Here is a 115343-nt window from a genome sequence, read left to right as displayed (position 1 = left end):
CGGTGTCCTCCAGGCCCAGGACGGTCGAACCGGAGAGCTGACCGACGGCGCGGGCGATCTCGTCGTCGGTGAGGCCATCGGTCGCGACCTTGTGGAGTTCGTCCCGGCAGATCTTGAGGACGTCGTGGACCTGGCCGGGCCGGCAGCCCGCGTACACCCCGAAGAGGCCGCAGTCGGCGAAGCCCGAGGTGTACGAGTACACGCTGTAGGCCAGTCCGCGCTTCTCGCGGACCTCCTGGAAGAGGCGGGAGGACATGCCGCCGCCGAGGGCCGTGTTCAGCACGCCGAGGGCCCAGCGGCGCTCGTCGGTGCGGGCCAGGCCCGGCATGCCGAGGACCACGTGGGCCTGCTCGGTCTTGCGGTTGAGGAGCTCGACGCGGCCCGCCGCGCGCAGGGTGCGCAGACCGTCGCGGGGGGCGACGGGGGTGCTGTCGGTACGGGTGAGGGCGCCGGCCTTCTCGAAGGCGCGGCGGACCTGGCGTACCACCGTGGCGTGGTCGACGTTGCCGGCCGCGGCCACGACGAGGTGGGTCGGGTCGTAGTGCTTCTTGTAGAAGCGGGCGATCTGACCTCGGGTGAGGGCGTTGACCGTGTCGACGGTGCCGAGGACCGGGCGGCCCAGCGGGGTGTCGCCGAACATGGTCTGCGCGAACAGCTCGTGCACCACGTCACCGGGGTCGTCCTCGGTCATCGCGATCTCTTCGAGGATGACACCGCGCTCGGCGTCCACGTCCTCCTCGAGGATGAGCGAGCCCGTGAGCATGTCGCAGACGACGTCGATCGCCAGCGGCAGGTCGGTGTCGAGGACCCGGGCGTAGTAGCAGGTGTACTCCTTCGCCGTGAAGGCGTTCATCTCGCCGCCGACCGCGTCGATCGCGGCGGAGATGTCGAGGGCGGACCGCTTGTGGGTGCCCTTGAAGAGGAGGTGCTCCAGGTAGTGGGTCGCGCCGTTGAGCGTCGGGGTCTCGTCGCGGGAGCCGACGTGCGCCCAGATGCCGAAGGTGGCGGAGCGCACGGAGGGGAGGGTCTCGGTGACGATCCGGAGGCCGCCGGGGAGGGTCGTACGGCGGACCGTGCCGATGCCGTCCCTGCCCGGGAGAAGCGTTTGGGTACGGGCGACGGCCCGCCCCTCCGAAGAGGGGCGGGCCGTCGCGCGGGAACTACGGGACGTCACTTGGCAGCGTCGTCCTTGTCACCCTCGGCAGCGTTCTCGTCGTCCGCGATCACGGGGATCAGGGACAGCTTGCCGCGCTGGTCGATCTCGGCGATCTCGACCTGGACCTTGGAGCCGATCGCGAGCACGTCCTCGACGTTCTCCACGCGCTTGCCACCGGCGAGCTTGCGGATCTGCGAGATGTGCAGCAGGCCGTCCTTGCCGGGCATGAGGGAGACGAAGGCACCGAAGGTGGTGGTCTTGACGACCGTACCCAGGTACCGCTCGCCGACCTCCGGCATGGTCGGGTTGGCGATCGCGTTGATCGTGGCGCGGGCGGCCTCGGCCTGCGAGCCCTGCTGGGCACCGATGTAGATGGTGCCGTCGTCCTCGATCGTGATGTCGGCGCCGGTGTCCTCCTGGATCTGGTTGATCATCTTGCCCTTGGGGCCGATGACCTCACCGATCTTGTCCACCGGGATCTTGACGGTGATGATGCGCGGCGCGTTCGGGGACATCTCGTCCGGAACGTCGATCGCCTCGTTCATCACGTCGAGGATGTGCAGACGCGCGTCGCGGGCCTGCTTCAGCGCGGCGGCCAGGACCGAGGCGGGGATGCCGTCGAGCTTGGTGTCGAGCTGGAGGGCGGTCACGAACTGCTTCGTGCCGGCGACCTTGAAGTCCATGTCGCCGAACGCGTCCTCGGCACCGAGGATGTCGGTGAGGGCGACGTAGTGCGTCTTGCCGTCGATCTCCTCGGAGATCAGACCCATGGCGATACCGGCGACGGCGGCCTTCAGCGGCACACCGGCGTTCAGCAGCGACATGGTGGAGGCGCAGACCGAGCCCATGGACGTCGAGCCGTTGGAGCCGAGAGCCTCGGACACCTGGCGGATCGCGTAGGGGAACTCCTCGCGCGTCGGCAGCACCGGCACGATGGCGCGCTCGGCGAGCGCGCCGTGGCCGATCTCGCGGCGCTTGGGCGAGCCCACGCGGCCGGTCTCACCGACGGAGTACGGCGGGAAGTTGTAGTTGTGCATGTAGCGCTTGCGGGTCACCGGGGAGAGGGTGTCCAGCTGCTGCTCCATGCGGAGCATGTTGAGGGTGGTGACGCCCAGGATCTGGGTCTCGCCACGCTCGAACAGCGCCGAGCCGTGCACGCGCGGGATGGCCTCGACCTCGGCCGCGAGCGTACGGATGTCGGTCAGGCCACGGCCGTCGATGCGGACCTTGTCCTTGATGACGCGCTCGCGGACCAGCTTCTTGGTCAGCGCGCGGTAGGCGCCCGAGATCTCCTTCTCGCGGCCCTCGAAGGCCGGGAGGAGCTTCTCGGCGGCGAGCTCCTTGATGCGGTCGAGCTCGGTCTCGCGCTCCTGCTTGCCGGCGATGGTGAGCGCCTTGGTGAGCTCACCCTTGACGGCGGCGGTCAGCGCCTCCAGGACGTCGTCCTGGTAGTCCAGGAAGACCGGGAACTCGCCGGTGGGCTTGGCGGCCTTGGCGGCGAGGTCCGACTGGGCCTTGCAGAGGACCTTGATGAAGGGCTTCGCGGCCTCGAGACCGGCGGCGACGATCTCCTCGGTCGGCGCCTCGGCGCCGTCCTTGACGAGGTCGATGGTCCTCTCGGTGGCCTCGGCCTCGACCATCATGATCGCGACGTCGCCGTCCTCGAGGACGCGACCGGCGACGACCATGTCGAAGACGGCGTCCTCGAGCTCGGTGTGCGTCGGGAACGCGACCCACTGGCCCTTGATCAGGGCGACGCGGGTGGCGCCGATGGGGCCGGAGAAGGGCAGGCCCGCCAGGATCGTGGAAGCGGAGGCGGCGTTGATCGCGACCACGTCGTACAGGTGGTCGGGGTTGAGCGCCATGATCGTCTCGACGATCTGGATCTCGTTGCGCAGGCCCTTCTTGAAGGAGGGGCGCAGCGGCCGGTCGATCAGGCGGCAGGTGAGGATCGCGTCCTCGGAGGGGCGGCCCTCACGGCGGAAGAAGGAGCCGGGGATCTTGCCGGCCGCGTACTGCCGCTCCTCGACGTCCACCGTCAGGGGGAAGAAGTCGAGCTGGTCCTTGGGGCGCTTCGAGGCGGTGGTCGCCGAGAGGACCATCGTGTCGTCGTCCAGGTAGGCGACGGCGGAGCCGGCGGCCTGCTTGGCGAGACGGCCGGTCTCGAAGCGGATGGTGCGGGTGCCGAAAGTGCCGTTGTCGATGACGGCCTCGGCGTAGTGGGTCTCGTTCTCCACTAGCGGTTTCTCCTACGTGTTCGTCTTTGCGTCCGGGGCCCGTGTGGCCGGGGACGGTGTTCGACGGTGGCGGAGAGGCGCGCCTCGGGTGCGGGCCGGTCTTCGATCGAAGCACCCGGTGATTCGTCCGGGGGCCACTACCGAGGACCGGCGGCTGGCCGGCGGCTTCTCGCTCGTCGTATGGGGTTGTGCGACCAGACTAAGCCGGTGCGCACACTTTGTGCACGTACAGCAAAGGGAGCGGCCCCCTGAAAGGTGGGAACCGCTCCCTCAACGGCGTGTTACTTGGCGCCGCCGGCCGCACCGCGGCGGATGCCGAGGCGGTCGACCAGCGTACGGAAGCGCTGGATGTCCTTCTTGGCCAGGTACTGCAGCAGGCGGCGGCGCTGGCCGACCAGGATCAGCAGACCACGGCGGGAGTGGTGGTCGTGCTTGTGCTGCTTGAGGTGCTCGGTCAGGTCCGAGATGCGGCGGGACAGCATGGCGACCTGGACCTCGGGGGAGCCGGTGTCGCCCTCCTTGGTGCCGAACTCGGTCATGATCTGCTTCTTGACAGCGGCGTCGAGAGCCACGCGGATCTCCTCTTAGGTGTTCGTGCGCCCGTGAGTGCCCCTGGTCTTGATCTCAGGGGAAGCTTCCGTGACTCGACGGGCGAAGGTCCGATGGGCGCTGCTTCCAGAGGCTTCCCGACGAGGTCGGGGGCTTTCCGGGAGCGCGTACACAAACGGCCGTCACACAGCGTACCAGCTCGGCGGAGCGCGTCGGGTCGCGGCCCCCGCGCTCCGCCGGGCGGGCCGCTACTTGCTGGTGAGCGAGCGGACCGTGGTGAAGACGTCGAGGACGGCGAGGCAGAGCGGGACGAGGGAGAGCAGGACGAAGCCCTCGGTCAGGTCGAGGAGGCGGCCCCAGAACGGGGAGAGGCCCTTCCTCGGGATGATCAGGCCGATCGCGGTGACCAGCGCGGCTCCGGCGGCGACGGCCGCGGTGAGCCAGATCGTACGGATGTCGAGACCGCCGCGGTCCCCGTACATCAGGAGGTCCTTGACGAGGTCGACCGGCGGGTTGAGGGAGAGGCCGAGGACGAGCAGCGCGATGGCGGCGATGCCGGCGACGAGGATGCAGGCGACCTGCGAGGTGTAGCGGAAGAGCCGCGCGCGCAGCAGCATCGCGAGGCCGGCGGCGAGGGCGAGGAGCTGGCCCCAGACGTTTCCGGCGAAGCCGAGGACGGCGGCGGAGCCGACGACGACGGCCGCGCAGCCGCCGACCAGGCCGAGGAGCATCTCGTGGCCGCGGCGGGCCTGGAGTGCGATGCGCTCGCCGTCGACGGGCTGGGCGTCCTCGCCGGCCGGGTGCTGCGACTCGCCGAGGAACTCGTCGTCGGCGGCGCTGCGCGGGGCGGCGTAGCCGATGGGGAGCCGGGCGAAGCGGGCGGAGAGGCCGGGCAGGAAGGCGACGAGGCCGATGGCGACGGGGGCGCAGACGGCGGCCGTCTCGGTGGCGGTGGTCTCGGTGAGGATCGCCAGGAAGGTGGCGAGGGTGCCGACGGCGGCCAGGAAGGTCGCCGCGACGAAGGGCGCGTCGCCGCTGGGGGTGAGCGCGACGAGCGCCACGGAGGCGACGAGGACGGTGACGCAGCCGAGGAGGAACTGCAGGCGTCCGGGTCCCTGGCCGGCGTCGGGGCCGACGATGCCGGAGCCGGCGATGAGCAGCAGTGGCAGCGCGCCGAGGCCGAGGGCGACGGCGGTGGCCCGGTCGCCGTACACCCGGGCCCGTACTCCGGCGAAGGCCGTGAGGAGGAAGCCGGCGGCGCCCGCGATGATGCCGGGCAGGCTGTGCATGTCGTGGCGGACCGGGTCGGCGAACCAGAGGACGAAGCCCATCAGGACGAGGAGCAGCACGCCGCCGAGGAGTCCGGCGCCGCGGAGCAGCTCGTCGCTCCACAGGTGCCGGTCGCGGGTGACGGCGGAGGCCACGGCGTCGGACACGTCGTCGTAGACGGCCGGCGGCAGGGACTGGGCGAACGGGCGCAGGGAGAGCACCTCGCCGTCGAGGACCTGCTGGGCCGCGAGGGTGCGGGCCCCGTCGAGGACGGAACCGTCCCGGCGGACCAGGTGGTAGCCCGTGGGCGTTCCGGCGGCCTGTGTCTGTCCGGTGAGTCGCAGGATCTCCGGGTAGACGTCGGCGACGGCGATGTCCTCCGGGAGTGCGACGTCGATGCGGCTGTCCGGCGCCACGACGGTGACGCGGCAGAAACCGGTCGCTGCGGTCGTACTCACGTGTCTGGACCCCCTGATTCGCGGTTGCGCACGATGCGCGCGCCACCCTACCGGGGACGGCCGGTGGGGGCTGCAAGTAGGATCGCCGTCCCATGGGGGAAGTCCGAACGCCCGGCTGCCGACTGGGGTGCCGAGCGGCTGATCCCGCCACGAGCCCGCCTCCAACGAGGGATTGATGCGCCGGTGAGCCAGATCGTCGTCAAACGCCCGCCGAGGTCTCTTCCGCCGGAAGTGCCCGGTGAGGAACTGATCCTGGAGTCTCCGCCGGAACTCCCGCGGGGACAGCAGGAGTCGGCGTTGATGCAGCTCCTGCCGATGCTCGGCATGGGCTCCTCGGTCGTCTTCTTCTTCATGACCCCGTCGCCGATCATGCGGATCATGGGCACGCTGATGCTCGCCTCGACGATCGCGATGGCCGTCGCCCAGTTCGTCAGATTCCGTCGCGGTACGCAGGGGCAAATGTCCGATGTCCGCCGCGACTACCTCAAATACCTCGCGCAGACGCGTCGTACGGTGCGGCGCACGGCCCGCAAGCAGCGGGACGCGCAGTTGTATCTGCACCCCTCCCCCGAGCAGTTGTGGTCGGTGGTCGCCGAGGGTTCGCGGATGTGGGAGCGCCGGGTCGGCGACCACGACTTCGGGCAGGCGCGGATCGGCCTCGGGGCGCAGCAGTTGGCGACGCCGCTCGTGGCGCCGGACACGGCTCCGGTGGACGAGCTGGAGCCGTTGTGCGCGGGTGCGATGCAGCAGTTCCTGGCGGTGCACGGGACCCTGGACGGGCTGCCGATGGCGGTCTCGATGCGGGCGTTCTACCACGTGACGGTGTCGGGTGAGCCGGAGTCGGCGCAGGCGGCGGCGCGTGCCCTGGTGGCGCAGCTGGTGACCCTGCACTCCCCCGACGACCTGATGCTCGCGGTGGTCGCGGCGCGGCCCGCGCAGGAGCGCTGGGACTGGACGAAGTGGCTGCCGCACACCCAGGTGCCGGGGCAGGTCGACGGGGCGGGCACGAAGCGTCTGTTCGGCGACGACCTCGGTGAGCTGGAGCAGATGGTCCGCTCGAAGCTGGACGGGCGGCCGCGGTTCTCGCGGGAGAACCAGCCGGTGCTCGACCAGCCGCACGTGGTCGTCGTCCTGGACGGCGGCATGGTGCCGCCGGACTCGCTGCTCGCGGCGGCCGAGGGTCTCCAGGGCGTGACGATCGTGGAGGTGGTCTCCGGCGACCTCGACGAGCCGCGCGGTGGTCTCTCCGTGGTGGTGCGGCCGGGCCGGCTGCGTCTGGAGTCGGGGGGCGGCTTCGCGTACGAGGGGCTGCCGGACGGCATCTCGCTGCCGGCCGCGGAGGCGCTCGCCCGCCAGCTGGCGCCGCTGCGGATGGGCGGCGGGGACGACGACGAGCCGCTGCTCGCCAATCTGGACTTCACGGATCTGCTGAGCCTGGGCGACGCCGCCTCGGTGGACGTGGCGCGCACGTGGCGGCCCCGGTCGGTGGCCGAGCGGCTTCGGGTGCCGATCGGTGTCGGCGAGGACGGCCAGCCGGTCATGCTCGACCTGAAGGAGGCCGCGCAGGAGGGCATGGGTCCGCACGGTCTGTGTGTGGGTGCGACGGGTTCCGGCAAGTCGGAGCTGCTGCGGACGCTGGTGCTCGGTCTCGCGGTGACGCACTCCTCGGAGACGCTGAACTTCGTCCTCGCGGACTTCAAGGGCGGTGCGACCTTCGCGGGCATGTCGCAGATGCCGCACGTGGCGGCGGTCATCACCAACCTGTCGGACGACCTGACGCTCGTCGACCGCATGGGCGACGCGATCCGCGGTGAGCTGCAGCGGCGCCAGGAGCTGCTGCGGTCCGCGGGCAACTACGCGAACATCCACGACTACGAGAAGGCGCGTGCGGCGGGTGCTCCGCTCGAACCGCTGGCCTCGCTGGTCCTCGTCATCGACGAGTTCTCCGAACTCCTCACCGCCAAGCCGGACTTCATCGACATGTTCATCCAGATCGGCCGCATCGGCCGCTCGCTGGGTGTGCATCTGCTGCTCGCCTCGCAGCGCCTCGAGGAGGGCAAGCTGCGCGGCCTGGACACGTATCTCTCGTACCGGATCGGTCTGCGGACGTTCTCGGCGGCGGAGTCGCGGACGGCGATCGGTGTGCCGGACGCGTACCACCTGCCGTCGGTGCCCGGTTCGGGCTATCTGAAGTTCGGTACGGACGAGATGACCCGCTTCAAGGCGGCGTACGTGTCCGGGACCTACCGGACGGGCGGGCCGCGCCTGGAGATCGGGCAGATGCCGGTGGAGCGGCGTCCCGCCGTGTTCACGGCGGCGCCGGTGCCTGTGGTGTACGCGGCGCCCGACCCGGCGTACCTCACGGCGCAGCGCGCGGAGGAGGACGACGCCCTGGCGGACACCGTCCTCGATGTGATCGTGCGCCGGCTGGAGGGCCAGGGGGTGCCGGCGCACCAGGTGTGGCTGCCGCCGCTCGACCAGGCGCCGTCGCTCGACCAGCTGCTTCCGGGGCTCGCGCAGACCGCGGACCGGGGGCTCACGGCGACGGAGTACACGCGTCAGGGCGGGCTCACCGTGCCGCTCGGCCTCATCGACAAGCCGTTCGAGCAGCGGCGCGAGGTGCTGTACCGGGACTTCTCCGGCGCGGCCGGTCACATGATGGTGGTCGGCGGTCCGCAGTCCGGCAAGTCGACGATGATGCGGACGCTGGTCTCGTCGTTCGCGCTCACCCACACCCCGGCCGAGGTGCAGTTCTACTGCCTGGACTTCGGTGGCGGCGGCATGGTGTCGCTCGCCGATCTGCCGCACGTCGGCGGAGTGGCGTCCCGGCTCGACCCGGAGCGGGTGCGGCGTACGGTCGCCGAGGTGATGGGCGTGCTGAACCGGCGGGAGGAGTTCTTCCGCTCGAACTCCATCGACTCCATCGCGACCTACCGGCGCAAGCGCGCCGCGGGCGAACTGCCGGGCGAGGCCTGGGGCGACGTGTTCCTGATCGTCGACGGCTGGGGCGGTTTCCGCAACGACTACGACATGCTGGAGCCGATCGTCGCCGACATCGCGGCGCGCGGTCTGGGCTACGGCATCCATGTGGTGATCACCGCCGCCCGGTACATGGAGGTACGGGCGGCGCTCAAGGACCAGATGCTGGGCCGGCTCGAACTGCGGCTCGGTGACGTCATGGACTCCGAGTTCGACCGCAAGGTCGCGGCCAATGTGCCCGCCGGGGTGCCGGGACGCGGTCAGGTGGCGGAGAAGCTCCACTTCATGGGGGCGCTGCCGCGGATCGACGGGTCGAGCTCGGCAGCCGATCTGTCGGACGGCACGGCGGCGTTCGTACGGTCGGTGCAGGCGTCCTGGACGGGGGCCCCGGCTCCCGCGGTGCGGCTGCTGCCGCGCAAGCTGCCGGCGGAGCGGCTGCCGAAGGGCTTCGAGTACCCGCAGCACGGCATCGCGATCGGCATCGACGAGGCGAACCTGGAGCCGGTGTTCGTCGACTTCGAGTCGGACCCGTTCTTCCTGATCTTCGGTGAGAGCGAGTCGGGCAAGACGGCGCTGCTCAGGCTCATCGCCAAGCAGCTGTGCGAGCGGTACACGCCGGAGCAGGCGCGGATCGTGGTGGGTGACTACCGGCGGACGATGCTGGAGGCGGTGGCTCCCTCGCACCTCCTGGAGTACGCGCCGATGGCCTCGGCGATGCAGATGCACATGGAGGCCATCAACACGGTGATGACGAAGCGGGCGCCGAAGCCCGACATCACTCCGCAGCAGCTGCGGGACCGCAGCTGGTGGACGGGGCCGCAACTCTTCGTCCTGGTCGACGACTTCGAGCTGGTGGCCACCAACTCGGGCAATCCGCTGGCGGTCCTGGTGGAGAACCTGCCGTTCGCGCGGGACGTCGGCATCCGGTTCATCGTGGCGCGCAGCGCCGCGGGCGCGTCCCGGGCGATGTACGAGCCGTTCATGCAGCGCACGAAGGAGATGGGGGCGCAGGGCGTGATCCTCTCCGGCGATCCGCAGGAGGGCGACATCCTGGGCAGCGTCCGGGCGCGGCCGATGCCGCCGGGCCGGGGCACGTTCGTGTCGCGGAAGCGGGGAACGCCGCTGGTGCAGCTGGGCTGGCTGCCCGAGACCCACTGACGGGTGCGGGCGGCCCGTACGGGCCGACGGGCGGGGGATTTCCCCCCGCCCGGGTGCGGCGGTCCCACTACTGTGGGAGGGACCGCCGTACCACCGCGAAGGGAACGCGCCGATGACCGACGCAGACACCAGCACGACCAGCGCCGACAGTGTCTCCGGGAGCGCGGCGGGCAGCGCCGCCGGGAGCGACCGGGCCGCCGAGAGGCAGCGTCAGAAGGACGAGCTGTACGCGCTCGACATCTCCGGTGTCGCGTGGGAGGGCGCTCCCGGGACGAGCCCGGACGAGGAGCGGGTGGAGATCGCCCGGCTTCCCGAGGGCGCGGTGGCGATGCGTTCGTCCCTCGACAAGGACACGGTGCTGCGCTACACGAAGGCCGAGTGGGACGCGTTCGTCCTCGGCGCCCGGGACGGCGAGTTCGACCTGCGGTAGGTCTCGGACACGCGTGAGGGGGTGGCCCGTCGGAACGGGCCACCCCCTCACGTACGTCCGCGGGATGTCACATGCGGAACCGGGCGGCGTTGCCCCGGTCGGTGTCCTGGTAGCCGACGACCGACTCGTCGAGGAGCTGGGCGATGCGCGCCAGGTCCTGGTTCATGCCGGCCATGTCGCGGGTCAGGCGGTCCTGGGTCTCGCGGTACGCGATCTTGGCCTCACCCTCCCAGTTGTTGGCGACGCGGTTGACCTCGGCCATGAGGTCGTCCAGCTTCTGGGTGAGGGTGGTGGAGGTCAGGCGGGTGTCGGCCGCCGCCTGCGTCACGGTGTCGTAATTGACCGCAGTGGTCATGCTGTTGACTCCTGGAGTGAGAGTGGCGCGGAGGGCTGGTCGAGTGGCTCAGACGCCGAGAATGGCGCTCTGGTTGCCGCCACCGGCGCCGCCGCCGGTGTCCATCGAACGGAAGGACCGCAGGCGGTCCTCCTCCTCGCGCGAGAACCCGTCGGCGCTCATGCGCATCATCTCTTCGAGGTTCGCGAGCTCCTGGCGCATGCTGCGCAGACGCTGGTTCAGGTCGTTCTGGACCCGGTCGTACTCCTTGCTCGCAGCGCCCTGCCAGCCCGCCTGGACGCGGTCGACCACGCCGTTGAGGGAGGTGATGCGGGACTGGAGCTCGTCGGAGAAGTCCTGGATCCGGCCGGCGAGCTTGACTTGTTCGGCACTGGTTACGTTCAGGTCTTTCGACATCTTGCCCCTTCTTCCTTCGGTGACGTCGACGGCTGAGTCGTCGGGTCATCCGGTCGTGATGCGGACGGGAATCTTCTGATGCCGCCCCCGTGCTGGGATCGCACTCTCGTACGCCCCGCGGTCACTTTAGCCATTGACGGCGGCAGTTCCAACTGCAAAGGACGGTCCGGATACTTGACCGCTGCGCGGGTCACCGGGCCTCCCTTCGACGGCGGCTGTCGCGGATCACGACGGCGACCCCGGCGACCACGGCCACCAGGACGACACCGATCCCCAACGTGTAGGTGGCGAGGCGCTCGGAGCGCTCCTGAGGCGTCTCCGAGAGCGCCAGGCGCGCGGGCTCGGGAGCCGGCGCCTTGGGCGGCCCCGGGTCGGGCGTGGGTGTCGAGGGCGGCGTCCCGGGGGCGTCGGAGAGCGCCCGCACCGGGTCGACCACCCCCCAACCCACGTAGTTGTCGCGGCCGTTGACGACGCGGATGGCGGTCTGCTCGATCCGGGCGACGATCTGGGCCGCGGTCCAGTCCTTGTGCTCGGCGCGGAGCAGGGCGGCGACACCGGCGACGTACGGCGCGGAGAAGCTGGTGCCGTTGTCGACGCACTGGCCGCCGCCGGGGACCGTGGAGACGATGTCGACGCCGGGGGCGGCCACACCCACGAAGGTGCCGGCCTGGGAGAACGCGGCGCGCTCGTTGTTCCGGTCGGAGGAGGCGACGGCGAGGACGCCGGGGAATGCGGCCGGGTAGGTCGTCTTGAGGGCGCCGTCCATGCCGTCGTTGCCGGCGGAGGCGACGACGACGACGTCGTTCTTGATCGCGTGGGCCACCGCCTTGGCCATGTCCGAGTCCGAGTCGAGCCGCTGGGTGGTGTCCTGGGAGATGTTGATGACGTGGGCGCCCTTGTCGACCGCCCACTTGATGGCCTGCGCCATCGTGTCGGCCTTGCCGCTGTTCTTCTCGTCGTTCTGCCGGATCGGGATGATCGTCGCCTCGGGCGCGAGGCCGACGAAGCCGGTTCCCGCGCGCGGGCGGGCGGCGATGATGCCGGCGACCTTCGTGCCGTGGCCGACCTGGTCCACGGTGCCGTCGGTCTTGCCGCGCTGCTCGTCGCCGAGGCCGGGGTTCTCCTTGTCGGGCTTGAGGTAGTCCTTGCCCGCCTTGGCGTCGACGGCGGTCTGCAGCTGCGGGTTGACGTCGTCGACGCCCGTGTCGATGACGGCGACCCGGACGCCCTTGCCCTTGGTGTCCTGCCACAGCTCGTCGAGGAGGACCCGCTGGAGCGGCCAGGGGGTCTCCACGATCTGCTTCTTCATGGGGAAGGTGCACTCGCCGCTGCCGTCGAGGACGGGCCCGTCACGGAGGTCCGGGGCGGGCCCGGCGGCCGAGGCCGCGCCCGGGGCCGCGAGCAGCGCGGTGAGGGTCCCCGCGGCGAGGAGGGCCGCCGTACGGGAGGTCGCGCGGTACGTCGTCACCGGTGCCACCCCCTAGGAACCCTGCGGCTGGGCCGCGCTGTTGGAGTCGAGCCGGGGCCCCTTCGACAGGAACTCCGACCATTCGATCGGGACGAGGGCCGGCACGACCTTCTCGTAGCCGAGACGCTTCTGGGCGTCGCTGGGTTCCGGGCGTCCGTCGGTCGGCTTCTCCTTGTCCCCGGCGCCGATCTCCGAGCGGGCGGCGTCGCTGTCGCCGTTGGCCTGGACCGCGTAGCGGAGCCCCGTGTCGGTGATGAGGAACAGCGAGCCGTCGGGCGTCTTCTGCCGGCCCTGGATCTGGGTGTAGAGGAGACCGGTGCCCGGGGTGACGTAGGTGCTGGTGCCGCCCGCGGTGATGTCGGCGGGGTACTTGGTTCCGGCCCAGGTGGCGAGGGTCGTCTCGCCCTTCTCGCCGACGTGGGTGAGGACGCTGCACACGGTGTCGCGGGCGTTCGCTCCGGTGACGCCGTTGACCAGTTCCGACTTCATCTTCGGCCAGTTCACCCCGCCGTGGAAGACGGTCGGGTCCGGGACGAAGGAGGACGCGTCGGCAGGGGTGGGCTTGCCGTCCATGTCGAGCTCACGGGTCTGCGGGGCGTTGATGAGCAGCCAGGCGGTGAACGGCGTGACCGGCTGCACCTTGCCGGGGAGCACGACGTACTGCTGGGGCCCCGAACCGGTCTGGGCGAGGAGGACGTTGCCGATCCGGGCCTCGGTCTCGGTCAGGGTGGCGCCGGGGATCCGGGTGGGGCGTCCGACCTCGCTGCTCTCGATGCGCGGGAAGTCCACCTCGTCGCCGGTCTTCAGCGTGGCGAGCCAGTCGTCGGTGACCGGCTGCGGCTCCTTGGCGAGGCCGAAGAGGACGGTGAGCAGTCCGGTGGAGTCGGCCTTCACCGGGTACTTGGTTCCGGTGTGGTCGACGAGGAACTGGGCGGCGCCCTTCTGCCCCTTGACGTACATGACCTGCCCGTCCTTGAGCCGGTTCGCGCCCTCGGTGAGCTTCAGGTCCCGCTCGGCGAAGAGGAACGTCGCCTTCTGGACGCTGGCGCCCGTGCCGCCGCCGGGCTGCTCGCAGACGGCCCAGCGCTTGGCCTTGCCCGCGTCGTCGGCGGTGGGCAGCCTGTCGGGGGCGTACGGGATGCCGATGATCGGGCCGCGCGGCAGTTTGCCCTCGTCGAGCGTCTTGTCGGCGACCTGGACGACCTGGAACTCGTCGGGCTTGAGGAGGAGTCGCGCGGAGGCGAGGTTGAGGACCGGGTGGAGGAGGGTCTTCTTGTCCTTGCCCTTGCCGGTCTCCAGGACCACGTACCGGGTCGTCGACTGCTTGCCGATGATGACCCGGGTGCCGGGAGTGTCCCAGCCCTTGGGGGCCTGCGGCTTGAACATGCCCCAGGCGCCGAAGCCGGCGACGACGAGCGCGGCGACGATCAGCCCCGGGAGAACCGCGCGCAGCGGTTTCGGCGCCCCCTCCTCCGTGCCGGAGGGCGAGGGTTGGAGGAATGCCGCCACTGTGCGCTTCTTCGCAAAGGTGTACGCGTTGAGCTCGTCCCGCCGCGATGCCATGAGTCCCCATTCTCGTCAGGCGCGATCTTCGCGCGGGAGCCGGGGAGGTGACACCCGGGCCCCGGCTGTCGGACCGGCCCCCTACTATGCCTGCTGTCCCGTGGGGTTCGTGGGGCGGGTAGGGTGATCCGGCCGTCAAAGCCCTGGCGAGCCAGGGTGATCGGGATGAATTGAGGGGGATTCTCCATCATGGCTTCCGCGACGCGGACGCGGCCGGCCGCGACCACCGCCTCCGCACCCCCGTCCACGGGACCTGTTTCCTCGGTCTCACCGAGGCTCCAGGCCCGCCCGGGACACTTCGGTTCGTTCCAATTGCAACAGCTCGTACTGATCGAGGTGGCGGCGGCACTGCTCGTCGGCGCCTGGGCCGTCGAGCGCATGCTGTTGGTGCCCGCGGGCGTGGTCGCCGTCGTGCTCGTCCTGCTGGCGGTCGTCCGCCGGCACCACCGTTCCCTGCCCGAGTGGCTGGGAACCTTTCTCGCGCTGCGGGCCCGTACCCGCCGGGCGTCCTCGTTCACGGTGCCGGAGGGCACCGAGCCGGGGCTCGCACCGGTCGTGGAGTGCGACCCGGCGCTGCGGACCTACGCGTACAGCGACCGTGACCGGCGTCCGGTCGGCATGGTCGGCGACGGCACCTTCCTGACCGCCGTCCTGCGGGTCGAGTCGGACGGCTCGGCACTGCGCCCGGACCGCGCGGCACGGCCGCTGCCCGTCGGGCTCGTCCGGGACGTGCTGAGCGTGGACGGCATCCGGCTGGAGTCGGCGCAGATCGTGCAGCACACGCAGCCGGCGCCCGCCCCGCACCTGCCCGCGCAGTCGATGGCCGCGCGCAACTACGGTCCGCTCCAGGCCCAGACGGGTTCGCCCGCGGTCCGGATCACCTGGATCGCGCTCAAGCTCGACCCGGAGCTCTGCCCGGAGGCGGTCGCCGCGCGCGGCGGCGGCATGGCGGGCGCGCAGAAGTGCGTGGTGCGGGCGGCGGACCAGCTGGCGAGCCGGCTCGCGGGCGCCGGGTTCCGGGCGAGCGTGCTGACGGAGCAGGAGCTGATCGCGGCGCTCGCCACCTCGACCTGCGCGAGCCCGATGGCGATAGCGCAGGCGGGCCGGGGGCAGGCGCAGACGCGCCGCACCCAGGAGACCGCGCGGACCTGGCGGGTGGACGACCGCCGGCACACGACGTACTGGGTGGGTCGCTGGCCCCAGTTGGGCGGCCAGGGCGGCGCGGGGGCCTCGATGCCCCAGCTGGTGGCGCTGCTGACCTCGCTGCCCGCGCTCGCGACGACGTTCAGTCTGACGCTGAGCGGCGGGGACCGGCAGGAGGTCACGGTGGCCGGGCATGTACGGATCACCGGGCGCAGCGACGAGGAACTGGTCGCCGCGCGGCACGAACTGGAGCGCGCCGCGCGCGGGGTGAGGACGGGCCTTGTGAGACTCGACCGTGAACAGGTGCCCGGCATCCTGGCCACGCTTCCGCTGGGGGGTGCGCGCTGATGTCCCACTCCTCCTCGTCCCCCGCCTTCGGTACGCCGGCCCGTTCCGGCGCTCCCGGAACCTCTGGCAGAGCCGCCTCCCGGAGCGCTTCCCGGGGCACGGGCCGGGCCGCGAAGCCCCGGTTCGGTTTCGGTCTCGTCGGTCCGCGCCGCGACCGGCACTCCGTACCTCTCGACCAACTCGAAGCACTGTCCCTGCCGGTCGGCGACGACGGCATGGTGATCGGCGTCGACGCCGAGAACCGGCCCGCCGTGCTCGGCATCAACCGGCCCGTCCCGTACGACGTCACCCTCATCGGCGGCCTGTGGACCGCGCAGGTGCTGGCCCTGCGGGCCGCGGCGACGGGGGCGCGGGTGGCGGTCGAGACCGGCCGCGCGCAGGCCTGGACGGCGCTCGCGCAGGCCGCGGGCGGCGGGCAGCCGTGCATCGCGCTGCACGACGTGGGACGGGTGCCGCCGCAGGGCGCGTCCGCCGGCAGTCCGGTGGTCGTGGTGCGCGACTGCGGCATGCGGCCGCCGCGCGGCCGGGTCGTGTCCGCGCCCTGGCAGTCGGTGGTGACGCTGCTGCCCTATCTGAGTCCGGTCGCGCCCCGGCTCCTGGAGAAGTCCTCCCTGGTCGGCGTGCAGCGGGTGTCTCCCGACGAGGCCGCGCAGATCGGCCGGATCATGAGCCTGCCGCGCCACGAGTACGAGGCGCTGTCCACGCTCGCGGACGGGGTGACCCTGTGGTGCACGCCGAGCGACCGCCAGTTCGTGATGACGCAGGGGACCGACGCCGAGACCGGATTGTTGGGCGCCGCGCGCAGGATGGACTGAACGGCACGAAGTCGTTCAAGTACGTCCGTTTTTGCATCGTTTTGAACGGTGGGGGTTCTCACTCCGCGGCACGTCCGGGCCACTTGGGGACCGGACCGGGTCACGGGGACAGGCGCGGAGGGGCCGTCGGCCCTGCCCGGGGGTTGCTTGCGCCCTTTAGGGTGGAAGGGCCCCGCCCACCACGGCACAAGGGTGCTCGACCACACCAGGAGGCAAAGTGAACGGCGATCGCGACGAGATCCGCGGGGGTTGGAGTCCGCCCGCCGACGATCAGTCCGACGCGGATCCCGCCGAGATGACGGGTGAGTTCACCATCGACTACACCCCGCCGGCCTGGTACACGCAGAACGCGTCGGGCGGTGCGGGGGCGGGCGGTGCCACTCCCCCGCCGCCGAGCGGAGCGCCTGTCCCCGTACCGGGCCTCCCCGCGGGCAGCGGCTTCGAGCCGAGTTGGAACACCCCGGCGGCCGGTTCGCCGGTCGGCGCGCCTCCGGTGGGTGGGCCTCCGGTGGACGGACACGGCGCGGGTGCTCCTCCGGTGGGTGGGCACGGCGCGGGCATGCCTCCGGTGGGTGCGCCGCCGGTCGCGGAGCCGCCGGTCGCCGCGCCTCCCGTTGTCGCGCCTCCGGTCGCCGTACCTCCCGTGGCCCTGCCTCCGGTCGCGGGGTCGCCGGTTGCAGGCGCTCCGGGCGCTCCGGGCGCTCCGGGCGCTCCGGGCGACGGTTCGCTGCCGGGTGGCTTCCCGCCGCCCGCCCCGCTGCCGGGCGCGTCCGTGCCGTCACCCGCCCACTCGCCCACGCCTACGCCCGAGGTGTCCGCGCCCCCGACGCCCTTCGGCGGCGGCGACACCGAGAGTGGCGCGACCATGCGCTTCTCCCCCGCCGCGCTCCAGCACGAGATCGCCGAGCGCGCGGCGCGGGCGTCCGCCGCCCCGGCGACGCCGGACGCCGCCGAGGCGGCAAGCACCGCCGCGAGCACGGGGCCCGTACCGATCCCCGGAACCCCGCTGCCCGGGACTCCGGACACCGGGGCGACGGACTCGGGACCGGAGCGGGCCGACGACACGGCTCGGGCCGAGTCCGCCGTCGAGGAGCCGGCCGCGACCGCGTCCGGGGCCGCCGACTCCAGCGGTTCCGCCGGTTCCGCCGACCCTTCCGGAGGTGGCGACGGCAGCGCGTCCGTGGAGGCAGGAACGCCCCACGAGACCGAGCCGGAAGCCGTGAGCGCGTCGCCCGCGGACGCCCCCGCGGCGCCCGCCGAGGCAGCTGCCCTGTCGACGGCCGACGGCACCGCGCTCCCGGACTCCACCGTCACCCCGGCCGCCTCCGACTCCCCGGACGCCCCGGCCTCCGCCGAGGCGGACCCCGGGACGGTCGCCGACTCCGTTCCCACGGATGCCTCCGGCGACCCGGTGAGCCCTGAGGTGCCCCTCGCCGCGGTCGAAGCCGTGACCGAGCCCGTGGCGCCCTTGCCCCACCCTCCGGCCGGCACCCCGCCGACCGAGGCACCGGGGGCCCTCGGCCCGTACCCCGGTGCGACCCCCGCCCCCGCTCCCCTTCCCGGACAGGGCCCCGGACAGGGCTACCCGGTCGGCGGGCCGGGGGCCGGCGCCGGGCTGCCGCCGCTTCCGCCCTCCTTCCAGCCGGCCGCCCCCGGGCCCGCCCAGCAGTGGCCGGCCCAGCCGGCGCCGGGTGCCCAGCCGGTGCCCCAGGCCGCACCGTTGCCGCCCGCCGCCGCCTGGCCGGCGTCCGCGACGCCCGGCGGACCCGGCCCCGTACCGCCGCAGGCGCAGCCCCAGCCCCAGGCCCCCGGTGCCTACGGCTACCCGCAGACGCCGCAGGCCCCGCACGCGCCGCAGGCCCAGCAGCAGCCCCAGACCCCCGGCGCGTACGGCTATCCCCAGGCCCAGCCGCAGCCCCAGCCGCAGACGCCGGGTGCCTACGGCTACCCGCAGTCGCCCCAGGCACCGCAGGTCCAGCAGGCTCCCCAGGTCCCGCAGCCGCAGCCCGAGTCCTCGGCCCCCGCGCCCCAGGGCGGCTACGGCTTCCCCCGCCCCGGGGCGCCCGCGCAGCAGGACGGATACGGCTACCCGCTGGGCGCACCTCCCGGGCCGCAGGGCCCAGGGGGACAGCCCGGAGTGCCCGGTGGCGTGCCGCCGCAGGCCCAGGCGCCGGGCGGGTACGGCTATCCGCACCCGGCCGCCGTTCCCCCGCAGGCGGCCGCCGCCCAGCCGCCGTACGACGCGCAGCCGCCCGTCGACCCCCGGACCGGGGCCGCCTGGCCCTCGCCCGTGACGCACGATCAGCGCGAGCGGTCCGTGCCGGGCGCCCCCCTCGGGTACAACGCGGCGGTCGAGCTCTCCTCCGACCGGCTCCTGCGGAACAACAAGCAGAAGCCCAAGTCCAGCCGGACGCCCGGCGGTGCCGCCGCCCGCTTCAAGCTGGGCGGGAAGAAGGAGGAGGCGGAGCGGCAGCGCAAGCTGGAGCTGATCCGGACGCCGGTCCTCTCCTGCTACCGGATCGCGGTCATCTCGCTCAAGGGCGGTGTCGGCAAGACCACGACGACGACCGCGCTCGGGGCGACCCTGGCGACCGAGCGGCAGGACAAGATCCTGGCGATCGACGCCAACCCGGACGCCGGAACCCTGGGCCGCCGGGTGCGCCGCGAGACCGGGGCGACCATCCGCGACCTGGTGCAGGCGATCCCGTACCTCCACTCGTACATGGACATCCGCCGGTTCACCTCGCAGGCGCCGTCCGGTCTGGAGATCCTCGCCAACGACGTGGACCCGGCGGTCTCGACGACGTTCAACGACGAGGACTACCGGCGGGCGATCGACGTCCTGGGCAAGCAGTACCCGATCATCCTCACGGACTCCGGTACGGGTCTGCTGTACAGCGCCATGCGCGGGGTGCTCGACCTCGCCGACCAGCTGATCATCATCTCGACGCCCTCCGTGGACGGCGCGTCCAGCGCGTCGACGACGCTGGACTGGCTCTCGGCGCACGGCTACGCGGACCTGGTGCAGCGTTCGATCACCGTCATCTCCGGGGTCCGCGAGACCGGCAAGATGATCAAGGTCGAGGACATCGTGCAGCACTTCCAGACCCGCTGCCGCGGCGTCGTGGTCGTGCCGTTCGACGAGCACCTGTCGGCCGGCGCCGAGGTGGACCTCGACATGATGCGGCCGAAGACCCGCGAGGCGTACTTCCACCTCTCGGCGATGGTGGCCGAGGACTTCGTACGGGCGCAGCAGGCGCAGGGGCTCTGGACCGGCGACGGCCAGGGCGCGATGCCGCCGCACATGGCCCCGCCGATGCCGGGCGGCCAGCAGATGCCGGGTCAGCCGATGCCCGGACAGCCGGTGCCGGGGCAGTTCGCGCCCGGACAGCCCGTACCGGGTCAGCCGTACGGCGGTCAGCCCGCGCCCGGACAGCAGGCCCCGGGACAGCCGTACCCGCCGCAGCAGCCCTACGGACAGCAGCCGGCGCCCGGGCAGCCGTACGGAGCGCAGCCCGCGCCCGGACAGCAGCCGTACGGGGCGCAGCCCGCTCCCGGGCAGCCGATGCCGGGTCAGCCGTACGGCGGTCAGCCCGCGGCCGGTCAGCCGTACGGAGCACAGCCCGCACCCGGACAGCCGTACGGCGCGCCTTCCGGTCAGCCCGGCATGCCGCAGGGCTGGCAGCAGCCGCAGCCCGGACAGCCGCTGCCCCCGCACGCCGATCCGCAGGATCCCGGCCAGGGACAGGGGCAGGCGTACGACCAGGGACAGGGGCAGGGTCCGTCGCCCGAATGGCCCCGGCAGGGGCCTCCGGGGGCGCCGCCAGCCCCTCAGCAGTAAGGCGTCACAGGAGTAGACCAATGAGGCCCCGCACCGGCTCCCCGGTGCGGGGCCTCATGGCATTCCCGCAGCCCACAAGGGGTTTGAGGGATCGTTGACGACGGCAGACCACCGCTGATAAACCTTCGCTTCACTCACCGTCAGCCCAAGATCCACGACAGATCCCCCGACGCGAGGTCACGTCCCATGGTCATGGTCACGAAGGCTCCACCCCGTTCCGCCTCCGCCGCCCACAGAGCGCTCCGGCTGCTGCTCGCCGCCGGTGTCACCGCCGTCTCCCTCGTGGCCGTCCCCGGTACCGCCGCCGCGGAGGACGACAAGTCCGCCGGGAACACGCTCACCGTCGCCGTCTCGCAGAGCATCGACTCGCTGAGCCCGTTCCTCGCCCAGAAGCTCACCTCGACCAGCATCCACCGGCTGGCCTACGAGTACCTCACCAACTACGACGCCAAGGACGCCCGGACGATCCCGGGCCTGGCGACCGCGTGGACCCCCTCGGCGGACAAGCTGACGTGGACGTACACCATCCGCGAGAACTCGACCTGGTCCGACGGGAAGCCCGCGACCGCCGAGGACGCGGCCTGGACCTTCAACAAGATGATGACCGACCCGAACGCCGCCACCGCCAACGGCAGCTTCACGGCCAACTTCGCGCAGGTCACCGCACCTGACGCGAAGACGCTCGTCATCCGGCTCAAGAAGCCGCAGGCCACGATGACCGCGCTCGACGTGCCGATCGTGCCGAAGCACGTCTGGGAGAAGGTCGGCGACTTCTCGAAGTTCAACAACGACAAGCAGTTCCCGATCGTGGGCAACGGCCCCTTCGTCATCACCGACTTCAAGGTCGACCAGTACATCAAGCTCAAGCCGAACAAGACGTTCTGGCGGGGCGCGCCGAAGTTCGACGAGCTGGTCTTCAAGTACTACAAGGACGGGGACGCCGCCGTCGCCGCCCTCCAGAAGGGCGAGGTGTCGTTCGTACCGAACCTGACGCCCGCCCAGGCCGCCGCACTGGGAACCCAGAAGAACATCAAGGTCAACGACGCGCCCGGCCGGCGCTTCTACGCCCTGGCCACCAACCCGGGCGCGAAGGCGCAGGACGGCAAGGCCTTCGGCAACGGCCACAAGGCGCTGCTCGACCCGGAGGTGCGCAAGGCGCTGTTCCTCGCGGTCGACCGCACCACCCTCGTCGACAAGGTCTTCCAGGGCCACGCGGTCGAGGGCGAGGGCTACATCCCGCCCCGTTTCGGCTCGTACTTCTGGAAGCCGGAGACGGGCCAGAAGCGGACGTACGACCCCGCAGAGGCGGCGAAGGTCCTCGACGCCGCCGGGTACCGGAAGAACGCCGACGGCAAGCGGGTCGGCAAGGACGGCAGGCCGCTGGACTTCCGGATCCTCTGTCACGCCACCGACCCGAACGACAAGGCGGTCGGCAAGTACCTCCAGGAGTGGTGGGGCGAGCTGGGCGTCGGCCTGAAGGTCGAGTGCCTCGACAGCGTCTCGGACCCCTGGGTCAAGGGCGACTACGACCTCGCGTTCGACGGCTGGTCGGTCAACCCCGACCCCGACTACGTCCTGTCGATCCACACCTGCGGCACCCTGCCGGAGACGCCGAAGGACTCCGGGGCCACCGACAACTTCATCTGCGACCGGCAGTTCGACGGCCTCTACGCGCAGCAGGCGGTGGAGTACGACGCCGCCAAGCGGGCGGATCTGGTGAAGCGGATGCAGTCCCGGCTGTACGACACGGGGTACATGAACATCATGGCCTATCCGAACGCCCTGGAGGCGTACCGCACGGACCAGATCAAGTCCATCACCACCATGCCCGAGGCGGGCGGAAACCTGTGGGGCCAGGACGGCTACTGGAGCTGGTGGTCGGCCGTGCCCGCGGCCTCCGCCTCCGAGGGCGAAAGCTCCGGTTCCTCGACGAACATCTGGCTGATCCTCGGCCCCGCCGCGATCGTCCTCGTCGCCGTGGGTGTCTGGACCGCCCGCCGCCGCCGCTCCACCGCCGACGACCGCGAGTAGTCGTGACGACGGCAAGCACCCCCGCCGACGTGGCGCGGGCCGAAGAGGCCCGCGCCACGGACGGCGCACCCCGCACCGGTTCCTCCCTCGGCTATCTCCGCCACGCGGCGGGGAAGCTGGGCGGCGCGCTCGTCTCCCTCTTCGCCGTCCTCGTCACCAGCTTCTTCCTCTTCCGGATCATCCCCGGGGACCCGGTGAAGGCGATGACGCACGGCATCCCCACATCGGCGGAACAACTCGCCACCCTGCGCCGCCAGTTCGGGCTCGACCTGCCCCTGTGGCAGCAATTCGTCGACTACTGCGCCAAGGCGCTGGGCGGCGACCTCGGCACCTCGTTCCAGTTCCGCGCCCCGGTCGGGGAGCTGATCGCGGAGAAGCTCCCCGCGACGCTGCTGCTCACCGGCGTCGCCGTGGTGATCTACTCGGCGCTCGGGCTCTGGCTCGGCACCCGCTCCGCCTGGCGCCACGGCGGTCTCGGCGACCGGCTGAACACCGGGATCGCCCTGACCCTGTGGTCGGTGCCCTCCTTCTGGCTCGGCCTGCTGCTCATCATCGTGTTCTCCGTCGGCATGGGTCCGATCCCCGGGCTCTTCCCCACCGGCGGCATGGAGTCGGGCACGGGCGAGACCGGCTTCGCCCACGTCCTCGACGTCGCCCACCACCTCGTCCTGCCCGTCGTCACGCTCGTGGCCGTCGGGTACGCGCAGACCCTGCTGGTGATGCGCTCCTCGCTGCTCGACGAGATGGGCGGCGACTATCTGACGACGGCGCGGGCGAAGGGGCTCCGCGACGACGACGTGCGACGCCGGCACGCCGTACCGAACGCGCTCCTGCCGACCGTCACCATGATCTTCATCAACCTGGGTCATGTGGCGGCCGGATCGATCCTGGTGGAGACGGTCTTCTCCTGGCCCGGCCTCGGCGGACTGTTCTACCAGGCGCTGAGCGTGCCGGACCTGCCGCTCGTCCAGGGACTGTTCGTGGTCTTCGCCGGAGCGATGATCCTGATGAACCTGATCGCCGACCTCCTCTATCCGCTGCTCGACCCCCGGGTGGGCCGATGACCTCGACCGAACCGACGGCCCCCTCGGGGACGACCGCCTCCTCGGGGACGACACCCGCCACGGAGTCGTCACCCGCCACCGCGCCCGGCAAGAAGAAGCCGCCCCCCGCCACCGCGTCGACGCCTGCCACGAAGTCGTCGCTGACGTGGGCGCGCCGCCGGAGCACGGTGGCCCGCTTCTGGGCCTCGTACCGCACCCGCCGCGCCGGGCTCCTCGGCCTCGCCGGGCTCGCCCTCATCGCGCTGCTCGCCCTCACCGCCCCGTGGACCGTCGGCGCCGACGTGCAGTCGGTGACACAGGCCCCGGGTACGGCCCTGGAGCCACCGAGCGCCGAATTCCCGCTGGGGACCGACCAGTTCGGGCGCTCCCTGCTCGGTCTGCTGATCTGGGGGGCGCGCATCTCCCTGCTCGTGGGGCTGCTCGCGGCGGTCCTCTCGGTCGCCATCGGCACCCTGGTGGGCATCATCGCCGGTCACTACGGCGGCTGGTTCTCGACCGTCGTCATGCGGATCACCGACTGGTTCCTGGTGATGCCGACCCTGGTCCTCGCGATCGTGCTGGCCACCGTCATGTCCCGGTCGATGTGGACGGTGGTCCTGGCCATCGGTGTGACCTCCTGGCCGACCACCGCCCGCCTGGTGCGGGCCCAGACGATCGCGGTGGAGTCCCGCCCGTACATCGAGCGGGCGACCGCGCTCGGCGGCGGCCACGGACACGTCATGGGCAGGCACGTCCTGCCGAACGTGATGCCGCTGGTGCTCGCGCAGACCACCCTCGGCATCTCGACCGCCATCCTCACCGAGGCGACGCTCGCCTTCCTCGGACTCGGCGACCCGACGGTCGTCTCCTGGGGCGGCATGCTCCAGGACGCCCGTGACGCGGGCGCGGTCTCCTCCGGGCACTGGTGGTACCTGGCCCCGCCCGGCATCGCCATCGCCCTGGTGGCACTCGCGTTCACCCTGTGCGGGCGGGCCGTCGAGTCCGTGCTCAATCCGAAGCTGGGGGTGAGTCGATGACCGCGCAGAGCCTCCTGGAAGTACGGGACCTCAGGGTGACCTACGGGTCGGGCGCGGCCGCCGTGCCCGCCGTACGCGGGGTCGACCTGACCCTGGAGACGGGCACCAAGCTGGGCGTGGCCGGCGAGTCCGGCTGCGGAAAGTCCACCCTCGCCCTCGCCCTGCTGCGGCTTCTTCCGGCCTCGGCGCGGATCGAGGGGCGGATCCTGCTCGACGGCGACGACGTCCTCGCCATGAAGTGGGGACACCTGCGGGCCGTGCGCTGGGCGGGCGCGTCGATCGTCTTCCAGGGCGCGATGCACTCGCTCAACGCGGTGCACCGGATCGGGGACCAGATCGCCGAGCCGCTGCTCGTGCACGGCCGGGCGACCCCGGCGGCGGCCCGCAGACGGGCCGGTGAGCTGCTCGAACACGTCGGGCTTCCGGCCGCCCGCGCGGCCGCCTATCCGCACGAGCTGTCCGGCGGGCAGCGGCAGCGCGTGATGATCGCGATGGCGCTCGCCTGCGATCCCCGGCTGATCGTCGCGGACGAGCCCACGACCGCGCTCGACGTGATGATCCAGGCGCAGATCCTCCGGCTGATCGAGCGGCTCGTCGCCGAGCAGTCCATCAGCCTCCTGATGATCAGCCACGACCTCGCGGTCCTCGCCGACACCTGCGACCGGCTCGCCGTGATGTACGCGGGCCGGGTCGTCGAGGAGGGACCGGCGCGGGCGGTGTACGAGGCGGCCGAGCACCCCTACGGGCGGGCACTGTCCTCGGCGTTCCCGCGCGTCGGGGACCTCGCCTCCCGGCGGGCCCCGCGCGGTCTGCCGGGCGACCCGCCGGACCCGGCGGACCTGCCCGGCGGCTGCACCTTCCATCCCCGCTGTCCGATGGCGGTGGACGCCTGCGGGGAACTCGATCCGGAGCTGCGGGTCGCCGGCGCGGACCACCGGGCCGCCTGCGTCCATGTGGGGAGCGCGTCATGAGTACGGAGACGGCCGAGCGTACGGAGACGAAGGCGGCGTCCCTGCTGTCGGCACGCGGACTGCACGTCACCTTCCCCGGGCGGCGGGGCGCGCCGCCCGCACGCGCGGTGGACGGGGTGGACCTCGACATCGGCGCGGGCGAGATCGTGGCCCTCGTCGGCGAGTCGGGCTGCGGCAAGACGACCCTGGCCCGCTCGCTCCTCGGTCTCGTCCGGCCCACGTCGGGGTCGGTCGCCTTCGACGGGCGGCCGCTCTCCTACTCCGCCGGGGCCCTCAAGGCCTACCGGAAACGGGCGCAGCTGGTCCTCCAGGACCCGAGCGGCTCGCTGAACCCCCGGCACACCGTGTACGACGCGGTGGCGGAGGGGCTGCGGATCCACGGATTCGCGGGCGACGAGCGGGAGGCGGTCGCCGGGGCCCTCGCGCGGGCCGGGCTGCGGCCCCCGGAGCGCTTCTTCCTGCGCTACCCGCACGAACTGTCCGGCGGGCAGCGGCAGCGGGTGGTCATCGCGGGCGCGCTCGTCCTGGAGCCCGAGCTCATCGTCGCCGACGAGCCGGTGGCCTCCCTCGACGCCTCCGTACGGGGCGAGATCCTGGCGCTGCTGCTGCGCCTGAGGGACGAACTGGGGCTGTCCGCGCTGGTGGTGACACACGATCTGGGACTCGCGTGGAACATCGCCGACCGGGTGGCGGTGATGTACCTGGGCCGGGTCGTGGAGACCGGCACGGTGGAATCCGTACTGACCCGGCCCCGGCACCCGTACACCCGGGCGCTGCTGTCGGTGCTCCCCGAGTCCGGGGGGGCTCCGGTGGTGCTGACCGGTGAGCCCCCGGACCCGTCCCGCGTCCCGTCCGGCTGCCGATTCCACGCCCGCTGCCAGATCCTCGCCTCGGGCGAGGCGGCGGCGGTCGCGGACCGCTGCCGCGGCGAGAACCTGCCGGTCCTGGGCGGTGGCGGGGAGCAGGAGGTGGCCTGCCACTGGGTGGCGCGGGAGGCGTCGGTCTGAGTCGGTCCGAGCCGGTCGGCCCTGGAGGCCTCGGGCCTCCGAGCCGGTCGGCCCGGTGACGGGCGGGGCCACCGGGTCGGGGCGGCCCGGGCGTCAGACGGCCGGGGGGTTCTCCCGGTCGTACGCCTCGGTCAGCTCCCGGCAGCGCTTCACGTCGCCGGCCATCGCCTCCAGCAGGTCGTCCAGGGTGTCGAACTTGAGCATCCCGCGGACGTACTCCAGGAACTCCACGGCCACGTGCAGCCCGTACAGGTCGAGGCCCTCGCGGTCGATCGCGTACGCCTCGACCGTCCGCTCCGTGCCGTCGAACTGCGGGTTCGTGCCGACCGAGATGGCCGCCGGCATCCGCTCCCCCGCGGCCGTCAGCCAGCCGGCGTAGACGCCGTCGGCCGGGATCGCGGTGTGCGGCAGGGTCTCGACGTTGGCCGTCGGGAAGCCGAGCTCGCGGCCCCGCTGCGCGCCGCGGACCACGATGCCCTCGACCCGGTGCGGGCGGCCGAGGATCTCGGAGGCCCCGGCCATGTCGCCCTCGGCAACGAGCCGTCGGGTGAGGGTGGAGGAGAAGGGCAGGCCGCCGCCCGCCGTACCGCTGACGAACAGGTCGATGACCTCGACCTCGTAGTCGTAGGTGGCGCCGAGCTCGGACAGGAAGGCGACGTTGCCCGCGGCCCGGTGCCCGAAGCGGAAGTTGGGGCCCTCGATGACGGCCTTCGCGTGCAGCTTGTCGACGAGCACCTTGACGATGAAGGCGGCCGGGGACAGCTGGGAGAACTCGGCGGTGAACGGCAGCACGAGCACCGCGTCCACCCCGAGGCCGGCCATCAGTTCGGCACGCCGGTGGTGCGGGGCGAGCAGCGGCGGATGGCTGCCCGGCCGGACGACCTCCGAGGGGTGCGGGTCGAAGGTGACCACGACGGAGGGGACGCCGAGTTCCCTCGCGCGCTCGACGGCGCGCCCGATGATCAGCTGGTGCCCGCGGTGCACACCGTCGTAGGAGCCGATGGTGACGACGCTGCGCCCCCAGTCCTGGGGGATGTCCTCCAAGCCACGCCAGCGCTGCACTGTGACCGCTCCTCGTCCGCCTGTTCGCCGATTACGCAGGTCTAAGACTGCCATGCTCACGGCCATCGGTTCGCATCGGCATGGAAGTGCCGTGGCTCAGCATGGTCCGGAGGGTCTCCGAACCGAGCAGCGGTGCCCAGTGGCCGGGGTCGGCGACCGTCCAGCCGGCGAGGAGGGCGGCGAACACGGGCCACTCCCGGACGAGTCCCGCGAGGGCGGGGTCGAGCCGCCCCGCGCCCTCGGGGGTACGGGCCCACAGGGCGCCGGCCCGGTGGGTGAGCTCCTTGGTGCGCGGCTCGCTGCGCCGGTCCGCGCCCTCGGCGGCGGCCGTCAGGAGGGCGTCCAGGACGGTGTGCTCCCCCGTCTCCGACTCGTAGCGCTCGTGCTCCAGGAGTACGTCGAGCAGTTCGGCCCGCAGATGACGGGAGGCACCGCTGCCGGGGGCCGCGAGAACCGGGGCGAGGGCCCGGCGCACCTGCGCGGGGCGGCCCCGGATCAGGCCGGTGACCAGCGGGAAGAGCACGGACCTGGCCGCCGGGCCGTCCTCGAACCGGCGGTCGACGAAGACGGCCACGTGGCCTGCGCCCTCGGGGTGGCGGGCGACGTAGTCGCGGACGAGGGCGGTGACGCGGCGGGCGAGCGCGGGCGTGTCGACCTCGGCGAGCGCCCGCAGGGCGGCGGCGGGAACCTCACCCGTGCCGTGCAGCCGGGCCCCGAAGGCGGCGAGCACCGGCCCGGGGTCGGCCGCCAGGGCCTCGGCGAGGGCGCCCGCGGGCACCCGGGGCTCGGCGAGGGCGCGGGGCAGATGGCGGGCGCGGGTGTGCGGGTCGCGGATCAGCAGGCCGAGGGCGGCGCCGTGGAGGGACTGGTCGCCGGGGCGGGCGAGCAGGGCGAGGGCGGCGAAGCGGAGGAGTTCCCGGTCGGCCGAGCCGGTGGCGTGTCCGGCGACCAGATGCCCGTAAGTGGCGGCGGCGACGCGCCGCTCGGGGCGCCCGTCGTCGTGGGCCCAGCGGTCGACGGCCCGGCAGACGGCGGAGGGCTCGTCCGCGGCGAGGGCGGCGAGGAGCCCGTCGGCGAGCGGGTGGGCGGTGGCGACGAGCGCCTCGCACAGGTCGTCGACGGCGAGTGCCCGATGGGCGCGCAGCAGGGCCTGGGCCGCGCTGGCGACGGTGGCGCCCGGGACGGCGGGGAGGGGCCGGTCGTCGCCGAACCAGCGGCAGAGCAGCGGCTGGACGCCCCGGGGGTCGGCGGCGAGCAGGGCGTCGACCGCGTCGAGCGCCCGGTCGTCGCGGGCTTCCGGGCCGGGCGGCGGGTCCGCGGGCACGAGCCGCCGCAGCAGATCGATCCGCTCGTCCTCCCCGAGCGGGAGCCCCAGCCAGAACGCGGGCCCGAACCCGGCGAAGACCGCGTGCCGCTCGGCGTGGGCCCCGATCCGGTCCGCGAGCAGGCGCAGCACGGGCAGGTACGGCCGGGGGTCCCCCAGCCGGCGCACGCTCTCGCCGAACAGCCGGGCGGCCCACCAGGGCCCGTCGCCCGGCTCTCCGCCCTCCTCGCCGGCGAAGCCGTCGAGGGCCTCGACGAGCGCGGCGAGGCGGGGGGCGAGACCTGCCGGGCCGCGCTCGTGGTGGAGCAGCAGGAGGGCCTGGAGCACCGGGCCGATGCGGTGACGGGGGACGGGCGGGCGCGCCTCGGCGGGGGTCCGCTGCCGGGGGACGCCCGGCGCGGGCACGGGTGCGGGGCCGGGCACGGCGACAGGCCCGGGGGCGGACACGACGACGGGGCCGGGGGCGGGGACGGGGACGGGCGCGGGGCCGGCGGTGGGCGGCGACGGAGCGCGGGCAGCGGACGTCGGTGGGATCGGGGCACCGGGCTCCGGCGGGGGCGGGGCATCGGCCCCCGGGCCGAGCAGGGCCCGGAGCGCGCCGTCCAGGTCCAGATGGGCCGCCTGCACCCAGTCGGCCACCTCCTCGTGGGCGAAGCGGTAGCCGGAGCCCGCCGGGACGAGCAGCCCTTCGGTGAGGACGGCAGAGGCCCAGCCCTCCCGCCAGGGGAAGAGCTCCTCGAAGGAGGCCCGGTCGAGGACGCCGTGCCCCGGGCCGAGACAGCGGCGGGCCGCCTCGTGGACCTGGCCGGTCACGCGCGCGGCGAGCCGGCGTACGGCGGCCCCCCGGACGAGGGGCCGGGAGCCCGCCGCGATCCGGACGGCGGTCCGCAGACACATCAGGTCCAGATAGGCGGTGAAGATCTCCTCGCGCCCGGGCCTCCCCGGCACGTCCCCCGGCAGCGCGGTCCGTACCTCGGCGAGCAGCCGCAGGGCGAGCGGGTGGCGGGCGTCGGCCTCGGCGAGGTCCGCCTCCCCGATCCCGTACCCCTCGCGCACGGACCGCGCCTCCGTCTCCGAGTACGACCCGAGGACGAGGGCGGCGGGCAGTCCGGCGCCGGGGCCGGTCGCCGGCCGGTGCAGGGCCCGCGGGTTGTAGAGGGCGCCGGCCCGCTCCCAGTGCTCGGGGCGGCATGCCGTGACGAGATGGACGTGGTGGGCGCGGAGCCAGGCCTCGGTGGCCGTCGTCCAGTCGGCGAGCCGGTGGGCGAGGAGCGGGGGCATCTCCTCGGGGCCGTCGAGGAGGACGAGCAGCGGGCGGCCCGCCGCGTGGGCGAGGGCGGCGGCCCGCTCCGGGGTGGCGGTGGTGGTGTCGCCGGACGCCCCGGAGGCCGCGACGATCCGGCCCGCCTGGTGCAGGGCGCGGCCGACGGCGTCGGCGAGCGAGCCGTCCTCGGCGCGCAGGTCGGCGCCGCGCAGCCGGACGGTGGGGGCGGGTGCGACCCCCCGGGCGCGCCGGGCGCAGAGGGCGGCGAGGGCGGTCGTACGGCCGGTGCCGGGGGCGCCGACGAGCGCCAGGACCGGCACCTCGCCGGCGGTGAAGCGGGCGAACTCCCGGACGCAATCGGGGCGTTCGACGGGCTCGGGCCAGGGGTCGGGTTCCGGTGCGGGCCCGGTGGAGGTGGCGGTGAGCTCCAGGATTCCGGCGAGGTTGAGGTCGGGGCCGTAGGCGGGGACGGTGGCCGCGTTGCGCCGCAGGAGGGCGGAGAGGGGGCCCGCCGGCCGGAGCGGCACCGCGTATCCGGCGCCCTGGCGGTCGCCGTGCAGGGCGGTGCCGAGGACGGCGAGGACGGTGCCGGTGGTGGTGTCGAGGACGGGACCGCCCGCGGCGTCTCCGCCGAGCCGGAGCGCCTCGGCCCCCTCGGTGCCGATGACGAGTTCGAGGGCGTCGGCGAGGGTGTGGAAGCGGTCGGTGGCGGTGTACGTGACGGCCGCCGGGCCGAGGACGCGCGCCTCGCGCCAGCCGTGGGCGGCGATCCGTACGTAGGTGCCGGGCTCGATCTCGGCGCGGGTCGCGACCGGCAGCGGTCGGACTCCGAGCCCTTCGGTCCGTACGAGCGCGAGGCCGCTCTCCGGCAGGGCGGTGACGGCCTCGGCCTCGGCGAGCCAGGTCCGGTCGCCGGGGGCGTGCAGGACGACACGGCTCAGCCCGTCGACGGCTTCGTGACTGGTGACGACCGTTCCGTGGTGGTCGGCGAGGAATCCGGTGCCGCGAGGCCGGCCCGCCAGATCGCAGATCCGTACCAGCGTCGCCAGGTCCCCGCGTCCCATGGAGTCGACGGTAGGTCGCCGGTGATCACGCGAAGAACCAGGAAGGGAAACGCGCCCCCGGTCACTCCCCCGTTCACTCCGAGCGCCTCCCTGATCGGGTGATTCTCCGGCGTTCGGCGGGACAGGCTCCGGCAGGGGGAGACAAGTGGGGGGGGGGGCACGCGCGCGTGCCCGCCCCACAGCCGGCCGTGAACCGTCCGGATCAGCCGAAGACGGCGAGGCTCTTGGCCTTGCCCCGCTGGTCCTCCACGAGCGCCAGCAGCGTCCCGTCGGGCCCGAAGACCGCGACCGGACCGGCCGGGTACTCCGGCATCTCCAGGCGGACGCCGTTGAGCAGCAGCTTGGCCCGCTTCTCGTCGACCTCCCACCGGGGGAACGCCGCCGAGGCCGCGTCGGCGACCGGCATGACCGTCAGCTCCTGCTGGAGCTGGTCGAGGGTCTTCGCCGCGTCCAGCTTGTACGGCCCGACCCGGGTGCGGCGCAGCGCGGTCAGATGACCGCCCACGCCGAGCCCCGCGCCGAGGTCCCGGGCGAGCGCCCGGATGTACGTACCGGAGGAGCAGACGACGGAGACGACCAGGTCGACGACGGGGGTGCCGTCCTCGGCGGTCGCCTCACGGACGTCGTACACCTGGAAGGAGGAGACGGTGACCGGGCGGGCCGGGATCTCGAACTCCTCGCCGCCGCGCACACGGGCGTACGACCGCTTGCCGTCGATCTTGATCGCGGAGACCTTCGACGGCACCTGCATGATGGCGCCGGTCAGCTCGGCGACGCCCGCGTCGATGCCCTCGCGGGTCACCTTGGAGGCGTCGACGGAGGCCGTGATCTCGCCCTCGGCGTCGTCGGTGACCGTCGTCTGGCCCAGGCGGATCGTGCCCAGGTACTCCTTCTCGGTCAGCGCGAGGTGACCGAGGAGCTTCGTCGCCCGCTCCACGCCGAGGACGAGGACGCCGGTGGCCATGGGGTCGAGCGTGCCGGCGTGGCCCACCCGGCGGGTCTTCGCGATCCCCCGCATCTTGGCCACGACGTCGTGCGAGGTGAAGCCCGACGGCTTGTCGACGATGACAAGGCCGTCGGGCGTGCGTGCTGCGTTGCTCATTCGGCGGCTTCGTCCTCGCCCGGCTTCTTGTAGGGGTCGGCGTCGCCCGCGAAGTGGGCGCCCGAGGACGCCTCCCGCACCTGGGCGTCCGAGGCCCGCGCCTTGTCGAGGAGGTCCTCGATCGTCTTGGCGTTCTCCGGGAGGGCGTCGGCCACGAAGGCCAGGGTGGGGGTGAACTTGGTCCCCGCCGCGCGGCCCACGGCCGAACGGAGGATGCCCTTGGCGCTCTCCAGTCCGGCTGCGGCGCTCGCCCGCTCCTCGTCGTCGCCGTAGACCGTGTAGAAGACCGTGGCCTCCCGCAGGTCGCCGGTGACGCGGGTGTCCGTGATGGTCACGTGCGTGCCCAGGCGGGGGTCCTTGATGCCGCGCTGCAGCTTCTCGGCGACCACCTCCCGGATGAGGTCTGCCAGCTTCTTCGCCCGCGCGTTGTCGGCCACTGGTCCTTCTCCTTCTTTGCCTTGCTCAATCAGTCTTCATCAGTGTGGAGCCTGCGGCGCACCGACAGCAGCTCCACCTCGGGACGCGCGGCGACGAGCCGCTCGCACCGGTCCAGTACGTCGCTGAGGTGTCCCGGATCCCCCGACACCATCGCGACGCCGATCTCGGCCCGCCGATGGAGGTTCTGGCCGCCGACCTCCGCCACGCTCACCGCGAATTTCCGCTGGAGCTCGGCCACGATCGGCTTGACGACGGAGCGTTTCTCCTTCAACGAACGTACGTCGCCGAGGAGCAGATCGAAGGACAGTGTCCCCACATACATGTATGTCCGGATGTCCCGCCGGTTCGGGTTCGGTGCCCGCCGACCACTCGGCGGGGACACCGAAACCGTACACGCAACGGCCGGGGCCGATCGACGGAATACTTTCCGCCGACCGGCCCCGGCTCACTGCTGCGATCGGACGCGATCAGGCGCGCGGCTTCTCGCGCATCTCGTACGTCGCGATGACGTCGTCGATCTTGATGTCGTTGAAGTTTCCGAGGTTGATACCGCCCTCGAAGCCTTCGCGGATCTCGGTGACGTCGTCCTTGAAGCGGCGCAGACCGTGGATCGTGAGGTCCTCGGCGATGACCTTGCCGTCGCGGACGAGGCGCGCCTTGGTGTTGCGCTTGACCTCGCCGGAGCGGATGAGGACACCGGCGATGTTGCCCAGCTTGGACGAGCGGAAGACCTCGCGGATCTCCGCCGTACCGAGCTCGACCTCTTCGTACTCCGGCTTGAGGAGGCCCTTGAGCGCCGCCTCGATCTCCTCGATCGCCTGGTAGATGACCGAGTAGTACCGGACGTCGACGCCCTCGCGCTCCGCCATCTGCGCGGCACGGCCGGCCGCACGGACGTTGTAGCCGATGACGATGGCGTCGGAGCCCATGGCCAGGTCGATGTCCGACTCGGTGACCGCACCCACACCGCGGTGCAGGACACGGATGTCGACCTCTTCGCCGACGTCGAGCTGGAGCAGCGAGGCCTCGAGGGCCTCGACCGCACCGGACGCGTCGCCCTTGATGATGAGGTTGAGTTCCTGGACGAGACCGGCCTTGAGCACCTTGTCGAGGTCCTCGAGGGACACCCGGCGGACGCGCTTGGCGAAGGCGGCGTTGCGCTCACGCGCAGCGCGCTTCTCGGCGATCTGACGGGCCGTACGGTCCTCGTCGACGACCAGGAGGTTGTCGCCGGCACCCGGGACGTTGGTGAGACCCAGGACGAGGACGGGAGTCGACGGAGTCGCCTCCTCGACGTTGTTGCCCTTGTCGTCGAGCATCGCCCGGACGCGGCCGTACGCGTCGCCGACCACCACGGTGTCGCCGATGCGCAGCGTTCCGCGCTGGACCAGGACGGTCGAGACGGCACCGCGACCGCGGTCGAGGTGGGACTCGATCGCAATACCCTGCGCGTCCTGGTTCGGGTTGGCCCGCAGGTCGAGCGAGGCGTCCGCGGTGAGGACCACGGCCTCCAGCAGGGAGTCGATGTGCAGACCCTGCTTGGCGGAGATGTCGACGAACATCGTGTCGCCGCCGTACTCCTCGGCCACCAGACCGAACTCGGTCAGCTGACCGCGGACCTTGGTCGGGTCCGCACCCTCGACGTCGATCTTGTTGACCGCGACGACGATCGGGACGCCGGCGGCCTTGGCGTGGTTGAGCGCCTCGATCGTCTGCGGCATGACGCCGTCGTTGGCCGCGACCACGAGGATCGCGATGTCGGTCGACTTCGCACCACGGGCACGCATGGCGGTGAACGCCTCGTGACCCGGGGTGTCGATGAAGGTGATGCGACGCTCTTCGCCGTTGACCTCGGTACCCACCTGGTAGGCACCGATGTGCTGGGTGATGCCACCGGCCTCGCCCGCGACGACGTTCGTCTTGCGGATCGCGTCGAGAAGTCGGGTCTTACCGTGGTCGACGTGACCCATGACGGTGACGACCGGCGGACGGGAGACCAGAGCCTCTTCGCCGCCCTCGTCCTCGCCGAACTCGATGTCGAAGGACTCGAGGAGCTCGCGGTCCTCCTCCTCCGGCGAGACGATCTGAACGGTGTAGTTCATCTCCTCGCCGAGCATCGTCAGCGTGTCGTCGGAGACGGACTGCGTGGCCGTGACCATCTCACCGAGGTTCATCATCACCGCGACGAGCGACGCCGGGTTGGCGCCGATCTTCTCGGCGAAGTCGGTGAGGGAGGCACCGCGCGACAGACGAATGACCTCGCCGCCACCGCGGGGAAGCATCACGCCGCCCACGGACGGGGCCTGCATGGCCTCGTACTCCTGGCGCCTCTGACGCTTCGACTTGCGACCACGACGCGCGGGACCGCCGGGACGACCGAAGGCGCCCTGCGTGCCACCACGTCCACCCGGACCGCCGGGACGGCCACCGAAGCCACCGGGACGACCGCCGAAGCCGCCGCCACCGCCGCCGGGACCACCCGGACGACCGCCGCCGCCACCGGGACCACCGGGACGACCGGCGAAGCCGCCGCCGCCACCGCCGGGACCGGCCGGACGACCGGCGAAGCCGGGACGACCGCCGCCGCCACCGCCGGGACCACCCGGACGGCCGCCGGGGCCACCGGGACCACGGCCACCGCCGCCGGGACCGGGACGCGGGCCGGCAGCGGGACGCTGCGGCATCATGCCCGGGTTGGGACGGTTACCGCCGGGCGCGCCGCCCGGACGGGGAGCCTGCGGGCGAGGCATGCCACCGGGGGTGGGACGCGCGCCGCCCTGACCCTGCGGGCGCGGGGCGCCACCGGGGCCACCCTGCGGACGCGGGGCGCCCGGAGCGGCACCGGGGCCGCCGGGACGGGGAGCGCCGCCACCCGGACGGGGCGTCTGCGGACGCGCCATGCCGGTGGAGCCACCCGAGGTGAAGGGGTTGTTGCCCGGACGCGGACCGGCCGGACGGGCACCGCCCGGACGCGGAGCGCCCTGGCCCTGCGGACGCGGGGCACCCTGGCCCTGCGGACGCGGCGCACCCTGGCCCGGACGGGCCGGACGCTCGGGGCGGTCGCCGGTGGGACGGGGTCCCTGGGCGGCGCCACCGGGGCGCTGACCGGCGGCGGGAGCCGCCGGCGGCGCGGTGAACTCGGGGGCGGCCGGAGCCGGGGTGACCGGCTTGGGCGCGGGCTTCGGGCCCGGGCGGGGGCCCGAGGCGGCCGGAGCCTGGGAGGGGGTGCTGCTCGCGGCGGGCGCGGCCGGAGTGACCGGGGCCGGCGCCGCAGGCGCCGCGGGGGCCGGCTTGGGGGCCGGGGCGCCGGGCTTGGGGGCAGCGGGACGAGCCGCGGCGGCCGGAGACGGCGCCGCGGGAGAGGGCGCCGCCTTGCGGGGCGCGCCGGGCTTGGCAGCGGTCTTGCCGGCGTTGCCGCCGGGACCCTGCAAAGCGTCAGTCAACTTGCGCACGACCGGCGCCTCGATCGTCGAGGACGCCGAACGGACGAATTCACCGAGTTCCTGGAGCTTGGCCATGACGACCTTGCTCTCCACACCGAACTCCTTGGCGAGTTCGTATACCCGGACCTTAGCCACTTTGCTCCTTTGTGAGGTCCGGGTTACCGCCGGACCGTCGCTACTTCATGGGCGTACTCATCGCGTACTCATCGAGTGCTCATCGCAATCTCGACCTACTTCCAACTCGCGAGGTACCTGACCGCACGGTGTTCCGTGCCGTACTTCTTGTTTCACTGCGGTGCCGGCTGTTCGACGTGCTGACGCAGTTCCGCTGTTTCGAGCGGGCCCTGGACCTTGAAGGCTCTCGGGAACGCCCGGCGGCGGACCGCCAGATCGAGACAAGCCACGGCGGGGTGCACGTACGCACCCCGGCCGGGCAGCGTACCGCGATGATCAGGAACGCACTCGTCCTTGTTCACCACGATCCGCAGCAGATCGCTCTTGGCCGCTCGCTCCCGGCACCCCACACAGGTTCGCTCAGGGCACGCGCGGGCATGCGTCCGGCCAGACACGATTAAGTCTACCTCCCCGTACCGACCTCACCTGTTCGGGGCAAGAATCGAACACTCGTTGGCCAAAAAACGGCTCAGTCCTCGGAACCGCTCGGCTCCGTGTCCGGACGGATGTCGATCCGCCATCCGGTGAGACGCGCGGCGAGGCGGGCGTTCTGGCCCTCCTTGCCGATCGCCAGCGACAGCTGGTAGTCCGGCACCGTCACCCGCGCGGAGCGGGCGGCCATGTCGACGACCTCGACCCGGGAGACCCGGGCCGGGGAGAGGGCGTTCGCCACCATCTCGGCCGGGTCGTCCGACCAGTCGACGATGTCGATCTTCTCGCCGAGCAGCTCCGCCATCACATTGCGGACGCGGCTGCCCATCGGGCCGATGCAGGCACCCTTGGGGTTCAGACCCGAACGGGTGGAACGAACGGCGATCTTGGTGCGGTGACCGGCCTCACGGGCGATCGCCGCGATCTCGACCGAGCCGTCGGCGATCTCCGGCACCTCGAGGGCGAAGAGCTTCTTCACCAGATTGGGGTGGGTACGCGAAAGGGTGACGGACGGGCCGCGCACACCCTTCGCCACCCGGACGACGTACGTCCGCAGCCGCAGACCGTGCGTGTAGTCCTCGCCCGGCACCTGCTCCTGCACCGGAAGAATGGCCTCCAGCTTGTCGTCGAGCCGGACGAGGACGTTCTTCGGGTCCTTGCCCTGCTGCACGACACCGGCGACGACATCGCCCTCGCGGCGCGCGTACTCGCCGAACGTCACGTCGTTCTCCGCGTCGCGCAGACGCTGCTGGATCACCTGGCGGGCGGTGCTCGCGGCGATCCGGCCGAAGTCCGACGGGGTGTCGTCGAAGTCCTTGGGCTCCTGGCCCTCCTCCAGATCGGAGGGGTCTTCCTTCGCCCACACCGTCACGTGACCGGTGAGCCGGTCCAGCTCCACGCGCGCGTGGCGGCGGGCGTCGGGGGTGCGGTGGTAGGCGATGAGGAGGGCCGACTCGATCGCCTCGACCAGCAGGTCGAAGGAGATCTCCTTCTCATGCGCCAAGCCCTTGAGCAGCTTCACGTCGATGTCCACGGCTACGCCTCCTCTTCCTTCTTGTCCTTGCGGTTGAACTCGATCTCGACACGCGCCTTGACGATGTCGGCGAACTCGACCCGGCGGGCGGTGGGCTTGCGCCCCTTCACGCCCGGCACCTCGAGGTCGAGGCCGTTCTCGTCCACGGCGAGAATCCGTGCGACCAGTTCTTCGGTCTCGGCGAGCTGGAGCTTGACCAGACGGCCCGTGGCGCGCACGTAGTGGCGGTGCTGGGTCAGGGGGCGGTCGGCGCCGGGGGAACTGACTTCGAGGACGTACTCGCCCTCGCCCATCACGTCGGTCTCGTCGAGCTTCTCGGAGATCGCGCGGCTCAGCTCGGCACAGGCGTCCAGCTCCACGCCCTCGTCCGAATCGACGACGATCCTCACCAGTCCGCGGCGGCCGGCCCGGGACACCTCGATCTCTTCCAGATCCAGGTCCTTCGCGTGGACCAGCGGCTCCACGAGTCCGCGCAGCCTGTCGCTCTGGGTGGTGCTCATCCGGGTGACTCCTCGGCCGCGTGTGCTGTTGTGGGTTCGCCGCGTGTTCGTCGCGTGTCAGACCAAAGGGTATCCGGTCCCGGGGGGTGTTGCCGTCCACCGCCCCGGGGGCCGCGGGTACGCTCGCCTGCGGTGATCCCGACGATCTTCGACGACGTACCACGGCCGAGGGAGAGAGCGTGACGACGACGGGCAGGCGCGCACTCCTGACGGCGGGGGTCTCGGCCGCCGCCGCGGCGGCGCTCTCGGGCTGCACCTCGGAAGAGCCCGCCCCGAGGAAGCCCGGAGCCGCCGAACTGGAGGCCGAGCGGGTGGCACGCGCCGAGGCGGCCCTCCGGCTGCGCTCCGTGGCCGCCTCCAGGACCCTGCTGGAACGTTACGACGCCGCCCTCGCCGCGCACCCGGCCCTCGCACCCCGGCTGAACCCGCTGCGGCGCTCGGTGGCGGCGCACGCCGTGGCCCTCGGCGAGGGCGGTACGACGGTACGGCCGGCGACGGCCGCCCCGGCCTCTACCTCCTCTGCCTCTGCCTCTGCCTCTGCCTCTGCGAAGCCCACCGCCTCCCCCGTGCCCGTGGCCACCGACCCCCGGGCCGCGCTGAGGGAACTCGCGGCGGCCGAACGCACGGCCTCCGACGCGCACACCGCCGCGCTGCTCACCGCCCCGCCCGAGTACGCCCGGCTGCTCGCCTCGGTGGCCGCGGCCGGCGCCGCGCACGCCTATCTGCTGACCGAAGGAGCCCGGGCATGAGCGCCCTCGACGCGACCCAGGCCGCGCTGGCCGCCGAGCACGCGGCGGTGTACGGGTACGGGGTCGTCGGCGGCCGGATCGGCACGGAACGCCGGGCCGAGGCCACGGCCGCGTACGAGGCCCACCGGGCACACCGGGACGCGCTGCGCAGGGCCGTCCGCGACCTCGGCGGCACACCGGTGATGGCGGAGGCCGCGTACGAGCTGCCGTTCCGGGTCGCGGACCCGGCCGGCGCCGTACGACTCGCCGCCGTCCTCGAGGACCGGGTGGCCGGGGTCTACTCCGACCTCGTCCGGGCCTCCGAGGGCCGCGGGCGGCGCGAGGCGGCCGCCGCGCTCCGGGAGGCGGCGGTACGCGCGGTCCGATGGCGCGGCAGCGACGTAACCTTTCCTGGGCTCGCCGAGCGGGTGTGAGTCCGGCCCCGACCGAAGGAACAACGTACGCATGGGTTTCGAACCGCCGCAGCGACTGGTCAGGACGCTCGGTGAGACGTACGGGGAAGCCGTCGCGGCCGAGTGGCTCGGGAAGCTGCCCGAGCTCGCCGGCCGGGTGCTGGACCACGCGTCCCTGGAGACCGAACGGGTGATGGCACCCGGCGGACGGAGCAGCCTGGTGGTGCTCGTCCGGCGGCCCGACGGCTCCCCCGCCGCGCTCAAGATCGCTCCCCCGTTCGCCCGGCCGGACCGGGAACGGGAGGCGCTCGCGCACTGGAACGGCTGGGGCGCGGTCCAGCTCCTCGACGTCGCGGAAGAGGGCGCGCTCGTCCTCGAACGGCTGCACCCCGAGGTGTCGCTCCGCTCCCTTCCGGAGGCGAAGGCGCTCCTGGAGGCGGCGGGAACCGTACGCAAACTGTGGGTCGAGCCCGCGCCGGAGCACGGCTTCGAGACGGTGGCCGAGCGGACCGCCCGGCAGGCGGCGGCGATGGCCCCCCACCTGTCCGGGGCGGGGACCTCCGAGCTCACGGCGGCGGCGCTCGCCGCCCGCGAGGAGCTCGTGGCCGCCTCCGCCGAGACCCTGCTGCTGCACGGGAACTTCCGGCAGGGCAAGGTGCTCGCCGGGGACCGGACGCCCTGGCTGGCCGTCGGCCCGGAGCCGCTGGTGGGTGAGCGGGCGTACGACCTGGCGCGGCTGGTGCGCGACCGGGTCGAGGACCTGGTGGCCGCCTCCTCGGGCGCCTCGGCGGCCCGTCGGCGGGTCAACAAGCTGGCGGACTCCCTGGACCTCGACCGGGAGCGGCTGCGCGGCTGGACCCTGTTCCGGGCGGTCGAATCGGGGACGCGGGCGCTGACCGCGGGGCGCCGGCAGGACGCCGAGCTGCTTCTGGAGTTCGCGAGCTGGCTGTAGGGGAATACCCTCTTTGTACCGTTCGGCTCAAGTCCAGGGGGCCGCGATGATCGAAGAACTGCTGGTGGCCGTGGCCGGCGCGGCCGCGGCGGCCGCCGTGTACGCGGGTGCGGCGGCGCGCGTCGTAAAGCAGTACGAGCGAGGCGTCGTCTTCCGCTTCGGGCGGCTGCGCGACGACGTGCGGTCGCCCGGATTCACGATGATCGTTCCGCTCGTCGACCGCCTGCACAAGGTCAACATGCAGATCGTCACCATGCCCGTGCCCGCGCAGGAGGGCATCACCCGGGACAACGTGACGGTACGGGTCGACGCGGTCGTGTACTTCAAGGTGGTCGACGCGGCCGACGCGCTGATACGGGTCGAGGACTACAAGTTCGCGGTCTCCCAGATGGCGCAGACCTCGCTGCGGTCGATCATCGGCAAGAGCGACCTCGACGATCTGCTCTCCAACCGCGAGAAGCTCAACCAGGGGCTCGAACTGATGCTCGACAGCCCGGCGATGGGCTGGGGCGTCGCCATCGACCGCGTCGAGATCAAGGACGTCTCGCTGCCCGAGACGATGAAGCGCTCGATGGCGCGGCAGGCGGAGGCGGACCGGGAACGCCGGGCCCGGGTCATCAACGCGGACGCGGAACTCCAGGCCTCGAAGAAGCTGGCGGAGGCGGCGGAGGTGATGTCCGACCAGCCGGCGGCGCTGCAGCTGAGGCTGCTGCAGACGGTGGTGGCGGTCGCCGCGGAGAAGAACTCGACGCTGGTGCTGCCGTTCCCGGTGGAGCTGCTGCGCTTCCTGGAACGCTCGACGGCGGGGCCTGTGGGTGCCGCTGCCACCGGAACCGCGGCCGGGACCGCGGCCGGCGCGAGCGAGGCGGCTGCCGTGACACGGCCGTTCAGCGAGGCGTACCTGAGGGGTGCGGCCGACGCGGCGGCGCGGGTGGAGCCGGTGGGGGACCTGACGGGAGCGTCGGTGGAACCCGTCCCGACGGAGGACGGGGCCTGAACCCCGTCCCACGCTGTGGGCGACGGTTGCGCCGGGGCAGGGGCGAAGCCGGACGAGGCCCTGCGCCGGGCGGCGGCGCGGGAGCCGGACGCGTCTCGGCCCGCACACGGCGGGCGCGGGACCCCACGGACACGGGACGGCGGTGCCGCCCGGGTGGTGGGTGACGCCCGCGCGGAGTGGACCGTCAGGGCCGTACGCGGCGGGAGCGAGGGGTCGCGCCCGCTCCCGCCGCGGGTGTCCGGCGTCAGGCGGTGAGGCGGGCGATCGCCTCGTCGACGGTCAGTTCCTCGCGCTCGCCCGTCCGGCGGTCCTTCAGCTCCACGACGCCCTCGCCCGAGCGGCGGCCCGCCACCAGGATCTTCGGGACGCCCATGAGCTCCGCGTCGGTGAACTTCACGCCCGGGGAGACGCCCGCGCGGTCGTCGACCAGGACGCGCAGGCCGGCGGCGGCCAGCTTGTCGGAGACCTCCAGGGCCAGCTCGGTCTGGAGGGCCTTGCCGGCGGCGACGACGTGGACGTCGGCCGGGGCGACCTCGGCGGGCCAGCACAGGCCCTTCTCGTCGGCGGTCTGCTCGGCGAGCGCGGCGACGGCGCGCGAGACGCCGATGCCGTACGACCCCATGGTCACGCGGACGGGCTTGCCGTTCTGGCCGAGGACGTCGAGCTTGAGGGCGTCGGCGTACTTACGGCCCAGCTGGAAGATGTGGCCGATCTCGATGGCGCGGTCCAGCTTCAGGCCGGTGCCGCACTTGGGGCACGGGTCACCCTCCTGGACGACCACGACGTCGACGTACTCGGAGACCTCGAAGTCACGGCCCGCGACGACGTTCTTCGCGTGCATCCCGTCCTTGTTGGCGCCCGTGATCCACGCGGTGCCCGGCGCCACGCGCGGGTCGGCGATGTACGTGACCTTCTCCAGGCCCTGCGGACCGACGTAGCCGCGGACGAGGTCCGCGCGCTCGGCGAAGTCGGTCTCGGTGACCATCTCGACGGTCGCAGGGGCGAAGTGCTCCTCGACCTTGCCCAGGTCGACCTCGCGGTCGCCGGGGACGCCGACGGCGACGATCTCGCCGTCGACCTTCACCAGGAGGTTCTTCAGCGTGGCGGAGGCCGGGACGCCGAGGGAGGCGGCCAGGGTCTCGATGGTCGGGGTGTCGGGGGTGGGGATCTCCTCGGCGGCCGGGACGGCGGAGCCGTCGACCGTCTGCAGCTCGTAGGAGATCGCCTCGGTGTTCGCCGCGAAGTCGCAGTTCGGGCAGTCGGCGAAGGTGTCCTCGCCGGCCTCGGCCGGGGCGAGGAACTCCTCGGACTTCGAGCCGCCCATGGCGCCGGCGGTGGCGGCGACGATGCGGTAGTCGAGGCCGAGGCGCTCGAAGACGCGCTGGTAGGCCTGGCGGTGCAGGGCGTAGGACTTGGCGAGGCCCTCGTCCTCCGTGTCGAAGGAGTAGGAGTCCTTCATGAGGAACTCACGGCCGCGCAGGATGCCGGCGCGGGGGCGGGCCTCGTCACGGAACTTGTTCTGGATCTGGTAGAGGATGACCGGCAGGTCCTTGTAGGACGAGCACTGGTCCTTCACGAGGAGGGTGAAGATCTCCTCGTGCGTCGGGCCGAGGAGGTAGTCCCCGCCCTTGCGGTCCTGGAGGCGGAAGAGCTCGGCGCCGTACTCGTCCCAGCGGCCGGTCGCCTCGTAGGGCTCGCGCGGCAGCAGCGCGGGGAGGGTGACCTCCTGCGCGCCGATGGCGTCCATCTCCTCGCGGACGATGCGCTCGATGTTGGAGAGGACCTTCTTGCCGAGCGGCAGCCAGCTCCAGATGCCGGCGGCGGTGCGACGCACGTAACCGGCGCGGACGAGGAGCTTGTGGCTGAGGACCTCGGCGTCGGCCGGGTCGTCGCGCAGCGTCTTCGCCATCAACTGGGACATGCGCTGGACCGGTGCGTTGGCCATGGTTCTCGTACTCCTGCCGGGTAAGGATGATGGCCCCGAGATTAGCCGGGCCTCCCCGGGTCGGAGAAATCAGTTCCGGCGCTTGAGCGGGAGGGGCGCGCCCATCACGGCGTACGGGCGGGCGGCGCTCGGGAAGTGCACCTGGCGGGCGAGGTCCTCGTAGCCGAGGGAGCGGTAGAGGCCGCGGGCCGGGCTCTCGGTGTCGATCGCGGAGAGGATCGAGCGCGGCTCGGCGGCCCCGTCGGTGATGGTGGTGATCAGCTCGCGGCCCACGCCGCGGCCCTGGTGGGCCGGGTGGACGTGGAGTTCGGTGATGACGAACGAGTCCTGGAGCCAGTCGGCGGTACCGGTGGCCCGCAGGTACGACTCGACCACGGTGGACCACCAGTGGGTGCGGTCGTTGGGCATCCCGTACACGAATCCGACGAGCTTTCCCTCGGCGGTGGTGGCCCCGTAGGCGCGGGCGCCGGGGCTCAGCAGGTGGCGCAGCACGATGTGGCGGCGTACGGCGATCTCGTCGTCGTCGAGGCCGAAGGCGAGCGCCTGCACGGCGAGTGCCTCGTCCACCCGGGCGGCGAGATTGACCGGTCCGATCATGACTTCTGCGTCATCCATGCGGCGCACCCTACAAGCGGCCGGTGCCTCAGAACAGCACGCTCATGAAGGCACCGGTCTCCTGGAAGCCGACGCGGCGGTACGAGGCCCTCGCCGGGGTGTTGTAGTCGTTCACGTACAGGCTCACCACGGGTGCGATGTCGGCCAGGGCGTACTGGAGGACGGCGGCCATGCCCGTCTCGGAGAGGCCCTTGCCGCGGTGCTCGGGGGCGACCCAGACGCCCTGGATCTGGCAGGCCTGGCGGGTGGCGGCGCCGATCTCGGCCTTGAAGACGACCTTGCCGTCCTCGATGCGGGCGAAGGAGCGGCCGGCGCCGACGAGCTCGGCGACCCGGGCCTGGTAGAGCAGTCCGCCGTCGTTGGCGAGCGGGGAGACGCCGACCTCCTCGGTGAACATGGCCACGCAGGCGGGCATGATGACGTCCATCTCGTCCTTGCGGACGCGGCGCACCAGAGGGTCGGGCACGACGGTGGTGGAGGGTCCCTCGGCGACCATCAGCGGCTGGCGGGCGCGGACGTCGCGCGCGGGGCCCCAGCTGGGCTCCAGGAGCCGCCACAGCTCGGTGGTGGGCTCGGCGGGGCCGACGATCGAGGAGCAGCGGCGGCCGGTTCTGCGGGCCCGGTCGGCGAAGGCGCGGACGGCCTCGGGCGTCGCGCAGAGGGGGACGAGGTTGGCGCCGGAGTAGCAGAGGGAGCGGAGCCGGCCCTCGCTGTACCAGCCCCACATCTCGCCGCCGAGGCGCCAGGGGTCGAGTCCTGCGACCTGGACGCGGGCGGTCACGAAGGCGTTCTCGACGGGGGCGCTCTCCAGGACGGCGAGTGCGGCGCCGAGGTCGGCGGGTTCGAGGACCCGGGTGGCGGGTTGTGTCAGCACGAAGGGGGGCCTCACCGTACGGTTCTACGTGGTCTCCGCACTTTACCCCCGCCCTTCTCTTTTGGGCTCGGTTCACCTCCGGGGCACCGGGGCGGAGGGGGGACCCCGCCGAGCGCGCGAAGCCCCTCCGCCCGGTGGGCGGAGGGGCTTCGGCGTCGGTGTGCGGGGCTCAGCCGGCGACGGCGACGGACGGTTCGCCGCTGGCGACGCCGTCCTTCTCCATCTGCTCGGCGATCTTCAGCGCCTCTTCGATGAGGGTCTCGACGATCTTCGACTCGGGGACGGTCTTGATGACCTCGCCCTTCACGAAGATCTGGCCCTTGCCGTTGCCGGAGGCGACGCCGAGGTCGGCCTCGCGGGCCTCGCCGGGGCCGTTGACGACACAGCCCATGACGGCCACGCGCAGCGGGACGGTCATGCCGTCGAGGCCGGCGGTGACCTCCTCCGCGAGCTTGTAGACGTCGACCTGGGCGCGGCCGCAGGACGGGCAGGAGACGATCTCCAGGCGGCGCTGGCGCAGGTTCAGCGACTCCAGGATCTGGATGCCGACCTTGATCTCCTCGGCCGGCGGCGCGGAGAGGGAGACGCGGATGGTGTCGCCGATGCCCTGGGCGAGCAGCGCGCCGAAGGCGACGGCCGACTTGATGGTGCCCTGGAAGGCGGGGCCGGCCTCGGTGACGCCGAGGTGCAGCGGGTAGTCGCACTGGGCGGCGAGCTGGCGGTAGGCCTCGACCATGACGACCGGGTCGTTGTGCTTGACCGAGATCTTGATGTCGCGGAAGCCGTGCTCCTCGAAGAGGCCGGCCTCCCAGAGGGCGGACTCGACGAGCGCCTCGGGGGTGGCCTTGCCGTACTTCTTCAGCAGACGGGCGTCGAGCGAGCCTGCGTTGACGCCGATGCGGATCGGGGTCCCGGCGTCGGAGGCCGCCTTGGCGATCTCCTTGACCTTGTCGTCGAACTGCTTGATGTTGCCCGGGTTGACGCGGACGGCGGCGCAGCCGGCGTCGATCGCGGCGAAGACGTACTTCGGCTGGAAGTGGATGTCGGCGATCACCGGGATCTGCGACTTCCGTGCGATGACCGCGAGGGCGTCGGCGTCGTCCTGGGTGGGACAGGCCACGCGGACGATCTGGCAGCCGGAGGCCGTCAGCTCGGCGATCTGCTGCAGGGTGGCGCCGATGTCGGACGTGCGGGTGGTGGTCATCGACTGCACGGAGACGGGTGCGTCACCGCCGACGGCCACGGTGCCGACCTGGATCTGCCGGCTCTTGCGCCGCTCGGCGAGCCGGGTCGGGACGGTCGGGATACCGAGAGAAATCGCGGTCATCTTTTGTGCAACCTCAAGGTTGTGCGTCGGCGGGCTCAGGTCTCCGAGGTTACCGCCCCGGGGGCGGAGGGCCGGACACGCCAGGGTCCGGCCCCCCTGCGGGCTACGTGATCTTCACCGGATTGACGAGGTCGGCGGCGAGGACGAGCAGCGTGAAACAGACGAAGATTCCGGCCACGACGTACGCGGCGGGCATCAGCTTCGCCACGTCGAAGGGGCCCGGGTCGGGGCGCTTGAAGATCCGGGCCGTGTGACGGCGTACGGACTCCCACAGGGCACCCGCGATGTGACCGCCGTCGAGCGGCAGCAGCGGGAGCATGTTGAACAGGAACAGCGACACGTTGAACCCGACGAGCAGGTTCATGAACATCACGAGGATCGTCGACGGCGGGGCCTCGACGGTCATCAGTTCACCGGTGATGCGGGCGGCGCCGACGACGCCGACCGGCGAGTCGTCGGCGCGCTCGCCGTCGCCGAAGGTGGCGTCCCACAGGCCGGGGATCTTGCCGGGGAGGGCGATGACCGAGTGGACGCCGTTCTCCAGGAGGTCGCCCATGCGGTCGCTGGTCTCGACGAAGGTGAGGGGCGCGACCTCGGTCTTGGAGGCGAAGCCGAGGTAGCCGGCGTCGACGTACCGGACCGGCTGGACGACCTTGCCGTCCTCGTCCTTCGCCAGCACCTTGTTGGCGACCAGGGTGGGGTGCAGCTCGACGCGCTGCCCGGCCCGCTCGACGGTGACCGTCGCGGGGCCGATGGTGTCGCGGATGCGGTCGGAGAGGGTGTCCCAGTCGCCCACCGGCGCGCCGTTGAAGGCGACGATCCTGTCGCCGTCCTTCAGACCGGCCTTGAAGGCCGGGGAGACAGGGTCGTCCGCGGCGCACTTGTCGCGCTTCTCGTCCTGCTCGATCACGCACTTCTGGACGCCCGCGACCTGCGTCGTCTGGCCCTCGATGCCCAGTGTCATCATCGAGCCGAAGAACAGCGCCACCGCCAGGACCAGGTTCATGAACGGCCCGGCGAACATCACGATCACGCGCTTCCACGGCTTGCGCGTGTAGAAGAGCCGGGTCTCGTCGCCGGGCTTGAGCTCCTCGTACGAGGCCTCCCGGGCGTCCTCGATCATCGAGCGCCAGGGCGAGGTGGAACGGGCCTCGATCTTGCCGTCCTCGCCCGGCGGGAACATCCCGATCATGCGGATGTAGCCGCCGGCGGGGATGGCCTTGATGCCGTACTCGGTCTCGCCGCGCTTCTTCGACCAGATCGTGGGGCCGAAGCCGACCATGTACTGCGGCACGCGGATGCCGAAGAGCTTGGCCGTGGAGAGGTGGCCCAGCTCGTGCCAGGCGATGGAGACGAGGAGGCCGAAGGCGAACAGCACGAGGCCCAGGATGTACAGGAGCATTTCGGTCATGCGCGGGCCTCCGCTGTTGCCTTCGCTGCGAGCTCTCGGGCCCGGGCGCGCGCCCAGGTCTCCGCTTCGAGGACGTCCGGCGCGGTGAGGGAGGTTCCCGTACCGGGAACGCCGTGCTCCGCGACGACCGCTGTGACCGTATCCATGATTCCGTTGAACGGCAGCCGTCCGGCGAGAAACGCCTCGACGCACTCCTCGTTGGCCGCGTTGAAGACGGCGGGGGCCGTGCCGCCCAGCTCGCCGACGTGCCGGGCCAGGCCGACCGACGGGAACGCCTCGGTGTCGAGCGGGAAGAACTCCCAGGTGGAGGCCTTGGTCCAGTCGAAGGCGGGGGCCGCGTCCGGGACCCGCTCGGGCCAGCCGATGCCGATGGCGATCGGGCCGCCCATGTCGGGCGGGGTGGCCTGGGCGAGCGTCGAACCGTCCGTGAACTCGACCATCGAGTGGACGTACGACTGCGGGTGGACGACGACCTCGATGCGGTCGAAGGGGATGTCGTAGAGGAGGTGCGCCTCGATGACCTCCAGGCCCTTGTTGACCAGGGTGGCGCTGTTCACCGTGATCACCGGTCCCATCGCCCAGGTGGGATGGGCGAGCGCGTCCTCGCGGGTGACGTCGGCGAGCTGCGCGCGGGTACGGCCGCGGAAGGGGCCGCCCGAGGCGGTGACGACCAGCTTGCGGACATCGGCGCGGGTGCCCGCGGCGAGCGCCTGGAAGAGGGCCGCGTGCTCCGAGTCGACCGGGATGATCTGCCCCGGCTTCGCGAGCGCCTTCACCAGGGGGCCGCCGACGATCAGCGACTCCTTGTTGGCGAGGGCGAGGGTCCGGCCCGCTTCGAGGGCGGCCAGGGTCGGCGCGAGGCCGATGGAGCCGGTGATGCCGTTGAGGACGGTGTGGCACGGCGAGGCGGCCAGCTGGGTGGCCGCGCCGGGGCCGGCGAGGAGCTCGGGCAGCGGCTCGGAGCCGTACAGCGACTTCAGCGCGTCACGCAGCTCCGGCAGCACCTCCTCGCGGGCCACGGCGACCGCGGCGACCTTCAGCCGGTGCGCCTGCTCGGCGAGCAGCGCGACCCGGCCGCCCGAGGCGGCCAGGGCGGTGACCCGGAAGCGGTCGGGGTTGCGCAGCACCAGGTCGATGGCCTGGGTGCCGATGGACCCGGTCGAGCCGAGGACGACGATGTCCCGGCGTCCTTCGGAGACGTCGAAGGCGATATGGGGATCGGCGAGAGGAGAGGGGCGGTCGCTCATGCCCCCATTCTTGCCGCAAACGCCGCGCGGTCTTCACGGGGGCGGGCTTCAGGGGGTGCGGACGAACGTGTCGAAGACCCGGTGGAAGTCGGGGAAGGTCTTCTTCACACAGCCCGGGTCGTCGAACGTGATGCCGGGGGTGCGCAGACCGGTGACGGCGAAGGACATGACGATCCGGTGGTCGCCGTGGGTGGCGATCTCTGCGGGCCCGGTGGGCGTGCCCGGGTGGATCTCGATCCAGTCGGGGCCGGTACGGACGGTGATGCCGAGGCGGCGCAGGTTCTCGGCGCAGGCGTCGAGGCGGTCGCACTCCTTGACCCGGGTGTTGGCGACGTCCTCGATGCGGACCGGCCCGTCGGCGAAGGGCGCGATCGCGGCGAGGGTCGGCATCGTGTCCGAGATGTCCCGCATATTGACCGTGAGACCGCGCAAGGTGCCGGTGGAGCGGACGGTGGTGCCCGTGTCGGTGATCTCGACGTCGGCGCCCATGCGGCGCAGCACGTCGACGAAGCCGAGGTCGCCCTGGAGGGCGCCGGTGCCGAGACCGGGGACGGTCACCGAACGGCCCGGTTCGAGGGCGGCGGCCGCGAAGAAGTAGCTGGCGGTGGAGGCGTCGGGCTCGATGCCGTACGTACGGGCCCGGTAGCCGGTGGGGGCGACCCGGTAGGTGCGCCCCTCCTGGCGGATCTCGGCGCCGAAGCTCCGCATCATCGCCAGGGTGATCTCGACGTACGGCTCCGAGACGAGGTCGGTGACGGTGATGTCGAGGCCCTCGGCGGTGAGCGGGCCCAGCATGAGCAGGGCCGTCAGGTACTGGGAGGACTGCCCGGCGTCGAGGGTGAGCGCGCCGCCCTTCACCCCGTGCGCGTGGACGGCGAGGGGGTGGTGGCCCTCCCGCTCGCCGTGCCGCAGGTCGACGCCGAGGGTGCGCAGGGCCTCCGTCAGCGGGGCGAGGGGGCGCCGGCGCATCTGCGCGGAGGCGTCGAAGCGGTAGGTGCCGTGGCCCGCGGCGGCGAGGGTGGGCAGGAAGCGGGCGGTGGTGGCGCCGTCGCGGCAGTAGACCTCGGCGGTGTCCGCGCCGGGGCCCGCGGGGCGGCCCTCGATGTGCCAGGCGTCGGGCTCGCGGCGGACGGCGTATCCGAGGGCGGTGAGGCCCTCCGCGAAGCCCTCGGTGTCGTCGGAGGCGAGGGGCCTGAGGAGGGAGGTGGTGCCCTCGGCCGCCGCGGCGAGGAAGAGCGCGCGGGCGGTGACGGACTTGGAGCCGGGGATGTCGATGACGGTCACGGGTCCATGGTGCCGGGCTTCGGCGTCCGGGCGGCCGGCGTTCCGCATGGCGGAACGCCCCGTCCGCGCCCGGGGCGTCCGGGTCCACGCGTACGCCCGCGTCGGTCCGTCAGGGGACGCGGCGGTGGACGTTCTCCTCGGTCGAGGGACCGGGGGTGGCGTCCGCGATCCAGGGGCCGTCGTCGCCCGGGTCGACGATGCCCTGCTCCAGCCAGGTGTACCGGCCGGCGAGGACCCCGTCGACCACCCGCCGGTCGAGGTCGTCGGTGTTGGACCAGAGGCGTCCGAACAGTTCCTCGATCCGCAGCCGGGCCTGGTGGCAGAAGGCGTCCGCGAGCTGGTACGCCTCACGGCCGTGGTCGCCGGTGGTGCGGAGGAGTTCGGCCCTGACGCAGGCGGCGCTCATCGCGAAGAGCTCGGCGCCGATGTCGACGATCCGGCCGAGGAAGGCCTGCTTGAGCTCCATCCGGCCCTGCCAGCGGGACATCGCGTAGAAAGTGGAGCGGGCGAGCTTGCGGGAGGTCCGTTCGATGTAGCGCAGATGCACCGCCAGCTCGCCGAACTCGCCGTACGAACGCGGAAGTTGACCAGGACCCGTCACGAGTCCCGGCAGCCAGCGGGCGTAGAAGCCGCCGGCCCGTACGCCCGCCTTCGCCTTGTCGGAGAGCGACTTCCCGGGGTCGATGAGGTCCCCGGCGACCGAGAGGTGGGCGTCGACGGCCTCGCGGGCGATCAGCAGATGCATGATCTCGGTCGAGCCCTCGAAGATCCGGTTGATCCGGAGGTCGCGGAGGAGCTGCTCGGCGGGGACCGCGCGTTCGCCGCGGGCCGCGAGCGAGTCGGCGGTCTCGTAGCCCCGCCCGCCCCGGATCTGGACGAGTTCGTCGGCGATGAGCCAGGCCATCTCGGAGCCGTACAGCTTGGCGAGGGCGGCCTCGATGCGGATGTCGTTGCGGTCCTCGTCGGCCATCTGGGAAGCGAGGTCGACGACCGCCTCCAGCGCGAAGGCGGTGGCAGCGATGAAGGAGATCTTGGTGCCCACGGCCTCGTGCCGGCCGACCGGCCCGCCCCACTGCTCACGGACGCCCGCCCATTCACGGGCGATCCTCAGGCACCACTTCCCCGCGCCCGCGCACACCGCGGGGAGCGACAGACGGCCGGTGTTGAGGGTGGTGAGGGCGATCTTCAGGCCGGCGCCCTCGGGGCCGATCCGGTTCGCCGCGGGCACCCGCACGGAGTGGAGGCGGGTGACGCCGTTCTCCAGACCGCGCAGGCCCATGAAGGCGTTGCGGTGCTCGACGGTGATGCCGGGCGAGTCGGCCTCGACGACGAAGGCGGTGATGCCGCCCCGGTGGCCCTCGGCGGCACGCCCTTCGGAGACGGGGACGCGGGCCATGACGACGAGGAGGTCGGCGACGACGCCGTTGGTGGTCCAGAGCTTCACGCCGTCGAGGACGTACGAGTCCCCGTCCGGTACGGCGGTGGTGGCGAGGCGCGCCGGGTCGGAGCCCACGTCGGGCTCGGTGAGCAGGAACGCGGAGATGTCGGTACGGGCCAGCCGGGGCAGGAAGGCGTCCTTCTGCTCCTGGGTGCCGAAGATCTTCAGCGGCTGCGGTACGCCGATCGACTGGTGCGCGGAGAGCAGGGCGCCGACGGCGGGGCTGGCGGAGCCGACGAGGGCGAGGGCCCGGTTGTAGTACAGCTGGGTGAGGCCGAGACCGCCGTACTTGCGGTCGATCTTCATGCCGAGCGCGCCGAGCTCCTTGAGTCCGGTGAGCGTCTCGTCGGGGATGCGGGCCTCGCGTTCGATGCGGGCGCCGTCGATCCGGGTCTCGCAGAACTCGCGGAGGGCCGCGAGGAAGGCCTCGCCGCGCCGGGCGTCCTCCTCCGCGGGGAGCGGGTGGGGATGGATGAGGTCCAGCCGGAACCGGCCGAGGAAGAGCTCCTTGGCGAAGCTGGGCTTGTGCCAGTCACGCTCACGGGCGGCCTCGGCGGTCTGCCGGGCCTCGTGTGCGGTGACCTTGGGCCGCTGGGTGGGCGCGGACATGGACACCTCCTGGTCTCACTGTCCGTCGTACCCGATTTCGGGAGGTACGGACAGGCGGGAGACCCGTCAGCGGGACATGCGGAAGACCCGTCGGCGCGCCGGCTGTACCGCGAAAGGCGGCCCGAACCCCCGCACAGTGGGCGCTCCTCGACCCCGCTGACCTGCGGTCTTTCCCTGACCAGCACCGGAGCGGAGAAAGTCAGCCCCGTTCAGCCGGTCTTGGGCAATCTTAGGGGCCCATGACCTACCTCCGTGTTCCCACGGGAACATCCGAGGGAACGCGTATCTCCCGGGGATGCGAGCTGCCTGGGAAGGGCTCCTGACGGTCGACATGCCACTACCCCGGCGCCCAGTCACCTGGCCGTCGGGGCAGTGGCCCGTCCAGGACCGGGATCGGCCTGGTGGACGTCGTGCGGCAGGCAGCTCAGCCTCCGGGCCTCGGGTTCCAGAAGGGTTCCGTGGGGCGCCACGGCTCGGGACGCGGGGGCAGCTTGCTGAAGGACGGGAGCGGGACCCTCCCGGCTTGAGCCGTCGTGTGCTCGCCGGCCTCCTGGGCCGCGGCCGTGAGGCCTTCGGCTACACCAACCGGGACCCACTGGTGCCCGTCCCACTCCTGGAGGCCACGCGGGGCGTCCGGAGCCCGGTGAGCGCCCTGCCCGGCCTGATCTCCGAGCGGGACGTGCCGCCGCTCCCCTCGTACGGGACGGCGCTGCTCGCGGCGTTCCGCCCACTCCCCCAGGGGCTCGTCGTCCATGTTGCTGCTCCCTCCTCGCAGTTTCCCGGCCCAGTGTGCCGCCCCGGCGTCCCCGCTCACAGGGTTACCGTCCACCCTCCGCGAGACAGGGTGGTCCTGCCGTCCGGGGTGACGGTGACCCGCGCCCCGTACACCGGCAGCTCACCGTGCTCCAACCACCGCCAACGGATCCCGTCCAGCAGGTCGTACAGGCGGCGCGGGCCGCCCTGGTGCACGGTGGTGATCCGCTTATCCCGGGAGGTGTGTGCGCGGGCCCACGAGCCGTCGGCGTGAAGCATCCAGGCCATAGGGCCGCCGTCGTCCCCGACGCCGGTGCGGTGCTCGATACCGGGGGCCGTCAGCGACAGCATCGACCACACCTCCCAGGCCTGCATGACGTTCATGACGGGGAACGGCGACACGGTGACCGCCTCCCCGTCCCCTTCAAGAGCTCGGGCGAACACCTCGTCCAGCGCGGGCGGATAGTCGTCGCCGGACCGGGTGGCCATGAACGAGGCCCGGTCCCACTCCACGCGCCCCAGCGCCCCGGCCGTCGTCCGTCTTGTCCGCGGCGATGATGAGACCGGTGTTCGCGATCGTCGTCACGAGCCGGCCGCCGGCGTCGTCATCCCGGTCAACCTGCCGTCCAACCTGCCCGGCGGCGGCCCCACCCAGCTCCACGTCCCGCCCTGCCGCCACGGCGACCTCGTCCCGGTCCAGTTCGCCGGCGGGACCGTCCTCCTCCGCATCACCGTCGCGGGCGGCGCCCAGCCCCTCGGGCAGCGCAGGTCCGGCGTCGCTGGCTGCCTCGTCCCGCTCCTCGTCATCGGCGCGATCATCGGCGGCTCGTACCTCTTCAACAGCAACGACAAGGACGAGCCGAGCGACTCCCGCCCGACCATCCCGACCTTCTCGGTCTCGCCCTTCCCCAGCCTCGACCTCGGCCTCCCCAGCGATCCCGCCGCCACCCCCACCGAGGAGGAGCCCGACCCCTACGAGAAGGGCACCTGCCTCAACGGCACCCTCCCGGACTCGGAGACCGCCCAGTCCGTCAGCGGCGTCGAGGAGGTCTCCTGCTCGGCCTCGGACGCCCACTACAAGGTCATCCAGACCTTCCCCTTCACCTCCGACATGAACAAGTGCAACGCCAACCCCAAGACCCAGTACGCCTTCTCCGACCGCTACACCATGAACGGCACCACCATCAGCGAGTACGTCTACTGCCTGGTCGGCCTGGGCTCGTACGCGCGCGGCTGAGGCGAGGGCGTGGCCGAGGGAAGGCCGCGGGCCTCAGGCCCTCCGCGCGAGCCAGCCCTGCTGGACCGCGCGGACACCCGCCTCGAAGCGGCTCCGGGCGCCGAGCCGGTCCATGAGGTCGGTGGCGATGCGCCGGGCCGTGCGGGACGAGACTCCCAGACGCTTGGCTATGGCCTCGTCCGTGTGGCCCGAGGCGAGCAGTCGGAGCGTCGCGCCCTGCTGGGCGGTGAGTCCGTGCTCGTCGGGCACGGATCCGCTGCCGAGCGGCCGGGCCGCCGCCCAGATGGTCTCGAAGAGCGCGCAGAGGGCGGTGACGAGGCCGTCGCTCGTCAGGACCACGGCTCCGGCCGCCGTGTCCCGGGTCGTGAGCGGGATGACCGCGGTCCTGCGGTCGACCACGATCATCCGGGTGGGCAGCATCGGCACGGTGCGCACCTGGGCGCCCCGCGTGGTCAGCCAGTCCGCGTAGGCGAGCGTCGGTTCGTCGTTCCGCACGCTGTCGAGGTAGACGGTGCGCATGCGCACCCCCCGGTCGAGGAGTTCCTGGTCCAAGGGGCGGGACGCCTCCATGGCCTCGACGGTCTGGGCGCCGTCGGTGTTCAGACCGAGCAGTTCCTCCCGCACCTCGCGGGTGAGGGTGGCGAGGCGGTCGCGGATCCGGTCGAGCCCGATGAGCTGCTCGACGCCGGGTACCGATGCCGCGGGGGTGAGGGCCGCGTAGTCGGCGATCAGCCGGGCCGCCGCCTCGCGCGAGGCTTCCAGACGCTGCTGGCGTGCCGCGAGATCGGCCTGCTGGCGTGCCATCAGGACCTCCATGCCCAGGGCGGGCGGCACGGCTCTCAGCCCGCCCTGGGATTCGTACGACGCCCGGACGAGTGTCAGCTCGCTCAGCGTGTCCAAGGCGCGGCGCACCCGCTCCTCTTCCAGGTTCAGGCTCTGCGCGATGGCGTGCACACCGTGCTGCGGATGGGCCAGCATGACGCGGTACACGGCCTCCGCCGTCTCGTTCAGACCCAGTTCGACGAGCATCTCTGACATCCCCCCCGGAATTTGGCAATAGGACCTTTGGCCGGGCAATCATGGCAGGTGCATGCACGGGACAATCAGGCACGTGGGGAGAGCACGCGGCGCTGGACGGTTCCGGCCTTGTCCCGAACCGGCCCGAGAGCGGTACGCATGCCGTGGCCGGACCCTGGAAGTCTGAGGAGCATGTATCTGGTTCACGTCCGTATGCGGCGGCCCGCGGGCTTTCCGGTTCCCGGTGGGATCGGATCCTGGGTGGGTGACGCGGACCTCTCCGGCCACGTCGAGCACGTCACCGTCCACACCCCCGCGCACACCCGCGTCGTCCTGGGCGTCTACGTACTGGCCGACCGGCTGGGAGAGGCGGAGGAGGCGGCGCTGAGCGTCTGCCGACGCATGCTGGACGGGCGGCCCGAGCTGGCCGGGTGGGCCCTCGTCGAGGGATACGTGCCTCTTCTCGCCCCCGTCTACGACGCCTTCGCCGACGACGGTTCGGACCGGTTGGACTGATCCGTCCATGGCCCGTTCCGTCCACAGGAACGCCCTTCTCCTGGGTCTGAGCTGGGAGAAGACTGGGGCCGTCGCCGGGAAGGGCCGGTCGGCACACTGGATGTGGCATCACCGCGGGATGCGATCCGGAGACGTACCGCTCACTCAGGGACAAGGACCCCGCCATGCTGCGCACCCGTATCGCCGAGACCGTCGCCGTCGCTTTCGCCGCCGTCGCTTTCGCCGTCGTCGGCACCACCGCCCTCACCGCCGCTCCGGCCGAAGCCGGCGCGGCCGTCGCCGCGGCCCCGCTCGCGGACCCGACCCCTGCCGCGGGCACCGACAACATGACCTGGCAGTAGCCCCCGCGCTCTCTCGCGGCGGCCTCCCGCCTCCGCGCGCGAAATGGCGTCCCGGATCCGCCGGCGGGTATCCGGGGCGCTCCGATTTCCCTCGGACCCGAAGTTCCGCCGTGAACTCCGGCTGCCCGAACAGGAGATATCGAATGTCCAAGACTTCTCTTTGTCATACATGGGGTGTGGCGTGACTCGAAAATATGGATTCGGCCGACTGGGCGTGAGGGCTTTGCTGGCGGCCCTGGCCGGCGGCGCGGCGGCGGCCGTCTACACGGCGACGCCTCTCGGCGTGGACTCCGGAGGCGCGGCCCGGCCGGTGTCGGCGCCCGGCGCCGGGAGCCCCGACGCCATGATGGCCGCCGCGAGTGCGGCGACCGTGGGCATGGCCGAGATCGTGGTGTCCGACATCGACGGTGACAGGGCCGACGACGTGGTGGCCGTGGAACGGTCCACCGGCAAGCTGTGGATGTACGCGGGCGCCGGCCGGGTGGAGATCGGCACCGGCGGCTGGAACGCCATGCACGACCTGGCGGGCGGTGACTTCAACGGCGACACGAAGTCGGACCTGATCGCCGTGGAGCAGGCGACCGGAAAGCTCTGGCTCTACCCGAGCGTCGGCAAGGGGCTGACGGCCCGGGTCGAGATCGGCACCGGCGCCTGGAACGGCATGCACGACCTGGTGGCCGGTGAGTTCACCGGAGACGGCAAGGCCGACGTCGTCGCGGTCGAGGACTCCACCGGAAAGCTCTGGCTCTACCCAGGGAACGGCGCCGGTGCGATCGGCGGCGGCAGCACCCGGGTGGAGATCGGCAGCGGCGGCTGGAACGGCATGCACGACCTGGTCTCCGTCGACCTCGGTGACGACGGCAGGAGCGATGTCGTCGCGGCGGAGACCTCGACGTCCAAGCTCTGGTGGTACAAGGGCGCCGGCACCGGTCTCGGTGTCCGGGCCGAGATCGGCAGCGGCGGCTGGAACAGCATGCGCGACCTGGCCGGCGGGGACTTCGTCGGAAGCGCCGACGGTGACCTGGTGGGCGTGGAGACGGCCAGCGACAAGTTGTTCCTCTACCCCGGCAGGACGGCGGGCCTGGAGGCGCGGAAGCAGATCGGCACCGCCGACTGGTGACCCGTGCGGTGACGCTCCGCGTCACGGGCCGCGCGACGACGCGCGGGCATGGAATGTCCGTCATGTTTCGAATGACTTGATCGAGTTGCTTTGGGGTGGGGATGAGTGTGAGAGGGAGACGGGCCGCAGGCGCTGCGCCCGGCAAGGGAAGACGCCACGTCATGGCGGGCGTCGCCGCGGTCATGGTCCTGTCGGCCGTACCGGCACTGGGCAGTGGCGCGTCGGTGGCGTCGGCCGCCGTGCCGACGGCGGCGGACGCGGCGCAACCGACGGAGGCGCAGCAGGCCCTGGCGGACGCCAAGGAGTCGGGCGTCCGGGTCGAGGTGGCCGGTGACCGGACCGAGCACACGACCGTCTACGCGAACCCGGACGGCTACAGCTTCACGCTGGAGGAGTCCGCCGTTCCCGTCCGCGCGGCCAAGCCCGGCGGCGGGTGGCAGACCCCCGACGCGACCCTGGAACGGCGCGCCGACGGATCGATCGCGCCGAAGGCGGCGGCCGTGGCGATGGAGTTCTCCGGCGGCGGGACCGGTGATCCGCTGGTCAGGATCGAGAAGGAAGGCCGGTCGCTCGCCCTCAGCTGGCCGGAGCGGCTCCCCGTGCCCGAGCTCGACGGCTCGAACGCGATCTACCGGGAGGTCATGGAGGGCGTCGACCTTCGGGTGATCGCTTCGAGCGAAGGCTTCCGCCACCTCCTGGTCGTGAAGACGCCCGAGGCCGCGGCCAATCCGAAGCTCCAGCAGATCGACTACTCCCTGAAGGCCGAAGGCCTGAAGATCGTCAAGGGGCAGGCCGGCAACCTCGCCGCGGTGGACGCGGACGGCAACCGGGTCTTCCGGGCGCCGCCGGCCCAGATGTGGGACTCGGCAGGTACCGCCGACCCCACCCAGAGCCCCGACCCCACGCAGAGCCCCGAGGCCCCGGTGAGCGGCGTCGCGACCATGCTCGGATCCGAGTCGGAGCCGTCGTCGCCGCCGGAGCCCGCCTCCGGTGACGCCTCCGGTGACGACGCCGGTGAGCCGTCGGCCGGCGACACGGTGACGGCGATGGACGTCGAGGTCACCTCCGACGCGCTGACCGTCGTACCGGACGCGGACATGCTCCGCGGGACGGAAGCGGAGCACTTCCCCCTGTACATCGACCCCACGGTGACCTGGGGAGGGGCGGAGCGGACCCTGCTGCGCTCGGACGGCTACGAGTCGTACGGCTGGGGCAACGGCGACCAGGACCGGGGCCAGGGCGTCGGCAAGTGCGGCGAATGGAACGGCTACTACTGCGGCCCCGGCTACGTCCAGCGGCTGTACTTCGAGTTCTCGCCCGAGAAGCTCAAGGGCAAGCAGGTCCTGGACGCGACCTTCCGCGTCACGGAGCCGTGGGCCTTCCAGTGCGACCCCCGCTGGGTGGATCTGGTCCGGACGAACAACATCTCCTCCTCCACCAGCTGGTCCACCCGGCCGAAGGAAATCGACTGGATGGTCGACCGGCACATCTCGGCGGGCCGGGGCTCCCTCTGCGACCCCGACTCACCGACCGCACCCATCGAGTTCCACGACAACCCCGAGGAGCCCAACGAGAACCTGACCCCGACGGTCAAGGCTTTCGCGGCGGGCAGCATCTCCCGGCTCACCCTGCAGCTGAGGGCGCAGGACGAGACGGACGCGACGGCCTGGAAGCGGTTCCGCAACGACGCCGTTCTCGCGGTGGACTTCGTCGGTCTCCCCGACAAGCCGACCGGCGTGGGCCTGAAGACGGGCACCGGCACGGTCTGCAACCGGTCGGAGGCCGACCCGGCGGTGGTGTCCGACCCGTATCCGACGCTCAACGCGGTCGCACAGACGAAGGCCGGCGGTGAGCAGGAGGCCCAGCTGCGGATCTACTTCGACCTGGACCACAAGAACGCCGACGGGACCTGGAGCGACACCCCGGCCGGAAACGGCTCCGTGGCACCCTCGACCACCTACATCGGGGACGGGAAGCTCGCCGCGCTCAAGTGGTCCGCGCTCAGCGACGGAAAGCTGTACCGGTACCAGGCGTGGACGCACTCCTTCTACAACGGGGGGTCGAGCTACCTGGCCGGCGGCACGTCGGGCTTCTGCTACTTCAAGGTCGACTCCTCGGCTCCCAAGGCACCGCAGGTCCTGCTGCGCGCCCCGTACTCCGAGTGCCTGGCCGATGACGACCCCAACGCCGATCCCGATGCGCCCTGCAAGGATTCCGGCGGCCCCGGAGTGAGGGCCAACTTCCTCTTCGCGCCCGCGGCCGTCGACGACAACGTCACGAACTTCCAGTACCGGCTCAGCCAGACGTCCACCTGGACCTCCACGTGCCAGCCGGGTGTCCCCTGCCTCTTCACGGCCAGCTACCGGCCCATGAAGTCGGGCGAGTACACGATCTACGTCCGGGCCGTGGACAGCCTCGGCAGGCCGGGCGCGCAGAGCACGCTCGCCTTCAAGGTGGCGCGCGGCGAGGACCCGGTCGCCCGCTGGCACTTCGACGAGGCCAGCGGCGTGGCGGTCGACACCGCGTTCGGCGGTGGCGGGATACGCCAGGACGCGACCCTGGCCGGCGGCGCCGTGCGGGACGGCCGTGGACGCCTCGGGCTGGTCACGCACGACGCGCAGGGAGCGCCGCTGGCGACCCCGGTGAACGACAAGGGCCTGCTGCTGAACGGCACGGGGGCCTACGCGGCGACCAGCACGCCCGTGCTGAACACGGGGCTGCCGTACACCGTCGCGGCGTGGGTCCGGCTGGACGCCAAGACGCAGGACGGCGCCGTCCTCGCCCAGGACGGCACGAAGTCCAGTCCGTTCCTGCTCTGGTACGCGAAGGAATGGGACCGCTGGGCGTTCGGCGTCAAGGAGGACGACGCCTCCACGGTGACGCACGCCAACGTGACCAGCCAGACCGCTCCCCTCGTGGGGGCGTGGACGCACCTCGCGGGCAGCTACGACCCGGAGACGAAGGAGATCCGCTTCTACGTCAACGGCAAGCTGCAGGGCGCGAAGACGGTTTCCGGCTCCTGGTCCGCCACCGGTCCCTTCAACATCGGACGCAACCTCTGGGCCGGCACTCGTACCGCACCCTTCAAGGGTTCCATCGACGAGGTGTCCGCCTGGCAGCGCGCGCTGATCGACGAGGAGGTCACGGTGCAAGCGAAGGCCCTGATCTCCCAGGGTTACGCGGGCGCCGAGCTGGTGGCGAACTGGTCCGCCGACACGGCTTCCGGGACCACGGTCCCTGACACCACCTCGGGCTACGGCGGGCCGCTCACCCTGTCCGGCGGTGCGACGCTCCAGGACGGCCACATCGTCCTCGACGGCGTCGACGGCGCGGCGACGGCCGCGGGCCCTCTCCTGGACGACACGGCTTCCTTCACCGTCACCACGCAGGTGGAGCTGGACGAGGACAAGCTGGCGACCAAGGACGTCAGCCCGGAGAACCCCTATGTCGGCCAGGTGCTGGGCCAGCGCACGGAGGACGGCTCGGCGTGGGGCTTCTGGTTCGAGATGGTCGGCAAGGACACCGTGTACGACGGGGACTTCAACCCTGTCGACGTCGTGGTGGTCGGCAAGTGGCACTTCGGGCGGCTGAACGCCGACGGCACGTTCTCCTCGGTCGTCTCGACCGAGGAGGCGAAGCTCAACGGGCTGGTCCGTCTGACCGGTGTCCACGACGCGCAGTCGGGCACGATCAGCCTCTACCTGGGCCACAACGAGAACGGCGAGACGCTGTTTACGGCCAAGCTCGGTTCGGGTGACTTCGCCGTCGGCAAGGGCTTCACCTCGGGCGAGTGGAAGCACTACCTGCCCGCGAGGATCGCGGAAGTCAGGGTATGGGCCGGGGCCATGGCCGGCTCCGACCAGATCAGCACCACCGTGGGGGACTGACCCGGTCCGCTCGTGCGGGCAGCGGCACTGCCGCTGCCCGCACCGCGGTCGTGTACGGCCGCGGTGAAACACATAGGCAATCCGCGCAAAGCAATCCGCGCAAGGCGATCCGCTTTGAGGACGACAGGGACGGAGCAGATGAGAGTTGACGCAGTCATGACAAGATGGGCTGGTAGGGGGAGACGCGGACGCGCCCTCGTCCACGCGCTGGCACTGGCGATGGTGATGCCGGTGGGACTGATGCCGGTGGCACAGGCCGCGGACGGCAAGGGGGGCCTGGGACGGCCCGAGTTGCCCGACCAGCGGGCGAGCAAGGTCCGAGCGGTCGACGGCCTGGGGGCGGAGAAGGCCCGGGCGAAGGTGGCCGCCGACCGGCAGATCAACGCCGCGCAGGCCGGACGGGCCCTGGCGGAACAGGCGGGCGCCTGGCCACGGCCCGGCGAGGCGACCCTGCCGCTCTCCGGCGGCAGGGCGGGCACGGCGGCACCGGGCGGTGTCCCGGTGACCGTCGAACCGAAGACGGCGAAGGCGACCGGCACTCCCGCCGACACGGCCCGGATCACGGTCCTGGACCAGAAGGCGGCCGCCGAGGCCGGCGTCACCGGTGTCCTGCTGACCGTGGAGGCGGACGCCGCCGGACCGGCCGGCATCAGTGTGGACTACTCCGGCTTCGCCTCGAAGGTGGGCGGCGGCTGGGCGCAGCGCCTGCGGATGGTGCAGCTCCCCGCCTGTGCGCTGACGACTCCGGAGAAGGCGGAGTGCCGTGCCCAGAAGCCGCTCAAGTCGACGAACGACGTGCACGAGCAGTCCGTCTCGGCCCAGGTGGCGCTGACCGCGAGCGAGGACGGTGTCTCGGCGCAGCTGGGCTCCGAAGCCTCCGGCACCACGGTCCTGGCCGTGACGGCGGCCGCGGGCGGGGGAGGCCAGTCGCCCTCGGGTACGGGCAACTACTCCGCAACCGCGCTGGCGGAGTCGTCCTCCTGGCAGGCCGGCACCAGCTCCGGCTCGTTCACCTGGTCGTACGGTTTCTCGCTGCCGCCGGCGGCGGCCGGTCCGTCGCCGACGATGTCGCTGTCGTACGACTCGGGAAGCATCGACGGCCGTACGGCCACGACGAACAACCAGGGCACCTCGGTCGGCGAGGGCTTCTCGATGACCGAGTCCTACATCGAGCGCAGCTACGGCCCCTGTGATGACGACGGCCACGCGGACGTGTTCGATCTGTGCTGGAAGTACGACAACGCCCGGGTGGTGCTCAACGGCAAGTCCTCGCGGCTGGTAAAGGACACCGCCACGGGCGAGTGGCGCCTGAAGGGGGACGACGCCTCGAAGGTCGTCCGTTCCCTCGGTGCCGACAACGGCGACGACGACGGCGAGTACTGGAGCGTCACCACCGGCGAGGGCACGCGGTACGTCTTCGGCCTGGACAAGCTCGACGGCGCCACCACCGAGCGGACCAACTCGGCCTGGACCGTGCCGGTCTTCGGCGACGACTCCGGAGAGCCCGGTTACGCGGGCGGCGGCGCGTTCGCGGACCGGTCGCTGCGGCAGGCGTGGCGCTGGAACCTCGACTACGTCGAGGACGTCCACGGCAACGCCTCCACCTACTGGTACGCCAAGGAGGACAACTTCTACAAGAAGAACGACGCCACCACCGCCGACGCCTCCTACACCCGCGGCGGCTACCTCAAGGAGATCAAGTACGGCCTGCGTAAGGGCGCGCTGTTCACCGACGACGCCGACGCCAAGGTGACCTTCGGATACGCCGAGCGGTGCACCGCGTCGGACTGCGGCGCGCTGACGAAGGAGACGGCCGACAACTGGCCCGACATCCCCTTCGACTCGATCTGCGCCAGCGGGGACGACGAGTGCCTGGCGACGTCGCCGGCGTTCTTCTCCCGCAAGCGCCTCACCGCGGTGAACACCTACTCCTGGGCCGTCGCGACCGGCACCTACGAGCCGGTGGACTCCTGGGCGCTGACCCAGCAGTACCTGGACGGCGGTGACATCGGCGACACCAGCGACCAGGTCCTGACGCTGCAGTCGATCAAGCGGACGGGCAAGGCGGGCACCACCGCCATCGGAATGAACCCGATCTCGTTCACGTACCAGATGCGGCCCAACCGGGTCGACGCGACGGACGACATCCTCCCGCTGACCCGCCCCCGCGTCTCCACCGTCACGTCGGAGACCGGGGCGATCACCACGGTCGCGCTCTCGTCACCCGAGTGCGTCCGCAGCGAGGTGCTGGGCGTGGCGGAGGACACCAACACCCGCAGCTGCTATCCGCAGTACTGGAACGTCAACGGCTCCTCGGAGGCGTCGGTCGACTGGTTCCACAAGTACCGCGTGCTCGCCGTCTCCGTCTCCGACCCGTCCGGGCACAACGAGGCCGTCGAGAACGCCTACGAGTACACGGGCGCGGCCTGGCACCACAGCGACGAGCCGCTCACCCCGAAGGACGAGCGGACCTGGTCCGACTGGCGCGGCTACCGCCAGGTCACCGTCTACACCGGCGCCCTGCAGCGGACCCGCTCCAAGACGGTCTCGCTCTACATGCAGGGGATGGACGGGGACAAGAAGAAGGACGGCACGACCAAGTCGGTGACGGTCGCGCCGCTGGCCCAGCCCGACGTCGGACTCACCGCCCTCACCGACAGCGACCAGTACTCCGGTCAGCTCCGCCAGAAGGTCGTCTACAACGGCGCCCAGCCGATTTCGGTCAGCGCGTCCCAGCCGTGGTCCAAGGAGACCGCCCGCCAGACCGGGGTCCCGGACGCGGCCGACCACGTCGCCCGGTACGTCCGCACCCGGCAGAACAGCACGTACACGTATCTGACGGCCTCGGACACCTGGCGCCGCCGGGACGTCCAGAGCACCTTCGACGCGTACGGCATGCCGGTCACCGAGGAGGACTCCGGCCTGTACGGCACCTCCGGCGACGAGACCTGCAAGCTCACCTGGTACGCCCGCAACGAGGCCACCGGACTGACCCGCCCCGTCTCGCGCACCCGGATCGTGGGCAGGCCGTGCTCCGTCGCCGACGCCGACCTCGACCTGCCGGTGGACTCCACACGTCGCGGTGACGTGCTCTCCGACACGGCGGTCGCCTACGACGGCGCCACCACCTGGTCGGCGACGACGAAGCCGACCAGGGGCCTGGCGACCTGGACCGGCCGCGCGCAGGGCTACGGCACCGCGGGGGCGCCCAGCTGGCAGAAGGTGGCCTCCACCACCTACGACGAGCTCGGCCGCCCGCTGAGCGTGGCCGACATCGAGGGCAGGACCACCGGCACGGCCTACACCCCCGCCGCCGCCGGCCCGCTGACCAAGACCATCGTCACCGACGCCAAGGGCCACAAGTCAGCCAGCTTCATCGATCCGCGACGCGGGCAGCCGCAGCAGACCATCGACGCGAACATGAAGAAGACGGAGCTGGCCCACGACGCCCTCGGGCGGCTCACCGACGTGTGGCTGCCCAACCGGAACAGGGCCGCCGGTTACAGCCCCAACAGCACGTACGCCTACTCGCTCAGCAACACCGAGCAGCCCTGGGTGTCGACCGCCACGCTGAAGAAGGACGGCACCACCTACAACACCACCTACGCGATCTACGACTCCCTGCTGCGTCCGCTGCAGACCCAGTCGCCGACCCCCCACGGAGGCCGGCTGCTGACCGACACTCGCTACGACACCCGCGGCATGGCGTACCAGACCCACGCCGACATCTTCGACACCACGGCCACCCCGACCGGCACGTACGCCCGCGCCGAGTACGGCGAGGCCCCCACCCAGACGGAAACCGTCTTCGACGGCGCGGGCCGGGCGACCACCAGCTCGCTGTACGTGTTCGGCGTCAAGAAGTGGTCCACGTCCACCAGCTACACCGGTGACTCCACCGCCACTTCCGCGCTCCAGGGGGGTTCGGCCACCCGGACCGTCACCGACGTCCGCGGCCGGACGACCGAGACCCGCGCGTACGCGGGAACCGACCCGGCCGACACGAGCTACGGTGCGACCACCGGCCCCTCGTACACGTCAACCGCGTTCACCTACACCCTGGACGGCAAGCAGACGTCGATCACCGGCCCGGACGGTACGACCTGGTTCTACGGGTTCGACCTGTTCGGCCGGCAGACGACCTCCGACGACCCGGACAAGGGCGAGTCCCTCACCGCGTACAACGCCCTCGACCAGGCCGTCAAGGCCACCGACTCGCGCGGCCAGTCCGTCCTGACCGACTACGACGAGCTCGGCCGGCCGGTGGCCACCTGGTCCGGTTCGAAGACCGACGCCAACCAGCTCACCGCCTACACCTACGACACCCTGCTCAAGGGCCTGCCCACGTCCTCGACCCGCTACGTCGGCGGCAGGACGGGCCAGGCGTACACCACGAGCGTCACCGCCTACGACACCCTCTCCCGGCCCGTCGGAAGCAGGCTCCAGCTGCCCGCCAACGACCCGTTCGTCCAGGCCGGCGCACCCGCCGCAGTGGACTACACCAGCGCCTACAACATCGACGGGACCCTGCAGAACACCAAGGAACCGGCTCTGGGCGGCCTGCAGGCCGAGGTCGTCGGCTACGGCTACGACACCCTGGGCAACCTCGCCTCGATCAACGGCGCCACCGGCTACCTGCTGGGCGTCGACTACTCCGCCCTAGGCCAGCGGCAGCAGCTGATCATGGGCACGGCCGACTCCGAGGAACACAAGAAGCTGTACGTCACCCAGACCTTCGAGGAAGGAACCGGACGCCTGACCCGCAGCCACGTCACGGACCAGACCCACCCGTACATGCTGCAGGACCTCACCTACACCTTCGACCAGGACGGCAACGTCACCGCGATCGCCGACCCCACCACCCTCGGCGGCACCTCGGCGGCCGAGACCCAGTGCTTCACCTACGACGGCCACCGCCGTCTCACCGAAGCCTGGACCCCCGCCTCCCGCGACTGCTCCGCCCCGCGCAGCGCCACGGCCCTGTCCGGTCCGGGCCCGTACTGGACCGGCTACACCTACAACCAGGCCGGCCAGCGCGCGACCGAGACGGTCCACAAGACCACCGGCGACACCACCACCAAGTACTGCTACACGAGCGCCCAGCCCCACGCCCTCACCGGCACCAGCACCGCGGCCAACTGCACCACCCCCACCCGCGCCTACACCTACGACACCGCCGGGAACACCACCAAGCGCCCGGGCAGGACCGGCACCCAGGACCTCACCTGGTCCCCGGAGGGCAAGGTCGGCAAGCTCACCGAGTCCGGCAAGAGCACGGACTACCTGTACGGAGCCGACGGAAACCTCCTGATCCACGCCACCCAGGGCGGCGAACGGATCCTCTACGCCGGCGCCACCGAACTGCACCTCAGGGCCAACGGCACCACCTGGGCGCAGCGCTACTACGCCTCCGGCGGTATCACCGCGGCCGTCCGCTCCAACCAGAGCGGCACCCAGAAGCTCACCTACCTGGCCGGCGACCGCCACGGCACCCAGAGCCTGGCCGTCTCCGCCGACGCCACCCAGGCGATCAGCAAGCGCTACACGAGCCCCTTCGGCGCCGAACGCGGCACCCCCACCGGCACCGCCTGGCCCGACGACAAGGGATTCCTCGGCAAGACCGACGACAAGACCACCGGACTCACCCACATCGGCGCCCGCCAGTACGATCCGGCCCTCGGCCAGTTCATCAGCGTCGACCCGCTGCTCTCCCCCGACCAGCACCAGTCGCTGAACGGCTACAGCTACGCCAACCAGCACCCGGCGACGGCGTCCGACCCCTCGGGCCTCAAGGAGATCATCACCGAACGCGGAGGCGCCGCCGACAGCCAGTACCTCAGCGACAACGACGCGACCCTGAGCGGCGGCCCGGGAAACTGGACCTACCAGCAGGGCGACGAACCGCCCATCACCTTCAGCGACTCCGGTTCCTCGGGCTCCTCGGGAACGGGCGGCGGCTACGCCCTCCAGGGCGTGACGGGAGCCACGTACAACCCCCTGACGGGAACCCTGGTGCCGCCGCTCGGATATTTCGGAGATTTCCAGAGCTTCATCAGGCACCTGAACAGCATAGAAACCTACGGAATCATCGATGAAGGACTCCCGAACAATGACTGGGAATCCTCCAGGGCGCTGTTCTTCGGATGGCTCTGGGGCGGCGGTTACCCCCTGAAGCCCCAGGAGACCTTCCGGGGCGGGGACAAGTTCACGGCGACCCTCGCGAGTGACGCGACGTTCGCGAAGTGGCGGTCCATCCTCGTCGGCCAGGCGGTCAAGGACGGTATGGATTCCCCCAACGCCAAGATGCCGGCAGAATTCTCGTACGAGGACAAGGGGCCCGAGCCCGGCAGTCCGTGGTGGCGCCTGAATTCGCTGCGAGGGGCCGCCCTGGATCTCTCGGGAACCCTGAGCAACGGAGCGGTCGGCACGCGGAATTCGGCAGACGCCTTCCTCGGCACCTATTCTGCGACGGGCCGGATCGTCTCGGTCGACCGGGACAAGGGAACGGTGCAGCTCCAGTTCACCGCGACAAACACGTCGGACTGGAGATCCGCCACCCATCTCGTACCCAGGTCGTGGAACCCGCTCTTCGAGAAGACTTTCGGAGCGGCTACCACGCAGAATTTCTCCTGGCGAGAGAATCTCCCGCTGAACAGCTGCATGTGCGTGATGAAGTAGTCTAGGGAATACCTGTGGGCGGCCTCGTGGCCGCCCACAGGTCTGGGGAGGAGTTCACACGGCCATGTCGGTCAACACATTTGGAAGAGCGTTTCGGATCTCTGCACTGGTGATAGCCGTCGGGTTCTTCTCGGCAGCCTGCTCCGGTGAGGAGGAACTGTCCCGCGTCACCGCTGGATCGGTGTCCGGAACGTGGACGGGCGGGAACGGCGGGACCATGACCCTGCAGGCCGACCACCGCTTCAGCACCTCGGGCATCGACTGGGGCACCGCGTCCGCCGGGAGCGGATGCCCCCGGGGCGAGGGGGACGGCATCTGGGCGTTCTGGGGATCCGACCCGGACAGCCCGGAGACGTCATCGGCCCTGGAGAAATACACCGAGGGCGATACGGTCAACCTTTCATTCAACGGGGTCGAGCAGGGAAGCTGCCTGATCAACCTCAACGTCATCGAGGGGGGAAGCACCCTCTGCGTCTCGGATGACATCGAGGTGCCGTGCTCCCTGGACCTCAGGTTCACGAAGGCGGGTGCGGACGCGGGTCGCAAGAACCCGTGAGACGTGCGGCGTCCGGCCCTCGGAGGTGGGGAACGGACGCCGCACCTCCGCCGGCGCGCCCATGACCGTCGAACAGCAGGAGGGGCCGGGCAGTTGCCCGGCCCCTCCTGTTCGGTGGTCCGATCACGTCGCGCACGGTCCTCGCCGGACGGATCCCCCCTGGTTCCGCCGGGCGTTCCCCCGTACCGTGCGCTTCCCCCGTCGAACGGACCCCCTCAGGAGATCCGCCTCGCCCTCACCCCGCAGTAGGACGCCACCAGTGTCGTCATCCCGGTCACCCTGCCCTCCGGCCTGCCCGGCGGCGGCCGCACCGAGCTCCACGTCCCGCCCTGCCGCCACGGGGACCTGGTCCCGGTCCGGTTCGCCGGCGGAACGGTCCTCCTCCGCATCACCGTCGCAACCGCGCCCGGCCCGTCCAAGAAGGACGAGAGCCACGACGACAGCGACGACGACGCCCCAAGCGCACCCCCCGGCAGCGGACCCCCCCAACGACCCAAGGAGCTCGACGAGGCGCGGCCCGTCAGTGAGGACATCGCGCTCGCTGAGACCGCGTCCCCCGAGCCGTCCTCCAGCACATCCCCCGGGCCAGCGACCGAGCGGCCCGCCGAGGTGGACAACCTCCCCGGGCCGACCCCCGCAGCCACGCACGGATCCGGCAGCGGCCCGCCGAACGCGAGCCCCACCACCCCCAGCACGCCGCCAGCTACACCCTGCCCGACTCCGCGGCCTCCCAACCGCCGGACGATGCCGAAGGACTCTGCCTCGGCCTGCCGCCCCTGCTGGACCTCTGCCTCCTCGGCAGCCGGTAGCCGTGCGCCGGGACGTGGCGACCGCCGACATACCCACCCCAGCGCACACACGAAGGGGGCCCCGCAACCAGGGCCCCCTTCGCCACGTCCACCGTCAGACGGCCATCACCAGGCCACCGCTCGCGTACGGATGGGGACTCGGCGACCCCAGCGCCTCCGATAGAACGAGCGCGTACGCCTCGCGGACAGCCTCCTCGTCCCTCCCCCAGGCCCGAGCCACGACGCGAACCCCCGGCTTCTCCACGGTGTGCTGCGCGGGCTCCTCGGTGTAGTGCTCTTCGAAGTCCCACCGCCAGGAACCACGAGCTTTGTCCGCGCCCGGGCCAGCGACGACCTCGGAACCCTCCTCCACGAGGAAGACCGGCCCGACTTCCCACACCCACGCGCGACGCGGCATCTGGTCACGGACGACCTCCAGCGCATCGCGGCCGGCCGAGGACGTCGCAACCCAGGCCGCGGCAGACATCGAGGCGATGTCCACGGAACCGCCGTGCTCGCGAGCCCAGCGCTCGGCAGTGGCTTCGGCGTCAGTGAGTTCCCAGAACGCCACCTGATGCTCCGCAAGGTTGACGACGTGGACCGCCCGCCTACCCTCACGGCCCCCGTCCGCCTCCGGTGCCCCGCCATCCGACGAGGGCGCATAGCCCATGACCCGTTCCAGCGTCGCCAGGGCGGCCTTGAACGCGGAGTCGAGGAGATGCCCGTACCTGTCGGACGTGGTCTTGATCGACTCGTGCCCCAACCGGCGCTGCACGTACGTGAGGCTGTGCCCGTCCGACAACAGAGCGGCGACGTGTGAGTGCCGCAGGTCATGGAAGGTCGGGAACTTCCATTCCGGCACCAGCCCGCGCGCCTTGGCCTTCTTGACCGCCCGGTGCCAGCGGTCCGAGAAAGCTCCAGCCTTGAACTGCGTTCCGGTCCCCGAATGGAAGACCAGCGCGTCCTTCTCCAACTGGCCGAGACCGAAGTCCTGGAGTTCCTGCCAGAGTCCGGCCGTAATCTCGATCGTGCGGCGACCGGCCCGGGTCTTCGGCGGGCCCAGGTAGAAGTCGCTGGCGGTCCTCCGCTTCCAGGCACGGGCCACACGGACTTCATGCCGCCCAGGCTGCGGGGACCGAATGTGACGGGCGGCGAGGGCGGTGAGCTCGCCGAAACGCATCCCCGTGCCGTACGCGGTGCGCACGAGCATCCGGTCCATGGGGCGAGCGATGCACTCGACGATGCCGGCGACCTCGTCAGGCGTCAGGAACTCCGCCTGGTCGTCACCACCGTCGTCCTCGAGGCCGTGGTCGTCCTCCTTCGGGAGCCGCGTGAGGTGGCAGGGGTTGCGGTCCCTCAGCGGCGGCTCGGACTTGACCGCTTCCTCCAGGATCGACGAGAGCAGCCCGTGCAGACCACGGACCGTCTCCGGCGACATGATCTTGCCTTCTTACTCTTGCCCCGGAAGACCGTCGTCTTCCGCATCACGTTGAGCCAGCTGCTGACAGTGTCCTTACTGAAGTGCTCGGCCGACCGTACGTCGCAGTTTCCGAAGGTCGGAAACAGGTACATCTCAAGCGCCCGGATCTTCTGGATCTTGTAGTAGTCGCCGGCCGTGCGGTTCTCGATAGACCGCCGGGCGTAGGGCTCAAAGCGGTACTGGAGATCGTCCGAGGTGGCCGGGTCGATGTACCCCTTGCCCTTGACCCAGCCCAGAGGCCAGTTGTTCCCGGACTCCTCGACTGCGGCCTTGAAGACCTTCGCCGCGTCCTCGTCGTCGAAGCGCTCGATCTGCCAGCCGGCACCGCCGGGGTCTCGCCACTTCACCTGGTGGCTGGTGATCTCCCCGGCCTTGTTTGTGCGCGGAACTACGCTCGCCATGTACGGAGAGTATCCCTTCGTGTTCCCACGACCTCGCGGGAAGCAAGCTGGATTCGACTGTCTCCGCAGGTCAACCCAGGTAAACGAGAAGACGGCCCGAGCCCCCGCACAGTGGGTTCGGACCGCCTGGTCTCGCGGCGCGTACGCGGCCTTACAGGGCGAGGCCCGTCAGGACGAGCACACGCTCGTAGGTGTAGTCGTCCATCGCGAACTTGACGCCCTCGCGGCCCACGCCGGAACGCTTGGCGCCGCCGTACGGCATCTGGTCGGCGCGGTACGAGGGGACGTCGCCGACGATCACGCCGCCGACCTCGAGGGCGCGGTGGGCGCGGAACGCGGTCTGCAGGTCGTGGGTGAAGACACCGGCCTGGAGACCGAAGTCCGAGTCGTTGACCGCGGCGAAGGCCTCGGCCTCGCCGTCGACCTTCGCGATGGTCAGGACCGGGCCGAAGACCTCGGCACGGGCCAGGGTGACGCCCGCCGGGAGCTCGGTGAGCACGGTCGGGGCGTAGGTCGCGCCCTCGCGCTTGCCGCCCACGACGAGCTTGGCGCCGGCGGCGACGGCCTCGTCCACCCAGGACTCGACGCGCTGCGCGGCGGCCTCGTCGACCAGCGGGCCGACGTCGGTGGCGGCGTCGGACGGGTCACCGGTGACCTGCGCCTCGACGGCGGCGACGATCTTCGGCAGCAGGCGGTCGTGGACGGAGGAGTCGACGATCACGCGCTGGACGGAGATGCAGGACTGGCCGCCCTGGTAGTTGGAGAAGGTGGCGATACGGCTCGCCGCCCAGTCCAGGTCCTCCTCGGAGGACCAGTCGGCGAGGACGACGGCGGCGGCGTTGCCGCCCAGCTCCAGGGTGCAGTGCTTGTGGGGCACCGACTGCTGGATGGCGTAGCCGACCTTGTCGGAGCCGGTGAAGGAGATGACCGGGAGGCGCTCGTCCTGGACGAGGGCGGGCATCCGGTCGTTGGGCACGGTCAGGATCGACCAGGAGCCGGCCGGCAGGTCGGTCTCGGCCAGGATCTCGCCCAGGATCAGGGAGGAGATCGGGGTCGACGGGGCCGGCTTGAGGATGATCGGGGCGCCGACGGCGATGGCCGGGGCGACCTTGTGGGCGCTGAGGTTCAGCGGGAAGTTGAACGGCGCGATGCCGAGGACCACGCCCTTGGGGATACGGCGGGTGAGGGCGAGGCGGCCCGCGCCGCCGGCCTCGGTGTCCAGGCGCTGGGCCTCGCCGGCGTTCCAGCGGCGGGCCTCCTCGGCGGCGAAACGGAAGACGGAGACGGCACGGCCGACCTCACCGCGGGCCCACTTGATGGGCTTGCCGTTCTCGGCGGAGATCAGCAGGGCGATCTCCTCGGTGCGCTCGGCGAGCCGCTTCGACACGTGGTCGAGGGCGGCGGCGCGGACGTGCGCCGGGGTCGCGGCGAACTCGTCGACGACGGCGTGCGCGGCGGCGACGGCCTCCTCGACCTGGGCCTCGGTGGGCACGCTGACCTTGCCGACCAGACGTCCGTCGAAGGAGTTCGTGACGTCGAAGGTGGCCTCGCCGGTGGCCTCGCGGCCGGCGAGCCAGAAGGCGTGGGTGGTCGTCATTGCGTCCCGGCCCTTTCCGTTTCGGGGAGCGAGCGATTGCTCTCGTGACACGTTAGGGCCGGGAGGCCGAAGCGGCGTTTGTCCGGTGTGGAGTGGTGGCGGCGAGCCGCTGTCCGCTTTGGCCGAAGGGGCGGCGGGCGTCGCCGTCCGTCACCGGCGTGCGTACGCCGAGCAGGGCCGTACGGACCGCGTCTCGCCGCTCCGGCGCGCGACGACGACCCGGTCGGGGGACGGTTGGTCATCCACGCCGTTCGGTCGAGACGATGAGACAGACACCGCCGACGACGATCGCGCCGCCGAGCACGATGGGCCAGGACAGGGCCTCGTTCAGGACGAGGGCGCCGAGCGCGACCGCCACGACGGGGTTCACGTACGCGTACGTCGCCACGAGCGAGAGCGGTGCGGCCTGGAGGAGCCAGGCGTACGCGGTGAAGGCGATCAGGGAGCCGAAGACGATCAGATAGGCGAGCGCAGCCCAGGAGCGGCCCGAGACGTCGCCGAGGTCGAGGCCGTGCTGCTCGCCCCGGACCAGGCCGATGACGAGACCGGCCAGTCCGCCCGCGATCATCTCGTACGCACTGGCCGTGAACGGGTTGGCGGGCATCGGGAGGCGCGCGGAGGAGAACGAGCCGACGGACCACAGCAGGGTCGCGACCACCACGAGGACGACGCCGACGACCTTCACGTCACCGCTGAGCCCCGGCAGGGTGAGCACCCCGAGCCCCACGAGACCCAGGAGCACACCGGCGACCCCGCCGGCGGTCGGCCGCTGCCCGGTGGTGGCCTTCAGGATCACGACCCAGGCCGGGACGACGGAGATGAGCAGGGCGGCCAGGCCGGACGGGATGGAGGTCTCGGCGAGGACGACGAGGCCGTTGCCGCCGGGTATCAGGAGCAGACCGACGAGGACGGCCGAGCCGAGCTGCCGGCGGGTGACCTTGAGGGCGGCGGGGCCCTGGCGCCGGGCGATGATCCCGGCGAGGAGCAGGCCTGCGGTGACGAAGCGGGCGCCGGAGGAGAGGAACGGCGGCATCGTCTCGACGACGATCCGGATGCCGAGGTACGTGGAGCCCCACACGACGTAGACGATGCCGAGCGCGGCCCACACGGCACCGGTGATCCGGCGGGCGGGCGCGCCGGGGATGGGGGCGGCGGGGGTGCGGGGCTCGGAGGCGCGCTGGGGTGCCTCGGGGGCGCCCAGGGGTGCCTCGGGGGCCGGATCGACGGCGGGGCTTGTCATGAGCAGGAGAGTAGGGAGTCAGGGGGCGGTTGACCAAGAAAATTGCCCGAGTTCGGGCAGGCCGGGGCGGTTGGGTGGCCCACGGGGGCCCGTTCCGAGGCAATGGCAGGATGTCCGGACCACGACGGAAGAAGACGCCGGGGTGGGGAGACGTCTCGGAGACATGGGGGAAACACATGGTCGTGATCGCTTTGACCAGCGTCCTGCTGCTCGCCGTCGGAGGGTGTGTCTGCGTGGTGTGGGCGGCGCGGGGCGGTCCGCGCTGGGTCCGCGCCGTGGCCGCCGTGACGCTGACGATCGGCAGCATCCTGCGCGACAGCAACCGGCGGCGGAGCCGCGGATCGAACGGTGACGGGAACAACGGGAGCTGGGGCTCGGACGGCGGCGGGGGCTCGGACGGCTAGGGACTTTCCGGACACCCCCTAGCAGGGCCGGGCGGGCCTACTCCGCGCCCTCCCCCGTCGCCTTCAGCGCCAGCCACAGCTCCATCCGGACGTCCGGGTCGTCCAGCGAGCGGCCGAGGATCTCCTCCACCCGCCGCATCCGGTAGCGCAGGGTGTGCCGGTGGACGCCCAGGTCGGCCGCCGCCGCGTCCCACTGGCCGTGCCGGGAGAGCCAGGCCCGCAGCGAGGCGACCAGATCGCCGCGGCCCGTCGCGTCGTGGTCCTTGAGGGCGCGGAGCATCCCGTCGGCGAAGGCGCGGACGGCGTCGTCGGCGAGGAGCGGCAGGACCGAACCCGCCGCCAGGTCCTCGTGCTCCACGAGTGCCTTCCCCCGCCGTCGGGCCACCGAGAGGGCCTGCTCCGCCTGCTTGTACGCCCCGGCGGCCACGATCGGCCCGGCGGGGGCCGAGAGGCCGATGGTCAGACCCGCGTCCTCCGCCTCCCGCTCCGCGTACGTCTCGCAGGCGGCGACGACCGCGCCGCCGTCCCCCGCGAGGACCACGAGCCGCTGCTCGCTCTCGGGGACCGCGAGCACCGCCTCGCCCGCACGGGCCGCCGCCGCCTCCAGGGCCTCGGCCAGGACCGGGAGGGCCGGTTCGGCGGTGGTGTCGCCTCCCGCGGGCTCCGCGACGAGCAGCCGGAAGGGGGCGTCGAGCAGCCCGCCGTACACATCGCCCGCCACCGCCCGCGCGTGGTCCGGCTGACCCGCGAGCAGCATCCGCAGAACCGCCGCGCCGAGCCGCTGTTCGGCCGCCTGGAGAGAACGGGACCGCTCCGTCGTGAGGGTGAGCAGGGCGATCGCCGAGTGGACGGCGTACCGCTCCGCCGTCCCGAGGGGTGCGCCCGTGCCGACCGCGAGGGCGCCCCGCACCCGGCGCCCGGTCCCGAGCGACTGGAGTTCGACGCGGTCGTCCGTACCGCCGACGACGGCGCTGGCGGGGGCCGGCCGGTCGCGCAGCCGCTCCACGTCGGGGGTGAGCCGGGCGGCCCGGCGCGCCGCCCAGTCGGGGGAGACGGCGACGACCGTGCCGGAGGTGTCGTAGAGCGCGGCCCAGCCGTCGACGTGCGCGGCGAGCCGGGCGACCACGGCCTCGGGGCCCTCGGCGAGCGCGGCCCTGGTGAGCTCGCGCTGCGCCTCGAAACCGGCGGTGACGGCGCGGTACTGGTCGGCGGAGATGGCCGCGGACACGGCCTTGCTGATGGCGAGGAAGGGGGTCCGGCGCGGCACTTCGAGCAGCGGCAGGTGCTCCTCGCGGGCGGCCTCCAGAAGGGCGGAGGGGATCTCCTCGTAGTTGACGCCCACGGCGAAGCCGAGCCCGACGACGCCCGCGCCGAGCAGCCGCCGCACGTAGCGGCGCATCGCCTCCAGGTCCTCCGCGTCGAGCGTGAGCGCGGTGGTGAGGAGGAGTTCGCCGCCCTCCATGTACGGGACGGGGTCGGTGAGCTCGCTGACGTGCGCCCAGCGGACAGGCGTGTCCAGGCGGTCCTCACCGGCCCGGACGACGAGCTTCAGGGAGGAGTGCTGGACCAGCGAGGCGAGGGTGGGCGGCATTGGGGACCGTCGGACCTTTGGGCGAGGGGGCGCCGCTCAGCCGAGCGGCGCCCCCGATTGTGCCAGGGCGGGTGGGCGCCCGCTCGGCCGCGCGAACCGGGTGGAAGCCGCCGGACGCCCACGCGTCGGGCGGAGGCCGCCGGACGCCGACGCGCCTCCCGGGCCGGCCGGGAGGTGAGGGGCGCGCGCTCAGCCGTGCAGGTCGACGAGCAGGGGCGGTGTGTGCTCTCCGCGCACATGGGTGAGGGAGAGGACGGCGTGCCCCGGCGGCACGGCGTGGGCGAGGTCGGAGGCCGACCACCGCTGCCGCTCCACCTCCCGCACGGTGACGGCCTCGGTGGTCACGGCCTTGCCGGTCACCAGCTTGCGCAGGGCGTGGAAGGCCCGGGTCATCGGCTGGTCGGCGAAGACGGTGTGGTGGGCCACCTCGGTGGTCTCCACCCGTTCGGTGCCCCACGCCTCGGCGAAGGCCCGGCCGTCCCAGGTGGGCAGCCCGGAGAACGCCATCCGGCAGCCGACCACCGCGAGGAGCGGCCCGTGCAGGGCCTCGGGCACCTCCGCGAGGGTACGGAGGGCGAGCACGACGGCCGCCTTCTGCGGGCGCAGCCGCTGGAGGGCCCGTACGGTCCCGGGCGTGAGCGCGCTCGCCGCGTCGTCGAGCACCAGGAAGGCGAGGTGGCCCCGGCCGGTCCGGTCTCGGGTGACGGACTGGAACTGGGCGAGCAGCAGCCGGTTCAGGAGTCGCGCGGCCTCCTCGTGGCCGCCCTCCGGCAGGCTGATCCGCACCCGCATCGGGTGCTGGGCGACGGCCGCCAGGGAGAAGGCCCGGGAGTCGCGGCCGCCGCCGAAGAACTCGGCGAAGACGGGCCGGTCGAGGGCGGCGAGCCGGTCGGCGAGCACCGGGCCGAGGTCGGTCGCGGTGCCGACCTGGCGGATCCGTGAGTCCAGCTCGCGTCGCATGGCCTGCGCGCCGTCGGCGGGCAGCAGGTCGAGCAGGTCCCGGAGGGTGTCGGAGCGGGCTTCGAGCAGCTCGCGCAGGACCGGGACGGCCGGGAAGTGTCCGTACGCGGTCCGGTACGGGCCGATGAGCTGCGCGAGGACGGTGGCGGCGCGCCGGGTCTCCACTCCCTCCAGGTCGCCGACGAGTCCCTCGGCGAGGAAGGCGGCGGCCTCGTCCGGGTCGGTGGTCCCCGCGTACAGGTCGAGGTCGTGGCGGGAGGAGGGGTCGCCGAGCCGGACGACGACGTCGTACGCCTCGTCGGCGCCGAGCGGGGCCGAGGCGGCGCCGACGGCGACGACGGCGCAGGTGCCGGTGAGCGCCTGGAGAGTGAGCGCCTCGACGACGGGTGCGACGAGTGCGCGGGTCTTGCCCGCGCCGGAGGGGCCCACCGCCAGGAGGGAGGTGCCGAGGAGTCCGGGGTCGAGTGCGAGCCCGGCCCCGTGGTACGGGTGCGGGGTGCGCTCCGCGGGCACGTACCGGCCGATCCTGACCTGGTCCACGAGCAGGTCGTGGGTGGCGGAGCGGCGGGGCAGGTCGCGGGCGCCGGACGGGTGGGTGCCCGTGGCGGCGCCCTGCTCGACGAGCTTCCCGACGAGGGCGGCGCGGCGTACGGCGTCCCGGTCGGTGTCGCGCCAGGCGCGGCGGACGCGGGCGCAGTCGACGTCGTTCATCCGTCCGGTGAGCAGTTCGCCGACGAGCACCTCGGCCGCGCGGTGTCCGCCCGCCTCCCGCAGCTCGGGCCACTGGGAGCGAGGGACGCCGGGTGCGGCGGGGGCCGGGGCGGTGGCACCGGCGGCGGAGCGGGTGCGCCGGGCGCGGTAGAGCTCGGGCCATCCGCCGACGCGGGCGAAGGGCCAGACGACGAGCGCGGTGACGACCGCGTAGAGCGGATAGACGAGGAAGGGGGATTCCAGGACGTCGTAGCCGCCCCCCACGAGGGAGACCAGGGAGAGCACGGGCGAGGCGACGGGCAACGGGTCCCAGCCGAGACCGAAGGCCTCGGGCCAGACGAACGCCAGCGCGATCAGGGCTCCGGCGCCCGCCAGTGCGGCACGGACGGGCGGGCGGAAGCGGCCGAGGTAGTGGCGGACGATCCTGCCCCAGGCGCCGAGCGCCGCGATCGCGCAGACGAGTCCGACGAAGACGGCGCCGCCGAAGACCTCGTGGGCCGCGACGCCGTGCCAGTCCCGTGGCGCGGTGGTGCCGTGGTACCACCAGTCGCCGGGCGTGAGGGTCTGGAGCACGGCGTACATGTACGGGAGCGTGCCGCGCCGGTAGGCCGACCAGATGAGCAGGCCGACGGCCACGGGGATCAGCATCCCGGCGACGGTGGCGGGCGCGAGGCGCGCGGGTGAGGCGGGCGGCGGCGGGACGTGGCGGAACCGCCAGACGCCGAGACCGGCCTCGGTGCGGGGGGCGTCCAGCCATTCGACGACGGGGTGGCGCGCCCCGGGGGCGTCGGCGGGCCGCGGCGGGACCGACGGAGCGGGGGCCGGGCCCGGTGTCGATGCCGGGGCCGGGGTGTGCGCGGGCACGGGGGGTACGGACGGGAGCCCTGCGGCCCCGGGACCGGCGGCCGGAGCGGCTCCGCCGGCCGGGCGCCGGGCCGGACCGGTGGACGCCGGGGCGACCGGCGGACGCCCCCGCGAGGGGGGACCCGCCGGGCGCGGCACCGGAGGGAAGTCCTTCGCGGGCGGTGGTACGGGGGGTGGTGCCGCTCCGCCGAACGGGTCGCGCGACTCGTACGTGCCGTCGGTCTCCATGAACCCCTGCCCCCTGACCAGCCAGGTCGCCGTCTCTGTGCCACCGTCAATCTAGTGGGCCGGGGACGCCCCGGAGGGGTTTCACCCACCCGTGTGCCCGCGTACCCCCGGACGCGCGGGCGAGACGCCCCGGGGGCGCGGAACCGGACCCGTCATGTCCATCGCGGACAACGACACACCCCCCACCACTACCGATCGGCGCATGCCTCCGCACCTCCCCCGCACCTAGCCTGCGGAGGAAACCCGCAAGTGCGTCCAGAACACCCCTCAGGAGCCCCGCATGAACGCTGTCCCGCAGGAGCGGCGCATCGTCACCGCCATCCCCGGTCCGAAGTCGCAGGAGCTTCAGGCCCGCCGTCTCGACACGGTCGCCGGTGGCGTGGGCTCCACGCTCCCCGTCTTCACGAAGCGGGCCGGCGGCGGCATCATCGAGGACGTCGACGGCAACCGTCTGATCGACTTCGGTTCCGGCATCGCCGTGACCTCGGTCGGCGCCTCCGCCGAGGCCGTCGTGCGCCGCGCAGCCGCGCAGCTCCAGGACTTCACCCACACCTGTTTCATGGTGACGCCGTACGAGGGCTACGTGGAGGTCTGCGAGGCGCTCGCCGAGCTGACCCCGGGCGACCACGCGAAGAAGTCCGCGCTGTTCAACTCCGGCGCCGAGGCCGTCGAGAACGCCGTCAAGATCGCCCGTTCGTACACCAAGCGCCAGGCCGTCGTCGTGTTCGACCACGGCTACCACGGCCGTACGAACCTCACCATGGGCATGACGGCGAAGAACATGCCGTACAAGCAGGGCTTCGGTCCGTTCGCCCCCGAGGTCTACCGCGTGCCGGTGGCCTACGGCTACCGCTGGCCCACCGGTGCCGAGAACTGCGGCCCCGAGGCCGCCGCCCAGGCGATCGACAACATCACCAAGCAGATCGGCGCCGACAACGTCGCCGCGATCGTCATCGAGCCGGTCCTCGGCGAGGGCGGCTTCATCGAGCCGGCCAAGGGCTTCCTGCCGGCGATCGTGAAGTTCGCCAACGACAACGGCATCGTCTTCGTCGCCGACGAGATCCAGTCCGGCTTCTGCCGCACCGGCCAGTGGTTCGCGTGCGAGGACGAGGGCGTCGTCCCGGACCTCATCACCACCGCCAAGGGCATCGCGGGCGGTCTGCCGCTCGCCGCCGTCACCGGCCGCGCCGAGATCATGGACTCCGTCCACGGCGGCGGTCTGGGCGGCACCTACGGCGGCAACCCGGTGGCCTGCGCCGCCGCGCTGGGCTCCATCGAGACGATGAAGGAGCTCGACCTCAACGCCAAGGCCAAGCGCATCGAGGAGGTCATGAAGGCCCGCCTCACCGCCATGCAGGAGAAGTTCCCCGCCATCGGCGACATCCGCGGCCGCGGCGCCATGATCGCCATCGAGCTGGTCAAGGACCCGGTGACCAAGGAGCCGTACGCGGAGGCCGCCGCCGCGCTGGCGAAGGCCTGCCACGCCGAGGGCGTGCTGGTCCTGACCTGTGGCACCTACGGCAACGTGCTGCGCTTCCTGCCGCCGCTGGTCATGGGCGAGGACCTGCTCAACGAGGGCCTCGACATCATCGAGAACGCGTTCGCCCAGATCTAGTCGAAGTCCGATCGGGGTTTGATCAGGTCTGATCGGGGTCTGGTCTGGACCCGATCTCCGATCCGATCGCGGATCTGACACTCCGTGTGAAGACTCTGTGGGGGGCCGATGGCGGGATGCGTTTCCGGCTGTCGGTCCCCTCTTCTCTGACGTACGGTTTCTGCAGATGAGAGAAACACCCCGGGCGGAGCCTCCCCAGCCCCGCCCACACCGTGCCGTCGCGCACACCACCGGAGCCTCGTGCTCCGGGACTCCTCACCGATCGGACGGCCGCCCGCCCCACACCCCCCGGGGCGCGCGGCGACCCGATCCCCTCGGCCGCCCTGGAACCACCCCCCCTGTTCCAGGGCGGCCGGCTCTCTTCTCGGCGCTCGTCGCCCTCGTCGTCGTGACCTGGCAGGTGCTCGTCCACGGCCCCTTGGCCAGGCTCGACGAGCGGGTGTCCCGGGCCCTGGTGGACACGGTTCCCCGGCCCCTGAGCGAACTCGCCTCCGACCTCGGCAACATGACGGTCGCCCTTCCGGTGCTCGCCTGCGCGCTGGTCTACGCGGTGTGGCGGGGCCGGCGTCCCGCCGCCCTGTACGCGGGCCTCGCCATGGCCGCCGTACCGATCCTGGTGATCCCCCTGAAGGAGTGGACGGCCCGCCCCGGCCCGCTGGAGCCCTGGGCGCACGGCTACTACCCCTCGGGCCACACGGCCACGGCCGCCGTCGCCTACTTCGGCGCGGCCTTCCTGGTCTCGAACCGGCTGATCCCCGTCGCCGCCGTGCTGACGGCGGTGACGGGGACCGGACTTGTGCTCCGGGGCTACCACTGGCCGCTCGACGTACTGGCCAGTCTCTGCCTCGCGCTGCTGGTGCTGGCGGTCAGCTCCAGTTGTACGCGTCGAAGTTGTTCGAGAACTGCCACTGGTTGTACCGGTCCCAGTTGATCGACCAGGTCATCAGGCCGCGCAGGGCGGGCCAGGTGCCGTGGGTCTGGTAGGAACCGCAGTTGACCTTCTTCGTCAGGCAGTCCAGGGCCTTGTTCACCTCGGCGGGGGCCGTGTGGCCGTTGCCCGCCTGGGTGGAGGCCGGGAGGCCGATCGCGACCTGGTCGGCGCGGAGCGCCGGGAAGAAGCGCTCCGTGTTGCCGGCGACGGGGAAGCCGGTGAGGAGCATGTCGGTCATGGCGATGTGGAAGTCCGCGCCGCCCATCGAGTGGTACTGGTTGTCCAGGCCCATGATGGAGCCCGAGTTGTAGTCCTGGACGTGCAGCAGGGTGAGGTCGTCGCGCAGGGCGTGGATGACCGGCAGGTAGGCCCCGGCGCGCGGGTCCTGTCCGCCCCAGGGGCCGGAGCCGTAGTACTGGTAGCCGAGCTGGACGAAGAAGGTCTCCGGGGCCATCGTCAGGACGAAGTTCTGGCCGTACTTGGCCTTGAGCGTCTTCACCGCGGAGATCAGGTTGACGATGACCGGGCTCGTGGGGTTCCGGAAGTCGTTGTCGCCGGTCTGGAGCGACAGCGAGTGGCCCTCGAAGTCGATGTCGAGGCCGTCGAGGCCGTACTCGTCGATGATCTTCGACACGGAGGAGACGAAGGTGTCACGGGCGGCCGTGGTGGACAGCTGGACCTGGCCGTTCTGGCCGCCGATGGAGATCAGGACCTTCTTGCCGGCGGCCTGCTTGGCCTTGATCGCGGCCTTGAAGTCGGCGACGGACTCGACGTTGGGGCATTCGGTGGCCGGGCAGAGGCTGAAGCGGATGTCGCCCGAGGTCACCGAGGTCGGCTCGCCGAAGGCGAGGTTGATGACGTCCCAGGAGGCGGGGACGTCGGCCATCCGGGTGTAGCCGGAGCCGTTGGCGAAGCTGGCGTGGAGGTAGCCGACGAGGGCGTGTGCGGGCAGTCCGGGGTTGCCGCCCCCGCCGCCGCTGGTCGTCGTCGCGCTCACGGTGGCCGACTTCGCGGACTCGCCGGCGCTGTTCACGGCGCTGACCTGGAAGGTGTACGCGGTGGAGGCGGTGAGTCCGGTGACGGTGGCCGAGGTGCCGCTGACGGTCTGGACCTTGGTGGTCCCGCGGTAGACGTTGTACGAGGTGGCGCCGGAGACGGCGGACCAGGTCAGCGGGACGGAGGTGGAGGTCGGGGAGCCCGCCGCGAGGCCGGTGGGGACGGCCGGGAGCTGCACCGGGTCGCCGCCGGGGCCGAAGAGGGAGAGGTCGTCGGCCTGGTAGGCGGGGGTGCCGTACCAGCCGTGGGTGTAGATCGTGACCGAGGTGGTCGAGGCGCCGGTGGTGAAGGTGGTGGCGAGCCGCTGCCAGTCGGGGGCGGAGCCGGTCCAGGTGGAGACGTCGGTGGTGCCGGTGCCGGAGGCGCCGAGGTAGACGTAACTGCCGCGGACCCAACCGCTCAGCGTGTAGGAGGAGTTGGGCTTGACGGTGACGGTCTGCGAGCAGCGGGCGTTGTCGCTGCCGGCGGGGGTCGCCTGGAGCGCCTTCGTGCCGCTGCGGACCGGCGTGGAGACGGCGGCGCCGCTGCCCGCCGAGCAGGTCCAGCCGTCGAGGCCGGCCTCGAAGCCGCCGTTGCGGGCGAGTTCGGCGTCGGCGGCCTGGGCCGCGGGGCCGAGCGCGGCGAGCCCTCCGGCGGCTAGGACGCCCGCGAGGAGCAGGGTGAGAGGTCTGGCGCGGTCCACAACTGCCTCCGGGGGTGGGGGAATCGAGGTGGGAGCGCGCCACAGCATGGTCCAGACCAATCGAGTGGTCAAGACCTCTGCCCATGACGTCCGCACGGCGGACGGACCGGTCCGCCCACCGTACGGACCACGCCTCCCTAGGGGGCGTCCGGAAAGTCGCGCCAGGCGTCGCGAGCCACGCGGGACTTTCCGGACACCCCCTAGGACCCCCCTCCCGCCCGGCCGATACGTCCCGCCGCCTCGTGCATCGCCATCTCCAGGAGTGCCGCGTCCGTGAGGGTGCCCACGCCGTCCGGCGCCACCAGCCAGCGCACCCCGCCGGTCGCCCGGCCCGGGTACGGGACGACGATCCAGGTCCCGGCGCCCGCGCCGCGCACCCCGGTGCCGAGCCAGCGGGTCGCGGTGCCCGGCGGGACGAAGAAGCCCGTCCGGGCGTCGCCGAAGTCGGCGAGGACCGGGCCCGGCCGGTCCACCAGGCGGGTCAGCACGTCGAGCGTGGGGTAGCCGAGCTCCGCCGGCAGGATCAGGACGTCCCAGCGCCTGCCGGCCGGCAGCAGCGCGACCCCGTGCGGGTTGCGCTCCCACTCCCACCGGCAGGCGTCGGGATCGGGTGCGACCGAAACCAGCCACTCCACCGCGCTCTTGGCGCCCGAGGCCCCCGTACCAGTCATCGCAACGGTCTCCTTCCGTGTGGACACGGTGTCCGTACGGAGAGAGCGATTCGGGCGGCCGCTCTTACGCGGTTTCAACTACCGATCGGTTGTGATGTAGGTCACATCATGGGCCTGGTGGGTCGCATCCCGGGCCTGCGGGGTCTCAGCTGTCGAAGCCGAGCCCCATCCGGTCCATCGCCTTCAGCCACAGATTGCGGCGGCCGCCGTTCTCGTCGGCGCGCGCCATCGCCCACTTGGTGATGCCGATACCGGCCCAGGCGATCGGCTCGGGCGGGAACGGAAGCGGCTTGTGGCGGACCATCTCCAGGTCGGTGCGCTCGGTGCGCTCCCCCGCCAGCAGGTCGAGCATCACGTCCCCGCCGAAGCGGGTGGCGCCGACGCCGAGGCCGGTGAACCCGGCCGCGTACGCCACCTTGCCCTGGTACGCCGTACCGAAGAAGGCCGAGAAGCGGGAGCAGGTGTCGATCGCGCCGCCCCAGGCATGGCTGAAGCGCAGCCCCTCCAGCTGCGGGAAGCAGTGGAAGAACTGCTCGGCGAGCTTGAGGTAGGTCTCCGGGCGGTGGTCCATCTCGGCGCTGACCTTGCCGCCGAAGGGGTAGATCGCGTCGTAGCCGCCCCAGAGGATGCGGTGGTCGGCGGTGATCCGGAAGTAGTGGAACTGGTTGGCGCAGTCGCCGAGTCCCTGCCGGTTCCGCCAGCCGACGGAGGCCAGCTGCTCGGGGCTGAGCGGCTCGGTCATCAGGGCGTAGTCGTAGACCGGGACGGTGTACGACCGGACGCGCTTGACCAGGGACGGGAAGACGTTGGTGCCGAGCGCGACCCGACGGGCGAGGACCCTGCCGTACGGGGTGCGTACGCCCACGCCGGCGCCGGCGTTGACCAGTTCGAGCCCGGGGGTGTTCTCGAAGATCCGGACGCCCAGGTCCTGGCAGGCCCGCTTCAGGCCCCAGGCCAGCTTGGCGGGGTTGAGCATGGCGACGCCGCGCCGGTCCCAGAGGCCGCCGAGGAAGGTCGGCGAGTCGACCTCGGAGCGGACCGCGTCCCGGTCGAGGAGTTCGAGGCCGTCCGCGAGACCGAGCCGGTCGATCTCCTCGTACATCTCGTGGAGTTCGTCGAGCTGGTACGGCTCGGTGGCCACGTCGATCTCGCCGGTGCGCTCGAAGTCGCAGTCCAGGGAGTAGCGGGCGACCGCCTCCTCGATGGCGTCGAGGTTGCGCTCGCCGAGCTCCTCCAGCTTCGGCAGCTCGCCCGGCCAGCGGGCGAGCCCGTTGCCGAAGCCGTGGGTGAGGGAGGCGGCGCAGAAGCCTCCGTTGCGGCCCGAGGCGGCCCAGCCCACCTCGCGGCCTTCGATCAGTACGACATCCCGGGCGGGGTCGCGCTCCTTGGCGAGGAGCGCGGTCCACAGTCCGCTGTAGCCGCCGCCGACGACGAGGAGATCGCACTTCTCGGTGCCGGTGAGGGCGGGCAGGGCGCCGGGCTTGCCGGGGTCTTCCAGCCAGAAGGGGACGGGCTGGGCGTCGGAGAGAGATTGTGCAGCGAGACGCATGGCGACTGGGGCCATGGTTTCCAACTCCTTCGGTGCCTGGGCTGCTTTCCGCTCAGGCTGTTGCTGTTTTCTTGCGCCGGTTCGTAATAATTTGCCCGGCTACGACCACCAGTACCGCAAGGGCGAACATCGCGGTGCCGATGACGTTGATCTGAACGGGGGTTCCTCGCTGCGCCGAGCCCCAGACGAACATGGGGAAGGTGACGGTGGAGCCCGCGTTGAAGTTGGTGATGATGAAGTCGTCGAACGAGAGCGCGAAGGCGAGCAGGGCGCCGGCGGCGATGCCGGGCGCGGCGATCGGCAGGGTCACCCGCAGGAAGGTCTGCGCCGGGCCCGCGTAGAGGTCGCGCGCGGCCTCCTCCAGGCGCGGGTCCATGGACATGACCCGGGCCTTGACCGCCGTCACGACGAACGACAGACAGAACATGATGTGGGCGATCAGGACCGTCCAGAAGCCCAGCTCGATCCCCATGTTGAGGAAGAGGGTGAGCAGGGAGGCGGCCATGACGACCTCGGGCATCGCCATCGGCAGGAAGATCAGCGAGTTGATCGCACCGCGCGCCCGGAAGCGGTAGCGGACGAGCGCGAAGGCGATCATCGTGCCGAGGACGACGGCGCCGACGGTGGCCCAGGCGGCGAGCTGGAGCGAGAGGGAGAGCGACTCGCACATGTCGGCGACGCCGCAGGGGTCCTTCCAGGCGTCGAGGGAGAACTCCTGCCAGGAGTAGTTGAAGCGGCCCTTCGGCTTGTTGAAGGAGAACGCCATGACGACGAGGTTCGGCAGGATCATGTACGCGAGCGTCAGCAGGCCCGCGATGACGACGAGGTTGCGTCGTATCCAGCGCATCAGACCAGGTCCTCCGTTCCGGCACGGCGGATGTAGACGGTGACCATGGCAAGGACGATCGCCATGAGGATGAAGGAGAGCGCGGCCGCCGTCGGGTAGTCGAGGACGCGCAGGAACTGCGACTGGATGACGTTGCCGACCATCTTGGTGTCGGTGGAGCCGAGCAGTTCGGCGTTGACGTAGTCGCCGCTCGCCGGGATGAAGGTGAGCAGGGTGCCGGAGACGACGCCGGGCATCGACAGCGGGAAGGTCACCTTGCGGAAGGTGGTCGCCGGGGAGGCGTACAGGTCCTGCGCGGCCTCGTGGAGCCGGCCGTCGATCCTCTCCAGGGAGGTGTAGAGGGGCAGGATCATGAAGGGCAGGAAGTTGTACGTGAGACCGCAGACGACCGCCATCGGGGTGGCGAGGACGCGGTCGCCCTCGGTCCAGCCGATCCAGCTGGTCACGTCGAGGACGTGCAGCGCGTTCAGCGCGTCGACGACGAGGCTGTCGTCCGCGAGGATCGTCTTCCACGCCAGCGTCCGGATGAGGAAGCTGGTGAAGAAGGGCGCGATGACGAGGACGAGGAGCAGGTTGCGCCAGCGGCCGGCCTTGAAGGCGATCAGATAGGCGAGCGGGTAGCCGAGCAGCAGGCAGAGCAGGGTCGCGGTCCCGGCGTAGAGCAGGGAGCGGACGAACTGCGGCCAGTACTCGAGGAAGGCGTCCCAGTAGGTCTGGAAGTGCCAGGTGACCTGGAAGCCCGCTTCGAGGGAGCCGGTCTGCACCGAGGTCGAGGCCTGGTAGACCAGCGGCAGCGCGAAGAAGACCAGCAGCCAGATGATGCCGGGCAGCAGCAGCCAGTAGGGGACGAGCCGCTTGCGGGTGGAGGGCTTGCGCAGCACCGGTTCCTCGACCGGTGCCGCCTCCTCCTTCGTGAGGGTCGGGGCGCTCATCCGGCGTCCTCCACCGTCTCCACGCCCGCGTCGATGTCCTGGGCTGCGTCGAGCCCGAAGGTGTGCGCCGGGTTCCAGTGCAGGACCACCTCGGCGCCGGGGACCAGCCGGGTGTCGCGCTCGATGTTCTGCTCGTACACCTGGAGTTCGGCCCCGGCCGGGCTGTTCACCACGTACTGGGTGGAGACACCGATGAACGAGGAGTCGGCGATCCGGCCGGTGACCCGGTTGCGGCCGTCGGCTATCGAGCCCGCGTCGTCCTTGTGCGTCAGCGAGATCTTCTCGGGGCGGACGCCCACGAGTACCTTTCCGCCCTGGCGGACGGCGGAGGTACAGCGGTCGCCGGGTACGCGGAGCTTTCCGCCGCCCGCGGTGACCAGGACGTCCGAGCCTCCGGAGCCCGTCTCCAGGACCTCGGCCTCGATGAGGTTGGAGGTGCCGAGGAAGTTGGCGACGAACGTGGTCTGCGGGTTCTCGTACAGGTCGGCGGGGGCGCCGAGCTGCTCGACCCGGCCGCCGTTCATCACCGCGACCTGGTCGGCCATCGTCATGGCCTCCTCCTGGTCGTGGGTGACGTGCACGAAGGTGATGCCGACCTCGGTCTGGATCCGCTTGAGCTCCAGCTGCATCTGGCGGCGCAGCTTGAGGTCGAGGGCGCCGAGCGGCTCGTCGAGGAGCAGCACCTGCGGGTGGTTGATGAGGGCGCGGGCCACGGCGACGCGCTGCTGCTGGCCGCCGGAGAGCTGGTGCGGCTTGTGCCGGGCCTTGTCGCCGAGCTGGACGAGCTCCAGCATGTCGTCGACCTGCTTCTTCACCGACTTGATGCCGCGGCGGCGCAGGCCGAAGGCGATGTTCTCGGTGATGTCCATGTGCGGGAAGAGCGCGTAGGACTGGAAGACGGTGTTGACCGGCCGCTTGTACGGCGGGAGGTCGGTGACGTCCTTGTCGCCGAGGAAGACGGTGCCGGTGCTGGGGTCCTCCAGGCCCGCGATCATCCGCAGGGTGGTGGTCTTGCCGCAGCCGGAGGCGCCGAGGAGGGCGAAGAAGGAGCCCTGCGGGACGGTCAGGTCCAGCGGGTGGACGGCGGTGAAGGATCCGTAGGACTTGCTGATCCCGGTGAGACGGACGTCGCCTCCGCCAGGGTTCTTTCCGGTGTGAGCGGTCTTGTCAGTCATGGGTTGTGGTCCCGGGGGAGTGAGAGAGGTGGACGACGTGGGCCTCAGGCGCCGATGAGCTTGGCGAACTTCTCCTCGTACGCCGTCTCCTCCGCGCTGGTGAGCGAGCGGAAGGCGCGCGACTTCTTGGCCATGGCCTTGTCCGGGAGGATCAGCGTGTTGTTCGCGAGCTCGGGGTCGATCTTGGCGAGCTCGTCCTTCACCCCGTCGACGGGACAGACGTAGTTGATGTACGCGGCGAGCTGGGCGGCGACGGGAAGCTCGTAGTAGTGGTCGATCAGCCGCTCGGCGTTCGTCTTGTGCCGGGCCTGGGCGGGAACGAGCAGGTTGTCGCTGGAGGTGATGTAGCCGGCGGACGGGATGGAGAACCTGATGTCCGGGTTGTCCGCCTGGAGCTGGATGATGTCGCCGGCCCAGGCGAGGCAGGCGGCGATGTCGCCCTTGTCCAGGTCGGAGGTGTAGTCGTTGCCGGTGAAGCGGCGGATCTGCTTCTTGTCGACGCCCTTCTGGAGGCGTCCGATCGCCGCGTCGTAGTCGGCGTCGGTGAACTTCCCCGGGTCCTTGCCCATGTCGAGCAGGGTCATGCCGACGGAGTCGCGCATCTCGGTGAGGAAGCCGACCCGGCCCTTGAGCGAGGGGTCGTCCAGGAGCTGGGTGACCGAGTCGACCTTCTTCCCGCCGGTCGCCTTGATGTTGTACGCGATGACGGTGGATATGCCCGTCCACGGGTACGAGTAGGCGCGGCCCGGGTCCCAGTCGGGGCTGCGGAACTGGGCGGAGAGGTTCGCGTACGCGTGGGGGAGGTTCGAGGCGTCGAGCTTCTGCGCCCAGCCGAGCCGGATGATGCGGGCGGCGAGCCAGTCGGTGACGCATATCAGGTCACGACCGGTGTCCTGGCCGGCCGCGAGCTGCGGCTTGACCTTGCCGAAGAACTCGACGTTGTCGTTGATGTCCTCGGTGTACTTGACCTTGATCCCGGTGCGCCTGGTGAACGCCTCCAGGGTCGGGCGGGACTTCTCGTCCTCGCTGACGTCCATGTACTCGGTCCAGTTGGAGAAGGAGAGGCTCTTCTCCTTGGCCGAGACGTCCGTGGAGGCGGGCCCCTGGCCCTCCCGCTTGGCCGGCGGGATGCCGCAGGCGCTCAGGGACGCGAGGCCTCCGACGGTGAGCGCGCCCACGCCGCCCGCGCGCAGCATCGAACGGCGGGTGAGGGCGCCCCGGCCGCTCGTCAGGCTGCGACGTATCGCCGCCGTCTGCGCGGCGGAGAGGCTGTCGGGCTCGTACTGCTCCATGCGCTGTGCCCTTTCGGGATGGTTGCGCCGCCCGGTCCGGCGGCGAGTGACTATCGGTCCCCGAAGATCGTGCGGTGCCAGTCCTTCGCGGCGACCGCGGTGTTGTCGTACATCACGTGCTTGACCTGCGTGTACTCCTCGAAGGAGTAGGCCGACATGTCCTTCCCGTAGCCCGAGGCCTTGGTGCCGCCGTGGGGCATCTCGCTGATGATCGGGATGTGGTCGTTGACCCAGACGCAGCCGGCCTTGATCTCGCGGGTGGCGCGGTTGGCCCGGTAGACGTCCCGGCTCCAGGCCGAGGCGGCCAGGCCGTACGGGGTGTCGTTGGCGAGCCGGATGCCCTCGTCGTCGCTGTCGAAGGGCAGGGCCACCAGCACCGGGCCGAAGATCTCCGACTGCACGACCTCGCTGTCCTGGGCGGCGCCGGTGATCAGGGTCGGACGATAGTACGCACCGTCCGCGAGCTCTCCGCCAGGGGCTTCGCCGCCGGTGACGACGGTGGCGTAGCCGCGGGCCCGGTCGACGAAACCGGCGACCCGGTCGCGCTGGGCGTGGCTGATCAGCGGGCCGAGGTCGGTGGTCGGCGCGAAGGGGTCGCCGAGCCGGACGGTCTCCATCAGCTCGGCGACGCGCGCGACGAAGGCGTCGAAGAGCGGGCGCTGGATGTAGGCGCGGGTGGCCGCGGTGCAGTCCTGGCCGCTGTTGATGAGGGAGGCGGCGACGGCGCCGTGGGCGGCGGCCTCCAGGTCGGCGTCGTCGAAGACGACGAAGGGTGCCTTGCCGCCGAGTTCGAGGTGGAGGCGCTTCACGGTGGCGGTGGCGATCTCGGCGACCCGCTTGCCGACGGGGGTGGAGCCGGTGAAGGAGGTCATGACGACGTCGGGGTGACCGACGAGGTGTTCGCCGACGGTCTTCCCGGCGCCGTTGACGATGTTGACGACACCGTCGGGGATGCCGGCCTCCTTCGCCGCCTGCGCGAACATCAGGGAGGTCAGCGGGGTGAGCTCGGCGGGCTTGAGGACGATCGTGTTGCCGGCGGCGACGGCCGGGAGGATCTTCCAGGCGGCCATCTGGAGCGGGTAGTTCCAGGGGGCGATGGAGCCGACGACGCCGATCGGCTCGCGCCGGACGTACGAGGTGTGGTCGCCGCTGTACTCGCCGGCCGACTGGCCCTGGAGGTGACGGGCCGCGCCCGCGAAGAAGGCGGCGTTGTCGACGGTGCCCGGTACGTCGAACTCGGTGGTGAGCTTGAGCGGCTTGCCGCACTGGAGGGACTCGACGCGCGCGAAGTCCTCCGCCCACTCGGCCAGGACACCGGCGAAGCGGTGGAGGGCGTCGGAGCGCTCGCCCGGGGTGGCGCCCGACCAGCCGGGGAAGGCGGCCTTGGCGGCGGCGACGGCCTCGTCGACGTCGGCGGTGGAGGCGAGCGTGTAGGTGTACACGCTCTTTCCGGTCGCCGGGTCGATCACGCTGTGTTCCTGGCCGGAGGTTCCGGCGCGGAGCCGCCCGCCGATGTACTGTGCGCCGTCCGCGAAGCGGTCCGTCACCTGGAAGCGGTTGCCCATGACGCTCTCCGTTGTTCCAGCTCGATTTGAGTGCCGATCCTGACATGACGACAGTGGGCCAACAAGTGATTCCGTTGTTGCCTTTTGGTTACGCGACGGAATCGGTCGACCATGTGTCGAGGCGCCCGGAAAATCTCCGTACGGAGTGTCCGTGGCGGATGCCACACTCGCATGCATGAGCGAGATCGAGGCCCTGACACAGCAGGTCAACAGGGGTGACACGGTGAAGTGGCTGCACTTCTGGGGGCATCGACCGCACCCGGACGGGCGTCTCTCGGCGAGCTGTCTCAGCCAGTGGTGGCCGGCCCCGTTCGTGGTCGACGGCGTGTCGTACGCGACGGCGGAGCACTGGATGATGGCGGCCAAGGCCCGCCTCTTCGGGGACGCGGAGGCCGAGCGGGCGGCGCTGACCGCCCGTACACCGGCCGAGGCCAAGAAGGCCGGCCGGCTGGTGCGGAACTTCGACGAGACGGTGTGGGCCCGGGAGCGCTTCGCGATCGTCGTCGAGGGCAGCGTCCACAAGTTCTCCTCGGACGAGGCCCTGCGCGGCTATCTCCTGGGCACCGGCACCCGCGTCCTGGTGGAGGCCAGCCCGCTGGACCGGGTCTGGGGGATCGGCCTGGCGGCCGACGACCCGCGCGCCCACGACCCCGCCCGCTGGCGCGGCGCCAACCTCCTGGGCTTCGCCCTGATGGAGGCCAGGGAGCGGCTGCTGCGGGGCGAGTGAGCGGCACCCGGGGCCGGCACACAGGGTCACCACGCAGGGCCGGCCCCCGGGTCGCCGAGCTCAGGGCCCCTACGCAGGCCCGCACGAAGGGCCCCGCACCTGAAGAGGTGCGGGGCCCTTCGTACGGGCCGCGGCCCACGGGTCACCACCCGTGCGCGGCCGCCCTCGTGTCGCTCAGCGGCCGCTCTCGACCACCAGGCTCGACGCGAACGGGTCCTCGTCGTAGCCGGAGTCGTCGAAGGAGCTGCTGTCCTGGGAGATCGCCCAGATGACGAAGCCCAGGAAGACGGCGCTCACCAGGGTGCCGATCGAGCCGAGGACGATGCCCGCGACGGCCATGCCCCGGTTGGTCGCCTCGCCCCGGCCCGCCTTCTTCACGCCGATGATGCCGAAGATCAGCGCCAGGACGCCGAGGACGACCCCCAGGCCGTACAGACAGAAGCCCGCCACCGCGATGATGCCGAGCACCATCGAGGCCGTCCCCATGCCGTTGGACGGGGACTGCGGATAGCCGGTCTGGCCGGGCTGGCCGGTGTAGCCGCCGCCGTACGACGGGTAGCCGGGGTAGCCGTACCCGGAGGCCGTCGGCTGCGGGGTCGCGGCCGTCGGGTAGCCGTACCCGGAAGCCGACGGGGCCGCGGCCGCGGGGTAGCCGTACGCTCCGGGCGTGGCCGCCGGGCCGCCGGGGGCGACCGGTGGCGGCGGCACCGCGCCGCCGGGCTCGGCGAGCGGCACGGACGTGACGGTCTGCTGGTCGTGCACCGGCGAGGGCGACGGCGTCACCGGCTTGCTCAGTTCCACCCCGTCGCGGTTCGGCGGAGCCCACGGGTCCGTCGGGTCGTACCCGTCCCGCGACTGGTCTCGATTGTCAGACATGGGCCTCCCCCATCATGGTCCCGCCATGCTACGGCCTCCCCCCTGAGGGGGATCCTTCCGGCCTACGATGATCCGATGACCGATCTCCATCCCTTCATCGCCGGCCTCCCCAAGGCCGAACTGCACGTCCACCACGTCGGCTCCGCCTCGCCCCGGATCGTCGCCGAGCTCGCGGCCCGGCACCCCGACTCCAAGGTCCCCACGGACCCGGAGGCGCTGACCGACTACTTCTCGTTCACGGACTTCGCGCACTTCATCGACGTCTACCTGTCGGTCGTCGACCTGGTCCGCACCCCCGAGGACGTCCGGCTGCTGACCTTCGAGGTCGCCCGTGACATGGCCCGGCAGAACATCCGGTACGCCGAGCTGACCATCACTCCCTACTCCTCGACCCGCCGCGGCATCGACGAGCGCGCCTTCATGGCGGCGATCGAGGACGCCCGCAAGTCGGCCGAGGCCGAGTTCGGCACCATCCTGCGCTGGTGCTTCGACATCCCGGGCGAGGCCGGACTCGTCTCCGCGGAGGAGACCGCCCGCCTCGCCACCACCGACGGGCTGCGCCCCGACGGCCTGGTCTCCTTCGGCCTCGGCGGCCCGGAGATCGGCGTGCCGCGTCCCCAGTTCAAGCCGTTCTTCGACCGGGCGCGCGCGGCCGGTCTGCGCTCCGTCCCGCACGCGGGCGAGACGACCGGACCGCAGACGATCTGGGACGCGATCAACGACCTGGGCGCCGAGCGCATCGGCCACGGCACCAGTTCGGTCCAGGACCCGGCGCTCCTCGCCCACCTGGCGGAGCACCGCATCGCCCTGGAGGTCTGCCCGACCTCCAACATCGCCACCCGCGCCGTCGCCACCCTGGACGAGCACCCGCTCCGGCAGATGGTGGACGCCGAGGTCCTCGTCACGATCAACAGCGACGACCCGCCGATGTTCGGCACGGACCTCAACAACGAGTACGCGGTCGCCGCCCGGCTCCTCGACCTCGACGAGCGCGGTGTCGCCGCCCTCGCCAAGAACGCCGTGGAGGCCTCCTTCCTCGACGCGGCCGGCAAGTCCCGGATCGCCGCCGAGATCGACACGTACACCGACAACTGGCTCGCCCGCTGACGACGGCGAGAATGGGGACATGGACTCCGACTCCGCCATGGACCCCCTCGCCGGCGCCGAATCCGCCGCCGGAACCGCCGCCGGGACAGCCGCCGAAGCCGCCGCGCACGGCTTCGCGGAAGCCGCCGACGGCACGGCCCCCGTCACCGTCGTGGCCCATCGCGGCGACCCGTACCGCGTCCGCGAGAACACACTCCGCTCGATCGCCTCGGCGATCGAGCGGGGGGCGGACGCCGTCGAGGTCGACGTCCGGCTGACGAAGGACGGGGTGCCCGTCCTCCTCCACGACGACACCCTGAAACGCCTCTGGGGCCACGATCGGCCCCTCTCCGCGCTCTCCCACGAGCAGGTCGGCGAGCTGACGTACGGAGGCGTCCCGACCCTGCGCGAGGCGCTGCTCACCGCCGGGGAGCACCGGCTGATGCTGGATCTGCCGGGCGGCGACGAGAACTCGGTCCGCGCGATCGTCCGTACCGTCCGCGAGTGCGGCGCCGGGGAGCGGGTGTACTACTGCGCCGGGGCGGTCGCCATGCTCCAGGTCCGCGCCGCCGACCCGCACGCCGAGATCGCCCTGACCTGGACCTCGCTCGCCCCGCCCCGACCGGTACTGCTCGACGTGGTGCGCCCCCGATGGCTCAACTACCGCTTCGGGCTGGTGAGTCGGGGGCTGACCGAGCGGGTGCACCGGGACGGGATGCTCGTCTCGGCCTGGACCGCGGACACCTCCCGCACCATGCGTAAGCTGATCAAGAACGGGGTCGACTCGGTCACCACGAACAGGGTCGACGCACTCGCCGCCGTCCTGCGAAAGGCTCGCCCATGAACGACCGGATCCGGACCGACATCGCCCACAACGCCCGGGTGTGGAACTACTGGCTGGGCGGCAAGGACAACTACCCGGTGGACCGGGCGGTCGGCGACCAGGTCACCGGCTTCTACCCGAGCATCGGCGAAGTCGCGCGTGCCGACCGGGCGTTCCTCGGCCGCGCCGTGACCCACCTGGCCGCCGAGCGGGGCGTCCGCCAGTTCCTGGACATCGGTACGGGGCTGCCGACCGCCGACAACACCCACGAGGTGGCCCAGCGGTCCGCGCCCGACGCCCGGATCGTCTACGTCGACAACGACCCCATCGTCCTCACCCACGCCCGCGCGCTCCTGACCAGCGCGCCGGAGGGGATCACCGAGTACGTGGACGCCGACGCGCACGACCCGGAGAAGATCCTGGCGGCGGCCGGCGCGACGCTCGACCTCTCCCGGCCGGTGGCGGTGATGATGCTCGGCATCCTCAACTTCGTCCTGGACACCGACGAGGCCCGGAGCATCGTGCGGACCCTGATGGACGCCGTCCCCTCCGGCAGCTTCCTGGTGCTGACCCACCCCACCCTGGAGCCGGAGCTCGGCGGCGAGGGCAACAAGGCCGCGATGGCCTTCTGGAACGAGAACGCGACCCCGCCGATCACCGCCCGCAGCCGGGCCGAGTTCACCTCCTTCTTCGAGGGTCTCGACCTCCTGGAGCCGGGCGTCGTCTCCTGCTCCCGCTGGCGGTCCGCCACCGAGGACACCCACGTGGTGGCGCAGTTCGGCGCGGTGGGCCACAAGCCGTAATGGACGTACGGGGGAAGATACGCGCCCGGTGGGAGCGGACACGGACCTGGGGCGCGGCGAACCCGTGGGCCGTGGACCTCGGGATCGCGCTGCTCGTACAGGCGGCGATGACGATGCCGTTCGTGGTGCCCCGCCCGCCCGAGATCGAACCGGCGACCTGGCCCGCGTACGGACTGACCACGCTCACGGTGCTCCCGCTGGTCTGGCGGCGGCGCGCGCCGCTCGCCGTGCTCCTGGCGATCCTGGCGACGAGCGCGCTGTACAGACTGGCGGTGGAGGGACCGGGGCAGCCGCTGCCGTACACCGGGCTCGTCATCGTCTACACCATCGCGCTGGTCTCGCCTCCGTGGAAACGGCTGGCGACCGCGGGGCTCCTGGTCGTCGCGGTGCCTGCCTCCGTCTGGCTCAACACCCAGTCGGCCCGCGAACTGACCTTCTCCCTCTTCGTGTTCGCCGCCGCCTATGTCTTCGGGCGCCTCCAGGACGCACGGCAGCGCGCGCACCTCGTGGAGGCCGAGCGGGCGGCCGCCCGCGAACGGGCCAGGATCGCGCGGGAGATGCACGACATCCTGTCGCACGCGGTGAGCCTGATGGTCGTACAGGCGGAGGCGGGTCCGGTGGCGGTACGGGCGGCGCCGGAGCGCGCCGAGGCCGCGTTCGAGGCGATCTCGGAGACGGGCCGCGAGGCGATGACCCAGTTGCGGCAGATGCTGGGGCTGCTGCGGGAGGGGTCGGAGGGTGCGGCGCCCCGCGAGCCGCAGCCGGATCTCTCCGAACTCCCCGAACTGGTGCGCCGGGTGAACGCCAGCGGTCTGAAGGTGGCGTTCACGACGGAGGGCGGGGTACGGGCGCTGCCCACGGCGACCGGCGCCGGCGTCTACCGGATCGTTCAGGAGGCATTGACGAACGTCGTCAAGCACGCGGACGCCCGCGCGGCCGACGTCCGGCTCGTCCACGCGGACGGCGTCCTGCGGATCACGGTGACGGACGACGGACGCGGCCCCGGGCCGGGGGCGGGGACGGGGACGGCCGCACGCGCGTCCGGCGGCCACGGTCTCATGGGCATCCGGGAGCGGGCCGCCGCCCACGGCGGGACGGCGACGGCCGGACCGGGGCCGGACGGCCGGGGGTTCGAGGTGCGGGTCCTGCTCCCCGTACCCTCCACGGCGGAGGTGGGGAGATGACGACGATCCGAGTGGTGGTCGCGGACGACCAGGAACTGGTCCGCAGCGGCTTCGCGATGATCCTGGACGCACAGCCGGACATCGAGGTGGTGGCGGAGGCCGGGGACGGGGCGCAGGCGATCGAGGCAGTGCGCCGGCACTCCCCCGACGTGGCGCTGCTCGACATCCGGATGCCCGGGACCGACGGCATCGAGGCCTGCCGGGTGATCGGCGCGGAGTCCGGCTGCCGGACGGTGATCCTGACGACCTTCGACACCGACGCCTATGTGTACGAGGCGCTGCACGCGGGCGCGAGCGCGTTCCTCCTCAAGGACGTGCGACGGGACGATCTGGTGCACGCGGTACGCGTGGTGGCGGCGGGCGACTCGCTGCTCGCCCCGTCCGTGGCCCGCCGGCTGGTGGAGCAGTACACCGCGGGAGGCCCCCGCAGGACGGCCCCCGACCCCCGGCTCGACGTACTGACCGGCCGGGAGCGGGAGACCCTGCTGCTGCTCGCGCGCGGTCTGTCCAACGCGGAGATCGCGACGGAGCTCGTGGTCAGCGACCACACGGTGAAGACCCATGTGGGGAACGTGCTCGCCAAACTGGGCCTGCGCGACCGGATCCAGGCGGTGATCTGCGCGTACGAGACGGGACTGGTCGCGGCCGGCTCTCCCCCGCCCGGGGGAGCCGAGGGGCGGGGCTCCTCCCCCGCGTCGGCGAGGAACTGACCGGCGGAAGACCGCCGGTGCGGGCGATCCGCCGATCGTCGCCGGTCAGCAGGATGGAGCCATCGAGAACAACGGCTCACACCACCGGAGTTGACCATGAGGAAGCCCACCCGCACGCTGCTCGCCGCGGCCCTGGTTCTGGGGGTCGCGGCGGGCCCCGCCCTGACTCCCGCCTTCGCGACGCCCCCGGCGGCCGCCGCGACCGCACGGCCGGCGAGCCCGGACCTGAGCGCGGTGATCGCCGGGCTCCCCCGGGCCGACGCCACGGCCGCGCTCGTCCGGGTCGGCGGCACCGAGGGTTCCTGGTCGGGCAGTTCGGGTGTCCACGACCTGACGACCGGCGCCCCTGCGGACCCGGCCGCCCGCTTCCGGGCCGGATCGGTGACGAAGGTCTTCACGGCGGCGACCGTCCTCCAGCTGGCGGCCGAGCGCAGGATCGATCTGGACCGCACGGCCCGCTCGTATCTGCCGGAGCTGATCCCCGGCCGGTACGCCACGGTGACCGTCCGTCAGCTCCTGAACCACACTCACGGCATCCCGGCCTCCGACCTCGCCGTCGGCGACACGGTGGAGGAGTGGTACGCGCACCGCTTCGACGTCCACAGCCCGGAGACCATGGTCCGCTCGGCGACGGCGAAGCCGCGCGAGTTCCGGCCCGGCACGAAGCAGCACTACCTCAACATCGGTTACACGATCGCCGGTCTGATCGTGGAGCGGGTGACGGGCGACACCTACGAGCACCAGGTGGAGCGGCGGATCCTGCGCCCGCTGGGCCTGCGGGACACGTATCTCCCGGGAGACGCGGCCGAGCTGGTCGGCCCGTACAACCACGGCTACCAGACCATGCGGCTCGACGACGGGACGACCGGCCTGCGGGACGTCTCGGTGTGGCGGGCGACGGACGGCTGGGCGGCAGGTGACCTCGTCTCGACCACGGCCGACCTGGAGCGGTTCACCCGGGCGCTGTTCGCGGGCCGGGTGGTGCGCGGGCCGCTCCTGGAGGAGATGTTCACCCTGCCGAAGGTCGCGGACCTGAAGTCCGGCGACCCGGCCGCGTACGCCGCGGGCCTGTCGATGAAGAGGCTGGGCGGCCGCGAGGTCTGGGGCAAGACCGGCGGCCGCTGGGGGTACAACGCGGCCATAGCCTCCACCCGCGACGGTGCGCGCACCCTCGTCTACAGCGTCAACTCCACCGACGCGAAGGGCCAGGACATGAACCCGACCGCGCTGAAGCTCATGGTGGCCGCGTACGGCCTCCCGGACCGGACGGCCGACACGTACTAGGCGGCCTGGACGTGCGGGACGGCCGGCCCGTACCTAGGCGACCTGGACGGCCGGCACGTTCTCCGGTGCCGTGGCGGCCTCCAGCCGCTTGATCAGCCGGCGTACGTGGAGCAGCGGCAGGATCCCGACCACCCCGAAGGACATGTCGATGACCGACCACCAGAAGGGGATGCCCCGGAGGGGTCCGCAGATCAGGGCGAGCGGGATGACGCCGGCGCAGGCGATCATGCCGAACTCCACGACCCAGATGTTGCGGACGGGGTCGCGGTGGACACCGTAGAAGGCGACCGCGATGACGAGATGGGCGAAGGCCAGCCAGTCGGTGCCGTAGAGCAGGTACGGGGACTGCGCGTCGGCGGTCTCGAGTCCGCCGCGCACCCGGTCGATCCACTCGGCGAGCCCGGGGAGGAGCTCGGCCACGGGCGCCGCCCACCCCTCCAGCGAGGAGTCGAGCAGCCGGAGTTCGGTGACGAGCGGGAAGGCGGTGACCCCGCTCAGGACCAGGCAGACGACGAAGACGATCAGCCAGACGCGGATGCGCTTGAGAAGGGCTCTCGGCCCGTTCGTGTCGCTCATGGGGCCAGCGTACGCCCATCTTGAACGCGTTCAGAAACTGGGTACCGGTGTCGCCGGCCGGCGAGTTCGCGCGTGATGCGGTCACCTCCGGATCGACTCAGAGACCGACGATCGCGTTCCACCTCTTCGTGAAGTCCTGCCGCTCCCGCGCGGTGATGTCCCGGGCGATCGCGAGCCGTCCGCGCATGTCCGCGTCCGGGAAGATCAGCGGGTCCTCGGCGAGGGCCACGAGCTCCTCGTCGCCGGAGTCCGCGAGGACCTGCTGGGCCGCCGGCACCGGGCAGACGTAGTTGACCCAGGCGGCGAGCTCGGCGGCGACCTCGGGCTCGTAGTAGTAGTCGACGAGCTTCTCGGCGTTGCTCTTGTGGTGGGCGAGGTTGGGGATCATGAGCGATTCCGCCCAGAGTTCGGCACCCTCCTCGGGCACGACGAACTCGATGTCCGGGTTGTCGGCCTGGAGCTGGATGACGTCGCCGGAGTACGCCTGACAGGCCAGCACATCGCCGGTGGACAGGTCCTTGATGTAGTCGTTGCCGGTGAAGCGGCGGATGTGACGGCTCTTCACGAGGCCCTCCACCTGCTCGCAGAGGGCGTGGAAGTCGTCGCCGGTCCACCGGGTGACATCGACGCCGTTGCCCATCATGAGCAGGGCGAAGGACTCGTCGAGCCCGGAGAGCAGCGTGACCCTGCCGCGCAGGTCGTCGGCCCACAGCTCCTTGGTGGAGCGCAGTTCCCGGCCGAGCTTCCTGCGGTTGTACGCGATGCCGGTGATCCCGGACTGCCAGGGAACGCTGTGCAGCCGGCCCGGGTCGAAGGCGGGGGACCTCAGCTGCGGGTTGAGGTGCTCGGCGACGTGCGGCTGGGCGGCGCGGTCCATCTCCTGGACCCAGCCGAGGCGGACGAAGCGGGCGGCCATCCAGTCGCTGACGACGACGAGGTCGCGGCCGGTCTCCTGGTGGTTCATCAGGGACGGGCTGATCTTGCCGAAGAACTCGTCGTTGTCGTTGATCTCCTCGGTGTACCGGACGGAGATCCCGGTGCGCTTCCGGAAGGCGTCGAGGGTGGGGCGCTTCCTGGCGTCGTCGTCGTCGGTGTCGATGTAGAGCGGCCAGTTGGCGAAGTCGAGCGTCCGGTCCCGGGCGGAGAGGTCACGGCCGGCCCGGTCGCCCTCGTCGACGTACGCGGCGGGGACCCCGCAGCCGGCGAGCAGCGCGCCGGCCCCGACGCCCCCCATCCCGCGCAGCAGGGACCGGCGGGACATGGTGTTCCTGACTGTCGCTCTCATCCGAGCAGCATCGCGGGACCCTCACGGCGGAACAATGGACGGTCCGTCGACGGAACGACCGCGGCCCCGACACCCTGTCGATCGGGGTGTCGGGGCCGCGGCGGATTCCCGGTGCCTAGCCCAGGGAGGTCATGACGTGCTTGATGCGCGTGTAGTCCTCGAAGCCGTAGGCGGAGAGGTCCTTGCCGTAGCCGGACTTCTTGTAGCCGCCGTGGGGCATCTCGGCGACCAGCGGGATGTGGGTGTTGATCCACACGCAGCCGAAGTCGAGCGCCTTGGACATGCGCATCGCGCGCGCGTGGTCCTTGGTCCAGACGGAGGAGGCGAGGGCGTACTCGACGCCGTTCGCGTACTCCAGGGCCTGCGCCTCGTCCGTGAAGGACTGGACGGTGATGACCGGGCCGAAGACCTCGTTCTGGACGATCTCGTCGTCCTGGTTGAGGCCGGAGACGACGGTCGGGGCGTAGAAGTAGCCCTTGTCGCCGACCCGGTGGCCGCCGGCCTCGACCTTGGCGTGGGCCGGAAGGCGGTCGATGAAGCCGGTGACCTGCTTCAGCTGGTTGGCGTTGTTGAGCGGGCCGTACAGCACGTCCTCGTCGTCCGGCTGACCCGTCTTGGTCGCGGCGGCGGCCTTGGCGAGGGCGGCGACGAACTCGTCGTGGATGGACGAGTGGACGAGCACGCGGGTGGCGGCCGTACAGTCCTGGCCGGCGTTGAAGAAGCCCGCGACGGAGATGTCCTCGACGGCCTTCTCGATGTCGGTGTCCTCGAAGACCACGACGGGAGCCTTGCCGCCCAGCTCCAGGTGGACGCGCTTGACGTCCTTGGCCGCCGACTCGGCGACCTGCATGCCGGCGCGGACGGAACCGGTGATGGAGGCCATGGCGGGGGTCGGGTGCTCGACCATCGCCTTGCCGGTGTCACGGTCGCCGCAGACGACGTTGAAGACGCCCTTGGGGACGATCTGCCCGATGATCTCGGCCATCAGGACGGTCGACGCGGGGGTCGTGTCCGAGGGCTTGAGGACGACGGTGTTGCCCGCGGCGAGCGCCGGGGCGAACTTCCACACGGCCATCATCATCGGGTAGTTCCACGGCGCGACCTGGGCACAGACACCCACGGGCTCGCGGCGGACGATGGAGGTCATGCCCTCCATGTACTCGCCGGCCGAACGGCCTTCGAGCAGCCGGGCGGCACCCGCGAAGAAGCGGATCTGGTCCACCATCGGCGGGATTTCCTCGCTCGCGGTGAGGGCGACCGGCTTGCCGGTGTTCTCGACCTCGGCGGCGATCAGGTCCTCGGCGCGCTCCTCGAAGGCGTCCGCGATCTTGAGGAGTACCTTCTGGCGCTCGGACGGCGTGCTGTCACGCCAGGCGGGGAAGGCGGCCGCGGCGGCCTCCATGGCGGCGTCGACGTCGGCCTGGCCGGAGAGCGGGGAGGTGGCGTACACCTCGCCGGTCGCCGGGTTGACCACGTCGATGGTGCGGCCGTCGGCCGCGTCGCGGAACTCCCCGTTGATGTAGTTACGCAGCCGGCGCAGCTCGGTGGTCACTTGCCACCCCTCCTGTCACGTTCTGTCTTCGCACGTCCTTGTGCGGCGTCCCGATGGGCGAGACACCTCAGCCTAGTCGCTCGGCTGACGCTTTCAACAGGCCCACCCCCCTGCAACTTCGGATTCCGTGAGTTTCGAGCTCCATCACAACGAATTTCATCGATCCGGGGTTGCAAGACCGACATTCTCGGTGCAGAGTGAACTCGTGGCCAGTCGAAGCACAGACTCCAGAACCGGAACCGGTTCGTCCCCGACGATCGACGCCGTCTCCCTGGCGATCATCGAACAGCTCCAGGAGGACGGTCGCCGTCCCTACGCGGCGATCGGCAAGGCCGTCGGCCTCTCCGAAGCCGCCGTACGGCAGCGCGTCCAGAAGCTGCTCGACCAGGGCGTCATGCAGATCGTCGCCGTCACCGACCCGCTCACCGTGGGATTCCGACGGCAGGCGATGGTCGGCATCAACGTCGAGGGTGACCTGGATCCGGTTGCGGAAGCCCTGACAGGCATGGCCGAATGCGAGTACGTGGTGATGACCGCGGGCTCCTTCGACCTCATGGTGGAGATCGTCTGCGAGGACGACGACCACCTGCTGGATGTGATCAACAGGCGCATCCGGACTCTGCCCGGCGTCCGCTCGACCGAGAGCTTCGTCTACCTCAAGCTCAAGAAGCAGACCTACATGTGGGGAACCCGATAACCGTGACCCAGGACCTCTCCAAGACCGCGTACGACCACCTGTGGATGCACTTCACCCGCATGTCGTCCTACGAGAACTCGCCCGTTCCCACCATCGTGCGTGGCGAGGGCACCTACATCTTCGACGACAAGGGCAAGCGCTACCTCGACGGTCTCGCGGGACTCTTCGTGGTCAACGCCGGGCACGGCCGCGAGGAGCTGGCCGAGGTCGCGTACAAGCAGGCCAAGGAACTCGCGTTCTTCCCCGTATGGTCGTACGCGCACCCCAAGGCCGTCGAGCTCGCCGAGCGTCTCGCGGACTACGCCCCGGGCGACCTGAACAAGGTCTTCTTCACCACCGGCGGCGGAGAGGCCGTCGAGACCGCCTGGAAGCTCGCCAAGCAGTACTTCAAGCTGCAGGGCAAGCCCACCAAGTACAAGGTCATCTCGCGTGCGGTCGCCTACCACGGCACCCCGCAGGGCGCCCTGTCCATCACCGGCCTGCCGGCCCTCAAGGCCCCCTTCGAGCCGCTGGTCCCCGGCGCGCACAAGGTGCCGAACACCAACATCTACCGCGCCCCGATCCACGGTGACGACCCCGAGGCCTTCGGCCGCTGGGCCGCCGACCAGATCGAGCAGGAGATCCTCTTCGAGGGCGCCGACACCGTCGCCGCCGTCTTCCTGGAGCCGGTGCAGAACGCCGGCGGCTGCTTCCCGCCGCCGCCCGGCTACTTCCAGCGCGTCCGCGAGATCTGCGACCAGTACGACGTGCTGCTCGTCTCCGACGAGACGATCTGCGCCTTCGGCCGCCTCGGCACGATGTTCGCCTGTGACAAGTTCGGCTACGTGCCCGACATGATCACCTGCGCCAAGGGCATGACCTCGGGCTACTCCCCGATCGGCGCCTGCATCGTCTCCGACCGCATCGCGGAGCCCTTCTACAAGGGCGACAACACCTTCCTCCACGGCTACACCTTCGGTGGCCACCCGGTGTCGTCGGCGGTGGCCCTGGCCAACCTCGACATCTTCGACAAGGAAGGCCTGAACCAGCACGTCCTCGACCAGGAGGGCAACTTCTTCGACACCCTGAAGAAGCTGCACGACCTCCCGATCGTCGGCGACGTCCGCGGCAACGGCTTCTTCTACGGCATCGAGCTCGTCAAGGACAAGGTCACCAAGGAGTCCTTCACGGACGAGGAGACCGAGCGCGTCCTCTACGGCTTCCTCTCCAAGGCACTGTTCGAGAACGGCCTGTACTGCCGTGCCGACGACCGTGGCGACCCGGTCATCCAGCTCGCCCCGCCGCTGATCGCCGACCAGGGCACCTTCGACGAGATCGAAGGCATCCTGCGCTCGGTGCTCACCGAGGCGTGGACGAAGCTCTAGACGTCCCCGCCGCCGTCCCCCGCCCTCACGGGAGACGGCGCGGGACCTCACGCCACCCTCATGGCGTGACCCCGGCCCGGGTGTGCGGCCATCCGAGTGGATGGCCGCGCCCCGGGCCGTGTGCTGTCCGTACAAGCGGATCTGAATCCTTACGGTGCCCAGTGACCGACAGGCCCGTCCCTTCGTTCCCCCGGACGGGGGAACTCAGATCGGATCCGACATCGAGGTGTACGCGATGGCCCCACCGGACAACGACGTGCTCTGGGCGCGTTCCCTGCACTGCGCCCTGAGCGGTTCGGACGCCCTCAGCGGCGTCTCCCTCGGCGTCCGCGAGGGCGAGATCCTCGCCCTCGTCGGACCGCGCGGCAGCGGGAAGACCACCCTCATGCGCTGCCTGTCCGGCCAGCTCCTCGCCCAGCAGGGCGAGGTCTGGTTCAACAGCAGCCCCGTCCACACCCTCGGCCCCGCCGAACGCGAACGGCTCCGCCGCGACCGCTTCGGCTGGATCGACCCCGAGCCCGGACTCGTCCCCGAGCTCACCGGCTGGGAGAACACCGCCCTCCCCCTGCTGCTGCGCGGCGTCTCCCACAGGGCCGCGAAGACCGCCGCCCAGGAATGGCTGGAGCGCCTCGACATCGGCGCCTGCGCCCGCAAGCGCCCGCACGCCCTCACCCACTCCCAGCGCCAGCGCGTCGCCATCGCCCGTGCCCTGGTCACCACCCCGTCGGTGCTCTTCGCCGACGAACCCACCGCGACCCTGCACCGGGCCGACGGCGCGCAGGTCCTGCGCACCCTGACGGCCGCCGCCCGCTCCCACGGCATCACCGTGCTCCTCGCCACCCACGACGCCGAGGTCGCGGCGCTCGCCGACCGCACGGTCGCCCTGCTCGACGGACGCCGGGTCGGCACCGTACCCCCGGCGTCAGGGGCGGAGGGCGTCGCCGCGTGCTCGCTCTCCGTCTAGCCCGCGGGGCCCACCCCCTCGTCCTGACGCGCCGGCTCCTCGTCGCCGCCGCGGCCGCGGGGGTGGGCTTCCTGCTGCTCTGCACCCTCGGATACGCGGTCGGGCACCCGGAACGGTCCTCGGCGTCCGTGCTGCGGCTCCTCTGGTGCGCCCTGCCGCTCGCCGCCACCGTCCAGTTCGCCGTGGCGGTGGCCCGCACCGACCCCAGCACCCGCCCGCGCCCCGGACTCTCGGCGATCGGCCTCGGCCCCGCCCGTCTCACCGCGATCGCCGCCGCCTCGACCGCCGTCGCCTGCGCGCTCGGCTCCATGGTCGCGCTGCTGTTCTATCTGCACCTGCGCGGGGACATCACGGGCCTGCCCTTCGACGGGGCCGCCGCCGACCTCCTCGCCGCCGACGAGCCGATCCCGCTCGCCGCCGCTCTCACCCTGCTCGCCGTCCTGCCGGTGATCGCCGCCACCGCCGCGGGCCTCGCCCTGCGCCCGCGCACGGCACCGGCCGAACCGGAGGGCGCGGAGAAGCCGATGCCGTCCGGGCTGCCGTGGGGCATCGCCCTGGTCGCGGTCGGCCTGGCGGTCGAGACGTACGCGGGCCGCAGCGGCGCCGCCGACGGACTCCCCCTGCCGGGCCGGTTCGACGGCAACCCGGCGGGCGTCCTGGCCGGCTGGGTCCTCACCGCCTTCGGCCTCGCCATGGCCGGCCCCGGCATCACCCACGGCTGCGGCCGGCTCCTCCAGGCCGCCCGGCCGGGCGCGGTCCGGCTGCTCGCCGGCCGCGTCCTGATGGACGAGTCGCGCCGTATCGGCCGCCCCCTCGGTGTGGTCAGCGCCGTGGTCTCCGGAATCCTCGCGGCCGCCGCCCTGTACGACGCGGACACCGGCTCCGACGCCTTCGGCCCGCTCACCGGCCTCGGCGCGTCCCTGATCCTCGCCTGCACGACGGCCACCCTCCTGACCGCCGCGCTGGAATCGAAGCAGGGCCGCGCCCACACCACCGAGGCCCTCCTCCGTATCGGGGCCCCGCCGACGGTCCTGCGCACGGCGGCCCTGATGCGCGCGGGCGCCCTGCTCGCGGTGTTCCTCCCGCTGACCTGGCTGGTGGCGGAACTGGCGGCGCTGCCGCTGACGGGCTGAGCGGACCGGGCCGCGGCCGGCCGGGCCGCGCGAACCGCCCGCCGGCCGGGCGGACCACGCCCCACGGGGGCGGCACCACAGGTGCCGCCCCCTATCGTTGGCCCCATGGCGACGCTTCCTCCGGCACACCGGCCGCCCGGACCGCGCGGGCACGGGCGCGAGATCCACACGCTCGACGAGTTCGACGAGGCGGTCGCCCGGCCCGGCTCGCTCGCCGGACACCGGGTGCAGTCGGTCGACCTCACCGACCGGACCTTCGCCCTGCTCAGCGCGGTCACCGCCGAGGCCGTCTTCCTCGGCTGCGCCATGCAGCCCGAGGCCGCGGCCAAGGTCCGCGCCGACGGGGCACTCGTCTTCCCACCCGTGCCCGACCTGCCCTTCGACCCGTACCGGGCGGCGCTCTACTCCCCCGGGGAACTGTTCGACGGGATCGCGGACGGCGGATACGAGACGACGCCGGACGCCCTCGCCCACGCGTGGTTCGGCCGGACCAGGGCCGACGGCGACGTCTTCGCCTCGATGCTCCGCTCGATCCACGACGACGCCGTCTCCGACGCCCTCGACGAACTCCTCGACGGCGCCCGGGTCGTGGGCGTCATGGGCGGGCACGCCATGGGCCGGGGCACGGACGGGTACGAGGGCGCCACCCGGCTCGGCCGGTCGCTGGCCCGCGCCGGTCTGACCGTGGCGACCGGCGGCGGCCCCGGCGCGATGGAGGCCGCGAACCTCGGCGCGTACCTGGCGCCGCTCCCCGACGAGGCCCTGGCAGAGGCCCTCACCCTGCTCGCAGACGTCCCGTCCTTCGAACCGTCGGTGACGGACTGGGCCCGTGCGGCCTTCGCCGTACGGGCCCGTCTGCCGCACGGCGGCGACTCCGTCGGCATTCCCACCTGGTTCTACGGCCACGAGCCGCCCAACGCCTTCGCGAGCGGCATCGGCAAGTACTTCGCCAACGCCACCCGGGAGGACGGCCTGCTCGCCCGCTGCACGGCGGGCGTCGTCTTCCTGCCGGGCGCGGCCGGGACGGTCCAGGAGATCTTCGACGACGCGACCCCGAACTACTACGGCTCACGGGGCGACCCGACCCCGATGGTCCTGGTCGACCGCGCCCACTGGACCGAACGCCTCCCGGCCTGGCCGCTCCTGGAAGCCCTCGCCGGGAATCGACCGATGGCCGCCCGCATCGAGCTGGTCGACTCGATCGACGAGGCCCCGGACGCCCTGGCACGGCTGACGAAGGGGTGATCCCGGGGCCGTATCACCGCCTCCGCCGCCCGGCGGAGCGGGACCCGACCACGGGCCGACGACCGCCGGGGCGTACCCCGGGAGGCTCGGACCATGACGCCGAAGAGACCCCTGGCCGACCGCCCGACACCCCGGTCCGCGCGGCCCTCCCGAAGCGACCGGCCCTCCGGCAGCGGCCGACTCCCCCGAAGCGACCGGCGCTCCCGGGCGGGCCGCGCCGCCCTCGTCTGGTCGCTCGGCTACGCCACGGGCGCGGCGCTCGCCGCGCTCACCGGGCCCGCGTTCGGCTACGCGCTCCTCGCCAAGGAGACGGGCACGGCCGCGGAGACCGCTGCCGCGGCGCTGTACGGGGCCACCGCCCTCCTCGGCTACGCCATGCTCCGCCGCCCCCACGCGAAACGGCTGTCCACGGCCGCGTGGGCGGTCGTCGCGCTCTGTCTGACCTCGGGCTTCGCCGCCCTCCTCAGCCCCCTCCACCTGCTGTTCTTCCTGTCCCGCAACCAGCCGGCGATCGACTGGGCCGCACTGGCGAACCAGAGTCTCGCCGTCCTCGGCGCGGTCCTGTGGGGGTACGCGGCCCTCGCCCACCGCCGCGGGGCCCACGGCACCTGCCTCCACTGCGGCGGACACGCCCCCGCCCCGGAAGCCCACCGGGGGACCCGCGCCGGCCTGATCGCCGCCGCCGCCCTCGTCCCGTACGCCGCCCTGAAGACGGCCTGGGCACTCGGCGCCACCGTCGGTTTCACCGGCGTCGGCCGCCCCGGTGTCGACCCGGAGTACACCAGCGACCTGGGCATCCGGCTGTACGACCACGGGGTCGACGTCACCGCGGTCCTCGCCGTCCTGGGCATGCTCCTCGCGCTCGCGCTGACCCGCCCCCGGGGCCGCCGGCCGCCCCGGCTGCCGCTGCTCGCGCTCGGCTGGGCCGGGGCGGGCGCGCTCGCCCCGTTCGGTGCCTTTCTGGCCGCGACCGGCGTACTGGTCTGGACGGGGTCCGCGGACCTCGACCTCGCCGACCACGCGCCCTGGGTGTTCGTCGTCGCCTACGGCGGCTTCTCCTGCTACGGCCTCGCCCTCGGCCGTGCCACGCTCCTGTACCAGCGAGCGACGCGCACGGCCTGCGACCACTGCCAGGGACGGCCCCGGGTCACTTCCGCCAGAAGAGGTGGTGGGTGACGGCGCCGCTCGGGCTGGGCACGACATCGCGGTGGAACCGGTCGAGCAGCTCGTCGGGCGACTCCCAGAGCCGTGCCCCCGCGCCGAGCTTCACCGGCGCCACCGCGATGTGCAGGGTGTCGACCAGGCCGGCGTCGAGGAACTCACGGATGACGGTGGCCCCGCCCCCGAGCCGGACGTCCTTGCCGTCCGCCGCCTCCCGCGCCCGCGCGAGCACGCTCGCCGGGTCGCCGTCGACGAAGTGGAAGGTCGTGTCGGAGAGCGTGAACGACGGACGCGGATGGTGGGTCATCACGAACACCGGCGTGTGGAACGGCGGCTCACCACCCCACCAGCCCTGCCACTCGTGGTCCTGCCAGGGCCCCCGCTGGGGCCCGAACTTGTTGCGGCCCATGATCTCGGCGCCGATGTTGCAGGAGAAGTCCCGGGTGAAGTAGTCGTCGAGACCACGGCTGCCACCGGGGTCGGTGCGGTTGGGCCAGCTCGCCGTGGCACCCGCCCAGGAGAACATGGCTTCGGGATCCGCGTGCCCGAAGGGATGCTCGAGGCTCTGCCCCTCACCGGTACCGAAACCGTCGGACGAGACCATGAAGTTCTGGACCCTGAGCAGCTGCTCGGCCATGACTTTCCTCCTGCGCGTGCGGCAGCGGGACGACGGAACACCACCAAGGAGACTCCCCGGGAGGGGAGAACTCATCGCACCCGCCGCGTGATGTCGCCGCGTGTCGCCGTGGTGCCGTGGAGCCGTGGAGCCGTGGAGCCGTGTCGCCGTGACGCCGCTACGGAAGGTCGTCCCCCAGCACCACCACGTCCTCCGCCCGGAAGGCCACCCCCACCGCGGCTCCCTCCTCCGGCGCCTCGCGCAGCGGCAGCTCGGCGTCCAGCGCCGGCCCGTCCACCGGGCGGAGCCGTACCGCCACATGGCTGCCCCGGAACGTCCGCGACTCCACCGTCCAGGCGGGCTCCCCCGCCACCGGCTGCCCCTCCCGCGGCACCAGCCGCACCCCGCCCGGCCGGACGAGAAGACGCCGCTCGCCCTGCGGCGAGTCCTCCGGCACCGGGATCTTCCCCCACGCCGTGTCCGCGACGACGCCGGTCACCCGCGCCGCCACCACGTTGTCGAAGCCGAGGAAACGGGCCACGAACTCGGACGCCGGCCGCGACCACACCTCGACGGGCGCACCCGACTGGGCGATCCGCCCGTCCCGCATGACCACCACCCGGTCGGCGAGCGCGAACGCCTCCCCCTGGTCGTGGGTCACCGCCAGAACCGTCGTCCCCAGGCTCCCGAACAACTGCCGCAGCTCCACCACGAGCCGCTCCCGCAGACCCCGGTCGAGCTGCCCGAGCGGTTCGTCGAGCATGAGCAGCCGGGGCCGGGGCGCCAGGGCACGGGCCAGCGCCACCCGCTGCTGCTCGCCGCCGGAGAGCGCGGCGACGGACCGCCGCTCCGCCCCCGGCAGACCCACGAGATCGAGCAGCTCCCGCACCCGCTCGGCCTGCTCGGCCTTCCCCGTCCCCCGCATCCGCAGCCCGAAGGCGACATTGCCGCCGACGTCCCGCTGCGGGAACAGCTGATGGTCCTGGAACATCAGGCCGACGCCCCGCCGGTGCACCGGCACCCCGCGCTGGTCGGCCCCGCCGAGCAGCACCCGCCCGCCGTCCAGGACCTGGAGCCCGGCGACGGCCCGCAACAGCGTCGACTTGCCGCTGCCGCTCGGCCCCAGCACGCACACGATCTCGTGCTCGGCCACCTCCAGGTCCACGGCGTCGAGCACCGCCCGTTCCCCGAACCGTACGGTCGCCCCGTCGAGCCTCAGCATCAGAACTCCCCCGAGGTGCGCTCGGTCCGGAGCCGTTCGAGCAGCAGCAGGGACACCGCGCACACCACCATCAGGATCGTCGAGAGGGCCATCGCCTGGCCGTAGTTGAGTTCACCGGGCCGGCCCAGGAGCCGGGCCACCGCCACCGTCAGCGTCGGGCTGTCGGGCCGGGCGATGAACACGGTCGCACCGAACTCGCCGAGCGAGACGGCGAACGCGAACCCGGCGGCGATCAGCAGCGCGCGCCGCACCAGCGGCAGGTCCACCTCCCGCCAGGCCCGCCACGGCGAGGCGCCGAGCACCGCCGCCGCCTCCCGCAGCCGCTCGTCCACCGCCCGCAGCACCGGCAGCATCGTCCGTACGACGAACGGCACACCGACCAACGCCTGCGCGAGCGGTACGAGGATCCAGCTGGCCCGCAGGTCGAACGGCGGCTCGTCGAGGGTGATGAGGAACCCGAAGCCCACGGTCACCGCCGACACCCCGAGCGGCAGCATGAGCAGCGCGTCGAAGCCCCGCACGAGCCGGCCGGCCCGCCTGGTCAGCGCGGCGGCCGCGAGCCCGCCGATGACGAGGGCGATCAGGGTGGCGACGACGGCGTACCGCAGTGAGTTCCCGATCGTGCCGAGGAGGGGCACGAGGAACGTGCCGGAGGGGTCCGGGGTCTGCAGCGCCCGGTAGTAGTCGAACCCGTATCCGTGGGAGGTGGCGAAGGACCGTTCGACGAGCACCCCGAGCGGCAGCACGATCAGCAGGGCGACGGACACCAGGACCCCCGCGAACAGCGCCCACTGCCCGATGCCCCGGGGCCGGCGCGCCGTTTCCTCGGGCGCGACCAGCTTCAGCGCCGTCTCCCGCCGGCGGACGGTCCGGGCGTGCACCGCGAGGACGACGCCGACCGCGGCGAACTGCACCATCGTGAGGACGGCGGCCGTCGTCAGATCGAAGCGGACGACGGTCTGCCGGTAGATCTCCGTCTCCAGCGTGGAGTACGTGGACCCGCCGAGGATCTGGACGACGGCGAAGGAACTCGCCGTGAAGAGGAACACCATCAGCGCCGCCGCGGCCACGGAGGGGGCGAGCGCCGGCAGGGTCACCGTCCGCCACGCCCTCCAGCGGGACGCGCCGAGGACCCGGGCGGCCTCCTCCTGGCGCGGATCGAGCTGCGCCCACAGGCCACCGACGGTGCGGACCACGACCGCGTAGTTGAAGAACACATGGGCGATCAGGATCGCCCAGACCGTGTTGTCGAGCCGGACGCCCCACAGTCCGTCGAGGAGCCCGCCGCGCCCGAGCAGCGCCAGGAAGGCCGTACCGACCATGACGGTCGGCATCACGAAGGGGACGGTGACGACCGCCCGCAGCAGCCCCTTCCCGCGAAAGTCGAAGCGCGCGAAGACATACGCCCCGGGCAGGGCGATCAGCAGGGTGAGACCGGTCGAGGCGAGCGCCTGCCAGCACGTGAACCACAGGACGTCGAGGATCTCCGGCCGGCTCAGCGTCTCGCCGAACCGGCCGAACTGCCACGCCCCGTCGACCCGCAGCCCGCGCTCGACGATCGAGACGACGGGCCAAGCGAAGAAGAGCACGAAGAAGACGACGGGCACGGCCATCAGGCCGAGCCGCGCCGCGCTTCCCCCGCGGTCGGGGACTACTTCAGGACGAGCGACGACCACTGCTGGATCCACGGGTCACGCTTCTCGGCGATCTTCTCGGGCGTCATGGTCTCGGGCTCGTCGACGACCACACCGTGCTTGGTGAAGAGCTCCGGCAGGGCCGCGTCCTTCGCCACCGGGTTGACGAACATCTGGAGCGGCATGTCCTCCTGGAACTTCTTCGAGATCAGGAAGTCGATCAGCGCCTTGCCGCCCTCGGGGTTCTTCGCCCCGTTCAGCAGACCCGCGAACTCCGTCTGCCGGAAGCACGTCCCGGTGGACACCCCGGTCGGCGCCACCTTCGGCTGCGGCTCGCCGTACAGCACCTCCACCGGCGGGCTGGAGGCGTACGACACGACCAGCGGCCGGTCGCCCTTGGCCTGCTTGCCGCCGGCCGAACCGGAGAACTCCTGGTTGTAGGCCAGCTCCCAGCTGTCGACGGTCTTCACGCCGTTGGCCTTGAGCTTCGTCCAGTAGGCCTGCCAGCCGTCGTCCCCGTACTTCGCGGCCGTACCGAGGAGGAAGCCGAGGCCCGGGGAGGACCGCTCTGGGTTCTCGACCACGAGCAGGTTCTTGTACTGCGGCTTCGCCAGGTCGTCGAAGGTCACCGGCGGCGCCAGCTTCTTGTCGGCGAAGTACTTCTTGTCGTAGTTGACGCAGATGTCGCCGGAGTCGATCGGCGTGACCCGGTGCCGCTCCTTGTCCAGCTGGTACGCGGCCGGCACCCGGTCGAGTCCCTTCGCCTCGTACGGGACGAAGATCCCGTTGTCGAGGGCGCGGGACAGCAGCGTGTTGTCGACACCGAAGAAGACATCGCCCTGCGGGGAGCCCTTGGTCAGGATCTCCTTGTTGACGGCCTCGCCGGCGTCGCCGCTCTTCAGCACCTTGACGGTGAAGCCGGTCTGCTTGGTGAAATCGGCCAGCACCTCCTTGGAGGCGTTGAACGAGTCGTGACTGACGAGGGTCACGGTCTTGGGCACGGGCGCGCCCGACTTGCCCGCGGCGTCGCGGACGTCCTCCGTGCCGCACGCGGCCAGAGTGGTGACGCCCAGCGCCGCGACGAGCGCGGCGGCGGCCGCCTTCTTGATGCTCACCGAGTTGGTGCTCACTGAGATTCCTCCTGGGTATGACCAGGAAGAGACGCGGCCCTGCCCGCGACCGGCGAACCGGACGCGGGCAGGGCGCAACAGCTTGAGTTAACGACCGAACTTCCTACCCAGAATGACCTGGGCAAGGTTCAGAGGGTCTGCGGTCCTACGGTGACCGCACTCTCAGCGCTGTGGCGCTCCCCTGTCGGAATATGGAGATGTGTTCGACCTCAGAGTACAAGGTCAGCGCTCGGCGGCCGCCAGCTGTCCACAGGCACCGTCGATCTCCTGACCTCGGGTGTCCCGCACGGTCACCGGCACACCGTGACGCGCGATGGCCTCCACGAACGCCTTCTCGTCCTCCGGACGCGACGCCGTCCACTTCGAACCCGGCGTCGGGTTCAGCGGGATCAGGTTGACGTGCACCCGACGCCCCTTGAGCAGTCGGCCCAGCAGGTCACCCCGCCACGCCTGGTCGTTGATGTCCCGGATGAGCGCGTACTCGATGGAGATCCGGCGCCCGGACTTCTCCGCGTACTCCCAGGCCGCGTCGAGGACCTCACGCACCTTCCAGCGCGTGTTCACCGGCACCAGCGTGTCCCGCAGCTCGTCGTCCGGCGCGTGCAGCGAGACCGCGAGCCGGCACTTGAAGCCCTCGTCGGCGAACCGCAGCATCGCGGGCACCAGACCCACCGTGGACACGGTGATCCCGCGCTGCGAGAGCCCGAGACCGTCCGGCTCGGGGTCCGTGAGGCGCCGAATGGCACCGACGACCCGCTTGTAGTTCGCGAGCGGCTCCCCCATGCCCATGAACACGATGTTGGAGAGCCGCGCCGGCCCCCCGGGCACCTCCCCGTCCCGCAGCGACCGCATGCCGTCCACGATCTGGTGCACGATCTCGGCGGTCGACAGGTTCCGGTCGAGCCCGGCCTGCCCCGTCGCGCAGAACGGGCAGTTCATCCCGCAGCCGGCCTGCGAGGAGATGCACATGGTCACCCGGTCCGGGTAGCGCATGAGCACCGACTCGACGAGCGTGCCGTCGTGCAGCCGCCACAGGGTCTTGCGGGTGGTGTCGTCGTCGCACGAGATGTGCCGCACGACGGACATCAGATCGGGCAGCAGCTCCCCGGCCAGCTTCTCCCGCGAAGCGGCCGGAATGTCCGTCCACTCGGCGGGATCGTGCGCGTAGCGCGCGAAGTAGTGCGTGGACAGCTGCTTGGCGCGGAAGGGCTTCTCGCCGATCGCGGCGACGGCCTCCTTCCGCTCGGCGGGCGTGAGGTCGGCCAGGTGCCGCGGCGGCTTCTTGGCTCCGCGGGGGGCGACGAAAGTGAGTTCTCCGGGCTTGGGCATGGTTCCCCCAGTGTCGCAGACGGAACGCGGTAACCCGGGTCCCAGGCCTCCGGCAGTGGTCGTCCCGGGCCGTCCGGGCCGTCTCCGACCGCCCTCGGACGGCCCGGAGACGGCCCGTATGCAGCCCGGAGACGGGCCGGATGCGGCCCCGGCCGGGGCCTGGCGGCGGGGAATCCGCGGGCACGAACCCGGGCGCCGATCTGATGCCGAAGTGCCCTTGCGGTCCGCTCGCACGCGAGGCGGGCCCTCTCCTGATCATGGTGGGGGACTGCCGGCCTCCCCGCCCGCCCACCGAGCGCGGTCTCGGTGCCCGCGGCCGGCCCGGGGCATCCTGGAGGCATGGACAGTGCCCCGATAGTCGTCCATCAGCCCTCCCCCACCGGCGGCAGGCGTGTCACCGCGCACGGCAGCATTCTGGGTCTCGCCCACAGCGACGAGGACGTCGTCGAGTTCCTCCGCCGCGCAGGCCTCCCCGACTCCGAGGATCTCCTCGACGACCCGGCCTGGGTGACGTGGCGGGGTGGCCGCGCTCACGAGTACAAGGCGGCCTGAGCGGCTCCGCCGCAGACCACACCGGCTCCGGGAGGCACCCCGGCACCCCTGGAGGGCGTAATGGAGTCCTGCCGACGCCCTCCGACCGGACCGGCGGGTTCAGGTGTGGGGCATTCGGCCGAACTCACGCGTGGCCGAATCAGCCCTGAGGTGTCATGGGAGCGTGACTGGGAACTTCGGCCTTCGACGCCCGCGCCGAACCGCGCGGCGAGGTGGTGCCGATCGGCGGAGGCGTCCGGCGAGTGACCGAGCCGCACCGAACGGCGGTGCGGGAGAACGCGCTCACTGGCTCGGACTCGCCGTGGCAGCTCTGCCGGGTGTCGCCGCGGTCGTCGCCGTGCTGTTCACCTGGGTGACAGTGGGACAGGCCAAGGATGAGATCCGGCTCGCGGAGCACGGCCAGATCACCAACCGATTCAACGTCGCGGTTCAGAATCTGGGGTCCACGACTTTGGACGTCCGCCTCGGTGGCATCTACGCGCTCCAACGCATCATGCAGGACTCGACCCGCGACCAGCCGACCATCGTCGCAGTCCTGTCGGCGTATGTGCGCGAGCACGCTCCCGATCCGAAGGGGGCGCTCACGGGGGTCGATCACAGGCCCTCCACGGACATCCAGGCGGCTGCGACCGTACTGGCCGGGCGAAACCCGGACCCGGACGCGGATGCCGTGGTCGACCTGCAGTCCTCCGATCTCCGGGCTGTGCGGTTGGACCACCCGCGTCTCGGAAGCGCCAACCTCGCTTACTCCGACCTGAGGTTCGCCGTCCTGTCGC

General features: G+C 71.8%; 90 protein-coding genes (2 of these 90 only partly in view). 39 read left to right on the top strand and 51 right to left on the bottom strand.

Going from position 1 to position 115343, the window contains the following annotated elements; genetic code table 11:
* The 4 genes from IE311_RS08865 to eccD all read right to left on the bottom strand — a co-directional run.
* On the bottom strand, positions 1-1174 hold the 5' portion of the coding sequence (locus tag IE311_RS08865; protein ID WP_189831011.1) for a M16 family metallopeptidase. Its footprint begins 206 nt before the window's first position; the window shows 1174 of its 1380 coding nt (coding positions 1-1174); its start codon is at positions 1172-1174; the stop codon falls past the left edge of the window.
* Entirely contained in the window at positions 1171-3393 is a 2223-nt protein-coding gene (locus IE311_RS08860; RefSeq protein ID WP_189831010.1) for a polyribonucleotide nucleotidyltransferase, read from the bottom strand. The genes IE311_RS08865 and IE311_RS08860 overlap by 4 nt, the downstream gene beginning before the upstream one ends.
* A 281-nt stretch (positions 3394-3674) precedes the next feature.
* A complete protein-coding gene (rpsO, locus tag IE311_RS08855) occupies positions 3675-3965 on the bottom strand; it encodes a 30S ribosomal protein S15 (protein ID WP_030206644.1) in 291 nt (96 codons plus the stop codon).
* Positions 3966-4190: 225 nt separating this feature from the next.
* Complete coding sequence (gene eccD / locus IE311_RS08850; protein WP_189831009.1) at positions 4191-5669, bottom strand: type VII secretion integral membrane protein EccD; 1479 nt, start codon at positions 5667-5669, stop codon at positions 4191-4193.
* A 183-nt stretch (positions 5670-5852) separates the two neighbouring features.
* Here eccD and eccCa point away from each other — a divergent pair, with 183 nt between their 5' ends.
* Both eccCa and IE311_RS08840 read left to right on the top strand, forming a co-directional pair.
* Positions 5853-9806, top strand: a complete 3954-nt coding sequence (eccCa, locus tag IE311_RS08845; protein ID WP_189831008.1) for a type VII secretion protein EccCa — start codon at positions 5853-5855, stop codon at positions 9804-9806.
* A 223-nt stretch (positions 9807-10029) separates the two neighbouring features.
* Positions 10030-10236 carry a DUF397 domain-containing protein gene (locus tag IE311_RS08840; RefSeq protein ID WP_229901801.1) on the top strand — a complete coding sequence of 69 codons (207 nt, stop codon included), beginning with the start codon at positions 10030-10032 and terminating at the stop codon, positions 10234-10236.
* A 67-nt stretch (positions 10237-10303) separates the two neighbouring features.
* Here IE311_RS08840 and IE311_RS08835 read toward each other — a convergent pair whose 3' ends face one another.
* The 4 genes from IE311_RS08835 to eccB form a co-directional block, all read right to left on the bottom strand.
* Positions 10304-10591, bottom strand: coding sequence for a WXG100 family type VII secretion target (locus tag IE311_RS08835; protein ID WP_030322450.1), 288 nt, complete (start codon positions 10589-10591; stop codon positions 10304-10306).
* Between the two features lie 48 nt (positions 10592-10639).
* Entirely contained in the window at positions 10640-10987 is a 348-nt protein-coding gene (locus IE311_RS08830; RefSeq protein WP_189831006.1) for a WXG100 family type VII secretion target, read from the bottom strand.
* Positions 10988-11177: 190 nt separating this feature from the next.
* Complete coding sequence (gene mycP, locus IE311_RS08825; protein ID WP_373313786.1) at positions 11178-12296, bottom strand: type VII secretion-associated serine protease mycosin; 1119 nt, start codon at positions 12294-12296, stop codon at positions 11178-11180.
* Positions 12297-12467: 171 nt separating this feature from the next.
* Entirely contained in the window at positions 12468-14018 is a 1551-nt protein-coding gene (gene eccB / locus IE311_RS08820) for a type VII secretion protein EccB (RefSeq protein WP_189831004.1), read from the bottom strand.
* 189 nt (positions 14019-14207) lie between these two features.
* Here eccB and eccE point away from each other — a divergent pair, with 189 nt between their 5' ends.
* The 8 genes from eccE (at position 14208) to IE311_RS08780 (ending at position 26254) form a co-directional block, all read left to right on the top strand.
* Positions 14208-15509, top strand: a complete 1302-nt coding sequence (eccE, locus tag IE311_RS08815; protein ID WP_189831003.1) for a type VII secretion protein EccE — start codon at positions 14208-14210, stop codon at positions 15507-15509.
* Positions 15509-16324, top strand: a complete 816-nt coding sequence (locus tag IE311_RS08810; RefSeq protein WP_189831002.1) for a hypothetical protein — start codon at positions 15509-15511, stop codon at positions 16322-16324. Before eccE ends, IE311_RS08810 begins: the two co-directional genes overlap by 1 nt.
* 217 nt (positions 16325-16541) lie before the next feature.
* On the top strand, positions 16542-20165 hold the full coding sequence (locus tag IE311_RS08805; RefSeq protein ID WP_189831001.1) for an SCO5717 family growth-regulating ATPase: 3624 nt from the start codon (positions 16542-16544) through the stop codon (positions 20163-20165).
* Between the two features lie 192 nt (positions 20166-20357).
* Complete coding sequence (locus IE311_RS08800) at positions 20358-22196, top strand: ABC transporter substrate-binding protein (RefSeq protein ID WP_189831048.1); 1839 nt, start codon at positions 20358-20360, stop codon at positions 22194-22196.
* Positions 22197-22198: 2 nt separating this feature from the next.
* Positions 22199-23260, top strand: coding sequence for an ABC transporter permease (locus tag IE311_RS08795; protein WP_189831000.1), 1062 nt, complete (start codon positions 22199-22201; stop codon positions 23258-23260).
* Positions 23257-24276 carry an ABC transporter permease gene (locus tag IE311_RS08790; protein ID WP_189830999.1) on the top strand — a complete coding sequence of 340 codons (1020 nt, stop codon included), beginning with the start codon at positions 23257-23259 and terminating at the stop codon, positions 24274-24276. Before IE311_RS08795 ends, IE311_RS08790 begins: the two co-directional genes overlap by 4 nt.
* Positions 24273-25247 carry an ABC transporter ATP-binding protein gene (locus IE311_RS08785; RefSeq protein WP_189830998.1) on the top strand — a complete coding sequence of 325 codons (975 nt, stop codon included), beginning with the start codon at positions 24273-24275 and terminating at the stop codon, positions 25245-25247. Before IE311_RS08790 ends, IE311_RS08785 begins: the two co-directional genes overlap by 4 nt.
* The gene (locus tag IE311_RS08780) at positions 25244-26254 is read left to right on the top strand and encodes an ABC transporter ATP-binding protein (RefSeq protein ID WP_189830997.1); all 1011 of its coding nucleotides are present in this window, start codon (positions 25244-25246) and stop codon (positions 26252-26254) included. Before IE311_RS08785 ends, IE311_RS08780 begins: the two co-directional genes overlap by 4 nt.
* 93 nt (positions 26255-26347) lie before the next feature.
* On the opposite strand, the gene IE311_RS08775 is transcribed toward IE311_RS08780, so the two are convergent.
* The 9 genes from IE311_RS08775 to rimP form a co-directional block, all read right to left on the bottom strand.
* Entirely contained in the window at positions 26348-27316 is a 969-nt protein-coding gene (locus tag IE311_RS08775) for a bifunctional riboflavin kinase/FAD synthetase (protein ID WP_189830996.1), read from the bottom strand.
* A gap of 31 nt (positions 27317-27347) precedes the next feature.
* Positions 27348-30968 carry a S1 family peptidase gene (locus IE311_RS08770; protein WP_189830995.1) on the bottom strand — a complete coding sequence of 1207 codons (3621 nt, stop codon included), beginning with the start codon at positions 30966-30968 and terminating at the stop codon, positions 27348-27350.
* 202 nt (positions 30969-31170) lie between these two features.
* Complete coding sequence (gene truB / locus IE311_RS08765) at positions 31171-32070, bottom strand: tRNA pseudouridine(55) synthase TruB (RefSeq protein WP_189830994.1); 900 nt, start codon at positions 32068-32070, stop codon at positions 31171-31173.
* Positions 32067-32507 (bottom strand): 30S ribosome-binding factor RbfA, encoded by a 441-nt coding sequence (rbfA, locus tag IE311_RS08760; RefSeq protein ID WP_030322427.1) that lies wholly within the window; start codon positions 32505-32507, stop codon positions 32067-32069. The genes truB and rbfA overlap by 4 nt, the downstream gene beginning before the upstream one ends.
* Positions 32508-32536: 29 nt before the next feature.
* On the bottom strand, positions 32537-32830 hold the full coding sequence (locus IE311_RS08755; RefSeq protein ID WP_189830993.1) for a DUF503 domain-containing protein: 294 nt from the start codon (positions 32828-32830) through the stop codon (positions 32537-32539).
* A gap of 145 nt (positions 32831-32975) precedes the next feature.
* Positions 32976-36086: a translation initiation factor IF-2 gene (gene infB / locus IE311_RS08750; RefSeq protein ID WP_189830992.1), complete on the bottom strand. Its 3111-nt coding sequence runs from the start codon at positions 36084-36086 to the stop codon at positions 32976-32978.
* A 152-nt stretch (positions 36087-36238) separates the two neighbouring features.
* A complete protein-coding gene (locus tag IE311_RS08745; RefSeq protein WP_189830991.1) occupies positions 36239-36520 on the bottom strand; it encodes a YlxR family protein in 282 nt (93 codons plus the stop codon).
* A 74-nt stretch (positions 36521-36594) separates the two neighbouring features.
* On the bottom strand, positions 36595-37590 hold the full coding sequence (nusA, locus tag IE311_RS08740) for a transcription termination factor NusA (RefSeq protein ID WP_189830990.1): 996 nt from the start codon (positions 37588-37590) through the stop codon (positions 36595-36597).
* A gap of 2 nt (positions 37591-37592) precedes the next feature.
* Positions 37593-38090, bottom strand: a complete 498-nt coding sequence (gene rimP / locus IE311_RS08735; RefSeq protein ID WP_189830989.1) for a ribosome maturation factor RimP — start codon at positions 38088-38090, stop codon at positions 37593-37595.
* A gap of 179 nt (positions 38091-38269) precedes the next feature.
* Here rimP and IE311_RS08730 point away from each other — a divergent pair, with 179 nt between their 5' ends.
* Genes IE311_RS08730 through IE311_RS08715 form a run of 4 tightly spaced genes read left to right on the top strand, consistent with a single transcriptional unit; the run spans position 38270 to position 41180 of the window.
* Complete coding sequence (locus IE311_RS08730) at positions 38270-38839, top strand: hypothetical protein (RefSeq protein WP_189830988.1); 570 nt, start codon at positions 38270-38272, stop codon at positions 38837-38839.
* The gene (locus IE311_RS08725) at positions 38836-39252 is read left to right on the top strand and encodes a ferritin-like domain-containing protein (protein ID WP_189830987.1); all 417 of its coding nucleotides are present in this window, start codon (positions 38836-38838) and stop codon (positions 39250-39252) included. The genes IE311_RS08730 and IE311_RS08725 overlap by 4 nt, the downstream gene beginning before the upstream one ends.
* Before the next feature lie 31 nt (positions 39253-39283).
* Positions 39284-40183 (top strand): aminoglycoside phosphotransferase family protein, encoded by a 900-nt coding sequence (locus IE311_RS08720; protein ID WP_189830986.1) that lies wholly within the window; start codon positions 39284-39286, stop codon positions 40181-40183.
* A 46-nt stretch (positions 40184-40229) separates the two neighbouring features.
* Positions 40230-41180, top strand: a complete 951-nt coding sequence (locus IE311_RS08715; RefSeq protein WP_189830985.1) for a slipin family protein — start codon at positions 40230-40232, stop codon at positions 41178-41180.
* A gap of 244 nt (positions 41181-41424) precedes the next feature.
* Here the strand turns inward: IE311_RS08715 and IE311_RS08710 are convergent, their stop codons facing one another.
* The 10 genes from IE311_RS08710 to IE311_RS08665 form a co-directional block, all read right to left on the bottom strand.
* Positions 41425-43125 (bottom strand): proline--tRNA ligase, encoded by a 1701-nt coding sequence (locus IE311_RS08710; protein WP_189830984.1) that lies wholly within the window; start codon positions 43123-43125, stop codon positions 41425-41427.
* 69 nt (positions 43126-43194) lie between these two features.
* Positions 43195-43740, bottom strand: coding sequence for a GNAT family N-acetyltransferase (locus IE311_RS08705; protein ID WP_189830983.1), 546 nt, complete (start codon positions 43738-43740; stop codon positions 43195-43197).
* Between the two features lie 28 nt (positions 43741-43768).
* Positions 43769-44614, bottom strand: a complete 846-nt coding sequence (locus IE311_RS08700; protein ID WP_189830982.1) for a GNAT family N-acetyltransferase — start codon at positions 44612-44614, stop codon at positions 43769-43771.
* Positions 44615-44783: 169 nt separating this feature from the next.
* Positions 44784-45941: a flavodoxin-dependent (E)-4-hydroxy-3-methylbut-2-enyl-diphosphate synthase gene (gene ispG, locus IE311_RS08695; protein ID WP_189830981.1), complete on the bottom strand. Its 1158-nt coding sequence runs from the start codon at positions 45939-45941 to the stop codon at positions 44784-44786.
* 103 nt (positions 45942-46044) lie between these two features.
* Entirely contained in the window at positions 46045-47352 is a 1308-nt protein-coding gene (locus tag IE311_RS08690) for a M50 family metallopeptidase (protein ID WP_189830980.1), read from the bottom strand.
* The gene (gene dxr / locus IE311_RS08685) at positions 47349-48599 is read right to left on the bottom strand and encodes a 1-deoxy-D-xylulose-5-phosphate reductoisomerase (protein WP_189830979.1); all 1251 of its coding nucleotides are present in this window, start codon (positions 48597-48599) and stop codon (positions 47349-47351) included. Before dxr ends, IE311_RS08690 begins: the two co-directional genes overlap by 4 nt.
* A gap of 48 nt (positions 48600-48647) precedes the next feature.
* Positions 48648-49883: a 3-phosphoshikimate 1-carboxyvinyltransferase gene (aroA, locus tag IE311_RS08680; RefSeq protein ID WP_189830978.1), complete on the bottom strand. Its 1236-nt coding sequence runs from the start codon at positions 49881-49883 to the stop codon at positions 48648-48650.
* Between the two features lie 109 nt (positions 49884-49992).
* On the bottom strand, positions 49993-51930 hold the full coding sequence (locus IE311_RS08675) for an acyl-CoA dehydrogenase family protein (protein WP_189830977.1): 1938 nt from the start codon (positions 51928-51930) through the stop codon (positions 49993-49995).
* 424 nt (positions 51931-52354) lie between these two features.
* Positions 52355-52684, bottom strand: coding sequence for a DUF6087 family protein (locus tag IE311_RS08670; RefSeq protein ID WP_189830976.1), 330 nt, complete (start codon positions 52682-52684; stop codon positions 52355-52357).
* 56 nt (positions 52685-52740) lie between these two features.
* Entirely contained in the window at positions 52741-53172 is a 432-nt protein-coding gene (locus IE311_RS08665; protein WP_189830975.1) for an amino acid kinase family protein, read from the bottom strand.
* Between IE311_RS08665 and IE311_RS08660 the strand changes: the two genes are divergently transcribed.
* Positions 53171-53920, top strand: coding sequence for an LppU/SCO3897 family protein (locus tag IE311_RS08660; RefSeq protein WP_229901790.1), 750 nt, complete (start codon positions 53171-53173; stop codon positions 53918-53920). The genes IE311_RS08665 and IE311_RS08660 overlap by 2 nt on opposite strands.
* A 33-nt stretch (positions 53921-53953) precedes the next feature.
* On the opposite strand, the gene IE311_RS08655 is transcribed toward IE311_RS08660, so the two are convergent.
* The gene (locus tag IE311_RS08655; RefSeq protein ID WP_189830974.1) at positions 53954-54949 is read right to left on the bottom strand and encodes a LuxR C-terminal-related transcriptional regulator; all 996 of its coding nucleotides are present in this window, start codon (positions 54947-54949) and stop codon (positions 53954-53956) included.
* A 249-nt stretch (positions 54950-55198) separates the two neighbouring features.
* Between IE311_RS08655 and IE311_RS08650 the strand changes: the two genes are divergently transcribed.
* The 6 genes from IE311_RS08650 (at position 55199) to IE311_RS08625 (ending at position 68035) form a co-directional block, all read left to right on the top strand.
* The gene (locus IE311_RS08650; RefSeq protein ID WP_189830973.1) at positions 55199-55453 is read left to right on the top strand and encodes a hypothetical protein; all 255 of its coding nucleotides are present in this window, start codon (positions 55199-55201) and stop codon (positions 55451-55453) included.
* Positions 55454-55617: 164 nt separating this feature from the next.
* Positions 55618-55794, top strand: a complete 177-nt coding sequence (locus IE311_RS08645) for a hypothetical protein (protein WP_189830972.1) — start codon at positions 55618-55620, stop codon at positions 55792-55794.
* A 214-nt stretch (positions 55795-56008) separates the two neighbouring features.
* Positions 56009-56914, top strand: a complete 906-nt coding sequence (locus IE311_RS08640; RefSeq protein WP_189830971.1) for an FG-GAP repeat domain-containing protein — start codon at positions 56009-56011, stop codon at positions 56912-56914.
* Between the two features lie 161 nt (positions 56915-57075).
* Positions 57076-60801, top strand: a complete 3726-nt coding sequence (locus tag IE311_RS08635) for a laminin G domain-containing protein (protein WP_189830970.1) — start codon at positions 57076-57078, stop codon at positions 60799-60801.
* Positions 60802-60957: 156 nt separating this feature from the next.
* Positions 60958-67479 carry an RHS repeat-associated core domain-containing protein gene (locus IE311_RS08630; RefSeq protein WP_229901789.1) on the top strand — a complete coding sequence of 2174 codons (6522 nt, stop codon included), beginning with the start codon at positions 60958-60960 and terminating at the stop codon, positions 67477-67479.
* 64 nt (positions 67480-67543) lie between these two features.
* A complete protein-coding gene (locus IE311_RS08625) occupies positions 67544-68035 on the top strand; it encodes a hypothetical protein (protein WP_189830969.1) in 492 nt (163 codons plus the stop codon).
* Positions 68036-68938: 903 nt separating this feature from the next.
* Here IE311_RS08625 and IE311_RS08620 read toward each other — a convergent pair.
* From IE311_RS08620 to IE311_RS08605, 4 genes are all read right to left on the bottom strand, one after another.
* Positions 68939-70261 (bottom strand): site-specific integrase, encoded by a 1323-nt coding sequence (locus tag IE311_RS08620; RefSeq protein WP_189830968.1) that lies wholly within the window; start codon positions 70259-70261, stop codon positions 68939-68941.
* Positions 70180-70704, bottom strand: a complete 525-nt coding sequence (locus IE311_RS08615) for a hypothetical protein (protein ID WP_189830967.1) — start codon at positions 70702-70704, stop codon at positions 70180-70182. Before IE311_RS08615 ends, IE311_RS08620 begins: the two co-directional genes overlap by 82 nt.
* Before the next feature lie 151 nt (positions 70705-70855).
* Positions 70856-72301: an aldehyde dehydrogenase family protein gene (locus IE311_RS08610; RefSeq protein WP_189830966.1), complete on the bottom strand. Its 1446-nt coding sequence runs from the start codon at positions 72299-72301 to the stop codon at positions 70856-70858.
* A gap of 238 nt (positions 72302-72539) precedes the next feature.
* Entirely contained in the window at positions 72540-73541 is a 1002-nt protein-coding gene (locus tag IE311_RS08605) for an EamA family transporter (RefSeq protein WP_229901788.1), read from the bottom strand.
* Between the two features lie 176 nt (positions 73542-73717).
* Between IE311_RS08605 and IE311_RS08600 the strand changes: the two genes are divergently transcribed.
* Positions 73718-73945, top strand: coding sequence for a hypothetical protein (locus IE311_RS08600; RefSeq protein ID WP_189830965.1), 228 nt, complete (start codon positions 73718-73720; stop codon positions 73943-73945).
* 37 nt (positions 73946-73982) lie between these two features.
* On the opposite strand, the gene IE311_RS08595 is transcribed toward IE311_RS08600, so the two are convergent.
* Together IE311_RS08595 and IE311_RS08590 are read right to left on the bottom strand one after the other, a co-directional pair.
* Positions 73983-75536, bottom strand: a complete 1554-nt coding sequence (locus tag IE311_RS08595) for a PucR family transcriptional regulator (protein ID WP_189830964.1) — start codon at positions 75534-75536, stop codon at positions 73983-73985.
* Positions 75537-75725: 189 nt separating this feature from the next.
* Complete coding sequence (locus tag IE311_RS08590) at positions 75726-78299, bottom strand: ATP/GTP-binding protein (protein WP_373313778.1); 2574 nt, start codon at positions 78297-78299, stop codon at positions 75726-75728.
* Between the two features lie 280 nt (positions 78300-78579).
* On the opposite strand from IE311_RS08590, the gene gabT reads away from it, so the two are divergent.
* Positions 78580-79914: a 4-aminobutyrate--2-oxoglutarate transaminase gene (gabT, locus tag IE311_RS08585; RefSeq protein ID WP_189830963.1), complete on the top strand. Its 1335-nt coding sequence runs from the start codon at positions 78580-78582 to the stop codon at positions 79912-79914.
* Positions 79915-80080: 166 nt separating this feature from the next.
* On the top strand, positions 80081-80845 hold the full coding sequence (locus IE311_RS08580) for a phosphatase PAP2 family protein (RefSeq protein WP_189830962.1): 765 nt from the start codon (positions 80081-80083) through the stop codon (positions 80843-80845).
* Here the strand turns inward: IE311_RS08580 and IE311_RS08575 are convergent.
* The 8 genes from IE311_RS08575 to IE311_RS08540 all read right to left on the bottom strand — a co-directional run bounded on the left by IE311_RS08575 (position 80781) and on the right by IE311_RS08540 (position 90614).
* Positions 80781-82583: a chitinase gene (locus IE311_RS08575; protein WP_189830961.1), complete on the bottom strand. Its 1803-nt coding sequence runs from the start codon at positions 82581-82583 to the stop codon at positions 80781-80783. The two genes, IE311_RS08580 and IE311_RS08575, sit on opposite strands and share 65 nt — an antisense overlap.
* 200 nt (positions 82584-82783) lie before the next feature.
* A complete protein-coding gene (locus IE311_RS08570) occupies positions 82784-83254 on the bottom strand; it encodes a bifunctional DNA primase/polymerase (RefSeq protein ID WP_189830960.1) in 471 nt (156 codons plus the stop codon).
* A 145-nt stretch (positions 83255-83399) separates the two neighbouring features.
* Positions 83400-84818, bottom strand: coding sequence for an NAD(P)/FAD-dependent oxidoreductase (locus tag IE311_RS08565; RefSeq protein ID WP_189830959.1), 1419 nt, complete (start codon positions 84816-84818; stop codon positions 83400-83402).
* Positions 84819-84855: 37 nt separating this feature from the next.
* Complete coding sequence (locus IE311_RS08560; protein ID WP_189830958.1) at positions 84856-85650, bottom strand: ABC transporter permease; 795 nt, start codon at positions 85648-85650, stop codon at positions 84856-84858.
* Positions 85650-86582 carry an ABC transporter permease gene (locus IE311_RS08555; protein WP_189830957.1) on the bottom strand — a complete coding sequence of 311 codons (933 nt, stop codon included), beginning with the start codon at positions 86580-86582 and terminating at the stop codon, positions 85650-85652. Before IE311_RS08555 ends, IE311_RS08560 begins: the two co-directional genes overlap by 1 nt.
* Positions 86579-87757, bottom strand: a complete 1179-nt coding sequence (locus IE311_RS08550; RefSeq protein ID WP_189830956.1) for an ABC transporter ATP-binding protein — start codon at positions 87755-87757, stop codon at positions 86579-86581. Before IE311_RS08550 ends, IE311_RS08555 begins: the two co-directional genes overlap by 4 nt.
* Positions 87758-87801: 44 nt before the next feature.
* The gene (locus IE311_RS08545; protein ID WP_189830955.1) at positions 87802-89049 is read right to left on the bottom strand and encodes an ABC transporter substrate-binding protein; all 1248 of its coding nucleotides are present in this window, start codon (positions 89047-89049) and stop codon (positions 87802-87804) included.
* A 50-nt stretch (positions 89050-89099) separates the two neighbouring features.
* Positions 89100-90614, bottom strand: coding sequence for a gamma-aminobutyraldehyde dehydrogenase (locus IE311_RS08540; RefSeq protein ID WP_189830954.1), 1515 nt, complete (start codon positions 90612-90614; stop codon positions 89100-89102).
* A gap of 175 nt (positions 90615-90789) precedes the next feature.
* Here IE311_RS08540 and IE311_RS08535 point away from each other — a divergent pair, with 175 nt between their 5' ends.
* On the top strand, positions 90790-91341 hold the full coding sequence (locus tag IE311_RS08535) for an NADAR family protein (protein WP_189830953.1): 552 nt from the start codon (positions 90790-90792) through the stop codon (positions 91339-91341).
* A gap of 174 nt (positions 91342-91515) precedes the next feature.
* On the opposite strand, the gene IE311_RS08530 is transcribed toward IE311_RS08535, so the two are convergent.
* Positions 91516-92217 carry a DUF4190 domain-containing protein gene (locus IE311_RS08530; RefSeq protein ID WP_189830952.1) on the bottom strand — a complete coding sequence of 234 codons (702 nt, stop codon included), beginning with the start codon at positions 92215-92217 and terminating at the stop codon, positions 91516-91518.
* Positions 92218-92292: 75 nt separating this feature from the next.
* Between IE311_RS08530 and IE311_RS08525 the strand changes: the two genes are divergently transcribed.
* The 6 genes from IE311_RS08525 (at position 92293) to IE311_RS08500 (ending at position 98107) form a co-directional block, all read left to right on the top strand.
* Positions 92293-93324: an adenosine deaminase gene (locus IE311_RS08525; RefSeq protein WP_189830951.1), complete on the top strand. Its 1032-nt coding sequence runs from the start codon at positions 92293-92295 to the stop codon at positions 93322-93324.
* Between the two features lie 19 nt (positions 93325-93343).
* On the top strand, positions 93344-94147 hold the full coding sequence (locus IE311_RS08520; RefSeq protein WP_189830950.1) for a glycerophosphodiester phosphodiesterase: 804 nt from the start codon (positions 93344-93346) through the stop codon (positions 94145-94147).
* On the top strand, positions 94144-94929 hold the full coding sequence (locus IE311_RS08515; protein WP_189830949.1) for an SAM-dependent methyltransferase: 786 nt from the start codon (positions 94144-94146) through the stop codon (positions 94927-94929). The genes IE311_RS08520 and IE311_RS08515 overlap by 4 nt, the downstream gene beginning before the upstream one ends.
* Positions 94929-96113, top strand: coding sequence for a sensor histidine kinase (locus tag IE311_RS08510; protein ID WP_189830948.1), 1185 nt, complete (start codon positions 94929-94931; stop codon positions 96111-96113). Before IE311_RS08515 ends, IE311_RS08510 begins: the two co-directional genes overlap by 1 nt.
* Positions 96110-96823, top strand: coding sequence for a response regulator transcription factor (locus IE311_RS08505; protein ID WP_189830947.1), 714 nt, complete (start codon positions 96110-96112; stop codon positions 96821-96823). The genes IE311_RS08510 and IE311_RS08505 overlap by 4 nt, the downstream gene beginning before the upstream one ends.
* 96 nt (positions 96824-96919) lie before the next feature.
* A complete protein-coding gene (locus IE311_RS08500) occupies positions 96920-98107 on the top strand; it encodes a serine hydrolase domain-containing protein (protein WP_189830946.1) in 1188 nt (395 codons plus the stop codon).
* Between the two features lie 33 nt (positions 98108-98140).
* Here the strand turns inward: IE311_RS08500 and IE311_RS08495 are convergent, their stop codons facing one another.
* The 3 genes from IE311_RS08495 to IE311_RS08485 all read right to left on the bottom strand — a co-directional run bounded on the left by IE311_RS08495 (position 98141) and on the right by IE311_RS08485 (position 101520).
* A complete protein-coding gene (locus tag IE311_RS08495) occupies positions 98141-98683 on the bottom strand; it encodes a hypothetical protein (protein WP_189830945.1) in 543 nt (180 codons plus the stop codon).
* Positions 98684-98780: 97 nt separating this feature from the next.
* Positions 98781-99944, bottom strand: a complete 1164-nt coding sequence (locus tag IE311_RS08490) for an ABC transporter substrate-binding protein (protein WP_189831043.1) — start codon at positions 99942-99944, stop codon at positions 98781-98783.
* Between the two features lie 139 nt (positions 99945-100083).
* A complete protein-coding gene (locus tag IE311_RS08485) occupies positions 100084-101520 on the bottom strand; it encodes a gamma-aminobutyraldehyde dehydrogenase (protein ID WP_189830944.1) in 1437 nt (478 codons plus the stop codon).
* Between the two features lie 205 nt (positions 101521-101725).
* Here IE311_RS08485 and IE311_RS08480 point away from each other — a divergent pair, with 205 nt between their 5' ends.
* The 6 genes from IE311_RS08480 (at position 101726) to IE311_RS08455 (ending at position 108099) form a co-directional block, all read left to right on the top strand.
* Complete coding sequence (locus IE311_RS08480) at positions 101726-102217, top strand: Lrp/AsnC family transcriptional regulator (RefSeq protein WP_189830943.1); 492 nt, start codon at positions 101726-101728, stop codon at positions 102215-102217.
* Complete coding sequence (locus IE311_RS08475; protein WP_189830942.1) at positions 102202-103581, top strand: aspartate aminotransferase family protein; 1380 nt, start codon at positions 102202-102204, stop codon at positions 103579-103581. The genes IE311_RS08480 and IE311_RS08475 overlap by 16 nt, the downstream gene beginning before the upstream one ends.
* A 235-nt stretch (positions 103582-103816) precedes the next feature.
* Complete coding sequence (locus tag IE311_RS08470; protein ID WP_189830941.1) at positions 103817-104545, top strand: ABC transporter ATP-binding protein; 729 nt, start codon at positions 103817-103819, stop codon at positions 104543-104545.
* On the top strand, positions 104527-105678 hold the full coding sequence (locus IE311_RS08465) for a hypothetical protein (protein ID WP_189830940.1): 1152 nt from the start codon (positions 104527-104529) through the stop codon (positions 105676-105678). The genes IE311_RS08470 and IE311_RS08465 overlap by 19 nt, the downstream gene beginning before the upstream one ends.
* 105 nt (positions 105679-105783) lie before the next feature.
* The gene (locus IE311_RS08460) at positions 105784-106923 is read left to right on the top strand and encodes an LOG family protein (RefSeq protein WP_189830939.1); all 1140 of its coding nucleotides are present in this window, start codon (positions 105784-105786) and stop codon (positions 106921-106923) included.
* Positions 106924-107016: 93 nt separating this feature from the next.
* Entirely contained in the window at positions 107017-108099 is a 1083-nt protein-coding gene (locus tag IE311_RS08455; RefSeq protein ID WP_189830938.1) for a hypothetical protein, read from the top strand.
* Here the strand turns inward: IE311_RS08455 and IE311_RS08450 are convergent.
* The 5 genes from IE311_RS08450 to rlmN form a co-directional block, all read right to left on the bottom strand.
* On the bottom strand, positions 108071-108721 hold the full coding sequence (locus IE311_RS08450) for a dihydrofolate reductase family protein (RefSeq protein WP_189830937.1): 651 nt from the start codon (positions 108719-108721) through the stop codon (positions 108071-108073). The genes IE311_RS08455 and IE311_RS08450 overlap by 29 nt on opposite strands.
* Before the next feature lie 157 nt (positions 108722-108878).
* The gene (locus IE311_RS08445) at positions 108879-109922 is read right to left on the bottom strand and encodes an ABC transporter ATP-binding protein (RefSeq protein ID WP_189830936.1); all 1044 of its coding nucleotides are present in this window, start codon (positions 109920-109922) and stop codon (positions 108879-108881) included.
* On the bottom strand, positions 109922-111535 hold the full coding sequence (locus tag IE311_RS08440) for an ABC transporter permease (RefSeq protein ID WP_189831042.1): 1614 nt from the start codon (positions 111533-111535) through the stop codon (positions 109922-109924). The genes IE311_RS08445 and IE311_RS08440 overlap by 1 nt, the downstream gene beginning before the upstream one ends.
* 38 nt (positions 111536-111573) lie before the next feature.
* Complete coding sequence (locus IE311_RS08435) at positions 111574-112671, bottom strand: thiamine ABC transporter substrate-binding protein (RefSeq protein WP_189831041.1); 1098 nt, start codon at positions 112669-112671, stop codon at positions 111574-111576.
* Between the two features lie 237 nt (positions 112672-112908).
* Entirely contained in the window at positions 112909-114015 is a 1107-nt protein-coding gene (gene rlmN, locus IE311_RS08430) for a 23S rRNA (adenine(2503)-C(2))-methyltransferase RlmN (RefSeq protein WP_055598437.1), read from the bottom strand.
* A 339-nt stretch (positions 114016-114354) separates the two neighbouring features.
* Here rlmN and IE311_RS08425 point away from each other — a divergent pair, with 339 nt between their 5' ends.
* Both IE311_RS08425 and IE311_RS08420 read left to right on the top strand, forming a co-directional pair.
* Positions 114355-114567, top strand: coding sequence for a hypothetical protein (locus IE311_RS08425; protein ID WP_189830935.1), 213 nt, complete (start codon positions 114355-114357; stop codon positions 114565-114567).
* A 301-nt stretch (positions 114568-114868) separates the two neighbouring features.
* A protein-coding gene (locus IE311_RS08420; protein ID WP_189830934.1) for a pentapeptide repeat-containing protein crosses the window boundary here: on the top strand, positions 114869-115343 show its 5' portion. 395 nt of this gene lie beyond the right edge of the window; only the first 475 of its 870 coding nucleotides appear in the window; the start codon lies at positions 114869-114871; the stop codon falls past the right edge of the window.

Source organism: Streptomyces zaomyceticus (assembly GCF_014656215.1).
Lineage (GTDB): Bacteria > Actinomycetota > Actinomycetes > Streptomycetales > Streptomycetaceae > Streptomyces > Streptomyces zaomyceticus.
Note: the sequence above shows the minus strand (reverse complement) of the source record. Positions and strands in the feature narration are given on the sequence as shown.

What these genes read in the sequence shown, in the direction of transcription:
- IE311_RS08670 (WP_189830976.1), bottom strand. Translation starts at nt 52,684, where the DNA reads ATGGACGACGAGCCCCTGGGGGAGTGGGCGGAACGCCGCGAGCAGCGC.
- IE311_RS08530 (WP_189830952.1), bottom strand. Translation starts at nt 92,217, where the DNA reads ATGTCTGACAATCGAGACCAGTCGCGGGACGGGTACGACCCGACGGAC.
- IE311_RS08565 (WP_189830959.1), bottom strand. Translation starts at nt 84,818, where the DNA reads ATGGCCCCAGTCGCCATGCGTCTCGCTGCACAATCTCTCTCCGACGCC.
- IE311_RS08800 (WP_189831048.1), top strand. Translation starts at nt 20,358, where the DNA reads ATGGTCACGAAGGCTCCACCCCGTTCCGCCTCCGCCGCCCACAGAGCG.
- IE311_RS08675 (WP_189830977.1), bottom strand. Translation starts at nt 51,930, where the DNA reads ATGTCCGCGCCCACCCAGCGGCCCAAGGTCACCGCACACGAGGCCCGG.
- IE311_RS08560 (WP_189830958.1), bottom strand. Translation starts at nt 85,650, where the DNA reads ATGCGCTGGATACGACGCAACCTCGTCGTCATCGCGGGCCTGCTGACG.
- IE311_RS08490 (WP_189831043.1), bottom strand. Translation starts at nt 99,944, where the DNA reads ATGTCCCGCCGGTCCCTGCTGCGCGGGATGGGGGGCGTCGGGGCCGGC.
- IE311_RS08610 (WP_189830966.1), bottom strand. Translation starts at nt 72,301, where the DNA reads ATGACGACCACCCACGCCTTCTGGCTCGCCGGCCGCGAGGCCACCGGC.
- IE311_RS08630 (WP_229901789.1), top strand. Translation starts at nt 60,958, where the DNA reads ATGACAAGATGGGCTGGTAGGGGGAGACGCGGACGCGCCCTCGTCCAC.
- IE311_RS08690 (WP_189830980.1), bottom strand. Translation starts at nt 47,352, where the DNA reads ATGACCGAAATGCTCCTGTACATCCTGGGCCTCGTGCTGTTCGCCTTC.
- IE311_RS08460 (WP_189830939.1), top strand. Translation starts at nt 105,784, where the DNA reads ATGGCGACGCTTCCTCCGGCACACCGGCCGCCCGGACCGCGCGGGCAC.
- IE311_RS08540 (WP_189830954.1), bottom strand. Translation starts at nt 90,614, where the DNA reads ATGGGCAACCGCTTCCAGGTGACGGACCGCTTCGCGGACGGCGCACAG.
- IE311_RS08555 (WP_189830957.1), bottom strand. Translation starts at nt 86,582, where the DNA reads ATGAGCGCCCCGACCCTCACGAAGGAGGAGGCGGCACCGGTCGAGGAA.
- IE311_RS08655 (WP_189830974.1), bottom strand. Translation starts at nt 54,949, where the DNA reads ATGCTCGTCGAACTGGGTCTGAACGAGACGGCGGAGGCCGTGTACCGC.
- IE311_RS08445 (WP_189830936.1), bottom strand. Translation starts at nt 109,922, where the DNA reads ATGCTGAGGCTCGACGGGGCGACCGTACGGTTCGGGGAACGGGCGGTG.
- IE311_RS08470 (WP_189830941.1), top strand. Translation starts at nt 103,817, where the DNA reads ATGGCCCCACCGGACAACGACGTGCTCTGGGCGCGTTCCCTGCACTGC.
- IE311_RS08625 (WP_189830969.1), top strand. Translation starts at nt 67,544, where the DNA reads ATGTCGGTCAACACATTTGGAAGAGCGTTTCGGATCTCTGCACTGGTG.
- IE311_RS08450 (WP_189830937.1), bottom strand. Translation starts at nt 108,721, where the DNA reads ATGGCCGAGCAGCTGCTCAGGGTCCAGAACTTCATGGTCTCGTCCGAC.
- IE311_RS08710 (WP_189830984.1), bottom strand. Translation starts at nt 43,125, where the DNA reads ATGGCCAACGCACCGGTCCAGCGCATGTCCCAGTTGATGGCGAAGACG.
- IE311_RS08440 (WP_189831042.1), bottom strand. Translation starts at nt 111,535, where the DNA reads ATGGCCGTGCCCGTCGTCTTCTTCGTGCTCTTCTTCGCTTGGCCCGTC.
- IE311_RS08515 (WP_189830949.1), top strand. Translation starts at nt 94,144, where the DNA reads ATGAACGACCGGATCCGGACCGACATCGCCCACAACGCCCGGGTGTGG.
- IE311_RS08770 (WP_189830995.1), bottom strand. Translation starts at nt 30,968, where the DNA reads ATGGGACGCGGGGACCTGGCGACGCTGGTACGGATCTGCGATCTGGCG.
- IE311_RS08620 (WP_189830968.1), bottom strand. Translation starts at nt 70,261, where the DNA reads ATGTCGCCGGAGACGGTCCGTGGTCTGCACGGGCTGCTCTCGTCGATC.
- rlmN (WP_055598437.1), bottom strand. Translation starts at nt 114,015, where the DNA reads ATGCCCAAGCCCGGAGAACTCACTTTCGTCGCCCCCCGCGGAGCCAAG.
- IE311_RS08705 (WP_189830983.1), bottom strand. Translation starts at nt 43,740, where the DNA reads ATGGATGACGCAGAAGTCATGATCGGACCGGTCAATCTCGCCGCCCGG.
- IE311_RS08725 (WP_189830987.1), top strand. Translation starts at nt 38,836, where the DNA reads ATGAGCGCCCTCGACGCGACCCAGGCCGCGCTGGCCGCCGAGCACGCG.
- IE311_RS08785 (WP_189830998.1), top strand. Translation starts at nt 24,273, where the DNA reads ATGACCGCGCAGAGCCTCCTGGAAGTACGGGACCTCAGGGTGACCTAC.
- IE311_RS08580 (WP_189830962.1), top strand. Translation starts at nt 80,081, where the DNA reads ATGAGAGAAACACCCCGGGCGGAGCCTCCCCAGCCCCGCCCACACCGT.
- IE311_RS08615 (WP_189830967.1), bottom strand. Translation starts at nt 70,704, where the DNA reads ATGGCGAGCGTAGTTCCGCGCACAAACAAGGCCGGGGAGATCACCAGC.
- IE311_RS08780 (WP_189830997.1), top strand. Translation starts at nt 25,244, where the DNA reads ATGAGTACGGAGACGGCCGAGCGTACGGAGACGAAGGCGGCGTCCCTG.
- IE311_RS08525 (WP_189830951.1), top strand. Translation starts at nt 92,293, where the DNA reads ATGACCGATCTCCATCCCTTCATCGCCGGCCTCCCCAAGGCCGAACTG.
- IE311_RS08570 (WP_189830960.1), bottom strand. Translation starts at nt 83,254, where the DNA reads ATGACTGGTACGGGGGCCTCGGGCGCCAAGAGCGCGGTGGAGTGGCTG.
- IE311_RS08635 (WP_189830970.1), top strand. Translation starts at nt 57,076, where the DNA reads ATGGCGGGCGTCGCCGCGGTCATGGTCCTGTCGGCCGTACCGGCACTG.
- IE311_RS08830 (WP_189831006.1), bottom strand. Translation starts at nt 10,987, where the DNA reads ATGTCGAAAGACCTGAACGTAACCAGTGCCGAACAAGTCAAGCTCGCC.
- rimP (WP_189830989.1), bottom strand. Translation starts at nt 38,090, where the DNA reads ATGAGCACCACCCAGAGCGACAGGCTGCGCGGACTCGTGGAGCCGCTG.
- gabT (WP_189830963.1), top strand. Translation starts at nt 78,580, where the DNA reads ATGAACGCTGTCCCGCAGGAGCGGCGCATCGTCACCGCCATCCCCGGT.
- IE311_RS08790 (WP_189830999.1), top strand. Translation starts at nt 23,257, where the DNA reads ATGACCTCGACCGAACCGACGGCCCCCTCGGGGACGACCGCCTCCTCG.
- eccE (WP_189831003.1), top strand. Translation starts at nt 14,208, where the DNA reads ATGGCTTCCGCGACGCGGACGCGGCCGGCCGCGACCACCGCCTCCGCA.
- IE311_RS08495 (WP_189830945.1), bottom strand. Translation starts at nt 98,683, where the DNA reads ATGAGCGACACGAACGGGCCGAGAGCCCTTCTCAAGCGCATCCGCGTC.
- IE311_RS08590 (WP_373313778.1), bottom strand. Translation starts at nt 78,299, where the DNA reads ATGGAGACCGACGGCACGTACGAGTCGCGCGACCCGTTCGGCGGAGCG.
- IE311_RS08835 (WP_030322450.1), bottom strand. Translation starts at nt 10,591, where the DNA reads ATGACCACTGCGGTCAATTACGACACCGTGACGCAGGCGGCGGCCGAC.
- IE311_RS08500 (WP_189830946.1), top strand. Translation starts at nt 96,920, where the DNA reads ATGAGGAAGCCCACCCGCACGCTGCTCGCCGCGGCCCTGGTTCTGGGG.
- truB (WP_189830994.1), bottom strand. Translation starts at nt 32,070, where the DNA reads ATGAGCAACGCAGCACGCACGCCCGACGGCCTTGTCATCGTCGACAAG.
- ispG (WP_189830981.1), bottom strand. Translation starts at nt 45,941, where the DNA reads ATGACCGCGATTTCTCTCGGTATCCCGACCGTCCCGACCCGGCTCGCC.
- eccB (WP_189831004.1), bottom strand. Translation starts at nt 14,018, where the DNA reads ATGGCATCGCGGCGGGACGAGCTCAACGCGTACACCTTTGCGAAGAAG.
- IE311_RS08425 (WP_189830935.1), top strand. Translation starts at nt 114,355, where the DNA reads ATGGACAGTGCCCCGATAGTCGTCCATCAGCCCTCCCCCACCGGCGGC.
- IE311_RS08520 (WP_189830950.1), top strand. Translation starts at nt 93,344, where the DNA reads ATGGACTCCGACTCCGCCATGGACCCCCTCGCCGGCGCCGAATCCGCC.
- IE311_RS08755 (WP_189830993.1), bottom strand. Translation starts at nt 32,830, where the DNA reads ATGTATGTGGGGACACTGTCCTTCGATCTGCTCCTCGGCGACGTACGT.
- IE311_RS08550 (WP_189830956.1), bottom strand. Translation starts at nt 87,757, where the DNA reads ATGACTGACAAGACCGCTCACACCGGAAAGAACCCTGGCGGAGGCGAC.
- IE311_RS08455 (WP_189830938.1), top strand. Translation starts at nt 107,017, where the DNA reads ATGACGCCGAAGAGACCCCTGGCCGACCGCCCGACACCCCGGTCCGCG.
- IE311_RS08510 (WP_189830948.1), top strand. Translation starts at nt 94,929, where the DNA reads ATGGACGTACGGGGGAAGATACGCGCCCGGTGGGAGCGGACACGGACC.
- IE311_RS08645 (WP_189830972.1), top strand. Translation starts at nt 55,618, where the DNA reads ATGCTGCGCACCCGTATCGCCGAGACCGTCGCCGTCGCTTTCGCCGCC.
- IE311_RS08720 (WP_189830986.1), top strand. Translation starts at nt 39,284, where the DNA reads ATGGGTTTCGAACCGCCGCAGCGACTGGTCAGGACGCTCGGTGAGACG.
- IE311_RS08810 (WP_189831002.1), top strand. Translation starts at nt 15,509, where the DNA reads ATGTCCCACTCCTCCTCGTCCCCCGCCTTCGGTACGCCGGCCCGTTCC.
- IE311_RS08715 (WP_189830985.1), top strand. Translation starts at nt 40,230, where the DNA reads ATGATCGAAGAACTGCTGGTGGCCGTGGCCGGCGCGGCCGCGGCGGCC.
- mycP (WP_373313786.1), bottom strand. Translation starts at nt 12,296, where the DNA reads ATGAAGAAGCAGATCGTGGAGACCCCCTGGCCGCTCCAGCGGGTCCTC.
- dxr (WP_189830979.1), bottom strand. Translation starts at nt 48,599, where the DNA reads ATGAGCGACCGCCCCTCTCCTCTCGCCGATCCCCATATCGCCTTCGAC.
- IE311_RS08665 (WP_189830975.1), bottom strand. Translation starts at nt 53,172, where the DNA reads ATGGCCACCCGGTCCGGCGACGACTATCCGCCCGCGCTGGACGAGGTG.
- IE311_RS08535 (WP_189830953.1), top strand. Translation starts at nt 90,790, where the DNA reads ATGAGCGAGATCGAGGCCCTGACACAGCAGGTCAACAGGGGTGACACG.
- IE311_RS08505 (WP_189830947.1), top strand. Translation starts at nt 96,110, where the DNA reads ATGACGACGATCCGAGTGGTGGTCGCGGACGACCAGGAACTGGTCCGC.
- IE311_RS08595 (WP_189830964.1), bottom strand. Translation starts at nt 75,536, where the DNA reads ATGCCGCCCACCCTCGCCTCGCTGGTCCAGCACTCCTCCCTGAAGCTC.
- IE311_RS08600 (WP_189830965.1), top strand. Translation starts at nt 73,718, where the DNA reads ATGGTCGTGATCGCTTTGACCAGCGTCCTGCTGCTCGCCGTCGGAGGG.
- IE311_RS08545 (WP_189830955.1), bottom strand. Translation starts at nt 89,049, where the DNA reads ATGGAGCAGTACGAGCCCGACAGCCTCTCCGCCGCGCAGACGGCGGCG.
- IE311_RS08660 (WP_229901790.1), top strand. Translation starts at nt 53,171, where the DNA reads ATGAACGAGGCCCGGTCCCACTCCACGCGCCCCAGCGCCCCGGCCGTC.
- IE311_RS08605 (WP_229901788.1), bottom strand. Translation starts at nt 73,541, where the DNA reads ATGACAAGCCCCGCCGTCGATCCGGCCCCCGAGGCACCCCTGGGCGCC.